The 112,363-nt window shown below is 72.7% G+C and carries 105 protein-coding genes and 1 riboswitch (1 of these 106 only partly in view); of the genes, 51 read left to right on the top strand and 54 right to left on the bottom strand.

Annotated features, from left to right (window positions below):
* Both QP090_RS00240 and QP090_RS00245 read right to left on the bottom strand, forming a co-directional pair.
* On the bottom strand, positions 1-4,438 hold the 5' portion of the coding sequence (locus QP090_RS00240) for an amino acid adenylation domain-containing protein (protein WP_285936352.1). The gene continues 2,639 nt to the left of window position 1, outside the view; 4,438 of the gene's 7,077 nt are visible here — the first part of the coding sequence; its start codon is at positions 4,436-4,438; the stop codon falls past the left edge of the window.
* Positions 4,435-5,085 carry a GNAT family N-acetyltransferase gene (locus QP090_RS00245; protein WP_285936353.1) on the bottom strand — a complete coding sequence of 217 codons (651 nt, stop codon included), beginning with the start codon at positions 5,083-5,085 and terminating at the stop codon, positions 4,435-4,437. Before QP090_RS00245 ends, QP090_RS00240 begins: the two co-directional genes overlap by 4 nt.
* A 201-nt stretch (positions 5,086-5,286) precedes the next feature.
* On the opposite strand from QP090_RS00245, the gene QP090_RS00250 reads away from it, so the two are divergent.
* Positions 5,287-6,273 carry an ABC transporter substrate-binding protein gene (locus QP090_RS00250; RefSeq protein ID WP_285936354.1) on the top strand — a complete coding sequence of 329 codons (987 nt, stop codon included), beginning with the start codon at positions 5,287-5,289 and terminating at the stop codon, positions 6,271-6,273.
* 95 nt (positions 6,274-6,368) lie between these two features.
* On the opposite strand, the gene QP090_RS00255 is transcribed toward QP090_RS00250, so the two are convergent.
* Positions 6,369-6,989 carry an RlpA-like double-psi beta-barrel domain-containing protein gene (locus QP090_RS00255; protein WP_285936355.1) on the bottom strand — a complete coding sequence of 207 codons (621 nt, stop codon included), beginning with the start codon at positions 6,987-6,989 and terminating at the stop codon, positions 6,369-6,371.
* A gap of 477 nt (positions 6,990-7,466) precedes the next feature.
* Between QP090_RS00255 and QP090_RS00260 the strand changes: the two genes are divergently transcribed.
* Both QP090_RS00260 and QP090_RS00265 read left to right on the top strand, forming a co-directional pair.
* Positions 7,467-8,504 carry a permease gene (locus tag QP090_RS00260; protein ID WP_285936356.1) on the top strand — a complete coding sequence of 346 codons (1,038 nt, stop codon included), beginning with the start codon at positions 7,467-7,469 and terminating at the stop codon, positions 8,502-8,504.
* Positions 8,501-9,241, top strand: a complete 741-nt coding sequence (locus QP090_RS00265; protein WP_285936357.1) for a TIGR03943 family putative permease subunit — start codon at positions 8,501-8,503, stop codon at positions 9,239-9,241. The genes QP090_RS00260 and QP090_RS00265 overlap by 4 nt, the downstream gene beginning before the upstream one ends.
* Before the next feature lie 60 nt (positions 9,242-9,301).
* Here QP090_RS00265 and QP090_RS00270 read toward each other — a convergent pair whose 3' ends face one another.
* On the bottom strand, positions 9,302-9,778 hold the full coding sequence (locus QP090_RS00270) for a hypothetical protein (protein WP_285936358.1): 477 nt from the start codon (positions 9,776-9,778) through the stop codon (positions 9,302-9,304).
* A gap of 544 nt (positions 9,779-10,322) precedes the next feature.
* On the opposite strand from QP090_RS00270, the gene QP090_RS00275 reads away from it, so the two are divergent.
* Positions 10,323-11,456 carry a serine hydrolase domain-containing protein gene (locus tag QP090_RS00275; RefSeq protein WP_285936359.1) on the top strand — a complete coding sequence of 378 codons (1,134 nt, stop codon included), beginning with the start codon at positions 10,323-10,325 and terminating at the stop codon, positions 11,454-11,456.
* A 44-nt stretch (positions 11,457-11,500) separates the two neighbouring features.
* On the opposite strand, the gene QP090_RS00280 is transcribed toward QP090_RS00275, so the two are convergent.
* Complete coding sequence (locus tag QP090_RS00280; protein ID WP_285936360.1) at positions 11,501-11,941, bottom strand: VOC family protein; 441 nt, start codon at positions 11,939-11,941, stop codon at positions 11,501-11,503.
* 79 nt (positions 11,942-12,020) lie between these two features.
* Between QP090_RS00280 and QP090_RS00285 the strand changes: the two genes are divergently transcribed.
* The gene (locus tag QP090_RS00285) at positions 12,021-13,121 is read left to right on the top strand and encodes a winged helix DNA-binding domain-containing protein (protein WP_285936361.1); all 1,101 of its coding nucleotides are present in this window, start codon (positions 12,021-12,023) and stop codon (positions 13,119-13,121) included.
* A gap of 34 nt (positions 13,122-13,155) precedes the next feature.
* On the opposite strand, the gene QP090_RS00290 is transcribed toward QP090_RS00285, so the two are convergent.
* Positions 13,156-14,679, bottom strand: a complete 1,524-nt coding sequence (locus QP090_RS00290) for a long-chain-fatty-acid--CoA ligase (protein WP_285936362.1) — start codon at positions 14,677-14,679, stop codon at positions 13,156-13,158.
* Positions 14,680-14,915: 236 nt separating this feature from the next.
* On the opposite strand from QP090_RS00290, the gene QP090_RS00295 reads away from it, so the two are divergent.
* Both QP090_RS00295 and QP090_RS00300 read left to right on the top strand, forming a co-directional pair.
* Complete coding sequence (locus QP090_RS00295) at positions 14,916-15,200, top strand: hypothetical protein (protein WP_285936363.1); 285 nt, start codon at positions 14,916-14,918, stop codon at positions 15,198-15,200.
* Between the two features lie 114 nt (positions 15,201-15,314).
* On the top strand, positions 15,315-16,703 hold the full coding sequence (locus QP090_RS00300; RefSeq protein ID WP_285936364.1) for a DUF2786 domain-containing protein: 1,389 nt from the start codon (positions 15,315-15,317) through the stop codon (positions 16,701-16,703).
* A 67-nt stretch (positions 16,704-16,770) separates the two neighbouring features.
* On the opposite strand, the gene QP090_RS00305 is transcribed toward QP090_RS00300, so the two are convergent.
* On the bottom strand, positions 16,771-16,983 hold the full coding sequence (locus tag QP090_RS00305) for a helix-turn-helix domain-containing protein (protein ID WP_285936365.1): 213 nt from the start codon (positions 16,981-16,983) through the stop codon (positions 16,771-16,773).
* Positions 16,984-17,283: 300 nt separating this feature from the next.
* Between QP090_RS00305 and QP090_RS00310 the strand changes: the two genes are divergently transcribed.
* From QP090_RS00310 to QP090_RS00325, 4 genes are read left to right on the top strand one after another with little or no spacing between them, the layout of a single operon-like run.
* Positions 17,284-17,664, top strand: coding sequence for an ArsR/SmtB family transcription factor (locus tag QP090_RS00310; RefSeq protein WP_285936366.1), 381 nt, complete (start codon positions 17,284-17,286; stop codon positions 17,662-17,664).
* Positions 17,661-18,158 (top strand): SRPBCC domain-containing protein, encoded by a 498-nt coding sequence (locus QP090_RS00315; RefSeq protein ID WP_285936367.1) that lies wholly within the window; start codon positions 17,661-17,663, stop codon positions 18,156-18,158. Before QP090_RS00310 ends, QP090_RS00315 begins: the two co-directional genes overlap by 4 nt.
* A gap of 50 nt (positions 18,159-18,208) precedes the next feature.
* Positions 18,209-18,334 (top strand): hypothetical protein, encoded by a 126-nt coding sequence (locus tag QP090_RS00320; RefSeq protein WP_285936368.1) that lies wholly within the window; start codon positions 18,209-18,211, stop codon positions 18,332-18,334.
* Positions 18,325-18,519, top strand: coding sequence for a hypothetical protein (locus QP090_RS00325; protein ID WP_285936369.1), 195 nt, complete (start codon positions 18,325-18,327; stop codon positions 18,517-18,519). Before QP090_RS00320 ends, QP090_RS00325 begins: the two co-directional genes overlap by 10 nt.
* Here QP090_RS00325 and QP090_RS00330 read toward each other — a convergent pair.
* Positions 18,480-19,253: an SDR family oxidoreductase gene (locus QP090_RS00330; protein ID WP_285936370.1), complete on the bottom strand. Its 774-nt coding sequence runs from the start codon at positions 19,251-19,253 to the stop codon at positions 18,480-18,482. The two genes, QP090_RS00325 and QP090_RS00330, sit on opposite strands and share 40 nt — an antisense overlap.
* Positions 19,254-19,667: 414 nt before the next feature.
* Between QP090_RS00330 and QP090_RS00335 the strand changes: the two genes are divergently transcribed.
* The 5 genes from QP090_RS00335 (at position 19,668) to QP090_RS00355 (ending at position 24,467) form a co-directional block, all read left to right on the top strand.
* Positions 19,668-20,684, top strand: a complete 1,017-nt coding sequence (locus QP090_RS00335; RefSeq protein ID WP_285936371.1) for a hypothetical protein — start codon at positions 19,668-19,670, stop codon at positions 20,682-20,684.
* Between the two features lie 581 nt (positions 20,685-21,265).
* Positions 21,266-22,402, top strand: a complete 1,137-nt coding sequence (locus QP090_RS00340; RefSeq protein ID WP_285936372.1) for a hypothetical protein — start codon at positions 21,266-21,268, stop codon at positions 22,400-22,402.
* A gap of 260 nt (positions 22,403-22,662) precedes the next feature.
* Entirely contained in the window at positions 22,663-23,073 is a 411-nt protein-coding gene (locus QP090_RS00345) for a helix-turn-helix domain-containing protein (protein ID WP_285936373.1), read from the top strand.
* Positions 23,070-23,366 carry a hypothetical protein gene (locus QP090_RS00350; RefSeq protein WP_285936374.1) on the top strand — a complete coding sequence of 99 codons (297 nt, stop codon included), beginning with the start codon at positions 23,070-23,072 and terminating at the stop codon, positions 23,364-23,366. The genes QP090_RS00345 and QP090_RS00350 overlap by 4 nt, the downstream gene beginning before the upstream one ends.
* A gap of 156 nt (positions 23,367-23,522) precedes the next feature.
* Positions 23,523-24,467, top strand: coding sequence for a WD40 repeat domain-containing protein (locus QP090_RS00355; protein WP_285936375.1), 945 nt, complete (start codon positions 23,523-23,525; stop codon positions 24,465-24,467).
* 784 nt (positions 24,468-25,251) lie between these two features.
* Here QP090_RS00355 and QP090_RS00360 read toward each other — a convergent pair.
* Entirely contained in the window at positions 25,252-26,028 is a 777-nt protein-coding gene (locus QP090_RS00360; protein WP_285936376.1) for a hypothetical protein, read from the bottom strand.
* A 330-nt stretch (positions 26,029-26,358) separates the two neighbouring features.
* On the opposite strand from QP090_RS00360, the gene QP090_RS00365 reads away from it, so the two are divergent.
* Positions 26,359-27,297 carry an aldo/keto reductase gene (locus QP090_RS00365; RefSeq protein WP_285936377.1) on the top strand — a complete coding sequence of 313 codons (939 nt, stop codon included), beginning with the start codon at positions 26,359-26,361 and terminating at the stop codon, positions 27,295-27,297.
* A gap of 91 nt (positions 27,298-27,388) precedes the next feature.
* Positions 27,389-28,288 carry a serine/threonine-protein kinase gene (locus tag QP090_RS00370; RefSeq protein ID WP_285938534.1) on the top strand — a complete coding sequence of 300 codons (900 nt, stop codon included), beginning with the start codon at positions 27,389-27,391 and terminating at the stop codon, positions 28,286-28,288.
* A gap of 61 nt (positions 28,289-28,349) precedes the next feature.
* Here QP090_RS00370 and QP090_RS00375 read toward each other — a convergent pair whose 3' ends face one another.
* A complete protein-coding gene (locus QP090_RS00375) occupies positions 28,350-29,012 on the bottom strand; it encodes a thiaminase II/PqqC family protein (protein WP_285936378.1) in 663 nt (220 codons plus the stop codon).
* 125 nt (positions 29,013-29,137) lie between these two features.
* On the opposite strand from QP090_RS00375, the gene QP090_RS00380 reads away from it, so the two are divergent.
* The 4 genes from QP090_RS00380 (at position 29,138) to QP090_RS00395 (ending at position 33,179) form a co-directional block, all read left to right on the top strand.
* Positions 29,138-30,421 carry a citrate synthase gene (locus QP090_RS00380; RefSeq protein WP_285936379.1) on the top strand — a complete coding sequence of 428 codons (1,284 nt, stop codon included), beginning with the start codon at positions 29,138-29,140 and terminating at the stop codon, positions 30,419-30,421.
* 195 nt (positions 30,422-30,616) lie between these two features.
* On the top strand, positions 30,617-31,537 hold the full coding sequence (locus QP090_RS00385) for a hypothetical protein (protein WP_285936380.1): 921 nt from the start codon (positions 30,617-30,619) through the stop codon (positions 31,535-31,537).
* A 110-nt stretch (positions 31,538-31,647) separates the two neighbouring features.
* Positions 31,648-32,334 carry a nucleoside triphosphate pyrophosphohydrolase gene (locus QP090_RS00390; protein WP_285936381.1) on the top strand — a complete coding sequence of 229 codons (687 nt, stop codon included), beginning with the start codon at positions 31,648-31,650 and terminating at the stop codon, positions 32,332-32,334.
* 77 nt (positions 32,335-32,411) lie between these two features.
* Positions 32,412-33,179, top strand: coding sequence for a GNAT family N-acetyltransferase (locus QP090_RS00395; RefSeq protein WP_285936382.1), 768 nt, complete (start codon positions 32,412-32,414; stop codon positions 33,177-33,179).
* 160 nt (positions 33,180-33,339) lie between these two features.
* Here QP090_RS00395 and QP090_RS00400 read toward each other — a convergent pair whose 3' ends face one another.
* From QP090_RS00400 to QP090_RS00410, 3 genes are all read right to left on the bottom strand, one after another.
* Entirely contained in the window at positions 33,340-33,930 is a 591-nt protein-coding gene (locus QP090_RS00400) for a DUF4291 domain-containing protein (protein ID WP_285936383.1), read from the bottom strand.
* 159 nt (positions 33,931-34,089) lie between these two features.
* Complete coding sequence (locus QP090_RS00405) at positions 34,090-34,758, bottom strand: response regulator (protein ID WP_285936384.1); 669 nt, start codon at positions 34,756-34,758, stop codon at positions 34,090-34,092.
* Entirely contained in the window at positions 34,755-35,972 is a 1,218-nt protein-coding gene (locus QP090_RS00410; RefSeq protein ID WP_285936385.1) for a sensor histidine kinase, read from the bottom strand. Before QP090_RS00410 ends, QP090_RS00405 begins: the two co-directional genes overlap by 4 nt.
* A gap of 166 nt (positions 35,973-36,138) precedes the next feature.
* Between QP090_RS00410 and QP090_RS00415 the strand changes: the two genes are divergently transcribed.
* The 3 genes from QP090_RS00415 to QP090_RS00425 are packed head-to-tail and all read left to right on the top strand — an operon-like array spanning position 36,139 to position 38,665.
* On the top strand, positions 36,139-37,101 hold the full coding sequence (locus tag QP090_RS00415; RefSeq protein WP_285936386.1) for an ABC transporter ATP-binding protein: 963 nt from the start codon (positions 36,139-36,141) through the stop codon (positions 37,099-37,101).
* Positions 37,101-37,877 (top strand): ABC transporter permease, encoded by a 777-nt coding sequence (locus QP090_RS00420; RefSeq protein WP_285938535.1) that lies wholly within the window; start codon positions 37,101-37,103, stop codon positions 37,875-37,877. The genes QP090_RS00415 and QP090_RS00420 overlap by 1 nt, the downstream gene beginning before the upstream one ends.
* Positions 37,878-37,885: 8 nt before the next feature.
* The gene (locus QP090_RS00425) at positions 37,886-38,665 is read left to right on the top strand and encodes an ABC transporter permease (protein ID WP_285936388.1); all 780 of its coding nucleotides are present in this window, start codon (positions 37,886-37,888) and stop codon (positions 38,663-38,665) included.
* Between the two features lie 115 nt (positions 38,666-38,780).
* Here the strand turns inward: QP090_RS00425 and QP090_RS00430 are convergent, their stop codons facing one another.
* Both QP090_RS00430 and QP090_RS00435 read right to left on the bottom strand, forming a co-directional pair.
* Positions 38,781-39,158: an HPF/RaiA family ribosome-associated protein gene (locus QP090_RS00430; RefSeq protein WP_285936389.1), complete on the bottom strand. Its 378-nt coding sequence runs from the start codon at positions 39,156-39,158 to the stop codon at positions 38,781-38,783.
* Between the two features lie 63 nt (positions 39,159-39,221).
* Complete coding sequence (locus QP090_RS00435) at positions 39,222-39,620, bottom strand: PPOX class F420-dependent oxidoreductase (RefSeq protein WP_285936390.1); 399 nt, start codon at positions 39,618-39,620, stop codon at positions 39,222-39,224.
* A gap of 519 nt (positions 39,621-40,139) precedes the next feature.
* Here QP090_RS00435 and QP090_RS00440 point away from each other — a divergent pair.
* Positions 40,140-41,006 (top strand): Sco1979 family transcriptional regulator, encoded by an 867-nt coding sequence (locus QP090_RS00440; RefSeq protein WP_285936391.1) that lies wholly within the window; start codon positions 40,140-40,142, stop codon positions 41,004-41,006.
* 3 nt (positions 41,007-41,009) lie between these two features.
* Here the strand turns inward: QP090_RS00440 and paaI are convergent, their stop codons facing one another.
* On the bottom strand, positions 41,010-41,522 hold the full coding sequence (gene paaI / locus QP090_RS00445) for a hydroxyphenylacetyl-CoA thioesterase PaaI (RefSeq protein ID WP_349666461.1): 513 nt from the start codon (positions 41,520-41,522) through the stop codon (positions 41,010-41,012).
* Between the two features lie 84 nt (positions 41,523-41,606).
* On the opposite strand from paaI, the gene QP090_RS00450 reads away from it, so the two are divergent.
* The 4 genes from QP090_RS00450 (at position 41,607) to QP090_RS00465 (ending at position 44,193) form a co-directional block, all read left to right on the top strand.
* A complete protein-coding gene (locus QP090_RS00450) occupies positions 41,607-42,008 on the top strand; it encodes a nitroreductase family deazaflavin-dependent oxidoreductase (RefSeq protein ID WP_285936392.1) in 402 nt (133 codons plus the stop codon).
* Positions 42,009-42,230: 222 nt separating this feature from the next.
* Positions 42,231-43,247, top strand: a complete 1,017-nt coding sequence (locus tag QP090_RS00455; RefSeq protein WP_285936393.1) for a phosphotransferase enzyme family protein — start codon at positions 42,231-42,233, stop codon at positions 43,245-43,247.
* 87 nt (positions 43,248-43,334) lie between these two features.
* Positions 43,335-43,925 (top strand): TetR/AcrR family transcriptional regulator, encoded by a 591-nt coding sequence (locus QP090_RS00460; RefSeq protein WP_285936394.1) that lies wholly within the window; start codon positions 43,335-43,337, stop codon positions 43,923-43,925.
* A 91-nt stretch (positions 43,926-44,016) separates the two neighbouring features.
* On the top strand, positions 44,017-44,193 hold the full coding sequence (locus QP090_RS00465) for an NAD(P)-binding domain-containing protein (protein WP_329520284.1): 177 nt from the start codon (positions 44,017-44,019) through the stop codon (positions 44,191-44,193).
* A 55-nt stretch (positions 44,194-44,248) separates the two neighbouring features.
* On the opposite strand, the gene QP090_RS00470 is transcribed toward QP090_RS00465, so the two are convergent.
* Positions 44,249-44,905 carry a histidine phosphatase family protein gene (locus QP090_RS00470; protein ID WP_285936395.1) on the bottom strand — a complete coding sequence of 219 codons (657 nt, stop codon included), beginning with the start codon at positions 44,903-44,905 and terminating at the stop codon, positions 44,249-44,251.
* 143 nt (positions 44,906-45,048) lie between these two features.
* Between QP090_RS00470 and QP090_RS00475 the strand changes: the two genes are divergently transcribed.
* The 6 genes from QP090_RS00475 (at position 45,049) to QP090_RS00500 (ending at position 51,374) form a co-directional block, all read left to right on the top strand.
* Positions 45,049-45,447, top strand: coding sequence for a VOC family protein (locus QP090_RS00475; RefSeq protein ID WP_285936396.1), 399 nt, complete (start codon positions 45,049-45,051; stop codon positions 45,445-45,447).
* A 12-nt stretch (positions 45,448-45,459) separates the two neighbouring features.
* The gene (locus QP090_RS00480) at positions 45,460-46,086 is read left to right on the top strand and encodes a class I SAM-dependent methyltransferase (RefSeq protein ID WP_285936397.1); all 627 of its coding nucleotides are present in this window, start codon (positions 45,460-45,462) and stop codon (positions 46,084-46,086) included.
* Between the two features lie 66 nt (positions 46,087-46,152).
* A complete protein-coding gene (locus QP090_RS00485) occupies positions 46,153-47,169 on the top strand; it encodes a hypothetical protein (protein ID WP_285936398.1) in 1,017 nt (338 codons plus the stop codon).
* Complete coding sequence (locus QP090_RS00490; RefSeq protein ID WP_285936400.1) at positions 47,166-48,260, top strand: hypothetical protein; 1,095 nt, start codon at positions 47,166-47,168, stop codon at positions 48,258-48,260. The genes QP090_RS00485 and QP090_RS00490 overlap by 4 nt, the downstream gene beginning before the upstream one ends.
* A gap of 283 nt (positions 48,261-48,543) precedes the next feature.
* Positions 48,544-50,016, top strand: a complete 1,473-nt coding sequence (locus tag QP090_RS00495; protein WP_285936401.1) for a hypothetical protein — start codon at positions 48,544-48,546, stop codon at positions 50,014-50,016.
* Positions 50,013-51,374 carry an AAA domain-containing protein gene (locus QP090_RS00500; protein ID WP_285936402.1) on the top strand — a complete coding sequence of 454 codons (1,362 nt, stop codon included), beginning with the start codon at positions 50,013-50,015 and terminating at the stop codon, positions 51,372-51,374. The genes QP090_RS00495 and QP090_RS00500 overlap by 4 nt, the downstream gene beginning before the upstream one ends.
* Positions 51,375-51,454: 80 nt before the next feature.
* Here QP090_RS00500 and QP090_RS00505 read toward each other — a convergent pair whose 3' ends face one another.
* Positions 51,455-52,264 carry an ABC transporter ATP-binding protein gene (locus tag QP090_RS00505; protein WP_285936403.1) on the bottom strand — a complete coding sequence of 270 codons (810 nt, stop codon included), beginning with the start codon at positions 52,262-52,264 and terminating at the stop codon, positions 51,455-51,457.
* Positions 52,265-52,556: 292 nt separating this feature from the next.
* Between QP090_RS00505 and QP090_RS00510 the strand changes: the two genes are divergently transcribed.
* Together QP090_RS00510 and QP090_RS00515 are read left to right on the top strand one after the other, a co-directional pair.
* Entirely contained in the window at positions 52,557-53,072 is a 516-nt protein-coding gene (locus QP090_RS00510) for a hypothetical protein (protein ID WP_285936404.1), read from the top strand.
* 86 nt (positions 53,073-53,158) lie between these two features.
* A complete protein-coding gene (locus QP090_RS00515; RefSeq protein ID WP_285936405.1) occupies positions 53,159-53,857 on the top strand; it encodes a hypothetical protein in 699 nt (232 codons plus the stop codon).
* Positions 53,858-53,908: 51 nt separating this feature from the next.
* On the opposite strand, the gene QP090_RS00520 is transcribed toward QP090_RS00515, so the two are convergent.
* Together QP090_RS00520 and QP090_RS00525 are read right to left on the bottom strand one after the other, a co-directional pair.
* On the bottom strand, positions 53,909-55,420 hold the full coding sequence (locus tag QP090_RS00520) for a coiled-coil domain-containing protein (protein WP_285936406.1): 1,512 nt from the start codon (positions 55,418-55,420) through the stop codon (positions 53,909-53,911).
* 195 nt (positions 55,421-55,615) lie between these two features.
* Positions 55,616-56,137: a GbsR/MarR family transcriptional regulator gene (locus QP090_RS00525; RefSeq protein ID WP_285936407.1), complete on the bottom strand. Its 522-nt coding sequence runs from the start codon at positions 56,135-56,137 to the stop codon at positions 55,616-55,618.
* A gap of 98 nt (positions 56,138-56,235) precedes the next feature.
* Between QP090_RS00525 and QP090_RS00530 the strand changes: the two genes are divergently transcribed.
* Together QP090_RS00530 and QP090_RS00535 are read left to right on the top strand one after the other, a co-directional pair.
* Positions 56,236-57,147 carry an ABC transporter ATP-binding protein gene (locus QP090_RS00530; RefSeq protein WP_285936408.1) on the top strand — a complete coding sequence of 304 codons (912 nt, stop codon included), beginning with the start codon at positions 56,236-56,238 and terminating at the stop codon, positions 57,145-57,147.
* Positions 57,144-58,760, top strand: a complete 1,617-nt coding sequence (locus tag QP090_RS00535; protein ID WP_285936409.1) for an ABC transporter permease — start codon at positions 57,144-57,146, stop codon at positions 58,758-58,760. The genes QP090_RS00530 and QP090_RS00535 overlap by 4 nt, the downstream gene beginning before the upstream one ends.
* 151 nt (positions 58,761-58,911) lie before the next feature.
* Here the strand turns inward: QP090_RS00535 and pip are convergent, their stop codons facing one another.
* The gene (pip, locus tag QP090_RS00540) at positions 58,912-59,859 is read right to left on the bottom strand and encodes a prolyl aminopeptidase (RefSeq protein WP_285938536.1); all 948 of its coding nucleotides are present in this window, start codon (positions 59,857-59,859) and stop codon (positions 58,912-58,914) included.
* A 259-nt stretch (positions 59,860-60,118) separates the two neighbouring features.
* Positions 60,119-64,069, bottom strand: a complete 3,951-nt coding sequence (hrpA, locus tag QP090_RS00545; protein ID WP_349666462.1) for an ATP-dependent RNA helicase HrpA — start codon at positions 64,067-64,069, stop codon at positions 60,119-60,121.
* Between the two features lie 253 nt (positions 64,070-64,322).
* Between hrpA and QP090_RS00550 the strand changes: the two genes are divergently transcribed.
* Positions 64,323-65,747, top strand: coding sequence for a serine/threonine-protein kinase (locus QP090_RS00550; RefSeq protein ID WP_285936411.1), 1,425 nt, complete (start codon positions 64,323-64,325; stop codon positions 65,745-65,747).
* Between the two features lie 142 nt (positions 65,748-65,889).
* On the opposite strand, the gene QP090_RS00555 is transcribed toward QP090_RS00550, so the two are convergent.
* The 3 genes from QP090_RS00555 to QP090_RS00565 all read right to left on the bottom strand — a co-directional run bounded on the left by QP090_RS00555 (position 65,890) and on the right by QP090_RS00565 (position 68,388).
* Entirely contained in the window at positions 65,890-66,177 is a 288-nt protein-coding gene (locus tag QP090_RS00555; protein WP_285936412.1) for a DUF397 domain-containing protein, read from the bottom strand.
* 532 nt (positions 66,178-66,709) lie between these two features.
* Positions 66,710-67,618: an SDR family oxidoreductase gene (locus QP090_RS00560; protein WP_285936413.1), complete on the bottom strand. Its 909-nt coding sequence runs from the start codon at positions 67,616-67,618 to the stop codon at positions 66,710-66,712.
* On the bottom strand, positions 67,615-68,388 hold the full coding sequence (locus QP090_RS00565; RefSeq protein ID WP_285936414.1) for an SDR family oxidoreductase: 774 nt from the start codon (positions 68,386-68,388) through the stop codon (positions 67,615-67,617). The genes QP090_RS00560 and QP090_RS00565 overlap by 4 nt, the downstream gene beginning before the upstream one ends.
* Before the next feature lie 55 nt (positions 68,389-68,443).
* Here QP090_RS00565 and QP090_RS00570 point away from each other — a divergent pair, with 55 nt between their 5' ends.
* The 4 genes from QP090_RS00570 to QP090_RS00585 all read left to right on the top strand — a co-directional run bounded on the left by QP090_RS00570 (position 68,444) and on the right by QP090_RS00585 (position 72,039).
* Complete coding sequence (locus QP090_RS00570) at positions 68,444-69,196, top strand: enoyl-CoA hydratase family protein (RefSeq protein WP_285936415.1); 753 nt, start codon at positions 68,444-68,446, stop codon at positions 69,194-69,196.
* 103 nt (positions 69,197-69,299) lie between these two features.
* Complete coding sequence (locus QP090_RS00575; protein ID WP_285936417.1) at positions 69,300-70,160, top strand: CoA transferase subunit A; 861 nt, start codon at positions 69,300-69,302, stop codon at positions 70,158-70,160.
* Positions 70,157-70,909 carry a CoA-transferase subunit beta gene (locus QP090_RS00580; RefSeq protein ID WP_285936418.1) on the top strand — a complete coding sequence of 251 codons (753 nt, stop codon included), beginning with the start codon at positions 70,157-70,159 and terminating at the stop codon, positions 70,907-70,909. Before QP090_RS00575 ends, QP090_RS00580 begins: the two co-directional genes overlap by 4 nt.
* Positions 70,910-70,956: 47 nt before the next feature.
* A complete protein-coding gene (locus tag QP090_RS00585) occupies positions 70,957-72,039 on the top strand; it encodes an NAD(P)H-dependent flavin oxidoreductase (RefSeq protein WP_285936419.1) in 1,083 nt (360 codons plus the stop codon).
* Positions 72,040-72,048: 9 nt separating this feature from the next.
* Here the strand turns inward: QP090_RS00585 and QP090_RS00590 are convergent, their stop codons facing one another.
* Positions 72,049-72,663, bottom strand: a complete 615-nt coding sequence (locus QP090_RS00590) for a TetR/AcrR family transcriptional regulator (protein ID WP_285936420.1) — start codon at positions 72,661-72,663, stop codon at positions 72,049-72,051.
* A gap of 69 nt (positions 72,664-72,732) precedes the next feature.
* On the opposite strand from QP090_RS00590, the gene QP090_RS00595 reads away from it, so the two are divergent.
* The gene (locus QP090_RS00595) at positions 72,733-73,338 is read left to right on the top strand and encodes a peroxiredoxin-like family protein (protein ID WP_285936421.1); all 606 of its coding nucleotides are present in this window, start codon (positions 72,733-72,735) and stop codon (positions 73,336-73,338) included.
* Here the strand turns inward: QP090_RS00595 and QP090_RS00600 are convergent.
* The 7 genes from QP090_RS00600 to QP090_RS00630 all read right to left on the bottom strand — a co-directional run bounded on the left by QP090_RS00600 (position 73,296) and on the right by QP090_RS00630 (position 81,125).
* The gene (locus tag QP090_RS00600; RefSeq protein WP_285936422.1) at positions 73,296-75,104 is read right to left on the bottom strand and encodes an MFS transporter; all 1,809 of its coding nucleotides are present in this window, start codon (positions 75,102-75,104) and stop codon (positions 73,296-73,298) included. The two genes, QP090_RS00595 and QP090_RS00600, sit on opposite strands and share 43 nt — an antisense overlap.
* Before the next feature lie 139 nt (positions 75,105-75,243).
* The gene (locus QP090_RS00605; RefSeq protein WP_285936423.1) at positions 75,244-76,251 is read right to left on the bottom strand and encodes an aldo/keto reductase; all 1,008 of its coding nucleotides are present in this window, start codon (positions 76,249-76,251) and stop codon (positions 75,244-75,246) included.
* A gap of 99 nt (positions 76,252-76,350) precedes the next feature.
* Positions 76,351-77,166 (bottom strand): Clp protease N-terminal domain-containing protein, encoded by an 816-nt coding sequence (locus QP090_RS00610; protein WP_285936424.1) that lies wholly within the window; start codon positions 77,164-77,166, stop codon positions 76,351-76,353.
* A gap of 181 nt (positions 77,167-77,347) precedes the next feature.
* Positions 77,348-78,292 carry a CaiB/BaiF CoA transferase family protein gene (locus tag QP090_RS00615; protein WP_285936425.1) on the bottom strand — a complete coding sequence of 315 codons (945 nt, stop codon included), beginning with the start codon at positions 78,290-78,292 and terminating at the stop codon, positions 77,348-77,350.
* 3 nt (positions 78,293-78,295) lie between these two features.
* The gene (locus QP090_RS00620) at positions 78,296-79,471 is read right to left on the bottom strand and encodes an acyl-CoA dehydrogenase family protein (protein WP_285936426.1); all 1,176 of its coding nucleotides are present in this window, start codon (positions 79,469-79,471) and stop codon (positions 78,296-78,298) included.
* Between the two features lie 41 nt (positions 79,472-79,512).
* Positions 79,513-80,340, bottom strand: a complete 828-nt coding sequence (locus tag QP090_RS00625) for an enoyl-CoA hydratase/isomerase family protein (RefSeq protein ID WP_285936427.1) — start codon at positions 80,338-80,340, stop codon at positions 79,513-79,515.
* Positions 80,341-80,411: 71 nt separating this feature from the next.
* Positions 80,412-81,125: a GntR family transcriptional regulator gene (locus QP090_RS00630; RefSeq protein WP_285936429.1), complete on the bottom strand. Its 714-nt coding sequence runs from the start codon at positions 81,123-81,125 to the stop codon at positions 80,412-80,414.
* 109 nt (positions 81,126-81,234) lie between these two features.
* Here QP090_RS00630 and QP090_RS00635 point away from each other — a divergent pair, with 109 nt between their 5' ends.
* A complete protein-coding gene (locus QP090_RS00635; RefSeq protein WP_285936430.1) occupies positions 81,235-82,386 on the top strand; it encodes an acyl-CoA dehydrogenase family protein in 1,152 nt (383 codons plus the stop codon).
* Positions 82,387-82,436: 50 nt separating this feature from the next.
* On the opposite strand, the gene QP090_RS00640 is transcribed toward QP090_RS00635, so the two are convergent.
* From QP090_RS00640 to QP090_RS00710, 15 genes are all read right to left on the bottom strand, one after another.
* Positions 82,437-83,237, bottom strand: coding sequence for an HTD2 family dehydratase (locus tag QP090_RS00640; RefSeq protein ID WP_285936431.1), 801 nt, complete (start codon positions 83,235-83,237; stop codon positions 82,437-82,439).
* Positions 83,234-84,388: a CoA transferase gene (locus tag QP090_RS00645; protein ID WP_285936432.1), complete on the bottom strand. Its 1,155-nt coding sequence runs from the start codon at positions 84,386-84,388 to the stop codon at positions 83,234-83,236. The genes QP090_RS00640 and QP090_RS00645 overlap by 4 nt, the downstream gene beginning before the upstream one ends.
* A gap of 182 nt (positions 84,389-84,570) precedes the next feature.
* Positions 84,571-85,746 (bottom strand): NADH:flavin oxidoreductase, encoded by a 1,176-nt coding sequence (locus QP090_RS00650; protein WP_285936433.1) that lies wholly within the window; start codon positions 85,744-85,746, stop codon positions 84,571-84,573.
* 7 nt (positions 85,747-85,753) lie between these two features.
* A complete protein-coding gene (locus QP090_RS00655) occupies positions 85,754-86,917 on the bottom strand; it encodes an acetyl-CoA C-acetyltransferase (protein WP_285936434.1) in 1,164 nt (387 codons plus the stop codon).
* Positions 86,918-86,941: 24 nt separating this feature from the next.
* A complete protein-coding gene (locus QP090_RS00660; RefSeq protein ID WP_285936435.1) occupies positions 86,942-87,559 on the bottom strand; it encodes a TetR/AcrR family transcriptional regulator in 618 nt (205 codons plus the stop codon).
* A 10-nt stretch (positions 87,560-87,569) separates the two neighbouring features.
* A complete protein-coding gene (locus QP090_RS00665) occupies positions 87,570-88,349 on the bottom strand; it encodes an SDR family oxidoreductase (RefSeq protein ID WP_285936436.1) in 780 nt (259 codons plus the stop codon).
* A complete protein-coding gene (locus tag QP090_RS00670) occupies positions 88,346-89,551 on the bottom strand; it encodes an acyl-CoA dehydrogenase family protein (RefSeq protein WP_285936437.1) in 1,206 nt (401 codons plus the stop codon). The genes QP090_RS00665 and QP090_RS00670 overlap by 4 nt, the downstream gene beginning before the upstream one ends.
* Positions 89,552-89,605: 54 nt before the next feature.
* Entirely contained in the window at positions 89,606-90,889 is a 1,284-nt protein-coding gene (locus QP090_RS00675; RefSeq protein ID WP_285936438.1) for a glycosyltransferase, read from the bottom strand.
* Complete coding sequence (locus tag QP090_RS00680; RefSeq protein WP_285936439.1) at positions 90,873-93,767, bottom strand: bifunctional glycosyltransferase/CDP-glycerol:glycerophosphate glycerophosphotransferase; 2,895 nt, start codon at positions 93,765-93,767, stop codon at positions 90,873-90,875. The genes QP090_RS00675 and QP090_RS00680 overlap by 17 nt, the downstream gene beginning before the upstream one ends.
* A gap of 243 nt (positions 93,768-94,010) precedes the next feature.
* A complete protein-coding gene (locus tag QP090_RS00685) occupies positions 94,011-94,793 on the bottom strand; it encodes a CHAP domain-containing protein (protein WP_285936440.1) in 783 nt (260 codons plus the stop codon).
* A gap of 12 nt (positions 94,794-94,805) precedes the next feature.
* A riboswitch (cyclic di-AMP (ydaO/yuaA leader) is annotated at positions 94,806-94,943 on the bottom strand.
* A 501-nt stretch (positions 94,944-95,444) separates the two neighbouring features.
* The gene (locus QP090_RS00690) at positions 95,445-97,370 is read right to left on the bottom strand and encodes a PP2C family protein-serine/threonine phosphatase (RefSeq protein WP_285936441.1); all 1,926 of its coding nucleotides are present in this window, start codon (positions 97,368-97,370) and stop codon (positions 95,445-95,447) included.
* A 129-nt stretch (positions 97,371-97,499) separates the two neighbouring features.
* On the bottom strand, positions 97,500-99,095 hold the full coding sequence (locus tag QP090_RS00695; protein ID WP_285936442.1) for a FadD3 family acyl-CoA ligase: 1,596 nt from the start codon (positions 99,093-99,095) through the stop codon (positions 97,500-97,502).
* A gap of 222 nt (positions 99,096-99,317) precedes the next feature.
* Entirely contained in the window at positions 99,318-102,848 is a 3,531-nt protein-coding gene (gene dnaE, locus QP090_RS00700) for a DNA polymerase III subunit alpha (protein ID WP_285936443.1), read from the bottom strand.
* A gap of 11 nt (positions 102,849-102,859) precedes the next feature.
* The gene (locus QP090_RS00705; RefSeq protein ID WP_285936444.1) at positions 102,860-103,438 is read right to left on the bottom strand and encodes a TetR/AcrR family transcriptional regulator; all 579 of its coding nucleotides are present in this window, start codon (positions 103,436-103,438) and stop codon (positions 102,860-102,862) included.
* A gap of 42 nt (positions 103,439-103,480) precedes the next feature.
* Positions 103,481-104,188 (bottom strand): YqeB family protein, encoded by a 708-nt coding sequence (locus QP090_RS00710; RefSeq protein WP_285936445.1) that lies wholly within the window; start codon positions 104,186-104,188, stop codon positions 103,481-103,483.
* Between the two features lie 171 nt (positions 104,189-104,359).
* Between QP090_RS00710 and QP090_RS00715 the strand changes: the two genes are divergently transcribed.
* Positions 104,360-105,127, top strand: a complete 768-nt coding sequence (locus QP090_RS00715; protein ID WP_285936446.1) for a nucleotidyltransferase domain-containing protein — start codon at positions 104,360-104,362, stop codon at positions 105,125-105,127.
* Between the two features lie 91 nt (positions 105,128-105,218).
* On the opposite strand, the gene QP090_RS00720 is transcribed toward QP090_RS00715, so the two are convergent.
* Together QP090_RS00720 and QP090_RS00725 are read right to left on the bottom strand one after the other, a co-directional pair.
* A complete protein-coding gene (locus QP090_RS00720) occupies positions 105,219-105,884 on the bottom strand; it encodes a winged helix-turn-helix transcriptional regulator (RefSeq protein ID WP_285936447.1) in 666 nt (221 codons plus the stop codon).
* A 28-nt stretch (positions 105,885-105,912) separates the two neighbouring features.
* Positions 105,913-106,569, bottom strand: a complete 657-nt coding sequence (locus tag QP090_RS00725) for an alpha/beta fold hydrolase (RefSeq protein ID WP_285936448.1) — start codon at positions 106,567-106,569, stop codon at positions 105,913-105,915.
* 203 nt (positions 106,570-106,772) lie between these two features.
* On the opposite strand from QP090_RS00725, the gene QP090_RS00730 reads away from it, so the two are divergent.
* Entirely contained in the window at positions 106,773-107,399 is a 627-nt protein-coding gene (locus tag QP090_RS00730; protein ID WP_285936449.1) for a hypothetical protein, read from the top strand.
* A 69-nt stretch (positions 107,400-107,468) separates the two neighbouring features.
* On the opposite strand, the gene QP090_RS00735 is transcribed toward QP090_RS00730, so the two are convergent.
* Positions 107,469-108,458: a DUF6301 family protein gene (locus QP090_RS00735; protein WP_285936450.1), complete on the bottom strand. Its 990-nt coding sequence runs from the start codon at positions 108,456-108,458 to the stop codon at positions 107,469-107,471.
* Between the two features lie 161 nt (positions 108,459-108,619).
* Here QP090_RS00735 and QP090_RS00740 point away from each other — a divergent pair, with 161 nt between their 5' ends.
* On the top strand, positions 108,620-109,171 hold the full coding sequence (locus tag QP090_RS00740; protein WP_285936451.1) for an RNA polymerase sigma factor: 552 nt from the start codon (positions 108,620-108,622) through the stop codon (positions 109,169-109,171).
* Positions 109,172-109,203: 32 nt separating this feature from the next.
* Positions 109,204-110,079, top strand: coding sequence for a hypothetical protein (locus QP090_RS00745; RefSeq protein WP_285936452.1), 876 nt, complete (start codon positions 109,204-109,206; stop codon positions 110,077-110,079).
* Positions 110,080-110,224: 145 nt separating this feature from the next.
* Here the strand turns inward: QP090_RS00745 and QP090_RS00750 are convergent, their stop codons facing one another.
* The 3 genes from QP090_RS00750 to QP090_RS00760 form a co-directional block, all read right to left on the bottom strand.
* On the bottom strand, positions 110,225-111,001 hold the full coding sequence (locus QP090_RS00750; RefSeq protein WP_285936453.1) for an SDR family oxidoreductase: 777 nt from the start codon (positions 110,999-111,001) through the stop codon (positions 110,225-110,227).
* Positions 111,002-111,338: 337 nt separating this feature from the next.
* Positions 111,339-111,482: a hypothetical protein gene (locus QP090_RS00755; RefSeq protein WP_285936454.1), complete on the bottom strand. Its 144-nt coding sequence runs from the start codon at positions 111,480-111,482 to the stop codon at positions 111,339-111,341.
* A 16-nt stretch (positions 111,483-111,498) separates the two neighbouring features.
* Positions 111,499-112,344: a short-chain dehydrogenase/reductase gene (locus tag QP090_RS00760; RefSeq protein ID WP_285936455.1), complete on the bottom strand. Its 846-nt coding sequence runs from the start codon at positions 112,342-112,344 to the stop codon at positions 111,499-111,501.
* Positions 112,345-112,363 lie beyond the last annotated feature (19 nt).

Here is a 112,363-nt window from a genome sequence, read left to right on the forward strand (position 1 = left end):
CGGCCTCCAGCAGCCGCACCAGCCGGGCGGCGAGCGCCTCCACGGTGGCGCGGTCGAACAGGTCGGTGCGGTACTCCACCACGCCGTCGACGCCGTCCCGCCCCGCGTGCTCGGCGAGGCGGAACGCCAGGTCGAACTTGGCGGCGCCGGTCGGGACGGTCGTGACCTCGGCGGTCAGGCCGCCGGGCAGCCCGGGCCGGGCGCCCTGGTCGTTCCAGTAGGTGAGCATGACCTGGAACAGCGGGTGCCGGGTGAGGGACCGCGGCGGGCGCAGCGCCTCCACGAGCCGTTCGAACGGCAGGTCCTGGTGCTCGAAGGCGGCCAGGTCGGTCTCGCGGACCCGGCCGAGCAGCTCGGCGAAACCGGGCCCTCCGGAGGTGTCGGTCCGCAGCACCAGGGAGTTGACGAAGCAGCCGACCAGTGCGTCGAGCGCGTCGTCGGTCCGTCCGGCGGCGGGCGTGCCGATCGGGACATCGGTCCCGGCGCCGAGGCGGGTGAGCAGCGCGGCGATGCCCGCCTGCACGGTCATGAACAGGCTGGCGTGCGCGTCCCGGGCCAGCGCGGCGAGCGCCCGGTGCAGCGCCGGCCCGAGGGTGAACGGGACGACGTCGCCCCGGTGGCCGGGCACCGCGGGCCGGGGCCGGTCCGCGGGGAGGTCGAGTTCGACCGGCAGGTCCCGGAGGGTGTCCTCCCAGTGGGCGAGCTGCCGTCCGGCGAGCGAGCCGGGGTCGGCGTCGTCGCCCAGCAGGTCCCGCTGCCACAGCGTGTAGTCGGCGTACTGCACGGGCAGCGGCGCCCAGCCGGGCTCGCGCCCGTCGCGGCGGGCCGTGTAGGCGGTGGCGAGGTCGTCGATCAGGCGGTTCTGCGACCACTCGTCCCCCGCGATGTGGTGCAGGAGGAGGAGCAGGACGTGAGCGTCCGGGCCGGTCCGCAGCAGGGTGGCCCTGATCGGCGGCTCGGCGGCCAGGTCGAACGCGTACCGGGCGGCCTCGGCGAGGTCCTCTTCAATGGCGGCACGGTGCAGGACGGGCTCCACAGCGGGGAGCACCCGCTGGTACGGGGTGCCGTCGTCGTCGGGGAAGAGCGTCCGCAGGCTCTCGTGCCGCGCCAGGAGGTCGCCGAGCGCGCCGTGGAGCGCCGCGCCGTCCAGGGGGCCGGTCAGGCGGAGCGCGATCGGGACGTTGTAGGCGGTCCGGTCGCCGGTCTGGTGCAGGAACCACAGGCCGCGCTGCGCCGACGACAGCGGGACCCGGCCGGGACGCGGCGCCGGGGCGAGCCGGGGCCGGCCGGAGGTCCCGGCGCCGAGCGCCGCGGCGGTCCCCGCGACGGTCGGCGCCTCGAACACCGTCCGGATGCCGAGCTCGGCCCCCAGCACCGCGCGGACCCGGCCCACCAGCCGGGCGGCCAGCAGCGAGTCGCCGCCGAGGTCGAAGAACCCGTCGTCCACGCCCACCGACGGCAGGCCGAGGACCTCGGCGAACAGCCCGCACAGCGCCTCCTCGCGCGCCGTGCGGGGCGCCGCGCCGGCGACGGCCGCCGCGAGGTCGGGCGCGGGCAGCGCCCGCCGGTCGAGCTTGCCGTTGACGGTCAGCGGCAGCGCCTCCACCGGCACGACCGCCGCGGGGACCAGGTGGGCGGGCAGCCGTTCGGCCAGGTACCCGCGCAGCTCCGCCGCGACCGGCCCCGCGCCCGCCGCGTAGGCGACCAGGCGGCGGTCGCCGGGACGGTCCTCGCGGACGATCACCGCGGCGCCGGTGACGGCGGGATGGGCGGCCAGGGCGGCCTCGATCTCGCCCGGCTCCACCCGGAACCCGCGGATCTTGACCTGGTCGTCGGCGCGGCCCCGGAACTCCAGGTCGCCGTCCGCCGTCCGGCGGGCGAGGTCGCCGGTGCGGTACATCCGGGAGCCGGGCGGGCCGTACGGGTCGGCGACGAACCGCTCCGCGGTCAGGCCGGGCCGTCCCAGGTACCCGTGGGCCAGGCCCTCGCCCGCGACGTACATCTCGGCCGTCCGGCCGGGCTCGACGGGTTGCAGCGCCCCGTCCAGCAGCAGGACCCGCAGGTCGGAGAGGGGACGGCCGATGCCGCCGCCCGCGCCGGGGCCGCCGGGGGCCGCGTCGGCGTGGGTCACGTGCACCGTGGTCTCGGTGATCCCGTACATGTTGACCAGGTGCGGGGCGCCCGCCGGGTGCCGCTCGTGCCACTCGGCCAGCCGCCCGTGGTCGAGCGCCTCGCCGCCGAAGACGACGTGGCGGAGCGCGGACAGGTCGTGCCGCCCCAGCTCGTCCCGGTCGGCGCGCATGAGCTGGTAGAACGCCGAAGGCGTCTGGTTGAGAACGGTCACCCGCTCATCGGCGAGCAGCCGCAGGAACGCGCCGGGCGAACGGCTGGTCTCGTGCGGGACGACGACGAGCCGCCCGCCGTGCAGCAGCGCGCCCCACAGCTCCCACACCGAGAAGTCGAACGCGTAGGAGTGGAACAGCGTCCACACGTCCCGGGCGGTGAACCCGAACCGGTCGGCGGTCGCGGTGAAGAGCCGGACGACGTTGCGGTGCGGCACCACGACGCCCTTCGGCGCGCCGGTCGAGCCGGACGTGTAGATCACGTACGCGGGAAGCCCGGGCGACGGGGCGCGGCCGAGGTCACCGGCCGGGTAGGCGTCCAGGGCCTCCAGCGTGCCGGGCGTGACCGTGCAGACGGGCCGGGCGTCGCCCAGCGTGGCGGCGATCCGTCCGGCGGGGTAGGCGGGGTCGATCGGCACGTACGCCGCACCGGTCTTGAGGACCGCCAGGATCGCGACCACCAGGTCCGCGGAGCGCGGCAGGGTGAGCGCGACGAGGCCGCCGGGGCCCGCGCCGCGCTCGGCCAGGAGGCGGGCGAGCCGGTTGGCGGCGGCGTTCAGCTCCGCGTAGGTCAGCTCCGTGGAGGTCCGGTCCGTGGAGGTCAGGTCCGGGCCGTCCGGGACGGTCACGGCGACGGCGTCCGGTGAGACGGCGGCCTGCCGCTCGAAGATCTGGGTGAGGCTCTCGCCCGGCGCCTCGGGACGGTGCGCCTGGGGACGGTCTCCGTCTGGACCCGCGGGCAGGACGGCGCGGCGGGTCGCCTCGTCGAGGAGGCCGAGCCGTCCGACCGGCCGGTCCGGGCCGCCCTCGGCGAACGCGTCCAGCAGCGCGGTCAGGCTCCGCACGTGCTCGGCGAGGTCGCCGGGCCCGTACAGGCGGGGGTTGGCGTCCAGCTCGAAGGGCGGCCCGCCCTGGTCGGCCCCTCCCCTGGCGCCGAGTCCGCGGACGGTGAGGGTCAGGTCGTCGACCGGCCCGGCCGACAGGTGGCGGGTGGTCGCCGGGCAGCCGGCGAAGCTCAGCGACGGGGTGAACGGCTTGATGTTGACCAGCGGCCCGGTCAGCCGCCGCCGCCCGCCGAGCAGCCGCAGGTCGCGGCGCAGATCCTCGCCCTGGTAGCGGCCGTGCCGGCGGGCCTCGCGCAGCCTCGCCGCCACCTGGGCGACGAGTTCCCCGGCGGTCGTGCCGGGCCGGACGTCCAACCGGAGCGGGACGACGTTGACGACCATGCCGGGCACCCGCGCGGCGGCCGTGCCGAGCCGTCCCATGAGCGGCAGGCCGAGCACCACGTCGCGGGTCCCGGTCCGGCGGTGCAGGTAGGCCGCCGCGCCGGCGATCACGGCTTCGGGCCACGTCGCCCGGGCCTCCTTGGCGAGGACGGTCAGGCCGGCCGCCGGGATCAGGCCGGTGCGGCGGAGGAAACCGGGCGCGGGCACCGGGGCGCCCTCCGCCAGCCCGACCGCCTCGGGGGCGTCCGCGAACCGTCCCGTCCAGTAGGCCCGGTCGGCGGCACGGCGATCGGAGGCCCGGTAAACGGCCTCGTCCTCGACCAGCGTGCGCAGCGGCAGGAACGGGCTCACGCCCGGCTCGCGCCCCTCGGCCAGGGCCGTGCAGGTCTCGGCGACGCGCCGCGCGACCTGCGCGAAGCCGTAGCCGTCCATGACGACGTGGTGGCAGCGCATGTACCAGAAGGACCGCTCCGGCCCCGCGGTGATCAGCGCCTGGGTGAACAGCGGGCCGGAGCCCGGCGGCACCGGGCGGGCCAGGTCGCCGCGCATCCACTCCTCGGCGGCGGCGCGCGGAGCGGGGGCGGCGCCCACCTCGAGGCGGTGCAGCGGCCACGCCCCCGGTTCGACCGCCTGCCACGGCCCGTCGGGCCCGTCCCCGATCGTGACGTTCAGCGCGTCGATCTCGGCGACGGCCAGGCGCAGCGCGCGCTCGAAGAGGGCAGGGTCCACCGGCCCGTGGATCTCCACGTACTCGCCGGTGTTGTAGGCCGGGCTGGACGGATCGAGCCGCTGCGCGTACCAGACCCCCGCCTGCGCGCCCGTGAGCGGCATCGCGCCCGGGGGACGGGGCATCGCTGCCGGATCGGTCATGCGGGCAGGCTCGGCACGTCGGCCTCGGTCCGCGGCCAGATGAACAGCGCGGCCCGCTTGTGCGGAAGGTCGACCTCGCCGAGGAACCGCAGGCCGAGCTTGGTGTCCACGCGGCGGGCCGCCTGGTTGGACGCGTCCGGCTCGGAGACGATCCGGGCGCACTCGGGCTCGGCCGCGAACACCCCGTCGATGAACGCGCGGAAGATCCGGACGGCGAGGCCGCGGCCGACGCCGTCGGTCTCGCCGATGGCGATGTGGAAGCCCACGTCGTGGGCGCGGGCCGGGTAGGTCTCGGCGACCACGTCGCGGGCGGCGCGGTAGAGCTCGACGTAGGCGACCGGGCGGCCGTCGAACTCGACGATGAACGGGCGGGCGTAGTCGCCGGCGAGCTGCCCGCCGATCTCGGCGGCCCAGCGCTCCCGGGTCCACGCCTGGTCGTAGCCGGCCGCGACGTGCGGCAGGTTCATCCAGCGGTGCACCAGGTCGAGGTCGGCGCCGTCCGGCAGCGCGATCCGGGCTCTGAACGGGGCGGCGAGATCGGGCACCGGCGGCGGGCCGGCGGCCAGGACCGCCGGGCCGAGCCCTTCGCGGATCTCGCGGGTGTACTCGCCGGTCCGCGGTCCCGGTGCGCTGCCAGAGCTGGGCACGTCGCCTCCTGAAGATCAGTAGGTTAGGCAAGCCTAAGCTAACTTGACTTAGGCAAGGCTCAGCTAAGCACCGTCACTCCGGACGGTCAACGCCGCACCGGCCGAACCCGAGCGAGAGCGATCCAGGACACATCGGAGTGACAAGTTAGGTGAGGCTAACCTAAAACCCCCCTCGCCACGTGTCGTCCGACAGGAGCTCCGATGTCGTCCACCATCCCCCCGCCCAGCGCCTGCGCCCGCCGCCGGATCGCCGTCCTCGCGGCCGGGCTGCTCGCCCTCACCCTGGGCCTCACCGCCTGCGGGGACGGGGACGGCGGCGCGAGCGGCGGCGGCGAGACCCGCACGGTCGTCGACGCCACCGGCGCGAAGGTCGAGGTGCCCGCCGCGCCCAAGCGGGTCGTCGCACTGAACGAGACCGACCTCGACTCGGCGCTGGCGCTCGGCGTGCAGCCGGTCGGCGTCACCAACGGTCGCTTCGCCAAGGACGTCCCGGGCTACCTCAAGACCAGGCTGACCGGCGATTACAAGATCGTCGGCGACCTCGGCACGCCGGTGCTGGAGAAGGTGGCGCAGGCCCGGCCGGACCTGATCCTGGCCGGGTTCATCGCCGACCAGAAGGTGATCGAGCAGCTCAGAAAGATCACCCCGGCCACCGTGCTGACCACGAAGATGACCGAGGACTGGAAGGCGACCTTCACTCGCACCGCCGAGGTGCTGGGCAAACCGGCGCAGGGCGGGACGGTCCTGGCCGGCTACGACGCCCGGGTCAAGAAGGTCAAGGAGGGGCTCGGGGCCGCCGCGGGCGCCACGGTCAGCATCGTCCGCTGGAACGCCACCGGCCCGAGCTACATGCTCAAGGACCACTTCTCCAGTCTGGTGATCCGCGACCTCGGCCTGAACCGGCCGGCCGGGCAGCTCACCCCCGCCGGCTTCTCCCCGAGCGACGCGCTCAGCCTGGAGAACCTCACGACGCTGGACGGCGACTGGATGTTCCTCGGCACGCTCAACCCCGACTCGGACGCCGCGCTCGCCGAGGCCAGGAAGATCCCCGCCTTCACCGACCTGGGCGTCGTCCGGGCCGGCCACGTGGTCAACGTGGACGGCGCGATCTGGACCTCCCGGGGCGGCCCGGCCGCCGCGGGCAGCGTCCTCGGCGACGTCGAGAAGGCCCTCGCGCCGCGGCGGTAGGGCGCACGGCGAAACGGGGACGCCCCGGCGATCATCTCGATCGCCGGGGCGTCCCCGTTCCTGTGCGGCGCTTCCCGAAGTGGGCGGCCTCTGGGTCACAGGGGCTTGGGAGCACCCTTCGTACCCGGGCCGGAGCCCCACTTGAGGACCTCGTACTTGACGCCGTTGATGTGGCCCTCACCCGTGCCCGCGTTGTACTTGCTGTCCGGCTTCTTGCCGTCCAGAAGGTAACGGAAGGTGTAGGTGTCCAGGTCCAGCATCACGCCATTGTGGGAAGGCGTTCCAGGCCCACGGTCACCGATGAAGCCGGTGACGCTGCGGCCGTTGGCGGTCACCTTGACCTTGGTGTGCATCGGCCAGCTCGGGCTGGCGAACAGGCCCTTCTGCATCGGCTTGCCGCCGGCCGGAGCACCGGTGTCGCCGTTGACGCCGGAACCGTCGTCCCAGAAGTAGGACGCCTTGGTCTTGCCACTGATGATCGCCTTGCTGCTCTTGGCGGTCTTCTTCTTGTCAGTGGCCTTCTTCTGCGCGGTCTGGCCCTTCTGGGGGGCCTTCTTCGGCGCCGACTGCTCGGCGGCGAGCTGCTGCTGCGCGGGCAGCTTCATCTGCTCGGGGGCGGAGTCGTTGCTGGCAGCGGCCACGCCGGCCGCCATCATGCCGGCCAGACAAGTGCCGGTCACCGCGGTCAGGGCAACATTGATCGCGCGCTGGTGCATGAGAATCCTTTGTTCGGCGGACAGGACTGCCGTTTCGCACCGGACGAGGGATCCGTACGGGCTGGGGAAACGGCACCGAGGCTCGAGCTCGGGATATGACCGTCGCGATAGGACCCGCGGTAATGGACGCACATGGGCGATCCACGTTCGCGCCTGGCGAGGCGGGGCCGGCTTTTGCGACCACGCGCGTGACGCGAACTGATGGAGCGGGAGAATGCCGACCGGTGGCTCAGAGGCCCGACCCGGGGCGACCGTTGCATGGACGGCCGCTGTTCGGCGGGGGGCCCGCCTGGAGGGCGGGGCACGACGGCTATGTGATGGCCAGGTCAATCACTGACCTCAACCTGGTGTCGACTATATACGCCGATGCCATGACTTGGCCAAGATACGGCTTTCTTTACCTTTCGGCAGGTAGATCTTTTAGTGCCGGACTTGGCCTTTCGATCGGCTCAGCACGCCACATCCCTTTGTGGCACGATGATCCGCATGATCGATCCCGCCGGTCCCCGGACGGCCGACGAGGACCTGCTCCCACCCCTCGGCTGGGCGCCCCGCCGCACCCCCGCCCCCGGAGCCAGGGCCGTCCGGACGTTCGGCGCACTGGCCGCCGTGGTCGTCCTCGGCCGCCTCTGGGCCGCGCCCGCGCTCGGTCCCCGCGCCCTGGACGCCTGGACCACCGTCTTCGTGGCGATCTGCGTGCAGGCCCTGCCGTTCCTGGTCTTCGGAGTGGCGCTGTCGGCCGCCATCACCGTGTTCGTCCCGCCGTCCTTCTGGCGCCGCGCGCTGCCCGCCCGCCCCGGGGCCGCCGTGCCCGTCGCCGGGGCCCTGGGGGCGGTGCTGCCCGGCTGCGAGTGCGCCTCGGTGCCGGTCGCGGGCGGCCTGATGGCCCGCGGGGTGGCCCCCGCGGCGGCCTTGACCTTCCTGCTGGCCGCCCCGGCGGTGAACCCGGTGGTGCTGGTGGCCACGGCCGTGGCGTTCCCGGGGGCGCCGGAGATGGTGGCCGCCAGGTTCGGCGCGTCCCTGCTGGTCGCGGTGCTGGCGGGCTGGACCTGGGCGCTGCTCGGCAAGAACGAGTGGATCAGGGTCCCCGCCCGGCCGGACCCCGCGGGCGGCGGGCGCGCGGAGGCGTTCCGCCAGGCGATGCGGCACGACATCATGCACGCCGGCGGCTTCCTGGTGGTCGGCGCGCTGGCCGCGGCCACGATCAGCGTCGCGCTGCCCGCCGCCTGGGTGGCCGGCGTCGCGGGCGTCCCCTGGGCCGGAGTGCTCACCCTGGCGTTCCTGGCGGTGCTGATGTCGATCTGCTCGGAGGCCGACGCGTTCGTCGCGGCCGGTCTGACCCAGTTCTCCCCCACCGCGCGGCTGGCGTTCCTGGTCGTCGGGCCGATGGTCGACCTCAAGCTGATCGCGCTTCAGGCGGGGTTCTTCGGCCGCCGCTTCGCCGTCAGGTTCGTCCCGCTGACCTTCGTCCTCGCGGTGGGCGTCAGCGTCGCGGCGGGCGCGGTGCTGCTGTGACGCGGGCCGCGCAGAACCTGCTGCTGATCACGATCGGCGCGGCGGTGCTCTGGATCACCCTGGCCGGCGGCGAGTACCTCAACTACGTCAAGCCCGGGTTCGGCTACCTGCTGGTTCCGGCGGGGGCGGCGCTCATCGTCCTCGGGGCGGCCGGCCTGCGCCGCGACTGGCGGGACGAGGAGGCCGCGGACCCCTCCGGCCATGATCATGATCACGGGCATGACCACGGGCGGGGGCCCGGGACGGCCTGGCTGCTGTGCCTGCCCGTCCTGGCGATCTTCCTGATCGCTCCTCCGGCGCTGGGCTCGTTCACCGCCGCCCGCGACGCCGGCCGGGCCGCGCCTCCCCCGGCCCCGCCGGGCCACGGATTTCGGCCGCTGCCCCGCACCGGCGGCCCCGTGGCCATGACCATGGGCGAGTTCATCGGACGCTCGTACCTGGCGCAGACGGGCGACGCCTCGACGCTGGCGGGCGTCCCGGTCCGCCTCACCGGCTTCGTGACCCCCCGCGCACGCGGCGGCTGGGAGATCACCCGGCTGAAGATGGCCTGCTGCGCGGGCGACGCGATCCCGTTCCCGGTGATCGTCCGCGGCCTGCCGAGTCCTCCGGCCGACGCCTGGGTCCAGGTCGTCGGAACGTGGCGGCCCCCCGCGTCGGGCAGGCCCGCGACGGGCGTCCACGAACTGCAAGGCGTCTCGGTCCAGCGGATCGGGAAGCCCCGTACGCCCTACGAGTAGCGCCACGTCACCGCGTGCGAGGGGCCCAGCGGAACCGGCCGCCCCGCGCGCCGACCTTGATCAGCGCGTGGGGAAGGACGTCGGCAGCAGCGGGGCCGCGGGGAACATCGGCGCGCCGGTGCCCGGCGGCTCGGTGTAGTACGGCGGCTCGGCGTAGTACGGCGGCGCCGGAGGCTCGGCGAACCGGGGTCCCGCCGGCACCATGGGCGCCTGCTGGGGCGGCATCGGCGGCTGCTGCTGCCGCACCGGAGGTGCGGGGGGCGCGGGAGGCGGCGGCACGTGCGAGCCGTCGGCCCGCCGGGGCTCGACCGGCGGCGCGGTCGTGTGCTCCGCTCTCCGCTCCCCGAGCACCGCCATCAGCGCCCGGGCGGTGTCGGCGTCCATCCGCAGCAGGACGCTGGGCGTCCCCGACGGGTCGACGAAGGGGGAGACCGACGGTGCTGCTGCCTGCGGCGGCAGGGCCGCCCGCATCTCCTCGCGGAGCTCGTGAGCAAGCCGCAGCGCCTGTCGGTCGCTGTCGTTCAAGTGTGCGGTCATCGCGATCTCCGGGGAGTTCACGTGCGGGGGTCCGGGGTAATCCTGCTAGGAATAGCGTGCAGGTGCAAGAGCTGATGCACGTGCATATCGCAGAATAATCACCCGTATCCCCCGCCCGTGTCGCTCGTTGCGCACCTGCCGCCCCAGCGGGCGGAGGCCCGCCACAGTCCCTGATTCCTGGGCTCCAGAGGGCTGGACGCCGACCGGACGGTCCCGGTCGACCGCGCTCGCCGACCAGGTGGGGACGTACGCCCTGACGATCCGTTCATCCCCCGCTACTCAGGTGCCACCGGCCCCGCCGCCCCAGTCCCGCCCGCCACTGCGGCCGCTGAATCCCGGCAGGGACGGCCGTTGCGGGCGTGGACGGGCGGGGTCACGCCCCGATCGCGCCAGATGAGATCTTCGCCACGGGGCCGCGGCGTATCGCCGTCCACCCCCCGGGCCGCACCAGATCGCCCCGGATCGTCCCGTTCAGCACCGGCCGAGCCCGGCGGACCGTTACCGTCTTCTTCTAGAACGGTATTCGGAACGAGGGGACGGCCCAGTGATCGACGGAACCTGCGACCCGCGCTTCGCCCCGGTGCGCGAGGCGTTCGCCGACAACTTCGCCCACCGGGACGAACGGGGCGCCGCAGTGTGCGTGACCGTCGGCGGACGCGTCGTCGCCGACCTGTGGGGCGGCCGTGCCGCCGAGGGCCGTCCCTGGGAGCCGGACACGCTCGTCAACGTCTTCTCCATCGGCAAGGGGCTCACCGCCCTCGTGACCGCCCGGCTGATGGACGACGGGCGACTCGACGCGGACGCCCCCGTCGCCCGCTACTGGCCGGAGTTCGAAAAGGCCGGGAAAGAGGGCGTGACCGTAGGGCACCTGCTCAGCCACCAGGCAGGGCTGCCCGCGCTGCGGCGGCGGATGCCTCCAGGCGCGATGCTCGACCGGTCCGTGATGACCGCAGCGCTGGCGGAGCAGGAGCCGTGGTGGCCGCCGGGGACGGCGCACGGTTATCACGTCAACACGTTCGGGTTCCTGGTGGGCGAGGTCGTCCACCGCGCGACCGGACGAACCGTGGGCGAACTGCTGCGGGAGGAAGTGGCCCGTCCGCTGGACGCCGACGTGCACATCGGCTTGCCCGCCTCCGAACACCGCCGCGTCGCCGAGTTCGCCTGGCACGAGGCCCCTCCAGAGGACGACCTGTCAGCCAGCATGGACGAGGAACGGCTCATGGAGTACAACGCCTACTTCAACCCGGGTGGCCTGTCCGGAATGGGAGTTATCAACACGGCCGCTTGGAGGGAGGCCGAGATCCCCTCTACCAACGCGCACGCGACCGCCCGGGGTGTAGCGCGCGTCTACAGCGCACTCGCCGCAGGAGGCGCGCTGGGCGGAGTAAGGGTGGTCGGCGCGGACGCACTCGCCGCGGCCACCACCGAGCAGTCGTCCGGACGGGACCGGGTGCTGCACCGGCCGTCGCGTTTCGGCCTGGGCTTCCAGCTCACCCAGCCGGAACGGCCGCTCGGCCCCGATCCGCGGGCGTTCGGCCACTTCGGCGCCGGCGGCTCGCTCGGCTTCTGCGATCCCGGCGCCGGAGTGGCGTTCGGGTATGTGATGAACGAGATGGGGCCGCGCTGGCAGAACCCCCGCAACCGGGCCCTTGTGGACGCCGTCTACGCATCCCTCTGAGGCTCCCCCGCCCCTCGGGCTCCGGCTCCCTGCCCTCGCCGTTCCTAGGAACGGGCGTTGATCGTCAGGGTGCCGTCGGCGCCGATGGTGAAGCCGGGATTGTGGCAGACCTCCCAGCGGAAGCCCGCGGGGTCGGCGAAATAGGCGTGGAAGCCGCCGAAGTCGGTGGCCCGCGGCTCCTTGAGGATCACCGCCCCCGCGGCCCGCGCGGTCTCCACCGCCTGGAGGACCTCGTCGTCGGAGTTGACGTTGTAGGCCAGCGACATGCCGGCCGGGCCCGCGCCCGGCGTCCCGCCAGGGCCGATGTCGGCCTCCAGGTCGTCCGCGCCGAACAAGCCCAGCAGCAGGCCGGGCGCGAGCGGGATGAAGACGATCTCACCCTCGACCTCGACGGCCGGCTCCCAGCCCAGGCCCTCGACGTAGAAGCGGCGCGCGGCGGCCAGGTCCGGCATGCCGAGCGTGATCAGGTTGACCTGCGGGCGCATCCTGTCGTCCCCCCTCGATAGCGTCGCGTCATCAGGTCTTCCCCGGTTCGCGGCCGGGGCATCCACGAAGGCGGTCACGATGGCGAACACCTTCGGCCTGCGCGCGCTCAACCGGGCCACGCTAGCGCGCCAGATGCTGCTGGCCCGTGAGGACGTGCCGGTCAGCGAGGCGGTCGAACGGCTGGGCGGTTTGCAGGCGCAGGAGCCCCGGCCGCCGTACCTCGGGCTGTGGACGCGTGTTGCGGGGTTCCAGGCGGCCGACCTGCACGCGGCGCTGCACGATCGGTCCCTCGTGCGTGCCACGATGATGCGCGGCACCCTGCACCTGGTGTCGGCGGCCGACTACACCGCGCTGCGGGCGCCGCTGCAACCGATGCTCGACGCGGCGCTGCGGGTGCTGGGCAAGCGGGCGGAGGGGCTCGATCTCGACGCGGTGCTCCCAGTGGCGCGTGAGCTGCTGCTGGAGCGGCAGCGCACGTTCAACGAGGTCCGCGCGCTCTTGCGGGAGAGGTTCCCCGAGGTCGACGACCGCGCGCTCGGCCACGCGGTGCGTATGTGCCTGCCGCTGGTGATGGTCCCCACGCAAGACCGGTGGGGATTCCCGCGCACGTCGGAGTTCGCCCTGGCCGAGTCGTGGGTCGGCACCGCGCCGGATGAGAAGGCCGCCCCCGAGGCCCTGGTGCTGCGCTACCTCGCGGCGTTCGGTCCCGCCTCGGCCGCCGACGCGCAGGCGTGGTCGGGGCTGCCCGGCCTCGCCGAGGTGCTCGACGGGCTGCGCCCCGGGCTGCGGGTCTTCGCCGACGAGCGGGGGCGTGAGCTGTTCGACCTGCCCGACGCGCCGCGTCCGGACGAGGACGCCCCCGCGCCCGCCCGCTTCCTGCCCGAGTTCGACAGCCTCGTCCTGGCGCACGCCGACCGGACGCGCGTCATCTCCGACGCGCACCGGCCCGCCCTGACCACCAAGAACCTCCGGGTCCGCGCGACCTTCCTGTGGGACGGGTTCGCCTGCGGCACCTGGGAGATGGAGAGCAGGCGCACGACCGCCACGCTTCGGCTGCGCCCCTTCGAGCCCCTGCCTCGGGAGGCGCTGGACGACCTGACCGCCGAGGGCCGGGCGCTGCTGCGCTTCGCCGAGCCCGACGCGAAGGACCATGTCGTGACGGTGGCGGAGGACGGCTGACATGGGCCGCGCCGTCCGGCCCGGACGGGCCGGATCAGCCGATGGAGCGGCCCAGGCCGTCCCAGTACGGGGCGCGGAGGTTCTTCTTGAGGATCTTGCCGCTGGGATTGCGGGGCAGTTCGGCCGCGAAGTCGACCGACCTCGGCCGCTTGAACCCGGCGAGCCGCTCCCGGGCGTAGGCGAGCACCTCCTCCTCGGTCAGGTCCACTCCGGGGCGGGGCACCACCACGGCCTTGACCGCCTCGCCCCAGCGCTCGTCCGGCACCCCGATGACGGCCACGTCGGCGATGCCGGGGTGCGCCGCGAGGACCTCCTCGACCTCGATCGGGTACACGTTCTCCGCACCGGTGACGATCATGTCCTTGATCCGGTCGGTGAGGAACAGGTAGCCCTCGGCGTCGAGGTAGCCGGCGTCGCCGGTGCGCAGCCAGCCGCCGGTGCCGAGGAGCCGAGCGGTCTCGTCGGGCCGGTTCCAGTAGCCGGTGGTGTTCTGGCTCGAGCGGACCAGCAGCTCGCCGACCTCGCCCGGAGCCCGCTCCCCCTCGCCCGCCGGATCGGCGATCTTGAGCTCCACCCAGGCGTAGGGGCGTCCGGCCGAACGCATCAGGTGGCCGCGCGGCCCGCCGGGGTCGTGGTCCTCCGGTTCGAGCTGGACGATCGCGCCCGTCGTCTCGGTCATCCCGTAGACCTGGAAGAGCGGCGCCTTGAACGTCTCCAGCGCGACCCGCAGCACCTCGGAGGTGATCGGCGAGGCGCCGTAGAGGATCCCGCGCAGCGCCGAGTAGTCGCGGCCGGCCGAGCCCGGCACCTGACACATGAACTGGAGCACCGCCGGGACGATGAACGCGTTGGTGACCCGCTCGCGTTCGAAGGTGTCGACCAGGGCGGCGGGGTCGATATCGCGCACCAGCACCTGGCGGCAGCCCGCGTACAGGCCGGCCAGGGCCCAGCCGGAGCCGCCGATGTGGAACAGCGGCATCGGCACCAGGCTGACCGCCGAGCCGTCGAGCCGCCAGCGGCGGGCCATCCGCTCGCCGACCGCGAAGTTGGTGTTGCTGAGCTGGACGCCCTTGGGCACGCCGGTCGTCCCGGAGGTGTAGAGCTGCACCACGATGTCGTCGGGTTCGCCGACGAAGCCCGGGTCGTCGGCGGGGTGGGCGGCCAGCCACGCCTCGTGGCCGGCACCGGTGACGACCACCCGTCCGGGCAGGTCCGCGGCGAGCGCGGCGAACTCGGCGTCCAGCACGGTGACCGCGGCCCCCGCGTCGGCGACGATCGCGGCGATCTCGGCCGGGGTCAGCCGCCAGTTGACCGCGGCGGTCACCGCGCCGATCTTGGCGGCGCCGAACAGCAGGTCGAAGAACTCGGGCGCGTTCTTGCCGACGTGGGCGACCCGGGAGCCCGGCCCGAGCCCGGCGGCGAGCAGCGCCTGGGCGGCGCGGCTCGAACGCTCGTCCAGCTCGGCGTAGCTCACCGTCCGGCCGTCCCCGGTGAGGGCGGGAGAACCACCCCGTCCGCGCGCGTGGTCACGGACGATCGATACGACCCGGTAGTCCATTTCCACTCCTCAGAACGCTGTTTCGGTTCTGCCCGGCGACCCTATCCGCCCCGTCCCGGCTCGCGGAAGGACTGAATCGTCCCGCCGAACCGGCATGACTCTGCGAGCGTGCACGGCTCCGAATAGTGATCAATCCGAGACCTGTACTGATTGAAAGATCCACCAAATCAGCCCAAGCTGTCCCCGTTACCCAAAAAGCCGTCAAACCCGCCTAACCCTTGACAGGACGCGACCACATGTTCGAGATCTGGGAGACGAGTGAGCCCGCCCGGCTCATCAGCGACGCGGGGAGTCTGAAGGTCGCGCTGGAGAAGGTCGACACCATGTGCCGGCTGCGGCACGACCAGGCGGTGGCGCACGTCGGCGAGGCCCACGACAGCTACCACTTCGAGATCAGGGACCGCGGCGGCAAGTCGCTGGCCCGCCTGACCTACGCGCCCGACACCTCCCGCGCCTACCAGAGCGTCGTGGTGGAGGAGATGCGCGACGGCTCGCACACCGCGCCGGGCGAGGGCGGCTGATCCGTCCGGAACAAGTTGATCATCTTCTCGACGAGGGGGCGGCACGGGCGGGGCGCGGCGTGGCAGGATGCCTCGTGACCCGACGAGGCGAGCGCTCACGAGGAGGAGACACCCGTGCGGAAGGCGTGGTGGCGGCCCGGATTCGCGTCGGGCCCCGCGCCCGCGGACACGGCCGCCGAGACGGCCGCCGAGCTGGTGGCCGAAGCGGTGCGGGCCCTCGCCCGCGGGGACGGCGAGACGTTCCAGAGCCGGGTGGCCGCCCTCGTCGGGCTCCCTGAGGCGGCCGAGCCCCCCGAGCCGGCCGGGCGGCCCGGCCGCGCGGGCGGACGCGGCACCGAGTCCGGCCAGCGGGCCGAGGCGGCGGCCGGCTGGCGGCGCGCGGCCGACCTGGCCCTCCTCGACCGGCTGCGGGTGAGCGTCACCACGGCCTGGGAACGCGGCTGGCAGCCCGCCGACATCGCCCGGTACACCGCGCGCAGGCACGGGCCCCGGCACCGGCGGCTGGTGATCGACGCGATCGCCGCCGAGCTGCGGGGGTACAGCGCCGCGACCGTCGACGGGACGTGGCACGACCAGCTCGCCGCGCTCGGCGCCGAGATCTGGTGGGAGCGCGACGACGGGTACCTGGACGCCTGGAGCGAGCGCGAGGGCATCGACCGCACGGCCCTGGTCGTGTGCGTGGCCGAGCTGGCCCACCTGCTGATCGGGCTGCCCCTGCTGGCCCGGATCGGGCCTCCCCCCGGCACCGCGGGCGATGCCGGGCAGCCGCCGCCCGAGGCCGTGCGGGACGTCGACCAGCGGATGCTCGGTAAGGTCAGGGCGCTGCTGGCCAAGGCCGAGTCGACCGAGTTCCCCGAAGAGGCCGAGGCGCTGAGCGCGCGGGCCCAGGAGCTGATGGCGCGGCACAGCATCGGCCACGCGCTGCTCGCGGCCGAATCCGGCCACGCGGGCGAGCCCGCCGGGCGGCGGATCGCGGTCGACAACCCCTACGACGCGCCGAAGGCCGTCCTGCTGACCGTGGTCGCCGAGGCCAACCGGTGCCGCGCGGTGTGGCACCGCGAGCTGGGCTTCTCCACGGTGCTGGGCTTCCCCGCCGACCTCACGGCGGTGGAGATGCTGTTCACCTCGCTGCTGGTGCAGGCGACCGCGGCGATGGTGCACGCGGGGCCCCGCCGCGACTCGCGGGGCAGGTCGCGGACGCGGTCGTTCCGGCACGCGTTCCTCAACGCCTACGCGGCCCGGATCGGGGAGCGGTTGCGCGGGGCCGCGGGCGAGGCGGCGAGCCGGGCGGCGGCGGGGGCCGGCGGGAAGGATCTGCTCCCCGTGCTGGCCGCGCGCGACCGCGCCGTCGAGCAGGCCGTCGACTCGCTGTTCCCCAACCTGGCCAAGAGCCAGGCGGGGTCGGTCTCCAACTACGAGGGCTGGGTGGCCGGGCGGGTGGCCGCCGACCTCGCCAGCCTGAACGGACGATCCGAGGTCACCGGTTCGGTCCGCCGCAGGTAGCGCGTTCAGTTCCCTCCCGGAGGGCGGGGGGCGCCCGGAGCGCTCCCAGGTCGCGCCGGTCCCCCGGTCAGGCCTTCTTCCGCCGGGTGTTGCCGCCCCGGCCGCGGAGCGGCACGCCCGCCTCCTTGAGAACGTTGTAGATGAAGCCGTAGGAGCGTCCGGTCTCGGCGGCGAGGTCGCGGATGCTCTCGCCGGCGGCGTAGCGCGGCGCGAGTTCCGCGGCCAGCCGCGTGCGTTCGGCACCGGTCACGCGGGTGCCCCTCGCCAGAGTGCGGGCCACAGGTACCTCCTGGGTTCGAGGCTGGGCGGCGGGCCGGTACCCACAGCTCACAGCAGTGTTGATCTACTCAAGGTACACATTCCCCGTTAATCCACCGCCGATGCCGCATGAATCGACACAAGAGCGGCCAGTGCTGGACTTTTCCACTGCGCACGGCGTGTCGGAGCTAGACAGACGGCCCCGTACCCCCATGCCGCGCTCCGGCCGGGCGCGCCGCACCGATCCGGAGGGCCGGAGGGTCTTGACGGAGGATCATCCGGGCGCGTACTTTCCGAAGTAGTTAATTAACTGGAAGGAAAAATGAAGACCCAGACCGACCAGCTCAGCGTCACCTTCGCCGCCCTGGCCGACCCCACCAGGCGCGCGATCCTGGCGAGGCTGGTCCACGGCGAGGCCACCGTCAACGAGCTGGCCGAACCGTTCGAGCTGAGCCTCCCGGCCGTCTCCAAGCACCTGAAGGTGCTCCAGCGGGCCGGGCTGGTCGAACAAGGACGGCAGGCGCAGTGGCGTCCATGCCGGCTCCGGCCGGAACCGCTTCGGGAGGTGGCCGTGTGGATGGCGCAGTACCAGGAGTTCCTAGGCGAGAGCTTCGACCGCCTCGACGAGTACCTGGGCACGCTGCGGGCGAATCAGAACTCGACGGAACCGACAGCAGAGCCGACAGAGGGAGAAGAGCAGTGACGCGACAAGAACTGGGCGACGCGTCCACGAGCATCGTCGCCGAGGGCGCCGACATCGTCATGGAGCGGGTCTTCGACGCGCCCCGCGAGCTGGTCTGGGCCGCCATGACCTCGCCCGAGCACATCCCCAACTGGTGGGGCCCGCACGGCAACCACGCCGACGTCCAGGAGATGGACGTGCGGCCGGGCGGCAAGTGGCGGATCGGCCCCCCGCAGGGCACCGAGGGCGTCGCCTTCGGCGGGGAGTTCCTCCAGGTCGTGAGGCCCGAGCGGTTCGTGCGGACCTCCAGCCCCGACATGCCCGGGATGGACGGCGGCGGGCCGCCCGCGGTCGAGACCGTCACGCTGGAGGACCTCGGGGGCAAGACGAAGATGGTCTACCAGGGCCGGTTCCCGTCCGAGGACGTGCTCGAGTTCGCGCTGGCGCAGGGCATGACCAAGGGCGTCCTGGAGCAGTTCGACCGCCTGGCCGCCCTGCTCGCCGAGATCGGCTGACCGGCCCGGTCCGATGGCCCGCACGGGGCGGGCAGACCACCGCGCTCAAAGTGCTGGGCACCCTGCGCCGTCCCGCCGGCGGGGCGGCGCGGGTGTTCGACCACGACGTGGTGCGCGAGGCCGACGCCGTGCGCGCCGGTGGGGCCGGACCGGGCAGCGCTCCTCGGTGCTGCTGACCACCCGGTACCTCGAGGTGGCCGACCGCCTCGCCACCCTGATCGCGGCCATCGTCGACGACTCCTCCCTCGAGCAGCCGAGCCTGGACGAGGTCTTCCTCCAGCGCCCGGCCGCCGCGGCCGAGCGCGCTGAATCGCGACGCACTCACCAGCGAGCAGGTCGGGCGTGCTTCTCCTCGAGATAGTCGCCCCAGGTGCGCCGACCCGTGGCGCCGGACTCTGTGACCAGATGTCCCTCGCGCTGGGTCCGTCCCACCTTGCCGGGAAGCCAGAGCGGCAGGATCGGGCGCCGTGCGTCCCGCGCGCGCAGCCACGCCGCCGCATACTCGCCGAACGGGCGGACGTCCGGACCGCCGATCTCCTCGATCGCGTGACCGGGTCCCCGACCGACCATCATGTCGATCCGGTCGGCCACATCCCCGGTGCCGACCGTCTGCCACGGCGTGCGCGCCGGAACGGCGACGGGCCCAAGACGGCCGAACATCCCCAGCATCGTCTCGGTGAACTCCGGGAACGGGGTGGCGCGCAGCACCGACCAGGGGACGCCGCCGTCCATGACCACCTGCTCCGCAGCCGCCTTGAACCGGAAGTAGCGGCTGGGCACGCGGTCGACTCCCACGATCGACACGTACAGCAGATGTCCCACGCCGGCCTTCTCCGCCGCCTCGGCCATGCGGCGGGTGCCGTCCACATCCACGCGGCCCGTGTTCCACTTGTGGGCCGCGGACGCCAGATGGACGATGACGTCGACGCCCTCGAGCGCGCCCGGGATCCCCTCTCCCGTCTCCAGGTCCCCCCGGACGTCGCGTTCCGTGGCGGGACGGCGCGTCAGGACCCGCACGGCGTGGCCCTCCTTCACCAGGCTGGGCACCGCCACACGCCCGAGCGTGCCGGTACCGCCCGTGACCAGAATGAGCATCGTCTCTCCTCACAGGGGGATGGCCTCTGGTCCCTGGAGACGGACCGCCCTACAGGAACGTGACATGACGCCAAAACGGCCCCTTCCATCCCACGGTGACCCGCACCGCTCCAAGGACACAGGCGCCCACGTCCACGCATTCTCAGCGAGGAGCACCGGATTTCCGCATAAACAATTGACAGCCGGTCAGACACAATCTGGCGATCAAGGATCCCCAATCCCAAAAGCGACCCGGCGACAAAGTCATCATCATCGCCACATCTCCCATCGAACCGCGCCGGCCTTCGTGTTCACCGCGCGGGCGAGAACGGGATGGGTAATCCACAGAACGGGGTTCGCCTTCCGGTGCCCGTGCGTCCCGCCGCATCCTGGCCACGACGACGCGTTCACCTTGTTGGAAGGAGGCGGGCACCCATGTCCGCGACCATCACGTTCCCCGTTCCGACGACCACCACCTCCCGGTTCGTCGTGGCGGCCGAGAGTGTGCCGAAGGAGCTCACCTCCCTCGTCCATGCCAGAACGACCGGCGCCTTCCAAGCCCACGTCCGGGGCCGGGCGGGCACACCGCAACTCGATGTCAGCCGGGAAGAGTCCGCGTGGCTGCGCTGGGATCCGACCAGCATCAGGGCCGTCCATCCCGAGCATCGGCGAGCGGAGACGGCCTTCCACCATGCTCGCGAGTTCGCCGTCATCACCGCGTCCGGCCCGGTCACCGACCAGCCGCGCGGGGTGCAGGTGGCCCGCGCCGCCGCCTACGGCGTCGCCGAGGCCACCGGCGGCGTCGCCGCCGATCTGGTGACCGGGCACATCTTCCACACCGCCGCCGCCAACCTCACAGGCCGGCCGGCACCGCCTTCCGAACGCCCTCGTTTCGTGCTCGCCGACCAATGGCTGGGCGAGGCCCTCCCCCCGTTCCGGGCCAACGGCCGCTGCACGGCGGCCGATCCCGAGCAGGATCCCGAAGGGGTGAACGGCTGTTGCTGCGTCCGGCTGATGACCCGCGGCCTCCGCCGTTTCGGCCTGCCCGAGCTTCAGATCACCGACGTGGCCTGCCCGCACGACGTCGCCGCCCTCAACGTCCTGCGCACCACCGCCCGCCGCCTGCTCACCGACCATTGGGCCTGGCTGGCCACCGGGCCAGCGTGCCGTACCCGCACGATCGCGGCCGGTACCAGCCTCACCACGGGCGACTTCGACGATTTCTGGGGCTCGTCCCGACGGAACGGATCCCCCTCCGCCGAGCCGTTCCGGATCCTGCTGCGCCCGACGACTCCCCGGCTCATCACCGTCGGACCGCCCGAGGACTACCGCGGAACGGTCAACGACTGGCTCTGGTCCGGCTCCCTTCCCGGCGGCATGTACGACATCCTCAGCTCCCCGGCCGACGAGGACGCACTCGCATCCCCCGTCCAGTCACCAGCCGACCCCTGACCCGCTCACCATCACACCCCACTTCACCGACACCACCCATATCAGCGCCCAGAGGTCCGGCGAACGGAGCCAGGCAGACGGCCCCAGGACGCACGGGCCAGCCGCAGCCGGACGGGGCATTCCGCCCCCAACCGTCATGCTCGACACTCGCCATTCATGGCACATAGGGCGCCATCAGCCCGACCAGCCCACCTCCGGAGGGTCTCCCCTCAACATCATCCCGCCACCGAGAGTGACAGCTGACCCCGCACACAAGTCACTCATTTCACCCGCACTATCGCCCCTTTCCGTACACCACAGGAGCAGCAGACCACCAGAAATACCACCATTCATCAGGGTGATGCAGTCCATGTGGCGCGATCTCCACAAGGACGGACTCGCACTCCCCGGGGAACGGGTCAGTAGATCGACTGTGACCAATGTTCAACGCTCCGTAGCCAAACTGGCTACGATCGGCTTTCTGACGGTGACCACCGCGATCCCCCGGGGCGAAGATGAACCGTTTGACGGCAGCTCCCAGACTCACCCGCACAGCGGGGCGCGTCCTCCGCTGTGCGTGCGGGCTGCTGGGTTGCGCGGCCATGGCCGGCGCCCTCTCCTTCGGCGCGCCCGCGCCTGCCGAGGGCTCGACTCTGGAGGAGCCGAAGCCCCGCAAGTCCATGCCCGACATCTGCCGTCAGCGTCCGTACATCGGCGACTGGAACACGGCGCACATCTGCCGGGAGGCGTGGCTGGGCCTGTACGGAGGACCATGGGCCATCCCAGAGCACGAAACCGCTACGAGAAAGTCCCACAACGCCGAAAGAACGCCCGAGTCCCGGCATCGTCCGTCGCGGCCGCACAGAACGAAACGGCCTCCCTCACCCCGCCGCCCCCCACCCCCACCTCGACGTCCGAGCCGGGTCCCGGCGAACCCTCCCACCCCGGTACCGGTCCGAGACCCGGAGCAGGCCGACGACCCGGGACAGCAGGCACACTCGCTCCAGCCACTGCTGTTCCTCGGCCTCCTGCTTCCGGCCGCGGCGGCGATCGGCTTCCCCTTCCGACACCGCATCCTCACGGCGGCCGGAACGGTCTTCCTGGCATCGGAGGCGGCGGCCGAGGCCGCGGACGAGCGGCCCGTCCGGTTCCTCCACAGGCCCGCGATCGACCCGTTCGCGCTGCCGGCGCTCGGGCTCACCGGGCCGGGCGCCGCCGACACCGCGAGAGTGATCGCCCTGGCCGCGCTCGAGGGGTACGGCGACAGCGCCCTGGTGGTGATCCCCCGCGACGACGCCACCGCGCTCTTCGGCCTGGCCGAAGACGAGCTGCTCGACGAGAGCACGGCCCAGCTGTTCATCCCCGGCAACCTCGACGCCGCGCTGGCCTACCTGGAGACCGAACTGGCCATCCGTCAGGGCGCGTCCTCCCCCGGGACCCGCCGTCTGCTACTGATGGCCGACTGCGAGAAGGAGGCCGACAGGATCCACGCACTCCAGGCCCGCCACCCCAGTGGCATGTCGGCCGTCCTCCTCGGCGACTGGCCCGCCGACCAGATCACGGTCGACAACGACGGCCTCGTCGAAACCTCCCCCGCCGTGGCCGGCCACCTGCCCGAACGGCTCCCGGCGATGTCCCGCACCGAGGCCCGCGACCGCCTCTACGCGACCCTCAGCCGCGACGACCACAACCAGGGCACATCGGGACGCCGCTCAAAACGTGGAGTGAAACGCACCTGACCGACACCGCCCCCGTCACCCGACCCGGTCGGCTTACACCGCGTCGATACGACGATCGCGGCCACGGCCACGGCCACGGCCACCAGATCACACAGCGACACCCCCCAGCGGCAGCCCCCGACCGTCATCTGAGAGCCCCAACCCACAACTTCAGCGCCGAACCCCTCACCCCCGCCCCGGCGCCATCCGACGAGCCCCCCGGCTGATGCGCAGCACCCTCCATTTCCGCGCTGAAGACTGTCCCGTAACTACGGGCGATCTTGGTCGTCGAACACCGCCTGGAGCGGATGACCAGTGCGGACCAGGCCGAGTGGGTGCCGGTGTTCACCAGCCTGTCGGTGCGGCAGTTCCGCAAGCTGGTGCGGATCGTCGTGCATCGAGGCGGGGAGCAGTCCGGGACCGGCCGCCGGTGGAGTCTGCCGTTCGCCGACCGGGTGTTGCTGTTCACGGAGTACTACCGCACCAACCTGACGCTGCGGTCGGTCGCATTGCAGTTCGGGGTGTCAAAGTCTGGCGCGCATCGGGTGGTGGACCACTTGGCACCGCTGCGCACCCTGGCTCCGATCGTCAATCGGCATGGCCCGGACACGGCGCTGATCGTGGCCGGGACGCTGGTGCCCACCCACCACCAGAGCATCACAGCGCCGTCAAGAACCACCGATACTCGGTGAACACGCAGGTGGTCATCGACGCCGACACCCGGATGACGGTCGTGGTCGGGAGGCCGGCGCCAGGTGTCCACAATGACTGCACCCCCTACCGCGACTCGGAAACCGAACGGGCCTGTCGCGGCGCGCACGTGATGACCCACGGCCAGAGAAACCCGAAGGTCATCGCGCCCTACCGGAGACCCAGTGACGGCGGCGAACTCGCCGGGTGGCAGGTCGAGCCGAACACCGCGCACAAGCGGGTCCGAGCCCGCACTGTCGCGCTCCTGCACAAGCTCACCATCACCGGCTGCTGACAGCAGCACCCCAGAAGCAGCGTCCTGCCATCGCTTCCAGTGCCTCGGTGCCACAACGCCCGGCGACCGCCAAGGATCCGAAGCGCATCGCAGCCGGGTCAACCTGCCCGAGGCGCTCCCGATGTCCGGGACGAGGAAGATCGTTAGACTCCATCGATGTTTCAGAGCAGTCGCCTGCCGTCAGGATCGGACATCTGCGATCTGGACGCCGTCACCGTTCGCGACGAGACCAGGGTCGTGTGCGTCACCGGCGACGGCAAGGCCTGGTCCTGGGACCCCTCGTGTGATCACTGGACTTCTCGGTCGCTCCCGCCGGCCTATGAGGACTACCCGGACGCCGAGGCCGATCTGGACTGCGCGTCGGCCGGGGTTCACCAGGGCCGGGTCATCCTCGCAGGTGGCAGCGAAAACCATGGCTTTGCCGCCTGGGATCTCGATGGCGGCGCCGTTCTGCGGACGACCTCCCAAGATGAGGACGACTGTCCGCTGTGGTCGGTGACCTCCTTCGAAGTGGACGGGCAGCTGTGGTTCGCCTGCGGCGGCGCGTCCAACCCGGTGGTCGGACTGTGGGAGCCTTCCGGCGGTGAGCTGGTGGAGTTGGACAACGACCACCAGGACGGCATCCTCTCCCTGGCCGCCGGACGATTGGGTGATCTCCCGGTGCTGGCGGCGGGTGGCTTCGATCGCCTGGTCACCCTGTGGGACCTGCGTTCGCGCGAGCGGATCGCCACCTTCTCCAAGGCGGGAGGCAAGGTGTGGGCCCTGGCTCTGACCTCCCTCGACCGCCATCCGATCGTGGTGGGCGGTGTGGAGAGCGGTGACCTGTACGTGTGGGATGCCGACGGTTCGCTCGTGAAGAGCCTGAACTGCCACGACGAGCGCATCATGAGTATGGACGCCGCTGTGGTCGACGACCGCACCATCGCGATCACCGCCGCAAACGACGGAACCGTGCGCACCTGGGATCTGGCCGAAGGCAACCAGTCCGGCGACGTCCTCGACAGCGACAACACCAAAGTCCTGATCACCCGGTTCGGCGTCCGCCAGGTGGCCTTGGCCGGTGGCAGGGAGGGGACCATCCGGGGCTGGTACCTGTCGTGACCCCATGGGAATGGCGACTGCCCGCCGACCACAACGTCGCTGACGACGGGGGGAACCTCAGCCGCGGGTTCGTCCGCCGGCAACAGCACCCAGATCAGGTCGGAACGTCGGCGCCTGCACCCAATCAACACGTCTTGTCATCACGCGACACCCTCACCTCCAATGAGCCATTCAGCGAACAACCCACACCCCGCAGGCCTCCCCGCTCCGCCCCCGTCCAAAAAGCCCCCCAAGAAACGCTCGCACGAGCCCACCGCCAGGAGCCGATACTGCCCACCCCAAGACGCATACGTAAATCCACAGCGCCCCACGCATTCCCAAGAGACACCAGCAGATATCCAAAACGCGCGCACATAGACGCCCTTGCCACCGCACGCGCCCTCGAGCCCCCAGCCGCGCGCCGTCGCCCGGCCCCCGCCGTCGCCCCGCACCGCCCCGCACCGCACCGCACCGCACCGCACCGCACCGCCGCCAGAACGCCAGACAAATACGGCGCACTGGGTCGTTTTCATCCTCTTGCGGGGAGTGTCGATCACGCGTGATCACGCTGTCGGTGTTCAGCGGCTTCGTCGAAGCGTTGTGGCACTGCTGTCACCCCGTTCCCCCAAGCTCACTGCGGCCCCGGCAACGACCACGAAGGACGGACGGCACCTGCTGGTCCGGAACGGCGCCCTCATCGCCACCGGCCGGGTGCAGGCCGACTGCCCCACCACTCGGGCGGGACCGGATCCACAGCGCCGGGCGTGAGTTGTCGATGATCGCGGGTGGCCGCGTTCCGGCCGGCTCAGAGGGCGTGATGACCGGTGACGGCGCGGGCTTCGGCCAAGGCCCGCAGAGCGCGGGTCGCCGGGGCCGTCTCGGGTGGTTCGTCGACATCGCGGTCGACATAGGCGGTACACCGCAGGAGCCAGCCGCGGACCACGTCCTCGATCTGGGCCTCTTCACGGCGGGCCTTGGCAAGGGCGGCGAGGCGCCGGTCCTCCCGGACCCGGTCCGCCAGGCCCTGGTCGGCGCCAAGGCCCCGGACGTCGGGTAGCGCATACCGGCCGAGCTGGTCCTTGGCCAGGTCGCGTTCTGCCGCGATCCGCTCGAAGGTCCGTTTGGGCCAGCCGAGGACCTTCGCGGCGGACCGAGCATCCACAGTGTCCGCCATCTTTCCCTTGCGCGCCGCGACGATGTCGGACACCGATCCCGGATCGAGGCCGTCCAGATCCCGCAGCAGGTACACGGGATAGTCCCGGTATCGGCTGATCACCTTGAGCCGGCCGTGGGCCACCAGCATCTCGATGTCCGCCCGTTCGACGTCCAGCCCCAGCGCGGCGGCGACGCGGTCCGCCGCACGGCCGGCTCCGATGGGCGGGTCCGCGCCGAAGGCGGCGGCGATCCGGGCGGCGGCTCCGGCACACTCCTCTGACACTCGGGCGGACCAACGGCCGCCCTCAAGGTCGGGTCCGGGAAGCATCCCTTGCTCCCAGCCCAGCCGGACCTGCCAACCGGACAGGCCGAGCTTCCTGGCGAACTGCCGGATCCCGTGATCGTTGGCGCTGATCTCCGTCGTCATCGTCGTGCCTCCTCAGGCTCGTGTGAACGGCTGACGGGCAACAGCCTGGTCCGGTCGGAACGACGGGAGAAGTGGAACGAGATTCTGTGGATAACGTTCAGCGCATTCTGATCATGAGATGAACTCCGGAGACGCGGCATTTCTTCGCGTGGCCGCCGTGTCGGCCCGTGTCCGGCCCAGCGCCAGGGCTTCGGCAGCACATCTGCGGTCACCACCGCGACCGCACCGCACTCGGCGGCTGGAGGCGACGATCGTACGATCTCCTCAGCCGCAGCGGCGGATGCCGCCGCGGTCCCTGTGCACGTGGTGGCGCATGCCAGGCTGAACGGCATGAGCGGATTGCAGCGATTGGGCGTCGGGCTGGCGGCACTGGGCCGTCCGGCGTACATCAACGTGGGCCGATCGAGCGAACTGCCCTTCGGGCGCAGTCCGGACGGGCTCCGCCAGGCCACCTGGGACGTCCTCGACGCCGCGTACGCCGCGGGCATCAGGTGGGTGGACACGGCGCGTTCGTACGGACGGGCCGAGGAGTTCCTGGGCGAGTGGCTCTCCATCCGGGCTCCTGCGGACATCACCGTGTCCAGCAAATGGGGATACACCTACGTCGGCGGCTGGCGGGTGGACGCTCCAGTACACGAGGTCAAGGAACACAGCGTGAGCCGCTACCGCGCCCAGTACAAGGAGACCCGTGGACTGCTCAACGGGCGTCTCGCGGTCTATCAGGTGCATTCCCTCACCATGGACAGTCCGTTGTTCGAGGACGTTCCATTGCAGGAGGCCATTGCCGAGGCCGCGGCAGAGGGGGTCCGGGTCGGGTTCTCAACATCCGGCGCCGCACAGGCCGACACCATCCGGAGAGCCCTCGAACTGGAGGTTGCCGGGCAGCGGCTCTTCACCACCGTCCAGTCCACCTGGAACGTTCTCGAGACGTCAGCGGGCGATGCGCTTTGTGAGGCGCACGACGAGGGGCTGCACGTCCTGCTGAAGGAGGTGATGGCCAACGGGAAACTGGCGGTGCGGCCTCCTCAGGCCCTCCGACGTATGGCGTTCGAGAACTGCACGCGGCCGGACGCGCTGGCCGTCGCCGCCGCCCTGAGCAGGTCATGGGCGGACACCATCCTCATCGGTGCCGCCAGCACGGCGCAGCTGGCGTCGAACCTTGAGGGAGCGACCGTGCTGCTCACCGAGCCGGACCTGGAGGAGCTGGCGGCGCTGTGCCTGCCGCCGACCCGATACTGGTCGGACCGGGCGGCGCTGCCCTGGACCTGACGACCGGAACGGCGCGGTTCCAGAGGCGGACGGGCGGACGAGCCGGTCGTGGCACGATGAAGCGCGCCCACCATGATCGGATTCCGTGCCCATGCAGTCGCCGCCCCCAAGAGTCCCGCCGACGATCGGCCCCTACCGCGTGATCGCGCGGCTCGGATCTGGAGGCATGGGCGAGGTCTTCCTCGCCACCTCGCAGAGCCGCCGGCTGGTCGCCGTGAAGGTCATCAGGCCGGAGCATGTGGGCGATCCGCGCTGGCGGGACCGTTTCCGCCAAGAGGTGACCTCCGCGCGGTCGGTCAGCGGCTTCTACACGGCACCCGTCGTCGACGCCGATCCGGACGCCGACGAGCCATGGCTCGCGACGCAGTACATCCGCGGGGTCAGCCTGGCGGAGGCCGTGCGGGAGAAGGGGCCGCTGCCGGAACAGGCCGCGTGCCGGCTGGGCGCGGGCCTCGCCGAGGCCCTCATCGCGATCCACCAGGCCGGGATCGTGCATCGGGACCTCAAACCCTCGAACGTCCTGCTCGCCGCAGACGGCCCGAGGGTCATCGACTTCGGCATCGCCCGCCCCCTCGGGGCGCTTCCGCTGTCGCGCACGGAAATCCTCGGTACCCCCGCGTACATGTCTCCCGAGCAGGCGCTGGGGGACGCCGTGACGCCCCAGAGCGACGTGTTCTCCCTGGGCGCGACGCTCGTGTGCGCGGCCACAGGCGCCGCCCCCTTCGGGACGGATCACAAGGTGCGCGGACGCATCGTGCACGGCGAGCCCGACCTCAGCCGGTTGCCCGACCCGCTACGCGGCCTGGTCACCCGGTGCCTCCTGAAAGAACCGCAGGAACGCCCGTCTCCTGAGCAGGTTCTCACCGCGCTCTCGACGCTGCTGGACGCCCACTACGGCGAGGAGTGGCTGCCCGCCGACGTCGAGGCGCTCATCGGAGCCCAGGACCAGACGCTGGTCCAAGCCACCGCGGAGTTGCCACCGCTTGGCTAAAAGACACGCCGCGCAGGGCGTTTCCTGTCAGTGTCTCCCTCGTGCGCCCGCGGGGTTCCTGCTAACGGGCGCCTTCCGCGAGGCTGTCCCAGAACGCGGTCTCGTAGACGTGAAGCAGTCGGGCGGCACGCACGACCTCTTCAGGATCGTCGCCCGCCTCGAGCCCTCCGGCGATGACCGCCATCGCCTGGCCCTCGAAACCGGGGGGCGGTTCCGCGAAGAATTCGAAGAAACCGACGTCCGCCTCGCTGAAGCCGTAGCGGGCTCGCAGGGCCGCGGCCGTACGACCGCAGTACGAGCCCCACTCCTCAAGGTTGGCGAGCATCGCCAGAGCTACCTCGCTCGCCGTTCCGAAGGCGGCGCGCTGCGCCAGAAAGGCGGGGTACGCCTGAGCGAAGGGACGCGGCTCGTGGGCCCTGAGATCCTTCTCACTCTCCCCGAGGGATTCAGCGAAGTTCTGAAGCAATACCAGGGCCTGCGCCTCCCCCTGCGCAAGCGAGAGGAAGAGCGTTCCGGCCGGCGGGTCCGGATAGCGAGAGGCCAGCAGAGCGAAGCTGCGCCGGTCGCTGCCGACGATCCGATATTCCTCTCCTGCCAGCGAGGCCAGGCGTTCACGGGGAATCTCACCGGCTTCGAGGAGGTCGAGGAACCGGTTGCCGGACGCGGCGGCGGCGATGTCCTCACGTGCTCGCACGACGAGCTCATCAGCATTGTGACGGGTCATGCACTCAGAGCAACACCCGGGGGCGCCCTCCGTCAACGAACCCACCGCGGATTAACCTGCACGATCACGTGGATACGATGCCAAGAGTAACGTCTACGCAGGTGTGGACGGAGTTGGGAGCGAGCATGTCCGATTTCGAGCTCAACCACGCGGGCGGCCGGGTGCCCCTCGACGTGACGCCGGCGACCGAGGGCCCTGGGGGCCTGGGCGTGGGCAGTCTCCTCAAACAAACGGGGAACGTCACCCTCGATCCCGGCTTCACCAACACCGCTTCCACCACGTCGGAGATCACCTACATCGACGGCGAAGCGGGCATCCTCCGCTACCGGGGCTACCCGATCGAGGAACTGGCCGAGAAGTCCTCCTTCCTGGAGGTCGCCTATCTGCTCATCCACGGCGAGCTTCCCTCCGCGGACAAGCTGTGGGAATTCAGCGACAGCATCCGCAACCACACTTTGCTCGACGAGAAGTTCCGCGCTTTCTTCTCGGCGTTCCCGAGGCGCGCCCACCCGATGGCGGTGCTCTCCTCCGCGGTCAGCGCCCTGTCGACGTTCTACCAGGACAGCCTCGACCCGTTCGACGACAAGCAGGTCGACCAGTCCAGCATCCGGCTCATCGCCAAGCTGCCGACGATCGCGGCGTACGCGTACAAGACCTCGATCGGGCAGCCGCTGCTCTACCCGGACAACTCCCTCGGGTACGTGGAGAACTTCCTGCGGATGACGTTCGGCCTGCCCACCCAGCCGTACGAGATCGACCCCGAGATCGTCCGCGTGCTCGACATGCTGTTCATCCTGCACGCCGACCACGAGCAGAACTGCTCGACCTCGACGGTGCGGCTCGTCGGCTCCAGCCAGGCCAACCTGTTCTCCTCGGTGTCCGCCGGTGTGGACGCGCTGTTCGGCCCGTTGCACGGCGGCGCCAACCAGGCCGTGCTGGAGATGCTGGAGGGCATCCACGAGAACGGCGATGACATCGACTCGTTCGTACGGCGGGTCAAGGACAAGGAGCCCGGCGTGAAGCTCATGGGCTTCGGGCACCGCGTCTACCGCAACTACGACCCGCGCGCCGCCGTGGTGAAGAAGGCCACCCGCAAGGTCCTGGACGCCATGGGGAAGTCCGACCCGCTGCTTGACCTGGCGATGCGCCTGGAGGAAGTCGCCCTCAGCGACGACTATTTCACCGAACGGAAGCTCTACCCGAACGTCGACTTCTACACCGGTGTCATCTACAAGGCGATGGGCTTCCCGACCAACGCCTTCACCGTGCTGTTCGCCCTCGGGCGGCTCCCCGGCTGGATCGCCCAGTGGCGCGAGATGATGAACGACCCCGGCACCAAGATCGGGCGCCCGCGCCAGGTGTACGTGGGACCGGGCGAGCGCCACTACGTGGACCTGTCAGCGCGCTGACCGCCACGGCGACGCCGAGCCGTCGTACGTGACGGACCACGGCGCATAGGGCCGGACACCGGGATGATCTCCCCGGTGCCCGGCCCTTGCCGATCCGGAGTTATCCACAGAATTCCGTTCTACTTCCGTCCTCCGTGGCCCCGGTCGAGCCTTGATGGCACACGCCGTTCCGGCGACCGGCCACAGGAGGCTCGCATGTCCGTCACGTTCACCGTCCCCGACAAGATCACCACGAGCTTCGTCGTCGCCACCGATTCCGATCCGGGTGAGCTTCCGTCCGCGGTCCGGCACAGGCTCACGGGCCCATTCGCGAAGGCCGCGGGCGAACGCCTCGGCACGCCCCAACTGGAGATCACCGGCTTCCGCGCGGCCGGCTCCCCCTGGAATCTCGACAGCGTTGTCGGCGCCGACCTGGAGGAGGCGGGCAGGGCCAGGGAGGCCGGTCGGCACATCGGCGTCACCGCGACACTCGAGGTCGCCGACCTCCCTTTCGGGGTACAGGTCGCGCGCTCGGTGACCCGGGCGATCGCCGCGGCGGTGTCGGGAATCCCGGTCGACCTCGACACGGGCCGGGTCCTGCGGGCGCGGCCCGATCCCCGCGACGCCGAGGCCACCGGCTTCGTTTTGGCCGACGACTGGTTCTGCGCCCGGGCGCCGCTCTCTCCCACCCGGGGCCAGTGCACGGCGGACGAGGAGGAGATCAATGGATGCGCCTGTGTCGAGCTCACCACCCGCGGGCTTCGCCGGTTCGGCATCCCCGAACTTCGGATCGCCGATGTAGCGTGCGCGCACGACCTCGCTGCGCTCAACGTTCTGCGGACGACGGCGCAACGGCTGCTGCCCCACGGCACCCGCCCGGGCGAGCACACCACCGGCCCCGTCCTCTCATTGGCGGGCAGCGACTTCTCCGCCTACTGGGGCAGCGGCGAGCCGATGTGGGACGACGGAACCGTCCCCGTCCACCTCTCACAACTGGAGCCGCTCCTGTTGGGAGTGGGGCCGCCCGCCGACTTCCCCGACACGATGAACGACTGGCTCTGGGACGACCTCCCGCCCATCCTGTACGAGCTGCTCAGCTGCGATCCCGACCCGGCGCACCTGAGCTTCACCCCGTGAGCGGCCGCGGCCGGCACCCGTCGAAGACTGCCTGCTCGGACCGCCGGCGCATCGAGGGCCAACTGCGGAACCGGTGTGCCCTTCGCCGGGGCTGACTAACGTCGGCTGCCATGGACGACGATGAGGCACCTGGCTCTCTGGCGAAGGTACTGGCGGACGTCGCCGAAGAACGGGCGGCCCAGGACCGGCTGTTCGGCGTGCAGGAGTTCCCCGACGGCAGCGGACCCGAGTACACCCCGCTGGCCGAGAAGGCCAAGCGGGAGTGCGCGACCGCATCGTCGCGCGGGGACCTCACCTGGAGGCACGTGCTCACCGAGGAGTTCTACGAGGCGCTCGCCGAGTCCGAGCCGGGTCCGCTGCGGACGGAACTCGTCCAAACGGCGGCGGTGGCGGTGAAGTGGGTTCAGTCGATCGACCGCCGCCAGGGGGCGGCCGTCCACCGGAGCGGCCAGCACGGCAGGCACACCGAGAAACTGGTCCGTGACCGCATCCCCGAGATCATCCGCGCCGCGGGCAGGGAGGCCGATTCAAGGATCGCGGCGCCGGGCGAGCATCGAGCCCTGCTGCGCGCAAAACTGTACGAGGAGGCCGGCGAGTACGCGGCGAGCGGAGACCCGGCCGAGCTGGCCGACCTGCTGGAGGTCGTGCACGCACTGGCCGGCCTGCATGGCTTGACGCCCACCGATTTGGAGGAGCAGCGGGCAACGAAAGCCGCAGAACGCGGTGGATTCTCCGCTCGTCTCGTCCTGCGGCTTCCTCCACCGGAGAACGCCTCCGAAGCCGACCAGCGTGACTGACAGTGTTCGAGAGGGGGCTCTTGATGCAGCAGTATCTGTAGTGTCCGGGACCTGCCGGGTCCTCGGAGGAGGTGTGCGTGTCGGTGCAATCTGCCCAGAGCGGTTCGGCGATGGTGAGAGGCCTGCAAGAAAGGGCGGCCCGGGCCCTTCCGGCGGAGCGCGTCGAGGAGGTCGAAGGGTGGTGGCTGCGCCATGCTCCGAGCTGTGCCTGGTGGGTGGGAACGGTGCTGCCGCATGGCGGTGCCGGGACGGGCGAACTGATGGGCCGGGTCGTCGAGGCCGAGGAGTTCTACGCCGGTCACGGCACGGCCGCATGGTTTCAGATCACCCCATCGGCGTGTCCGGAGGAACTCGACGCGGTCCTGGCAAAGCGCGGGTACCGCCGGGAGAGCTTGGCGTCCTTACAGGTGGCGCCCATGGCGCGTGTCCTCGAGCAGGTGCCGGCAGGCTCGCTGCGGGTCCGGTTGGAGAACCGTCCGACACGCGCCTGGTTCGAGGTCTGGCACGCTGTGAACGGTCATGGCGGGGAATGGGACATGCTCGGTCGTGTGGAGCGGCCGTCCGCCTACGCCTTAGCGATGATCGGAGACGATGTCGTGGCGGTGGGCCGCGCGGTCGCCGACACCGGCTGGGCGGGAGTGTTCGGTATGGCCACCCTTCCCCAGGCACGCGGGAGGGGCGCGGCCCGCAGCGTGCTCGCCGCGCTGTCCGGTTGGGCCGGCACGCACGAATCCGACCGCATGTACCTCCAGGTGGAGCGCGACAACATCCCTGCTCTCCGGTTGTATGAGCGCGCGGGATTCAGCGAGATATGCGGATACCACTACCGGACGGCGGAAGGGTGAGCCGCCGACTCTCTCCCGGTCGGAGTGTCGTCACAGCCATTTCGTTCACGCAAACGATGTGCAGGTCGCCTCGGGAGGACGGTGAGCTCGTCGTATCTGCACTCGATCGCCGGTCGCGCTCGAGCCGGTCGATCACGCGATCCGCAGCGCCACCGGTCGGTCAACCGGCGCCGATCCGTCCGGCCAGCTCGGCGTTCAAAGGGTAGACGCGCTCAGGTGGAAGGAGGTCCTTCGCCTTCGCGGTCCGGCCGTCCTGGACCAACCTGTGGATCTTGCGCACGAGCGGCGTACGATCCTCGATCCCGAGAATCCAGTCATCGACGTACCGGTGGACGATGTGCCGGCTCAGCCCGATCTGGATGCTCCGGGCCTCCCGCTTCTCTCCGCGCAGACTGCGCTCCGGGTCCCACTGCACGTGGACGACGGCCTCGGCGAACCGCGCCCGCCACTCGTCCTTGGTGCGGAAGACCCGCCGGTCCGGATCGGTCGGCACGGCCTGGGCAAGCGCCTCCTCCCAGCCGGACCTGCTGATCCGCACAGCAAGGATCATCTCCTGCCCCGGCCGGCGGGCCCAGTTGCTCCGTGCCATCAGCCAGAGGAACGACGGTTTGACCCATGTCATCCGGCCACGGGAGAACGGCGGGACGAACGTGCCGTGCTCGACGGCCGGTCGGCCGATCTCCGGCCGGTACGCCTGGTAGACGGTGATCGCGTCGCGGTCGTACTCGGCGCGGATCTCGCGTGTCCCCATCACATCGGCTCCTTGATCAGAGGCGTTCACCGTGCCCGAACGCGCCCTCGTGATCAATCGGATTTCCACGGTCGCGGCCCCACTGCTGTGGCGTTCCACCGTTGCGCTGCCCGCCGGTGCGGTGCCGCTGCACGGCCACGCGGCCGGGACGCTGCGGGGTCAGCGAGGGCGGACGAGACCGGTCTCGTAGGCGGCGATGACCAGCTGGGCGCGGTCGCGGGCGTGGAGCTTGGCCAGCAGGTGCCCGATGTGGGTCTTCACCGTGGCCGGGCTGAGGCACAGGTGCTCGGCGAGTTCAGCGTTGGAGAGACCGCGGGCGATCAAGGTGAGCACTTCGCGTTCGCGGCCGGTCACCCCGTCGAGGCCCGGTGGCGGGGCGGGCACGGGGCCGGGGCGGCGGACGAACTCGCCGATCAGTCGGCGGGTCACACTGGGAGCCAGCAGCGCCTCACCGGCCGCGACAACGCGGACGGCCGACAGCAGGTCGGCGGGTGGGGTGTCCTTCAACAGGAAGCCGCTGGCGCCCGCGCGGAGCGCCGAGTACACATACGCGTCGAGGTCGAACGTGGTGAGGATCAGCACCCGGACCCCGGGCACGCCGTCCGGACCACAGATACGGCGCGTCGCCTCGATTCCATCCATCTCGGGCATTCGTACGTCCATGAGCACGACGTCGGGCCGCTCGCTCCCGGCGAGCGCGACGGCCTCGGCCCCGGTGCCGGCCTCGCCCACGGTCGTCAGGCCCGGCGCGGTCTCGATCAGGATGCGGAAGCTGCCGCGCAGAAGCGCCTGGTCGTCGGCGACCAGGACCCGGACCGGTTCGGTCACTCACCACTCCCCGGCTCGTACGGCAGGCTGGCCGACACCGCGAACCCGCCCTCCGGCCTGGGGCCCGCGGTGAAGGCACCGCCGTACATCATGACGCGTTCGCGCATGCCGATGAGCCCGTGGCCCTCACTCGGCGCGGAACCGCCCGGCAGTACGCGCACGCCCGGGCCGTCATCGTCGACCTCGATACGCACGCGCTTTCCGTCCGATTCGACCAGGACGCGGCAGTGTGCGGGGGCGGCGTGCTTGACGACATTGGTCACCGCCTCTTGGACGATGCGGTACGCCGACATGGCGACGCCTTCGGGCAGGTCGGCGGCGCTCAGCCGGAGGTCCACCCGAACGCCGGCCATCGCGGCCCGTTCTGCGATGCCCGCCAGGCCGGCGAGGCCCGGCGCCGGTGCGAGGTCGGCCTCAGGGGTGACGACGGGGGCGTCCCCCGCCCCGGAGTCGTCCCCAGGGGCGGTGCGGAGGACTCCGAGGAGATGCCGCATCTCAGTGAGCGTGCTCCGGCTGGTTGACTCGATGACGCGCAGCGCGTCCAGCGCCTCCTCTGGCCGGGCCTCCGCGACATGTACGGCGACGCCCGCCTTGACCGCGATCAGGCTCATGCTGTGCGCGACCACGTCGTGCAGTTCGCGGGCGATCCGGAGCCGTTCGCCGGTCACGGCGCGGTCGGCGAGTTGCCGCGCCGAGTGCGTGGCGTGTGCGCGACGTTCGCGGACGGCGCGTCCGAGCGTCCACGATCCGCCGAGGACCGCGAGACCGAGCAGCACCATGATGGTCTGCTCGGCCTGCCAGTCCTTGGGGCCGGCGATCGCGCCCCCGAACAGCACGAGCACGCTCAGCCCCCCGATCAGCGGCGTCGGGATCCAGCGCCGGCGGGGCGCGGTGAGCGCGACGGGGTAGAGCGCGTACGCGAGGGCTGCGAACGCCTCACGCGGCAGCTGGAGCGGCAACGAGAGCAGAGCCATGACGAATACCGCGACGAGCACCGGGACCGGCCACAGGCGCCGTACGGCGAGCGGCAGACCGGTCGCCGCCACCACGAGGGACTCGATGGCGGCCGGTGCGGGCCCGGCGCCGCGGTCCGGCCGTCCGGCGAAGCTCAGGAGGAGCAGGGTGCAGAAGACGGCGACGGCGGCGTCCAGGCCGATCAGCTGACGTCCGGTGAGCCGCCGGAGGAACGGGGAGCGCAGCTCGGGATCGTTCACGCCCCGACCGTATCCGCCCCGGTCCGGGGCCGCCTCGGAGCGGAGGACGTCAGCCTCTGGTCCGAAGCGCGGACGGGGGGCGACGCGATGTCCGCCCTGGAGGCGAGGCATGGGGCCAGCCCTCCATCCGATGCGCCGGGACCCGTCGCGCAGCACCGTTGACGGCATGATCGAAGTACATGAGCTGACCAAGCGCTACGGGGGCACCGTCGCCGTGGACGGCCTGTCGTTCCGAGTGAGGCCCGGGTCCGTGACGGGCTTCCTCGGTCCGAACGGCGCAGGCAAGTCGACGACCATGCGCGTGCTGCTGGGCCTCGACGCGGCGACCTCGGGCGAAGCGCTGATCGACGGAGGCCGCTACCGGGACCTGCGCCGCCCGATGCTCTCGGTGGGTGCGCTGCTGGACGCGGGCGCGGTGCACGGTGGGCGCAGCGCGTTCGACCATCTGGGCTGGCTCGCGCGCAGTAACGGGCTCGGGACCGCGCGGGTGGCGGCGGTCCTGGAACGCGTCGGGCTCGCCGGGGTCGCCCGCAAGCGCGTCGGCGGATTCTCCTTGGGGATGAGGCAGCGGCTCGGGATCGCGGCGGCGCTGCTCGGCGATCCCGGCGTGCTGCTGTTCGACGAACCGGTGAACGGCCTGGACCCCGACGGCGTGCGCTGGATCCGCGAGCTGATGCGGACGCTCGCGGCCGAGGGGCGCACGGTGCTGATCTCGAGTCATCTGATGAGCGAGATGGAGCTCACCGCCGATCAGCTGGTCATCATCGGCCGCGGCCGGCTGATCGCCGACACCTCGGTGCGGGAACTCGCCGAACGGTTCCGCCGCGGCGTGCTGGTACGGACGCCGCGTCCCGCCGACCTGATCGGCGTCCTCACCACCGCAGGCGGGATCGTGGACACGACCCCCGTCGGGGTGGGCGTACGCACTGACGCCGGGAACGCCGCGTTCACGGTGACGGGGCTCGACGTCACTCAGATCGGTGACCGTGCCGCCGCCCACGGAATCCCGCTGTACGAGGTAACTCCGCGGAGCGCTTCGCTGGAGGAGGCGTACATGGAACTGACGGCTGCGGACACCGAATACGGCGCGCTCGGCAGGACGCCGGCAGCGGCCAGGGGCGACGCGTGATGGTCGACGTCCTCGCGTCGGAGTGGCGGAAGCTGCGTTCAGTACGGTCGACCCTGTACGTGCTCGGTACGGTCGCGGCGTTCCTGCTGCTGTGCGCCCTGTGGTGCTGGTACCTGCGTGGCTACTGGGACGGGCTCACGCCAGAGCGCCAGGCCCATGCCAAGGCCGCCGCCGCTGCACAGCCGCTGCTACTGGCTCTGCCAGTGTGCGGCACGGTGCTCGGGGCGGTCGCCATCACCTCGGAGTACGCGACCGGCATGATCCGCGCGAGTCTGGCGGCGGTCCCGCGACGCGGGACGCTGTTCGCGGCGAAGGCCGCTGTTGTGGGCGCTCTGATGCTCGGCGCGGGCGTGGTGAGCATGGCCGCGGCGGCCCTCGTGGGCGAGGCCATCGTTGGGAAGAGGCCGATACCCGCGTTCGAAATGCCGCTGGCCGACCAGGCGGCCCACGTGCTGAGCTTCGGGCTGCTGACCGCCGCCACGGCGCTGATGGCGTTCGGTGCCGGCGCGGTGCTGAGATCCACCGCAGGGACCATCTCCACGTTGCTGGCCCTACTGCTGGTACTGCCGCCGGTGCTGAACCTCCTGCCCGGCCCATGGGGCGATCGACTGTGGGCAGTGCTGCCCGCCAGCCTCGCCGAGCAGATGGCCTTGGCACCAGGTGCCAGTCCCGATTCCGGTCCCTTGTCTCCAGCGGTGGCTTGTGGGGTGCTCGTCGCGTACATCGCGGTCGCGCTCGGCGCTGGGGCGTTCTCGTTCATCCGGAGGGACTCATAAAAGCCAGTATGGCAACGGTGGTCGCGGCGGAGTGGTGGAAGCTGCGCACAGTCAGGTCGACGTACTGGATTCTCGCGATACCCGCCGCGTTCGTAGGCCTGATGACGCTGCTGGCAGTGCAGGTCGTGCACATCTGGGACGGGATGACTCCAGAGCGCCGTGCCGAATTCGGCATGAGCTCGCTGGCGGACCAGGTCATCTGGGTGGCCGGTCCGTGCCTAGCGGTTCTGGGCGTGCTCGCCGTCACCTCCGAGTACCGCTCCGGGATGATCCGCGTGAGCCTCACCGCCGTCCCGCAGAGGCGGACGCTGCTCATGGCGAAGGCCGCGACGATCGGGGCGGTGGCCCTCGGCACCGGGCTGACGGTCGCACTCGCGACCTTCTTCATCACCCGGGCGATCGTCGGCGACCGGCCCATCCGCGGTCAGTCGCCCTCCATGTCCGGTGAGCTGCCCGGTGTGGTCGTGGGCGGCGCCTCGGTCGCCGTCTACGCGCTGCTCGGGCTCGCTCTCGCGGTCCTGCTCCGGTCGACGGCGGGGGCGATCGTGTCGATCGCGTTTCTGTGGCACATCCTGCCGGTCATCGTCGTGAACGTGCCTGCACCATGGGACGCACGAATCGGCTCGGTCATGCTGAGCGGGCTGGCGGCCCAGGTGACGGGCGACACGGGCAAGGGCTCCATCTACGGGACGCTGCTGCCACCGGGCGCGGCGCTCGTCATCTTGCTGGCCTACGCGGTTGTGCCTCTCGCCGCAGCCGCGTACACGCTGGGCCGCCGCGACGCGTGAGGTCGCCCCCCGCCACCAGATCCCGCCCGTCCCGCCCGTCCCTCCGCAGCGTGCATGACACTGCGGCGGGACGGCGTGCCGGGATCTGGTGGCAGCGGGAGCACCGGACGCCCGGTCAGCCGGCTCGCAAGAAGGCCGCACGAACCGAGAGGCGATCCTCGAGCAGTCCGATGGCTTCGGGCAGGTCAGGTGCGGCGGCCTGGGCGCGGACCCTTCCGCCGTCGAAGTCCACGATGGCCTGGACCAGAGCGGGACGGGGCAGGGAGGCATCGGCCAGGACGCTGAGGGTCACCCTGATCGAGGTGACCTCGGCGGAGACCTCGGCCAACGCCCCACGGACGGCCCGCCTCGCGGCATCTCTCACGGCCTCGGGGACGTTACCCGAGGTCAGGAACCGGATCTCGGGCAACGCACGAATGGTCGAGTTCATGTTCTCCCCCAGGAGCGCTGTTACGGTCGTCCTCCACCGGCGCCGCAGCGTCACCGCGTGCACGGCGCCTCCTGTTGGAGACGTCCGGCCCGCCCCCGGGTTCACCCCGTCCAGACGAGAGCTTCGTCACTGGCCGCCGCTGTACAGGACGTGATCAGGCGTAATGCGGACGGTAACGCGCTGCTCACCGGGCTGGCGGCCGGGGTAGCTGTCGACGCCCAGGTACTTCTTGGCGAGTGCGTCGATGTCGGCGTCCGCACCTTCGGTGTCCAGACGCGCTGAACCGGAGACGCTCACCCAGTGGAACGGGTCCTCGGGGTTGAGGAGGGAGACCGATACCCGCGCGTCCTGCCGAAGCTGCTTTTCCTTGGCACGTCCGATCGCGGTGTTGAAGTAGACGTCCTCACCGTCCAGGTCGACCCACACGATGGTCCCGTGGAGCGAGCCGTCTGGGCGCACGGTCGTCACCCATGCGGGGATCGGGCGGCGGAGTAGTTCCTTGGCCTCGGCGGAGAGTTCGCTCATGGTGATGTCCTCCTTGGTTCGGGCGGCATGGTGCCTCCGTAACGGAACCAGCCTTCCAGGCCGGCTGTTCCCGCGACTTCGGCGACCTGGCCGAATTACTGTCCGGAGTCGCACCAGGCCATTATCCGGAGCTCCACTTGACACCAAAAACAATAAGGATCTACGGTGGCGCGGCCGGACAATCGCCGCAAAAGAGCCGGAGTCGTCCCGGCACTTCCCGCACCGCCCGCGGCCATCGTGAACGGCAACGGCCACGACCACCGGGTCACCTTTCGATCGGGCACAGGCCACGGTCCGGTCATCGGCCGTACCGCCACAGCCGAAGACTTCCCATATCATGAATACCGCACTCTGGCGAAGACGCTTTATTTCATACTCCACAAAACAGTGAAGCGATCCTCTAGCATGGGGCGGTGCCGTTCCGCCCATGCGCGGGCCCGTCGACTGGCTGGTGACCTCTTGCCCCAGGATGCATCTGCCCCAACACCTCCGGCCGAGGATGAACCGGCCGACGGTCGATTGATCGACATCCCGCGACGCGGCGGCCCCACCGTCCTGCGCATCCTGCTCGGCGCGCAACTGCGCCGGCTGCGGGAGGAGCGCGGGATCTCGACCGAGCAGGCCGGCTACGAGATCCGCGGCTCGCACTCCAAGATCAGCCGGATGGAGCTGGGCCGCGTCGGCTTCAAGGAGCGCGACGTCTCCGACCTCCTCACCCTCTACGGCGTCACCGCCGCCGAGGACCGGGACCCGCTCCTGGAACTCGCCCGCGAGGCCAACACCCCGGGCTGGTGGCACCGCTACGGCGACGTCCTGCCGAGCTGGTTCGAGGTCTACCTCGGCCTCGAAGAGGCCGCTTCACTGCTGCGGACCTACGAGCTCCAGTTCGTGCCCGGCCTCCTACAGACCGAGGACTATGCCCGCGCGGTAGTACGGCTCGGTTTCCCCGACTCCTCCGAGGAGGAGGTCGAACGCCGCGTCGCGCTGCGCAAGAGCCGCCAGGAACGCTTCACGGCGCCGGGCGCGCCCACTCTGTGGGCAGTGGTGGACGAGGCCGTGGTGCGACGCCCCCTCGGCGGACGCGAGGTGATGCGCCATCAGCTCGAGCAGCTCATCTCGATCTCCGAGCTGCCCAACGTGACCTTGCAGATCGTCCGGTTCGGCGCCGGTGGCCACGCCGCCGCCGGCGGCCCCTTCACGATCCTGCGGTTCGCCGAGCCGGGCCTCTCCGACGTCGTCTACCTCGAGCAGCTCACCAGTGCCCTGTACCTCGACAAGCCGACCGACGTCGACATCTACATGCGGGCGATGAACAACCTGTGCATCACCGCCGCCCGCCCCGACGACACCGGCAGCCTCCTCACCGAGGTGCTCCGCGAAATGTGACCCTCACGAGGCGGCCCCGGTTTCGGCCTGCCTCTGGGGAGACGGCCCTTCGGCCGAACCGGCGTTCTTCGCTTCACCGGGGACGCCGGGCGGCAGCACCCGCTCGTCGCGGCTGCGACTGTTCCCGCGGAACTCGGCGATGACGCCTCCGTCCTGGACGCGGCGCACGGTCACGTCGTAGACCCCGCTTCTGCCGTAGCGGGTGCGCTCCACGGCGGTCGCCTCGAGCACGTCGCCGGTACGCGCCGGCGCGACGAACACCACGTCTGCGGCAGCCGCGACCGTGACGGTGTCATGGGTGTTGCACGCATAGGCGAACGCGGTGTCGGCCAGCAGGAACAGATACCCGCCGTGCGCGATGTCGAAGCCGTTCACCATCGTCCCGGTGAGGGTCATGCGCAGACGCGCCCGCCCCGGTGCGATCTCGGCGATCTCGATGCCGAGATGCTGTGCCGCCCTGTCTCTCGCATACAACGTCTCGGCGCATCGCCGCGCCAGTTCCGCCGCGTCGCTCATCCAGCCAGCGTATTGATCTGTTCGGGCTTGGGAAGGTCCTTCCTGTACGCAACATCGTCCAGCAGCTTGGGAGAAGGAGAGCCGATGCTGTTCGGCAAGGAGCACGTCAAGCGTTACCAGGAGACCGATGGAGCCGAGGGGCACGACTGGCAGGGCACTGTCACACTCCTGCTCACCACCACCGGACGGCGCAGCGGCGAGCCGCGCACGACGCCTCTGATCTACCAGCAGGACGGTGACGCCTACGTCGTCGTCGCGTCCAAGGGCGGCGACGAGGAGAACCCGCTGTGGTACCTGAACCTTCAGGCGAACCCGGAGGTGCGGGTTCAGGTCCTCGGCGACAGGTTCACCGCGCGCGCCCGTACCGCGACCGTGGAGGAGAAGCCGGCACTCTGGAAAAAGATGGCGGCGATCTGGCCGTCCTATGACGAGTACCAGCAGAAGACCGGCCGGGACATCCCTGTGGTCGTCCTCGAGCGTGTCTAATCGCGTCCCGACCGGTGTCCGGCTGTCGGGGCGCCGGCCGGGCGGCCGGCCCGGCGCGCCGCACGGTTCCCTTTCGCCGCGGACGCCGGGCCGTGTAGCGTCCGTTGGGAACATCCGTTCGACCTGCCGTCCATCTGAGGCCGCCGAGGTGCCAAGGTGCCCATGTCACGAAATGCTCGCGACACTGCTCCTTGCCCGCCGCGAGTACTACGGCGCTGGGGTATGGAGGACGGCGGCGCGGGCGAACCAGTGGAGGTGCCGTCCGGTTCCGCCCGCCGCTGCTGGCGGGCCGACACCGCCGAGGGACCGTTCTTCCTGAAGGAGTACGAGAGCCTCGATAGGCGGCGAGTCCTGTTCCAGCACACCGTGACGTCGTCGCTCGACGCAGCGGGGTTGCCGGTGCTCGCACCGGTCCCGGCTCGTGGCGGACGCACCCTGGTCACCTCGGGCGGACGCGGGTACGTGCTGTACCCATGGGTCGCCGGGAGGCGCCGAGGCGGGCTCGAGCTGACGTTCGGCCAGTGCGAGGGGCTCGGTGAGCTGCTCGGCCGCCTGCACGCGGAGATGGACCGTCTCACCGATCCAGTCCAGCAGAGCATGCTGGTTCCCACACCGCGCGCCGCGGAGGCGGTCGCCGTCATCGACCGCATGCTGGAGGCGCTTCCCGCAGACGGGAACGACTTCGCCGCGCTGTCCGGCCGGCGTCTGCGGGAACGCCACTCGCTGCTGACCGGATTCGCCGACCATCAGCCTCCTGAGATGGAGGTGAGCACGGTCAGTCACCTGCACGGTTCGTTCCACGCCGGGCACCTGCGCTACGGCGGATCGGGGAACGTCACCGCCGTCCTCGGGTGGGGCGGGCTGACGACCGGGCCGGTCGCCGGTGAGCTGATCCGGGCCGCGGCCCGGCTGTTCGCCTGCGAGAACGAGCGGGGCTTGGACCTCGACCGGGTCCAGGCGTTCGTGCGCGGACACCGCGCCGCCTTCCCGCTCGACGCCGGCCAGATCCAGTCGGCCGTGCACCGTGAATGGTGGGAGCGGCTCTGCGACGTCACGCCGTTGCGGCACCGCTATCTCGGCGAGGAAGAGCCGGGCGAGCGCGGTTCGCAGGGCGCGGCGGCGCTCGTGGCGTGGTGGTCGTCGCAACTGGAGCGCACCCTCGACGTCTTCGCCGCCCCGTACACCGACCGGACCACGTCCTCCGCGGGCCCGCCCGGCGGCAGCCCGGCGTTCGGCTGACCTGGCCATTCCCACCTAAATTTGGAGATAGCACCCTCTTGTGCACTCTAACTTGACCGGACATTACAGATTGGCTAGCGTCCTCCCATGGCGCGTACAAGGGAGTTCGACACCGGTGCCGCGGTCGCCGCGGCGATGGACGTCTTCTGGGATCGAGGCTATGAGGCGACCTCGATCCAGGACCTGGTGGAGGCCACGGGCGTCGGCCGCGGCTCGCTGTACGCGGCGTTCGGCAGCAAGGACGGGCTGTACGAGGCCGCACTGCGGCACTACGCCGCGCACTCCACGGGACGGATGGCCGAGCGGCTCGGCCGCGAGGCCCCGGTCCGCACCGTGCTGCGCGATCTGCTGTACAGCGTGGTGGAGGACATCGTCGCCAATCCTGGGAGGCGCGGCTGCCTGATGACCAACACGGCGGTGGAGCGACTGCCCCGCGATCCGACTGCGGGTGCGATCGTCGGTGCCGCGTTCGACCGGGTCGCCGAGTCGGTAACGGCCGCCCTGCGGCGCGGCCGGGCCGCCGGCGAACTGCCGCCGGACACCGACCTGACCGCCCTGGCCGATCTGTTCACCACGGTCATCCAGGGACTGCGCGTGCAGGGCAAGACCGGCGCCGACCGGCGCCGGCTGATCACGGTGGTCGACGCGGCGCTGAAGGCCCTGCCCGGTCCGGGGTAGGCGCCCCCGGGGGGCTGGTCGGGCACGCCCCGCCAAGCCGTCCGGGCACCCCTATCTTTAACGCACAGTCAAGAAAGCGGAGGTTTCGATCATGACTGCTGCCGCCTTGCCGGGCACCGGGATCATGGGCGCCGCGATGGCCCGCAACCTGCTCAAGGACGGCCTGCGCGTGACGGTCTGGAACCGCACCAGATCCCGGGCCGAACCACTCGCGGCCGGTCACGGCCGAGGTGCTGGCGCTGGCACTGGCCTCGACTTCCCTCCCTGACCCGCCCGGGCCGTCCTGAGGCGACCGCCTGGACCCGCGGCCCAGGCCCGTCGGCTCAGGCCGACGGCAGGTGGGCGCTGCTGCCGGCGATGACGAGGAAGCCCTCGGGACCGCCAGGGCGGAGCTCGACGATCGCTCCGTTCGGGACCGCGCACGTGTCGAGGAAGTGGCGGAACTCCGCCATGGCGGCCGAATCCGGGGTGGTGACACCGGTCAGTAGCGACCACATCAAGGCGCGCATGAAGAGCCCATGGGTGAACACCGCCACCAGGCCGCCCCTTCTCTTGGCGAGACGCTCCCGGAAGACGCGAGTGCGAACGACCAGGTCCTGGAACGACTCCCCGTCCCCGCCATTGACATAGGCGGGGTCGGCACGCTCCCAGTAGGCGTCGGCGAACGGGCGGCGCCCCTCGTTCGTCGTCTGCGGGCCGTGCAGGGCGCCCAGGTAGGTGAACTCCTGAACGGGCCACTCTTCGTACGGCACCGCGGGGAATCGATCGATCGTCGGGCGGGCGGTCTCCCGGGCGCGGACGAACGTCGAGCTCACAATGAGGGCGGGCGCCTCAGGAAACGCGGCCGCGACGCTCTCGGCCTGAGCGCGGCCGACCTCGGTCAAGGGCGCTACTCCTGGCCCGTTGGTGGGCAGGCCGGCGTTGGACTCGCTCTGCCCGTGCCGGATCAACCACACCCGGGGTCCCGCAACGTCGATCATGGGGCAAGGCTGGCATGCAGGCCCGGCTCCCGAAAGGCCACCACCCCGCAACGCGACCGGAACAGCAACCGACAGAGCGCGCACGGCACACGGCGGACGGCGGACGGCGCAGGGCGAGCGCGGTGGCGGGGTAGGGAGTGGGCATGGAGGTATTGAGCAGTCGAATCCTGCTGCGTCCGTCCGATCCGGCGGAGTGCAGACGGTTCTACCGGGATGTGCTGGGGCTCGCGGTGTACCGGGAGTTCGGGCCGCCGGAGGCGCCGGGCGTGGTGTTCTTTCTCGGGGCGGGGTTCCTGGAGGTGTCCGGGGATGGCTCCAGCGGGGCCGGCGGCATGGACGGCGCGCCGATGATCTGGCTCCAGGTCCGCGACGTGCGCGCCGAGCACGCACGGCTCGCCGCGGCCGGGGCCCGGGTGACGCGGGAGCCGCGCGCGGAGCCGTGGGGCCTGGTCGAGATGTGGATCGAGGACCCCGACGGCGTCAAGATCGTTATGGTGGAGGTGCCCGCGGACCATCCGCTGCGCCGCGATCCCCGGTCGTGAGGAGCCGCTCCGATGCCACGTCCAGGCCCCAGGGCCACGACCGACAACTACTGGAACCACAACACGCATTTTCACGACGTCGTGCTCCGCTCGGTGCCGCGCGGCTGCGGCGAGGCCTTGGACGTGGGCTGCGGCGACGGGCTGCTGGCGCGACGGCTGGCCTCTCGCGCCGCGCACGTCACCGGCATCGACCGGTCGCCGGAGATGATCGAGCGGGCCCGGACGCTGAGCGCGAAGCACGGCAACGTCGAGTTCATGGAGGCGGACGCGCTGGCCTGCGACCTGCCCGCCGAGGGCCACGACTTCGTGTGCAGCGTCACCGCGATCCACCACATGGACTTCACCGCGGCGCTGACCGCCATGCGGGAGACGCTGCGTCCGGGCGGGAGCCTGGTCGTCATCAGCCTCGCCAACAGCGGGACTCTGGGCGACCGGGTGTACAGCCTCACCTGCATCCCGGTGCACCACTACCACCGGTTCCGCAACCGGAGGCGCGCGGGCGATCCGGGGGCGCCGATCGCCTGGCCGGACATGACCTGGAGCGAGGTGCGCGAAGAGGCGGCCCGGCTGTTGCCGGGCGCGCGTTTCCGGCGGCACCGGCTGTGGCGCTATTCCATCGTGTGGCGCAAACCGCGCTGATTCGCTCACCCCCACGAAAACTGGAAAAGACTGGAATTGTCTGGAAGCTGCGATACGCTCCTCCGCATGTCGACGGCCCCCGATGTGCTGGAAGCACGCATCACCGAGTTGCGCGCGGCGGTGCGGCGGGCGGTGTCCGGCGGCGACCGGCGGGCGGCGCGCGAACTGCGCGCCGAACTGCGCCAGGCCGAGAGCGATTGGGACGACGCCGTGCTCGGCGAAGGCGCGGGAGGACTCTCCGGCGCCGACGCCCTGGAGGCGGGCCCCGAAGAGGCCGTCCATGTCCGGGACACCGGTTCCTCCGGTCTCGGCCGCGGCGAGGCCGCTCGACCGTCCGGGGCGGGCTCGGCGGAGTTGAGCGTCGTCGGCGACACGCGGGCGTCCGGGAGTTCGCGGCGGGGGATGCTCCCCGTCCGCGAGCAGGTCCACCAGGCGCTGACGCTGCTCGGCGCGCCCGCCGCGCCCAAGCTGATCGGGTCGGTGTACTCGGCGTTCTTTCCCGGCGAGGTCGCCGGGACCCGGCTCACGAGCCTGCGCCGCGACGAGGAGCGCTCGTTCCGGACCGCCCCGTACGCCCGGCCCTACTACCTGTGCGCCGCGCTGACCGCCGACCTGCTCGCCCCAGCGCGCGGCATGCTCACCGTGAGCACGTGGCCGCTGGAGCAGCGGATCGCCGGGCCGCTCAGCCCGCGCACCGACTTCCTCACCGCCGCGATCCGCGTCGCCGAGCACGCGGGACGGGGCGGGGCGCGGCCCGCCGCGAGCGTGCAGCGGTTGCTGTGGCGCTTCGCGTCCAACATTCCCGGTGCGGCCACCGGTACGGTCGGTACAGTCGATCCGGCCGACCTCATGGAGGCCGCGCGGGCCGAGCTGGACGTGCATCGGGAGGCCGATGCGCGGCAGCGCGCGCGGGCCGCCGAACGGGCCCGCGCCCAGCTCGACGACGCCGAGCGTTTGTTCGGCAGCCGGCTGCGGGCGATGCGGCGGGCCGCCGGGGACGGCCGGGCCGGTGGCCCGGGACCGGCCCCGGGGGGACCGACCGCCTCGGTGCGCAGCGCCACCCACGGAGAAGACGAGCGATGACCGACACCGCACCGGACCTGGACCGGCTGCGCGGGGGCACTCCCCCGCGCAATCACGACGCCCGCACGATCGCCGCGCTGACCTCCAATCCCGGCTGCGCCAGACGCGGGGTGATGGACGCCGCCGGGGTCGACAAGGACAGCGTCGCCCGGCATCTCGGCTTCGCGTCGCCGTTCGGCCAGTCCCAGTTCGCGATCACGCGCGGGAACGTGTTCGAGGCCCAGGTGAAGGCCGAGGGCTGCGCCGAGCTGATCACCCTGCTGCGCGACCGGCTCGGGCTGGCCGTGCCCGAGGTCGCCTACGACGACCTGGAGGTGGTCGCGGGCAACGAGGGCCGGGAGCTGCGGCACGCCCGGACCCGGCGGCTGATCGCGCGGGCGCTGGAGTCCGGCGAGGGCACCCTGTTCGACCATCCGCTGCTGCGGCTCGACATCGCCGGGCAGGCCGCCTACCTGGAGCCGGACGTCATCGCGTTCCAGTTCGAGGGCCGCTTCCACATCATCGAGATCAAGTCGTTCGCGGTCATCGACGGGCAGGCCGAACCCGAGCAGGTCGCCGCCGCCGCACGGCAGTCCGCGGTGTACGTGCTGGCGCTGCGCCGGCTGATGGGCGAGCTCGGGCACGACCCCGGCCGGGTCTCGCACGAGGTGTTCCTGGTCTGCCCGGAGAACTTCTCCAACCGGCCGACCGCGACGCCGCTGGACGTGCGCCCCCAGCTCGCCGTGCTGGAGCGGCAGCTCGCGCGCCTCACCCGCATCGACACCATCCTCGACGCGCTGCCCGACGATCTGAGCTTCGAGCCGGGCGAGGACCTCGCCGAGGCGGTGCGGGCGGTCGACGCCCGGTACGCGCCCGACTGCATGGCGAGCTGCGAGATGGCGTTCTACTGCCGGGACGAGGCGCGGGCGTGCGGCGCGACCGGCGCGCTCGGCCGTTCGGTCCGCGACGACCTCGGCGGCGTCGACTCCGTCGGCACCGCCCTCGCCCTCGCTGACGGTTCCCTGGACCCGTCCGCCGACCTGGCCGAGACCGCGGCGCAGCTCCGCACCGCCGCCCGCCTCCGCAGCGAGGCACTGGACGGTGCGGCATGAGGCCCCCCGCCCCGCCGCGGCCGATGGGCGCGGCGCACCGGAAGCGTCCGGTGAATCCGGTAGGCGCGGGATGGACGAGACGTCTGGGGTGCCCGGCCCACCGGGCGTCCGCGGCGGGTGTGAGGTGTTCGGTCCGTTCGCCGCTGCCGGGATGTGCGGGCCGGATGGCGGGGCCGCCTCCGTCGAGGTGCACGGCGGGTGCGGGCGGGGTGTGCGTGGGGCGTTCGGGCTGGTCCTCGGGTTCGCGGATGCGGCGAGGGCGGTCGGCGCGGTTGTCCCGGGTATGAGCGCGCTCACCTCGCTGGCCCAGCTCGAGGCGGTGGCCTCGGGTGTGGCGCAGCCGCTGGCGACCGTCCGGCACTGCCATATGGCGGAGGCACCGCTCGTCCTCATCCCGTTGAAGCTCGCGGGCGAGGCGGCGGCGCCGCTGGCGGTCATGCTGGGGGCCGGGCCGGACGATCCGACGATGCTGATGGTGCCGCAGCCGCGCAACCGTGATCTGCGGTTCGCGTTCGCCGCCGACCTCGCCAAGCTGGTCCTCAACCACATCGAGACGAGCCGCGGCGCGGTCGAGGAGCTGCCGCCGGGCAAGGACGGCGACGACCGGATCCGCTACGGCGACGCCCCGCAGATCCTGGTGCCCAACCGGGGCGGCATCGGATTCCTGCGGATGCTGGGCCGGTCCACCCGGTTCCGCAGCACCGAGGGCCCGTACGCGGTGGAGCCGTCGGTGCCGGTGCTCGGCCGCTGGCTGACCTGGTTCGCCGACCGGTACGACCGGCCAGGCTCCTCGCTGCTGCTGGCGGCGACCGAGACGCTGCGGATGCACTGGGCCACCGGGCAGAGCTCGCTGGAGGACGGCAATCTGGCGGCGCTGCTCGGCTGGATCGACCCGCCGGACGGGCTGGACGGCCCGGCCGCGGCGGCGCTGGCCGAGGATCCGGTGTCCTGCCCGCCCGCGGGCCCGTCCACCGATCCGACATTCGACAACGAGGTGCTCGCACCCGCGATCGCGGCCTACCACGCGTCCGGCGGCGACCACCGGGCCGAGGAGCGGCTCCGCACCGTGCTCGCCGGGCAACTCGCCCCCACGTGGGACGTGATGTGGCGGGCGGCCGCGCTGCTGCGGGAGCTGCCGGAGGGCGCGAGCGTGCCGGGCCGCTGGGAACGCGACCGCGACGCGTTCACCTACTACCACCAGACGTTCGGCGAGGCGTATCCGCAGGCACGCCGCGACTCGCCGGTGCGGGCGGCCAAGCGCCTGCACGACCTGGAGCGGGCTCAGGACGCCTACGACGCGCAGCGCGCGTTCGACGATCCGCTGGTCATGGCCGAGCACCGGCTGTCGGGGCAGGCGTTCGGCGGGGTGGTGACCGAGTGCGATCCGACCCGGCTGGACGAGACGGGCAAGCGCCCGAAGCTCCGCCCGTACCTGCGGATCGGCACCGAGGACCCGGTCCGGCTGGACGTGGGCACGACCGTCTGCAACGCCGCGCGGCCGTCCCTCAAGGGCAAGGTCGTGGAGTTCGGCGTCGGCGGGGTGCTGCTGGAGCTGACGGGCGGCATGGGGCGCAAGCTGTCCCCCGAGCCGGGTAGCGTCCCGGGGGTCGGCGACCGGGTGTGCTTCACCTCGCTGACCGACGGTTCGTACGGCGCGGCCCGGTTCCCCGAGCGCGAGGACACCCCGTGGACGCACGGCGGACCGCCCGAGGAGTACGTGCCGACCGACGAGGACGCCGAAGAGGAATGGTCATGACCGAGCATGCGGGTGGGGCGGGGCGGCTGTTCACGGTGCCGGACGGCGGCGTCGACCCGTCGGTGGCCGCGACCAAGGTCGTCGAGGAGGTACTGGCCGACCTGGCGGGCCGGCACCGCGGGGTGGTGGTCGACTCCCCGCCCGGCGCGGGCAAGTCCACACTGGTGGTCCGGGCGGCCGGGCACCTGGCCGCCGCGGGCGAGCGGCTGATGATCGTCGCGCAGACCAACGAGCAGGTCGACGACCTCATCGAGCGGATCTCCGACAAGCATCCCGAGCTGACCCTGGGCCGGCTGTCGGCGTCCAACTACATCCCGTCCGACCGGGTCCTGGCGGTCCCGAAGGTGCGGGTCGCGACCAAGGCCGACGACCTGGCCGAGCACGCGGTGGTGATCGCGACGGCCGCCAAGTGGGCCACGCTGTCGGACGGCTCGTGGGCGTGGGCGATCGTCGACGAGGCGTACCAGATGCGCTCGGACATGCTGCTGCGCATCGCGGGCCGGTTCGAGCGGGCGCTGTTCGTGGGCGACCCGGGCCAGCTCGACCCGTTCTCCACCGTCGAGGTCGAACGCTGGGCGGGCCTGTCGTGGGATCCGATGCGCAGCGCCGTGTCGGTCCTGCTCGCGCACAACCCGGACCTGCCCGTCCACCGGCTGCCGGTGTCGTGGCGGCTGCCCGCGTCCGCGGCGCCGGTGGTGTCGCGGGCGTTCTACCCGTTCACCGGGTTCAGGGCCGGCACCGGGCCGGACGACCGGCGCCTGGAGTACGGGGCGCGCGGCATGGGCACCACCTACGACCGGGCGCTCGACGAGGCCGCCGCGTCCGGGTGGGCGCTGTTCGAGCTGCCCGCGCGGCACACGCTGCGCACCGACGCGGAGGCGGTGCGCGCCACCGCGACGCTCGCGGTGCGGCTGCTCCAGCGGGGCCCGGTCGCGCACAGCGAGCAGGGGTCCCATCCGGTCGGCGCCGACCGGATCGCGATCGGCGCGGCGCACCGCGACCAGGTGGCCGCGATCCGCGCCGCGCTCGGGTCCCTCGGCGAGGGCATCACGGTCGACACCGCCAACCGGCTCCAGGGCCGCGAGTACGACGTGACGGTGGTGCTGCATCCGCTGTCCGGCCGCCGCGACGCCACGGCCTTCCATCTGGAGTCGGGACGGCTCTGCGTGCTGGCCTCACGGCACCGGCACGCCTGCATCGTGGTGGCGCGGGCGGGGATCCCCGAGCTGCTCGACGCGCATCCGTCCACCGAGGGGGTGCACCTCGGCGTCCCGGTGAAGTTCCCCGACGGCTGGGAGGCCAACCAGTCCGTCCTCGCCCACCTGGCCCGGCACCGCGTGCCCGCAGACGTCCCCTGAGCACCACCGGGCCGGACCGCGGGCGTCCGGGGCGGCGGCGTCCGGGCGGAGGACGCGATCGGGGCGCTGGCCCGTGCCGGTCAGCGGGCGTGACCCGCGGTGGCCGCCCAGCGGCCATGGGCGCGGCTGATCGCGATCGGGTGGTCGAAGCAGGCGCTGACCAGCTCGGTGGTGACGACCTCGTCCGCCGGGCCCGCCGCGAGGACCCGGCCCTCGCGCAGCAGCAGCGCGTGGCTGGTGCTGGTGGGCAGCTCCTCCAGATGGTGGGTGACCAGCACGGTGGTCAGGCCCGGCCGGTTCTCGCGGAGCTCGTCGAGGGCCGCCAGCAGCCGTTCCCGCGCGGCGACGTCCAGGCCGGTGGCGGGCTCGTCGAGGAGGAGCAGCCGCGGGTCGGCCATCAGCGCCCGCGCGATCAGCGCCCGGCCCCGCTCCCCCTGCGACAGGTGGGGCCAGCGGGAGTCGGCGCGCGGGGCGAGGCCCATCAGCTCGATGAGCTCGGCGGCGCGGCGCAGCTCGTCCTCGCCGGGCGTCCAGCGCGGGACCAGCTCGATGGTGCCGGTCAGGCCGGTGAGGACGATCTCGCGGACGGTGCGCGCCGACTCCAGCGGGTGCCGCGGGTTGACCTGGCCGATCAGCGGGCGCAGGGCGTGCACGTCGACGCGGCCGAGCCGGTGCCCGAGGATCTCCGCCGTGCCGCGGGTCGGATGGGTGTAGGCGCCGAGGATGCCGAGCAGCGTGCTCTTGCCCGCGCCGTTCGGGCCGAGCAGGGCCCAGTGCTCGCCGGTCAGCACCGTGAGGCAGACCTGGTCGAGCAGCAGGCGCCGCTCCCGGACGAGATCGATCTTGTCGGCGGTCAGGACGATGTCGGTCCGGATCGGGGCGTGGGACAACGGGACCTCCCGGTCGGGCTGGCTCAGGGGCGCGGGCGCGCGAGGCACGCGGCGGTGCGGTGCGGCACGGGGAGGCGCGGGCCGCCGGGATCGCCGGGAGCGCGGGCGCCAAAGAAGATCTTCACACTATCCGACACCGCGCCACGCCGGGCCACCAGGGCGAAAGCCCGGACGGTGCGGACGCCCGGGCCGCCCCGGCGATCGTTGATCATGTTGTTCGGGGCACCCGGTTCGCTCGAGCCGCCCGGCCGGATACTGTGAGAACCGGTGCCTCGGCGATCAGGAGGGGGACATGGAGGACATCGGCCTCATGTGCGCCCGCTGCGGCGGCGAGGTGCACGACGTGACGCACAACCGCGAGGGATCGCTCGACGGCGTCGGATACCGGCACAACCGGCGGGTGGAGCCGTGGGACCACGAGTTGGAGCTCGCCGTGGGCGAGGCGGCCCCGCACCCCCAGGACTGCGACTTCTGCGGCGCCGGTGGCCCGAGCTGGCTCTACTACCCGACGCTCGATCCCGAGGACACCGACATGTTCGAGGTCGAGCTCGACACCACGCACCTGTCCGACGACGACACCGCGGTCGCGGTGCTCAACATGCTGTACCCGTGGTACGCCTGCGACACCTGCTCGGTGCTGGTCGCCGACCGCAACGTCGACCGCCTCATCGCCCGCGCGCTGGAGCTCACCCCGGTCCGGGAGGACGGTCCCGTCGACGAGGAGACGGTGCGCGCGCGGCTCAGGGGATCGCTGTCGGTCTTCTTCACCACCCGGCCCGGACGCCCGCAGCCGTCCCGCGCCGTCTGAACGCGGGCTGAACCCGGTCTGCGGACTGTCCGAGGACGTCATTATGATCGGTCCCGTTTTGGTGCGCGAGAAGAGTGACCACGGGGATGCAAGTGATCATAGACAAGCGGTTCCACGGGCCCGACGGTTCGGGCAATGGCGGTTACGTGGCGGGGCTCCTGGCGGGGCACGTGGCCTCCGACACGGTGACGGTGGCGCTGCGGCAGCCTCCGCCGCTCGACACCGAGCTGCGGGTCTCCGACGATGACGAGCGGGGACGCAGCGTCCGGTTGTGGGAGGGCGATCGGCTGATCGCCGAAGGGCTCGCGGCGGCGATCGTGGTGCCGCCGGTGCCGGCGGTGCCCTACGCCGAGGCGCTGCGGGCCGCGGAGGGGTACCTCGGCCGCGGGGACGACCACCCGTTCCCGGGCTGCTTCGTGTGCGGCCCGGCGCGGGAGCCGGGCGACGGGATGCGGCTGGCACCCGGCCCGGTCGGCGAGGGCACGGTCGCCGCGGCGTGGACGCCGCGCGAGGCGCCCGGCCGCGAGCTGCTCTGGGCGGCGATGGACTGTCCGGGCGCCTGGTCGTTCGACCCGGTGGACCGCCCGGCCGTCCTCGGCACGATGACCGGGCAGGTCGTCGACCTGCCCGAGGCCGGGGAGGAGTGCGTGGTCATGGGCCTGGCCCGCAGCCGCGAGGGCCGCAAGCTGCACACCGCGACCGCGCTGTACGGGGCGGACGGGCGGCTGCTCGGCCGGGCCGAGCAGATCTGGATCGAGGTCGACAGGGAGCGGTTCGGGCGGTGACCCTGCGGCCCGCTCCGCACCGCTCCCGTCCGGCCGGGCGGGGGCCCGGCCTCAGTGGCCGGTGAAGAGCGGGTCCTCGCGGTCGTTGCCGTTGACCGGCCGCCCGTTGGCGGGCGGCGGGTTCCCGCCCTGCATGGGGTTGCCGCCGCCGGCGTGCGGGGGGCCGACGAGGGGCGGGCGGCCCGGCATGGGCGTTCCTCCGGTCTGCGCCGGCCCCGTGCTCGGGATGGGCCCGGTGCCGTTCGGGACGCCGCCGGGGCCGCTCTGCCCACCCGGGCCGTTCGGACCGCCGATCGGGGGCGGGCCCTGCGGGACGCCCGGGTTCTGCTGCTGGGCGCCGGCGCCCGGCATCCGCCCGCCGGGCGGGATGTTGGACGACAGCGTGTTGTGCGTGAAGTGGTCGATCTGCCGGCGGGCGCGGTCGGCCTCGGCGCGGGCGGCGTCGCGCTCGTCGGCGAGCGCGGTCAGCGCGGCCTGCTGCTCGGCGACCGACTGGGAGAGCTGGCGGAGCTGGACGGACTGGTCGTTGATCTTGGTGGCCATCTCCTCCCGCTCCGCGACGGCCTGCTGCGCCTGCGCCTGGGCGGCGTCGCGCTCCTTGGCGGCCTCGTCGGCGCGGGCGATGGCGCGCACCACCTCGGCCTCGGCCTCCGACTGCGAGCGCAGCGCGGTGGTCCGCTCGGCCTCGGCCTTGCTGGCGGCCTGCATGGCCCGCTGCCGCTGTGCCTCGGTGTCGCGCATCGCGTTGCGGAGGTCCTCGGCGCCCTGCTTGGCCACCGCGGACTCGACCCGCTGCGACTCGACCGCGCCCTCGCTCTCGGCGAGCTTGGAGTGCAGGGTGACCAGCTCGGCCCGCGCCGTCTCCAGGGCGGCGAGCAGCTCGGTCTCGCGGGCGGCGATGCGGTCGCGCTCGCTCTCGGCGGCGAGCTTGGCGGTGACCGACTGCTGCGCGATCTGGTGCGCCTCTTCCCACGCCTGCTGCGCGGCGTCGCGCTTGGCGGTGGCGAGCTTGGTCTCCTCGCGGGCGCCGGCGGCGTCCTTCTCGGCGGCGCCGGCGCGCTGGCGGGACGAGGCGGCCTCCTGCCACGCCTCCTCGGCCTTGCGCTGCGAGGCGTCCCGCTCGGTCTGCGCGATGGCGAGCTCGCGGGCGGCCTCGGCCCGGACCTCCGAGACGCGCCGCTCGACACCGGCGACGCTCAGCTCGGAGGTCAGCGAGTCGGCGAGCACGTCGGCGGCCTTCTCCAGGCGCTCGACCATCTCCCAGGTCGAGGCCACCTGCCCGGTCAGGCCCGGCGCGTCCCGGCCGCGCTCGCGGCGGTCGCGGGCCTCGCGGGCGCAGGCGCCGTCGTTGTCCTGGCAGTAGCGGACGGCACGGACGGTCCCCATGGGCTGCGGCACGGGACGCCCGCAGTTGGCGCAGGGCCACACGGTGACCGGCTCGCCCAGGCGGGCGATGACCGTCTCAGCGGGACGAGGTCCGACACCCGCCGCGTTCCCCTGGATCCCGGTGCCGGTGCCGTACCCGTGCTGGCCGGCCGGTTGCGCGCCGCCCTCTCCCCCCACGGGGCCGCTGGACGATGCGGACGCTCCGCCGTTCGGCTTCGGCCCCTCGGAGACCGCGGCTTCGGCGGTTACGGCCTTCTCCCTGTGACCGCTATTGTCGCGCTCATCGCTATTAGGCATGGAATGCACCCTACGGTGTCACCCCGGTGACCGCAGAGTCTTGGGGGCTTCCCGTGAGCCACCGCACTCGGCCCGTCAGCTCTCGGCGTATTCCTCCCGGAGCGCATCGCGGTGCTCGCGCCAGCGGTCCAGCATGCCGTTGATCTCCTTCTGCATGAAGGCGAAGAATTCGGCGGACTCGGCCAGCCTGCGCCCCGCGGGGCTCTCGCGCCCGACCACCTGAGCCAGCTCGCCCAGGCTGTCCTCGAACATCGTCAGGGCCCGGTCGCGCCCGAGGATCGCGTCCTGCCAGACGTCGTCCCGCACGCGGAAGATGTCGCGGCGCGAGCCCGGCTCACGTTCGCGCAGGGCCATGTGAATCTGGGTGAGATGCCGTACCGCCCCGGAGACCGCGGCCGGGCTGACCCGGAGCAGCTCCGCGAGCTCGGCGGCGGTGAGCGTACCGGAGTCGGTGGCCATCAGGGCGGCGAAGACCCGCGCGGGCATGCGCTGCCAGCCGGCGTCGGCCATCTGCGCCGCGAACCGCTCGATGTACATCCGGACGGCCTCCGCCTCCTCGGCAGGCGGCGACGAGGTCGGCGGGCCGGTCTCTTCCACAACAGCTCCCCAGGTCAGCTCGGTCGGACCAGTGTATCTGACCTTCATCTGTTTTATAGACTTCACAATTTCCTGAAAGAAGTGTAGTTTCAACACCCATGAACACCGCTCTGTCAGTGTCCGGGCTCGTCAAGACGTTCGGCCGGACACGCGCGCTCGATGGACTGGACCTCACCGTCAGCACCGGGGAGGTGCACGGCTTCCTCGGCCCGAACGGCGCCGGCAAGTCCACCACCATCCGCGTCCTGCTCGGCCTGATGCGCGCTGACGGCGGCACCGCCGAGCTCCTCGGCGGCGACCCCTGGCGGGACGCCACCGCCCTGCACCGGCGCCTCGCCTACGTCCCCGGCGACGTGACGCTCTGGCCCTCGCTGTCCGGCGGGGAGGTGATCGACCTCCTCGGCCGGCTGCGCGGCGGCCTCGACGCGCGGCGCCGCGCCGAGCTCCTCGACCGGTTCGAACTCGATCCGAAGAAGAAGGGCCGCGCCTACTCCAAGGGCAACCGGCAGAAGGTCGCCCTCGTCGCCGCGCTCGCCTCCGACGCCGAGCTGCTCATCCTGGACGAGCCGACCTCCGGCCTGGACCCGCTCATGGAGGAGGTGTTCCAGGACTGCGTGAAGGAGGAGCGGCGGGGCGGGCGCACCGTGCTGCTGTCCAGCCACATCCTCAGCGAGGTCGAGTCGCTCTGCGACCGGGTCACCATCATCCGCAAGGGCCGCACCGTCGAGACCGGGACGCTGACCGAGCTGCGGCATCTGACCCGCACCTCGATCCACGCCGAGCTGGCCGGACCGCCCAACGGAATCACCGCCCTGCCCGGCGTGCACGACGTCCAGGTCGACGGCAACACCGTCAGGCTGGAGGTCGACACCCCGCAGCTCGACGCGGTGCTGCGGCAGCTCACCCAGGTCGGCGTGCGGGGCCTGGTCAGCCAGCCGCCCACCCTGGAGGAGCTGTTCCTGCGGCACTACGAGGAGGAGCTCACCGAGCTGGAGGGGACGCCCCGATGAGCACCCTCGCCGCCCCCCGGCCGATGAGCTCCCTCACCGGGACCCGGTCACTGCTGCGGCTCGGGCTGCGCCGCGACCGGATCATGATCCCGGTGTGGATCCTGGCGCTGCTGAGCTCCCTGTTCAGCACCCTGGGCGGATACCGGGGGCTGTACAAGACCGCCGCCGAGCGGCAGCACTTCGCCGACGGGGCCAACGGCAACTCCTCGACGCTGGCGTTCTACGGCCCACTCCACGACCCCTCCCTCGGCGGCATGACCGCCTGGCGGATGGGCGCCCTCGGCGCCGCGTTCGTCGGCGTCATGAGCGTGCTGCTGGTGATCCGGCACACCCGCGCCGAAGAGGAGGAGGGCCGCCTGGAGCTGGTCGGCGCCGGCGTGGTCGGCCGGCGGGCGGCGCTCACCGCGGCGCTGCTGGTGGCGGTGCTGGCCGCCCTGGCGCTCGGCGTGCTCGTCATGCTCGGGCTGGCCTCCGAGGGCGTCGCCGGCGCGGTCAGCACCGGCGTCGGCTGGGCCGCCGCCGGGATCCTGTTCGCCGCGGTCGGCGCGGTCGCCGCCCAGGTGACCGAGAACGCCCGCGCCGCCCGCGGCATCGGCGTCGGCGTGATCGCCGCCGCGTACCTGCTGCGCGCGGCCGGCGACGCGACGGAGGGCGCCGGCTGGCTGACCTGGCTGTCGCCCATCGGCTGGATCGAGCAGATCCGCCCGTACGGCGGCGACCGGCTCTGGGCGGCGCTGCTGCCGCTCGCCGCGGCGGCGCTGCTCATCGCCGCGGCGTACGCGCTGATCGAGCATCGCGACCTCGGCGCCGGGCTGCTGGCGCCCCGGCCCGGACCGGCGGAGGCGGCGCCCGGCCTGCGCAGCCCGCTCGCGCTGGCCTGGCGGCTCCAGTCCGGGTCGCTGTACGGCTGGGCCTGCGGCTTCCTGGTCTACGGCCTGGTCGTCGGCGGCATCGCCAAGGGGATCGGCGACCTGGTCGGCGGCAACTCCGGCACCAACGACCTCATCACCAAGATGGGCGGCCAGTCCGGACTGGTGGACGCGTTCCTGGTCACCTGCATCGGGCTGATGTCCGCGATGGCCTCGCTGTACGGGGTGCAGGCCGCGCTCCGGCTGCGCACCGAGGAGGGCCTCCAGCGGGTCGAGCCGCTCCTCGCCACCGCGGTCGGGCGGGTCCGCTGGGTCGCCGGGCACCTGCTGATCGCGCTGGCCGGCACGGTGGTGATGCTGCTGGTGTCCGGGCTGTCGATCGGCCTCACCTACGGGGCGTCCGTGGGCGACCTCGGCGGCAAGGTACCCGAGCTCCTCGGCGCCGTGCTCGTGCAGACGCCCGCCGCGTGGGTCGCCGTCGGCATCGGCATCGCGCTGTTCGGGCTGGCGCCGCGGTTCTCGCCGGCCGCCTGGGCCGTGGTGGCGGGCTTCCTGCTGCTGGGCCAGCTCGGTCCGGTGCTCGACCTCGGCCAGGCGGTGATGGACCTGTCGCCGTTCACCCACGTGCCGAAGCTCCCCGGCGGGACGATGGACGCCACCCCGCTGATCGTGCTGACCGCGATCGTGGCCGCGCTCATCGCGGCGGGCCTCTACGGCATCCGCCGCCGCGACATCGCCACCTGACCCGGGACGTCCCCGCTCAGACACGGGGTCCGAGCGGGGTCGTCCCCCTTCAGCACCCCGTCCGGCGGGCGCCAACCGGCCGCCCAGGCGCCCGCCGGACGGGGGTCGTCGCAGCCCGAGGCCAGGGGCGGCCGGGTCAGGAGCGGCCGGGTCAGGAGCGGAAGCGGTCGGTGGCCTCGATGAGGTGGTGCAGGGTGCCGGGTTCCGAGCCGCCGTGGCCCGCGTCCTCGATGAGGTGGAACTCGGCCTCGGGCCAGGCGCGGTGCAGCGCGAGCGCGCCGTCCGCCGGGGTCTTCATGTCGTACCGCCCGTGGACGATCACGCCGGGGAGGTGCCTGATCCGGTCGGCGCCCGCCAGGATCCCCGCCTCGAGGAAGCAGCCCTGGCTGAAGTAGTGCTGCTCGATCCGCGAGAACCCGACCAGGAGCCGGTCGTCCAGGTCCGGCGGCGGGACGGGCAGCAGCGTGTTGGCCGACAGCTCCCAGGCCGCCCACGCTCTGGCCGCCGGGACGTGCACCGCCGGGTCCGGGTCGAACAGGAGCCGCCCGTACGCGGTCAGCATGTCGTCCCGCGCGGCCTCGGGGACCGGCGCCTGGAACGCCGCCCACTCCTCGGGGAACAGCCGGGCCGACCCGCCGCCCGTGAACGCCCACTCCTCGTCCTCGGGACGGGCGAGGTAGATGCCGCGCAGCACCAGCTCGGTGACGCGGTCCGGGTGCTCCTGCGCGTAGGCCAGGCCGAGCGTGCTGCCCCAGCTCCCGCCGAACACCTGCCACCGGTCGATGCCGAGGTGCTCCCGGAGCCGTTCCATGTCGGCGACCAGGTGCGGGGTGGTGTTGGCCTCCAGCGACACCCCGGCGTCGCCCGCGTGGGGCGTGCTGCGTCCGCAGTTGCGCTGGTCGAACAGCACGATCCGATATGCCGCGGGGTCGAAGAACCGGCGGCACACCGGCAGCAGCCCGCCGCCCGGGCCGCCGTGCACGAACACCACCGGCTTGCCCCCGGGGTCGCCGCAGACCTCCCAGTAGATCTCGTCGCCGGCACCGACCGCGAGCATCCCGGAGTCGTGCGGTTCCAGGGGCGGGTAAAGCTCCTTCAGGTCCATGGCATCTACTACTACCCGAGACCCCGACCAGATCGATCATGATTTCGGAACCGTTCGGAAAGCGGCGGCGCCAAGCGGTTCGGACGCCGGCGCCGGCAGATCGAGAGTGCCTCAGCCGTCGCGCGAGCGCGTTACCTGGCCGGTGAGGCGAAGCCGGCGGCGAGCCGCACCGGCCGGATCGCGGAGCGATGTCGCGCTCGCCCCGAGCACGGTCGGCGTCCGAGCCGCCAGGCGAGGATGCCGGGCCGGGCTTTCAAAGCTGGGCCATGGCCTTGCGGATGCGCTTGTCGGAGACCGGGTAGCGGGTGCCGAGCTGCTGCGCGAACAGGCTGACCCGCAGTTCCTCCAGCATCCAGCGGACCTGCCTGGCGGGCTCGTCGTCGCGGCGGGACGGGGGCAGCCTGCGCAGCGCCTGCTGGTACTCCTCGGCCAGGACGCCGACCTGGTGCATGAGCTGGCGGTCGCGGCCCGGGTTCTCGGGGAGCTTGTCGAGCCGGATCTGGAGCGCGCGCAGGTAGCGGGTCAGGTCGGGCAGGCGCTGCCAGCCCGTCCCGGTGACGAAGCCGGGATGGATCAGCTCGGCCAGGTGCGTCCGGATGTCGGTCAGCGCGGGGACGAGCACCAGGCTGGTGGTGCCGCGCAGCCGCCGGTCGATCTCGTGCGACTCGGCCAGGACCCGTTCGACCTGCGCGACGATCGCGGCGGTCGCGTCGTGCAGCTCGGCGCGCACGTGGTCGAAGAGGCGGGTGAAGCCGGCCTCGTCCCAGGCCGGGCCGCCGGCCTCGGCGATGAGCCGGTCGGCGGCGGCGGTCACGCAGTCCTCGAACAGCGCGGGCACCGACCCGTGCGGGTTGTGGCTGAGCGCGAGCTTGCCCTGGTTGGTCAGGCGCGCCTGGATCTGCTTGACCGGGGACGGGGCGTTGAGCAGCACCAGCCGGCGGGTGCCGCGCCACATCGCGCGCCGCTGCTCGGCCTCGGTCTCGTACATGCGGACCGCGACGGTGTCGCCCTCGTCGGCGAGCGCGGGATACGCCTTGACCTCGTAGCCGGCCTGGGCCCGCTCGTAGGTGCGGGGCAGCTCGCCGATCGTCCACTCGCGGAGGCCGGAGCGTTCGAGGCCCTCGGCGGACGCGGCCTTGGACAGGGTGCCGCGGACCTTGCCCGCCAGGGCGCGCTTGAGCGCATCGAGGTCGGTGTCCTCACCGAGGGTGCGGCCCCGGTCGTCCACCACCCGGAAGGTGATCCGCAGGTGCGCGGGCAGGCGGGACAGGTCCCACCCCTCGCGGGCGAGCGGGACGCCGGTCAGCGCGGTCAGCTCGCGTTCGAGGGCGTCCAGGAGGGGCTCGCTGCGCGGTGAGACGCGCTCGAGCACCTTGCGGGCGTAGTCGGGCGCCGGGACGAAGTTGACCCGCACCTGCTTGGGCAGCGACCGGATCAGCTCGGTGACCAGTTCGGCGCGCAGGCCGGGCACCTGCCACTCGAAGCCGATCGGCTTGACCTGGTTGAGCACCTGCACCGGGAGGTGCACGGTGACGCCGTCGGCGTTCGCGCCCGGCTCGAACTGGTAGCTGAGCCGCAGGCTCAGCGGGCCCTGCCGCCACACATCGGGGTAGTCGGCCTCGCTGACGCCGCCGACGCCCTCGTTCATCAGCATCGACTTCTCGAAGCCGAGCAGGTCGGGCTCGGCCCGCCCGGCCTTCTTCCACCAGGCGTCGAAGTGCCGGCCCGACACCACGTCGGCGGGGACCCGCTCGTCGTAGAAGTCGAACAGGGTCTGGTCGTCGACCAGGATGTCGCGGCGCCGGGCGCGGTGCTCCAGTTCCTCGACCTCGTCGAGCAGGGCGCGGTTGTCGTGGAAGAACCGGTGGTGGGTCTCCCAGTCGCCCTCGACCAGCGCGTGCCGGATGAACAGCTCGCGGGACAGCTCGGGGTCGACGCGCCCGTAGTTGACGCGGCGCTGCGCGACGATCGGCACCCCGTAGAGGGTGACCTTCTCGTACGCCATGACGGCGGCCTGCTTCTTGGACCAGTGCGGCTCGCTGTAGTTGCGCTTGACCAGGTGCCCGGCGAGCGGCTCGACCCATTCGGGCTCGATCCTGGCGTTGACCCGGGCCCACAGGCGGGAGGTCTCGACCAGCTCGGCCGACATGATCCAGCGCGGCGGCTTCTTGAACAGGGCGGAACCGGGGAACACCGCGAACTTCGCGCCGCGCGCCCCGACGTACTCCTGCTGGCGGCGGCGCGGCCCGCCCTCGTCCTTCTTGTCGGCGTCCATCAGCCCGATGTGCGACAGCAGGCCGGCGAGCAGCGAGACGTGGACGCGCTCGGGGGCGGGGTCGACGTCGTTGAGCGTCACGCCGAGCGTCTTGGCGACCTGCTTGAGCTGGCTGTGCAGGTCCTGCCACTCGCGGATGCGCAGGAAGTGCAGGAACTCGTTCTTGCAGGTGCGGCGGAACTGGCTGCCCGACAGCTCCCGCTGCTTGTCGCGCAGGTAGTTCCACAGGTTGAGGTAGGCGAGGAAGTCGGAGGTCGGGTCGGCGAACCGGCGGTGCAGTTCGTCGGCGGCCTGCTGGTGCTCGGACGGCCGTTCGCGCGGGTCCTGGATCGACAGCGCGGCGGCGATGACCAGGACCTCGCGCACGCAGCCGTTCTTGTCGGCCTCGAGCACCATGCGGGCCAGCCGCGGGTCGACCGGGAGCTGGGCGAGGCGGCGGCCGAGCGGGGTGAGGCGCTTGCGCGGGTCCTGCTCGGCGGGGTCGATCGCGCCCAGCTCGTGCAGCAGGTCGACGCCGGCCTTGACGTTGCGGCGGTCGGGCGGCTCGACGAACGGGAACGCGGCGATGTCGCCGAGGTCGAGCGAGGTCATCTGGAGGATGACTGAGGCGAGGTTGGTGCGCAGGATCTCGGGGTCGGTGAACTCGGGGCGGGACTCGAAGTCGTCCTCGGCGTAGAGCCGGATGCAGATGCCCTCCGACACGCGCCCGCAGCGGCCCTTGCGCTGGTTGGCCGACGCCTGCGAGATCGGCTCGATGGGCAGCCGCTGCACCTTGAGGCGGTGGCTGTAGCGGGAGATGCGGGCGGTGCCGGGGTCGACGACGTACTTGATGCCCGGCACCGTCAGCGAGGTCTCGGCGACGTTGGTGGACAGCACGATGCGCCGTCCGCGATGCGCCTGGAACACCCGGTGCTGGTCGGCCGCCGACAGTCGCGCGTACAGCGGCAGCACCTCGGTGGCGGGCCCGCGCCTGCCCTGGAGGTGCTTGTGCAGCGCGTCGGCGGTGTCGCGGATCTCGCGCTCGCCGCTGAGGAAGACCAGCACGTCGCCGGGCGCCTCGCGGCCCAGCTCGTCGACCGCCTCGCAGATCGCCTGGACCTGGTCGCGGTCGGGGTCGGCGGACGGGTCCTCGGGGTCGGTCACCGGGCGGTAGCGGACCTCCACCGGATAGGTGCGGCCGGACACCTCCACGATCGGGGCGTCGCCGAAGTGCCGGGAGAACCGCTCGGGGTCGATGGTCGCCGAGGTGATGATCACCTTGAGGTCGGGGCGGCGGGGCAGGATCTCCCGGACGTACCCGAGCAGGAAGTCGATGTTGAGGCTGCGCTCGTGCGCCTCGTCGATGATCAGCGTGTCGTACTGGCGGAGCAGCCGGTCGGTCTGGATCTCGGCCAGCAGGATGCCGTCGGTCATCAGTTTGACCAGCGTGCCGTCGCTGGACCGGTCGGTGAAGCGGACCTTGTAGCCCACGGTGTCGCCGAGCTCGGTGCCGAGCTCCTCGGCGATCCGGTCGGCGACGGTGCGGGCGGCCAGCCGGCGCGGCTGGGTGTGCCCGACCGAGCCGAGCACGCCGCGGCCGAGCTCCAGGCAGATCTTGGGGATCTGGGTGGTCTTCCCCGACCCGGTCTCGCCCGCGATGATCACGACCTGGTGGTCCCGGATCGCCGCCAGGATGTCGTCCTTCTTCTGCGCGACCGGCAGCTCGGCCGGGTAGGTGATCGCGGGCACCGCCTCGCGGCGCCGGGCCACCCGGCGCTCGGCGGCCTCGACCTCGCCGCCGATGTCCTCGGCGGCCTTGGCGCGCCGGCCGGCGTCGCGCGTCTTCTGGATCCCGTCGATGCGGCGGCCCAGCCGGTGCTGGTCGCGCAGCATCAGCTCGGGCAGGCGCGCGCGCAGGTCGGCGAGCGGCGATCTCACAGGTGTCCTCATAACCATCGACCAGGATACGGTCCGGGCGTCGGACGGCGCTCCGCGCCGGTCCCCCCGCAACCTTGGCACCGTAGCCGCCCCCGGCCTCGCGGGGCGATCGATTTTTTTCCAGCGCCGCGTACCGTTAACACCGCACTGAAGTGGCACATTCCGGGACGCCCCCGACCGGACGGGGCATCCGGAATCGTCCGGTCCAAGTTTGATCAACAAAAGCCCTGCCGGGCGGCGTGCGCATCGTTCATGATGGGGCGACATGGAGACCCCGAGCTCGGCAGGACGCTACACGATCGACCGGCTGCTCGGTTCAGGCGGCTTCGCCTCGGTCTGGCTCGGCCGCGACGAGGAGCTCGACTCCCCGGTGGCGATCAAGATCCTCGCCGAGCACTGGGCGCAGCGCACCGACGTGCACGAGCGGTTCGTCCAGGAGGCGCGGCTCCTGCGGCAGGTCGACTCGCACCGGCTCGTGCAGGTCTTCGACATCGGCGAGCAGGAGGACGGCCGCCCCTACTTCGTGATGACCTACGCCGACCGGGGCACCCTGGACGAGCGGCTGGCCGAGGGCCCGCTCCCGCTCAACGAGGCGCTGCGGATGGCCCGCGAGATCATCCGGGGCGTGCAGGAGCTGCACGAGGTCGACATCGTGCACCGCGACCTCAAGCCGTCCAACGTGCTGCTGCGCTCGGTGCCCGGTGGCGACGCCGAGCGCGTGATGATCTCCGACCTCGGCATCGCGCGGACCGGCGACCGGCTGTCCAGCCTGACGCTGCCCGCCGGGTCGCCCGGCTACATGGCTCCCGAGCAGACCCAGATCGACGGGGCCCCGGACCAGCGCGCCGACGTGTACGGGCTGGGAGCACTCACTTACCACATGCTCACCGGGGAGCCCCCCGGCCAGACGCGGCGCCCGCCGAGCGACCTCCAGCCCGCGATCCCCCACGCGGTCGACCAGGTGGTGCTGCGCGCGCTGGAGCCCGACCGGGAGAAGCGGTGGCCGTCGGCGGCCGAGTTCGGGCACGCGCTGTCCCGGACCACCAGCAGGATCAACACTGATCCGCTGCCGCCGGCCCGACCCGCCCGCGGCGGGTCACCGGCCCGTGGCCGGCGCCGCCTGGCGGTCATCACCGGCGGCACGCTGGTCGGCCTCTCACTGGCCGGCGGCGGCGCGTTCTGGGCGTTCGGCGGCTCCGGCGGCTCCGGCGAGAGTGCGCCCGACGGGAAGTGGCTGCGCGCCGGATCCGACGTGCCCCCGCAGTACCGGGCGCTGATCGTCCAAGCGGGCACCTGGTGCGACATGAAGGGCCTGAGCCCCGCGCTGATCGCCGCGATGCTCAAGGCCGAGAGCAACTTCGACGCCAAGCTGTCGGACCCGGCCGGCGACGAGTACGGCATCGCCCGCTGGACGCCCAAGGTGCTGGTGTTCTGGCAGCCCGGCGGGCTCAACAACCCCGAGCCGAAGCCCGCCGCGATCACCCCCGAGCTGTCCATCCCGGCGATGGGCCGCTACCTGTGCTACTGGGGCAAGGACCTGCGCGACCTCCCCGGCGACCCGGCGCTCAACCTCGCCGCGACGTACCGCAGCTCGTCCAAGACCGTGGCCCAGGCGGGCGGTGTGCCCGCGAGGTTCAAGCCCTACACCGACAAGGTGCACCGCTACCTCGAGGACTACCTCCCCCGCTGACGCCCGCGCGCGGCGGAACCGCGAACCCGGCCGGCCTGACGTCGACGGCCCGCCCGCCCGAAGAGAAGAGCCGCTGAGATCGCTCGACCGATCTCAGCGGCCTTCGAACCGGCCTCCCCCCGGCGTCACCGCACGGGGACGATCACCGAAGGTCCAAAGCGCCCGACTTGATCCGTCCGGAGAGGCCGCGCCAGGCGGCGGGGGCGAACACCAGCACCGGGCCTTCGGGGTCCTTGGAATCGCGGACCGCGACCAGGCGGGCGCGCTCCTCGCAGGCGCATCCGAGTCCGGCGACCTCCACGCAGTCACCGCCCTGGTCGCTGCTGCGCACGCTCGTCCGCCACGGCCCGTCGCCGGCCCGGACGGCGGCGCAGTCACCGCCCCGGCCGTCACCGTGCGTGCTCTCGCGCCACCGAAGGTCGCTGCTCATTGCTCTCCGATCATCCCGGTGATCATGCGGACCGACTCGCCGGGCGGGAGCGGGCGCGCGCGGAGGAGGCCGAGCCGCGGACGGCGGTCATCGATCTCCGGGCGCCCGATGATCACCCGCCCAAAGCTCCCAGCTTAAGCGAGGTCGTCTTGAGCGGGTGCCGAGGGCAGGGTCACCATCCCGGCGGCACCGCCGGGTTTCCTGGAGAACGAGCAGGTCGGAATGGGTGGATCTCGGGTTCGCCGGTGATCGCCCGGAGGAGGCCCCGGGGTGTCCGTGAGAATCTCAGTGCGGTTCATCCCGGCCGCGACGTGCCGTTCGACCTCCCCGCCGGGGTCGCGGACGCCGCCCTGTCCGAAGCCGGACACGGATGTGCCCCCTGAAGCGCCGGTGACCGGGTCGCCGAGGACGAACCCGACCTCCACCTCGTCCCGCCGCTGTTGTTCGGTCAGCATGCGGCGACGCCAGACCGCCGCGCCCCGGAGCCGTCCCGGCGAATCCCGCCGGCCGGGAGCGATCGGTGCCGGCGGGCTCAGCCGGCGCCGTAGACGGGCTCGGGGGCCGGGGCGTCCGCCAGGAGACCGGTGATGACGCCGCCGAGTTCGGCGGCGTCCCAGCGGGCGCCCTTGTCGGCCGCGGGGCCGTGCCGGAACGCGTCCATCACGCAGATCCTGCCGCCCTCGGCCTCGAAGACGCGGCCGGTGATCCCGGCGGACTCGGCCGAGCCCAGCCAGGCGACCAGCGGCGAGACGTTCTCGGGGGCCATCGCGTCGAACTCGCCCTCGGCGGGGGCCGCCATGGTCTGCGCGAAGACCTCCTCGGTCATCCGGGTGCGGGCGGCGGGGGCGATGGCGTTGACGGTCACGCCGTAGCGGCCGAGCTCGGCGGAGGCGACCAGGGTCAGCCCGACGATGCCGGCCTTGGCGGCGGAGTAGTTGCCCTGGCCGACACTGCCGAGCAGCCCGGCTCCGGACGAGGTGTTGATGATCCGGGCGTCCACCGGGCGGCCCGCCTTGCTCTCGGCGCGCCAGTGCCGCCCGGCGTGCTTGAGCGGCAGGAAGTGGCCCTTGAGGTGGACGCGCATGACCGCGTCCCACTCGTCCTCGCCCAGGTTGACGAGCATCCGGTCGCGGAGGAACCCGGCGTTGTTGACCAGCACGTCCAGCCGCCCGAACGCCTCGATCGCGGTGGCGATCAGCGCGGCGGCGCCCGCCTCGGTGGCGATGTCGTCGGTGCTGGCGGCGGCCTGCCCGCCGAGCGCCTCGATCTCCTTGACGACGTCGTGGGCGGGACCGCCGGACGCGTCGCCGGTGCCGTCGCGGGCCACGCCGAGGTCGTTGACGACGACCCTGGCCCCCTGGCGGGCGAATTCCAGCGCGTGCGCGCGGCCGAGCCCGCGGCCCGCTCCGGTGACGACGACGACGCGGTCTTGGCAGATCACTTCTGCTCCTCCTTGTTGACGGTGGCGGCGTCCAGGAAGGCGGGGCGCTCTCCCCCGCCGTGCAGCAGCATCGACGAGCCGCTGGCGTAGCCCGCGAGGGGCGAGGACAGGAAGACGCAGGCCGCGCCCACGTCGTAGGGGTCGGCCAGGCGGCCGAGCGGGACGGTGCGGGCGACCGCCTCGACGCCGGCCTCGTCGCCGTAGTGCAGGTGGGCCAGCTCGGTGCGGACCATCCCGAGGGTGAGCATGTTGACCCGGATCCGCGGTGCCCACTCGACCGCGAGCGAGGTGGTGAGGCTGGCGAGGCCCGCCTTGGCGGCGCCGTAGGCGGCCGACCCGGGCGAGGGGCGCACCCCGCTGACGCTGCCGATCATGATGATGGAGCCGCCCTCAGGCTGCCGGTCCATCACCGTGTGCGCGGCCCGCGCCATGATCAGCGGGGCGGCCAGGTTCAGCTCGATGATCTTCAGGTGGGTGCGCAGGTCGCCGTCCGCCACCGGCAGGAACGGGCCGCCGCCGGCGTTGTTGACCAGCACGTCCAGTCGGTCCAGGCCGTCCATGAAGGCCTGGGCGGCGGCCGGGTCGCGCACGTCCAGCGAGGCGAAGCGGGCGGTCCGGCCGCCCACCTCGGGCAGCGTGTCCGGCTCGCGCCGGGCCACCGCGACGACGTCGGCCCCGGCCTCCAGGAAGGCCCGGCTGATGCCGGCCCCGACCCCGCGCACGCCCCCGGTGACCACGACGGTCTTGCCGCTCAGATCCAGCGTCAGCACCTTTCCCCCTTCTGCTACGGTCTGTTCTAACAAATGTTTGGTGGAAAGGTAGCGCATGGGAGTCTCCACCACGACCCACGAGGGCGGGGTCGCCGAGATCGTGGTCGACGCGCCGCCGGTCAACGCCCTGACCGTGGCGGGCTGGTTCGAGCTGGCGGAGGCGGTGCTGGCGGCCGGGCGGGACCCGGGGGTCGGCGCCGTCGTGCTCCGCTCCGAGGGCCGCGGCTTCAACGCCGGCGTCGACATCAAGGAGATGCAGGTCTCCGAGGGGCACGCCGCGCTGGTCGGCGCCAACCGGGGCTGCTACGCGGCGTTCGCCGCCGTCTACGACTGCGAGGTGCCCGTCGTCGCCGCGGTGCACGGCTTCTGCCTCGGCGGCGGCATCGGGCTGGTCGGCAACGCCGACATCGTGGTGGCGTCCGAGGACGCCTACTTCGGCCTGCCCGAGGTCGACCGCGGCGCGCTCGGCGCCGCCACCCACCTGGCCCGGCTCGTCCCGCAGCACCTGATGCGCGCGATGGTCTACACCTGCCGCAACGTGAGCGCGGACGAGCTGCACCGGCACGGTTCGGTGCTGGAGGTCGTCCCCGCGGACGGGCTGCGCGCCACGGCCATGGAGGTGGCGGCGAACATCGCCGCCAAGGACCGCTACGTCATCCGGCGGGCCAAGGAGTCGCTCAACGGGATCGACCCGGTCGACGTCAAGCGCAGTTACCGGTTCGAGCAGGGCCTCACCTTCGAGCTCAACCTGGTCGGTGCGGGCGACGAGCACCGCGACGCGTTCGTGCGGAAGGGAGCGTCGGAATGAGCCCCCACGGCCGCACGGCGGCCGGGCCGGGAGGCGCGCGCAGCGCGCGAGGACGGAGGCCGCCGTGCGGAGGCGGCCGTGGGACGGCGAACGGAGAGGGCCCATGAGCAAGGCCATGACGGTCGGGGAGATCGTGGGGTCGCTGGAGAGCGGCATGACGGTCGGGATCGGCGGCTGGGGCTCGCGGCGCAAGCCGATGGCGCTGGTCCGGGAGATCTGCCGGTCACCGCTGACCGATCTGACGGTGGTGTCGTACGGCGGGCCGGACGTGGGGCTGCTGTGCGCGTTCGGGAAGGTCCGCAGGCTCGTGACGGCGTTCGCGACGCTCGACTCGATCCCGCTGGAGCCGCACTTCCGGCAGGCCCGGCAGGACGGCGCGATCGAGATGACCGAGTACGACGAGGGCATGTTCATGTTCGGGCTGTACGCGGCGGCGCACCGGCTGCCGTTCCTGCCCACGCCGGTCGGGCTCGGCTCAGACGTGATGCGGGTCAACCCGGACCTCAAGACGGTCCGCTCGCCGTACGAGGACGGGCGGGAGCTGGTCGCCGTGCCCGCGCTGACGATGGACGTCGCGCTGGTGCACATGAACCGCGCCGACGCGCGCGGCAACGCGCAGTACCTGGGGCCCGACCCGTACATGGACGACCTGTTCGCCAAGGCGGCGGACCGCACGTACGTGTCGTGCGAGCGCCTGGTCGACACCGGTGACCTGCTCAAGGAGGGCCCCGTCCAGTCCCTGCTGATCAGCCGGACGCATGTGGCGGGCGTGGTGGAGACCCCGAACGGGGCGCACTTCACCGACTGCGCGCCCGACCACGGCCGCGACGAGGCGTTCCAGAAGCTCTACGCCCGGTCGGCGGGCGATCCCGAGAAGTGGGCCGCGTTCCGCGACCGCTTCCTGTCCGGCGACGAGACCGCGTACCAGGACGCCGTGCGCGTGTGGCGTGAGGAGAACCGATGAGCACCGAGACGGCCGCCGCGGCGGACGCGACGCGGGCCGAGGTGTGCGCGGTCGCGTGCGCCGAGGCGTTCCGCGGGGACGGCGAGATCGTGGCGGCGGCGGTCGCCGGGTTCGTGCCGATGCTCGGGTCGCGGCTGGCGCGCTCGACCTTCGAGCCCGGCCTGCTGACCACCGACGGCGGCCCGTCGCTGAGCGCCGAACCGGTCCCGCTGGGCGCGGCGGCGGGCGAGGTGGAGGGCTGGCTGCCGTTCCGCGACCACCTGTGGCTGGTGCTGAACGGGCGGCGGCACGTGGTGATGGGCCCGAGCCAGATCGACCGGTTCGGCAACACCAACATCTCGTGCATCGGCGACTGGGAGCGGCCCAAGCGGCAGCTCCTCGGCGTGCGCGGCGGGCCGGGCAACACGCTGCTCAACACCACCAGCTACTGGGTGCCCAAGCACTCGACGCGGGTCTTCACCGAGGAGGTCGACTTCGTCAGCGGGGTCGGCCACGACCGCGGCGCGTACGAGATCCGGGTCGTGGTGACCAACCTTGCGGTGCTCGACTTCGCGACGCCGGACCGGCGGATGCGGCTCCGCTCGGTGCACCCGGGCGTGACCGTCCAGCAGGTCGTGGAGAGCACCGGCTTCGAGCTGGCCGTCCCGGACGAGGTCCCCGAGTCGCGCCTCCCGACCGCGGAGGAGCTGCGCATCATGCGCGACGTCCTCGACCCGAAGGGGCTGCGGGAGCGCGAGGTCCCCTCGTGAGTGAGCCGGAGGGGCGCGGCGCCCCGGAAGCGAACGGGAGACACAACGTGAGCGCGGACGGCCGGCAGGTCCTCGACACGCCGCTGACGCGGCTGGCCGGGGTCCGGCATCCCGTCGTGCAGACGGGGATGGGCTGGGTGGCGGGGCCGCGGCTGGTGACGGCGGTGGCGAACGCGGGCGGGCTGGGGATCCTGGCGTCGGCGACGATGACGCTCGACCAGCTCGCCGAGGCGATCCGGGAGGTCAAGGAGCGCACCGGCGAGCCGTTCGGGGTGAACCTGCGGGCGGACGCGACCGACGCGGGCGACCGGATCGACCTGCTGATCAAGGAGGGCGTGAAGGTCGCCTCGTTCGCGCTGGCGCCGAAGCGGGAGCTGATCGCCAAGCTGAAGGACGCGGGGCTGGTGGTGGTCCCGTCGGTGGGCGCCCGCCGGCACGCGGAGAAGGTCGCCGCGTGGGGCGCCGACGCGGTGCTGGTGCAGGGCGGCGAGGGCGGCGGGCACACCGGCGCGGTCGCGACCACGCTGCTGCTGCCCCAGGTGGTGGACGCGGTCGACATCCCGGTGATCGCCGCCGGCGGCTTCTTCGACGGCCGCGGCCTGGCCGCGGCGCTGGCCTACGGGGCGGCGGGCGTGGCGATGGGCACGCGCTTCCTGCTGACCTCCGACAGCTCGGTGCCCGAGGACGTCAAGCAGGTCTACCTCGGCACCGGCGAGACCGTGGTGACCCGCCAGGTGGACGGCATGCCGCACCGGGTGCTGCGCAGCGAGCTGGTCGACACGCTGGAGCGGTCGGGGCGGGTCGGCGGGCTGGCGCGGGCGGTGCGCAACGGCGCGCGGTTCAAGAAGCTGTCGGGGATGTCGTGGCGGGCGATGCTCGCCGACGGCAGGGCGATGAAGCACGGCAAGGACCTGTCGTGGTCGCAGGTGCTGATGGCGGCCAACACCCCGATGCTGCTGAAGGCGGCGATGGTGGACGGCCGTCCCGACCTCGGCGTGATGGCCTCCGGCCAGGTGGTCGCGGTCATCGACGACCTGCCGACCTGCGCGGAGCTGATCGACGGGATCGTCGCGCAGGCGGCCGAGGCGATCGCGGCGCAGGGCTCCCACCTGGCGCGCCCGGCGTCCTGACCCGGCGGGTCAGGCGCCGGCGAGGCCGGCGAGGACGACGGCCAGGCCCCGGCGGAACTCCTCGTCGGCCGGGACGCGGCGCGCCCGCGCCGCGGTCTCGGCCAGGAACGGGAACTCGGCCGGGGGCAGCGCCGCCATGGCCTCGGTGCCCGCGCCGGACAGCGGGCCGAGGTGCTCGAGCTGGATCGCGCCGTTCAGGTAGCCGAGCAGGCTGCGCAGCGCGACGACGCGGCGCTCGCCGTCGAAGCCGGCGCGGGTGAGGACGCCGAGCAGGGACTCGGACCAGCGCAGCAGGCCGAGCGCGCTCTGCCGGTGCGTCATGGTGAGCGGGACGACCTCGGGGTGGGCGCCGAGGGCTGCGCGCATGCGTCCGACCAGCTCCTCGACCTGGCCGGTCCAAGACGTACCGGGCGGGGGCGTGACGTCGACGGCGCCGAGCACCAGGTCGATCACCAGCCCCTCGAGCTCATGCCGGTCGTCCACGTAGCGGTAGAGCGACATGGCGCCCACGCCGAGGCGGCCGGCGACCGCCCGCATCGTCAGGGCGGCGAGCCCCTCGCGGTCGATGAGGTCGAGCGCCGCGGCGGCGATCTGCGGGTGGGTGAGGGAGCGCGGGCGGGGCATGGCTTGACAGCGTACGGCATACGCCTATTCTCGTAAGCGTATGACGTACGCCTACGAAGGAGCCGCCCGATGAACGCATCCGACAGGCTCGGCCCCGGTTCGGTGGTCCCAGCGCGCGAGCTCGAGTCCGTGACCGGTGCGCCGGCCCTCGTCCCGGACGGGGAACACCTCGTCCATCTCCAGTTCCGCCGCTTCGCGGGCTGCCCGATCTGCAACCTGCACCTGCGGTCGGTGGTCCGGCGGCACGACGAGATCGAGGCCGCGGGCGTCCGGGAGGTCGTGGTGTTCCACTCGTCCGCGGGCGAGCTGCGCGAGCACGTGGCCGACCTGCCGTTCGCCGTCGTCGCCGATCCGCGCAAGCGGCTGTACGCCGAATTCGGCGTCGAGGCGGTGCCCCGCGCGCTGCTGCATCCGCGCGCCTGGTGGCCGCTGCTCCGCGCGGTCACCGAGGGCACCTGGCGGATCGCGCGCAAGCTGGACCGCGCGCCCGCCGGCCTTCCGGAGAACGGGCGGTTCGGCCTGCCCGCCGACTTCCTCATCGCGCCCGACGGCGGCGTGGCCGCCGCCAAGTACGGCGAGCACGCCAACGACCAGTGGCCGGTGGACGAGATCCTCGCCCGCGCCGCCGAGTCCTACGGGTCCGCCCGGCCGGTCAGGACCTCGACACGGGCTTGACGGTCCTGTACCGGGGCGACCCGCCGGTCCCCGGTCTCGTGGACGGGCCGCGCCGCGTGGGCAAGCTGAGGGGCGACGCCCAGCGGAAGGGTGTCGTGCGGGTAGGGGGCGTCCGGGCGGGTGGCGTGCGGATCGGTGTTCCGTGTCCCGGGTGGCGCCGGCCGGTGGCCGGAGACGAGCATCACGTACTCGGCCGTCGCGAGCACGGCGAGCGCCAGACCCGGCAGGGTGCCGGCGTCCGGCCCGGCCGCCACCGCCCACGCGGTGCCGGCCAGGCCGGCGGCGACGGCGCCGGGAAGGGCGAACCAGCGGGCGAACGCGCCGGGCCGCCCGCCGCGGGCCGCCGTGACGGCGCCGTACAGGAGCATGGCGGCCAGCAGCCCGAAGCCCGCGAGGTTCACCGGCGTCGCGGGCAGGCCCGCGACGCCGAACCACACGGTCCCGACGACCGGGACCCCGGCCGCCTTCAGCACGACGAGGCAGCGCAGGCGCACTCGCGCGGCGGCTCCGCCGCCCCGGCCGGGCGCCTCGGGGGGCCAGGTCGTCCGGTGGATCGCGGAGGGCACGTTCACGCCGGCGCCCGGGGTCGTCCAGACCGGACGGGCCGGGCCGCGGGTGCGGCGGGCGATGAGGGGCCCGCCCACCGCGCTGAACAGCGCCGGGGCGAGCAGCACGGCCAGTCCCGCCCGCATGGACGACGCCCCGGCGACGAGCGAGATCAGCACCGGCCCGAGCATCAGCCCGCTGTAGCCGAGGGTGCCGGTGCGGGCGATGGCGGCGCTCTCCTGGCGGGGGGCCGCCGTGCCCGCGAGGGAGAACGCCAGCGGGCCGACCGTGCAGACGGCGACCCCCATCAGGGCGAAGCCGGTGAGCGCGATGGCGGGGCCGCCGCCCGCGAGGGTGAGGGCCACCGCCGCCGCCGTGGCCGCGCCCGCGATGGCGAGCAGCGCGGGAGCGCCGATCACCGAGCGCAGCCGGTCGCCGCACAGGCGGCCGGCGAGCATGCCCGCCCCGAACACCGGATGCCCGAGTGCGGCGAGCGACTCGGCGGTGCCGCGGGTGTCGCGCAGGTAGAGCGCGCTCCAGTCGGCCACCGCGCCCTCCACGAGCAGGGCGCAGAACGCCAGCACGCCGATGACCGGCACGATCCTGGGAAGCCTGCCGGGCCGGGCCGGGCGGACGATCTCCCCGGTGGCCGCCGCGTCGTCCCGGATGTAGGTGAGCCCGAGGGCCACCGCCGCGGGCGCGGCCACCACGGCGGTGGCGGCGAACGTGGCGGGCAGGCCCAGCCCGGCGAGGACGGCCGCGAACCCGGTCAGGCCCCCGGCCAGCGCGCCGAGCGACCAGCAGGCGTGCATCCCGTTCATCACCGGCCGTCCCGAGGCGCGCTCCACGGCGCTGCCCTGCGCGTTGACCGTCACCTCGGCGGCGCCGAACGCCGCTCCGAACACCACGACCGCGGCCAGCAGCAGCGGGTAGGACGGCGCCTGCCCGCAGAGCCCGAGACCCGCCGCCGACAGCGGCAGCGCGACGCGCAGCGCGACCCGGCTGTCGCGCCGGGCCATCAGTCGGCGGAGCGCAGCCATCCCGGCCAGCGCGGCCACGCCCCAGACCACGATGACCAGCCCGACCTGCCGGGTGGACAGCTCGTGCGCGGTCTGCAACGCGGGCAGCCGCGTGTTCCACACCCCGGTGAGGAGCCCGGCCAGGAGAAAGGCGCCGCCGGTGCCCAGGCGGGCCCTTCGCAGCACAGGTCGTCCGATCATGCCCGGTGGGACCGGCCCTGGGCCCGCCGGGTTCGCGGCCGTCCGTTCAGAACGTTCGGTACGGCCTCGGACCCGGGCCTTCAGCCCTCCTCGCGCCGCACGTCCGCGCCGCCGAACCGCGGGGTCGTCGCGGCGCGCGTCAGTACCGGCTGCCCACGGGCGCGGGGACGGAGTCCAGCTCGGACAGGTCCGCGGCGGTCAGGTCGAGCTCGGCGGCGCCCGCGTTGTCGCGCAGGTAGCGGGACTTCTTCGTGCCGGGGATCGGGATGACGTGCGGGCCCTGCGCGAGCGTCCACGCGATCGCGACCTGCGCGGGCGTGGCGCCGTGCCGCGCGGCGACGGCCTTGACGACGTCGACGATCCGCAGGTTGGCCTTGAGCGCCTCCTCCTGGAAGCGCGGGTTGCCGCCGCGGAAGTCGGAGTCCTCGAAGTCGGCCGCGGTGACGGTGCCGGTGAGGAAGCCCCGCCCGAGCGGGGAGAACGGGACGAAGACCGCACCGTTCCCGGCGCACCAGGCGACGACGTCGCCCGGCCCCTCCCCCGCGGTGGCGTCGCCGGGGAAGGCCCCGGTCAGGCCGCCGGGCGCGCCCAGCGCGTCCCTGGTCCACAGCGACAGCTCGGACTGGATCGCCGCGACCGGGTGGATCGCGTGCGCCTCCCCGGCCTGGGCGGCGCCGACCTCCGACAGGCCGAGCCGCCGGACCTTGCCCTCGGCGACCAGCTCGGCCATCGCGCCCCAGGTGTCGGCGAGCGGGACGGCGGGGTCGACCCGGTGCAGGTAGTACAGGTCGATCACCTCGGTGCCGAGGCGGCGCAGGCTGTCCTCGGCGGACCGCTTGACGTGCTCGGGCGAGCCGTCGCGGCGCATCGCCTTGGTATGCAGGTCCTCGACGACCAGGCCGGTCTTGGTGGCGATCACCGCTTCGTCGCGGCGGCCCCGGACGGCGCGGCCGACCAGGGTCTCGTTGTGCCCGTCGCCGTAGGGCTGGGCGGTGTCCAGAAACGTGACGCCCAGGTCGAGCGCCTCGTTGATCAGCTCCACCGAGGCCGTGTCGTCGCGCTCGGACTCGCTGTAGGCCCAGCTCATCCCCATGCAGCCGAGTCCGACCGCGCCGACCGGTGTTCCTGCGAAAGTGCGGGTCCGCATCGTGCTCCCTCTCGTTCGTCCTGTGCCTCGATGGTCCTGGACACACAGGGAATCAGGCAGAGCCGTCTTATCCTGGGCGTGGCGCCACCCCCCTGGGCGTCAGGCCGCGCCGGTCCGCCCTTCGAGGCGCTCGAGGCGCTCGAGGCGCTCGAGGCGCTCGGCGAGGGGCTGGAGCTCCTGCCGGATGAGGGCGGTGACCGCCTGCATGGCCTGCGCCGCCTGCGCGGGTCCGCCCGCCGCCGCTTCCCCGGCGGCCTGGGTCTGGGCGCGCAGGTGCGTGTAGCCCATCAGCGCCGACTCCACGGTGCGGCGGACGGTCTTGGGCTCGGCGCCGAGGTCGCGCAGCACCTGCCCGGCCGCCCCGTCCGGTTCGGCGACCAGCCCGAGAAGCAGGTGCTCGCAGCCGATGTAGTTGTGCCCGAGCGCGATGGCCTCGTTCGCGGCGAGCTTCAGGGCGGCCGACGCGGCGTCGCCGAACCGCAGCCCCGGCCCTTCTCCGGGCCCGGTCGCGGCCTCGCCTCCAGCGTCGGCGGCGCGCGGGTCGCCGGTCCGCGCGTCCAGGTTCCGCCGGACGCGGGAGGGCTCGATCTCCAGGACGTCCAGGACGCGCAGGGCCAGGTTGCCCTCCTCGGCGAGGACGCCTGAGAGCAGCGCCGCGGTGCCGACGGGGACGCCCTCGTCCGCACCCGTCCGGGCGATCGCGCGGGCGAGGGCGGAGCGGGCGCCCCCGGTGAAGTTCGGGAGCAGTTCGGCCAGGTCCGCGGTGGCGAGGTCGGTGAGCGCCACCGTCCTGATCGCGGCGATCCGCCTGACGGCCTGCTTCAGGGCCCGCTGGCAGACCGCCGACGCGGGCACGCCCGCGTCCTTGACGGCCTGGGCCAGCTCGTCGGGCAGATAGATGTTGATCTTGGGCATGACGGCCTCCACAGCACGGCGAAGATATGTAACCCCATACATAACCCCATAGTGGGGTTATGTTCAAGGCCAGGGTCGCGGAGACCTTTCCGGTGGCTCGTCCCGGTCAGGCCGGCGACCAGCCGGGCGAACCCCGGATCACCCGGGAAACGCGCCGCGTCAGCGCGGTAGCGGCCGTCGCTCAGGCGACGGCACCGGAGGCGCGCAGCCCGGCGATGGTCTCGGCGTCGTGGCCCAGCTCGGCCAGCACGGCGCCGGTGTGCTCGCCGAGCGCCGGGACCGGGCCCATCCTCGCCTCGGCGCCCGCGAACGTGATCGGCGGCAGGATCGCGCGGACGCCGCCGACCGGCGAGCCGACCTCGCGCCAGCGGTCGCGCTCGGCGAGCACCGGGTGGTCGATCAGGCCGTGGCCGTCGTTCAGCGACGCGTTCGGCACCCCGGCCTCGTCGAGCCGGCGGAGGAGCTCGGCGCGGCCCATCCCGGATGTGGCGGCGCCGACGGCGGCGTCGACCGCCGCCCGGTTGCGGACCCGCGCGACGTTGGTGGCGTACTCCGGATCGCCGACCAGTTCGGGACGCCCGAGCACGCCGGTGGCGAGCGCGGCCCAGCCCCGGTCGTTCTGCACGCCGATGACGACGTCCGGGCCGTCGGCGGTCGGGTACCTGTCGTAGGGCGCGATGACCGGATGGCCCAGCGTGGCGCGCGGCGGCGGCGCGCCGGTGTACATCGTGGTGTACATCGCCTGGCCCATCCACTCGGCGACCGCGTCGAACATCGTGACCTCGATCGCCGCGCCGGCGCCGGCGCCGGTGGTGCCGCGCCGGACGAGCGCGGCGAGCGCGCCGGAGAAGGCGTACATCCCGGCGGCGATGTCGGCCAGCGGCGAGCCCGCCTTGACCGGCGTCTCGGGCGTCCCGGTGACCGAGATGAGCCCGGCCTCGGCCTGGACGAGCATGTCGTAGGCGCGCGCGAAGTCGCCGCCGTCGACCCGCTCCACCTTGACGACGCGGGCGCCGAGGTCGGCGAGCTGGCGGGTCGCGAACGGCGCCGCGACCGCCTGCTCCAGCGCGACGACGGTGATCCCTTCGAGAGGCAGCGCGGAGCCGCCCGCCGGGGCCGCGGTCATCGTTCAGCCCTCCAGCAGCCGGCGGCCGATGATCATCTTTTGGATGTCGGCGGTGCCCTCGCCGATCAGCAGCATCGGCGCCTCCCGGTAGAGCCGCTCGATCTCGTACTCCCTGGAGTAGGCGTAGCCGCCGTGGATGCGGAAGGCGTCCTCGACGACCTCCTTGCAGTACTCGCCGGCCAGGTACTTGGCCATGCCCGCCTCCAGGTCGTTGCGCTCGCCGGAGTCCTTGCGGCGCGCGGCCATCACCATCATCTGGTGCGCCGCCTCGACCTTGGTCGCCATCTCGGCGAGCCGGAACAGCACCGCCTGGTGCTCGGCGATCGGCTTGCCGAACGTCTCGCGCTGCCGGGCGTAGGCCAGGCCCAGCTCGTAGGCGCGGCGCGCGACACCGCAGCCGCGGGCCGCGACGTTCACGCGGCCGACCTCCACCCCGTCCATCATCTGGTAGAAGCCCCGGCCCGGGGTGCCGCCGAGGACCTGGCCGGCGGGGATCCGGTAGGAGTCGAAGAGCAGCTCGGTGGTGTCGACGCCCTTGTACCCCATCTTGTCGATCTTTCCGGGGACGGTCAGGCCGGGCGCGACCTCCCCGAAGCCGGGCGTCTTGTCCACCAGGAAGGCGGTCATGCCCCGGTGGCCGGCCGCCGGGTCGGTCTTGACCAGGGTGGCCACCAGGTTCGCCGAGCCGCCGTTGGTCAGCCACATCTTCCGGCCGTCGATCACGTAGTCGCCGCCGTCGGGCACCGCGCGGGTCGTGATCGCCGACACGTCGGAGCCGCAGTCCGGCTCCGACATCGAGAACGCGCCGCGGATCTCGCCGGTCGCCATCCGCGGCAGGTAGTGCGCCCGCTGCGCCTCGGTGCCGTGCCGGGTGATCATCCAGGCGACGATGAAGTGCGTGTTGACGATGCCCGACACGCTCATCCAGCCGCGCGAGAGCTCCTCCACGGCGAGCGCGTAGGTGAGCAGCGACTCGCCGAGCCCGCCGTGCTCGGTGCCGATCATCAGCCCGAACAGGCCGAGGTCCCGCATCCCGTCCACGATGGCCTGCGGGTACTCGTCCGCGTGCTCCAGCTCGGTGGCGACCGGGAGGATCTCCTTGTCCACGAACGCGCGCACCGTCGCGACGATCTCGCGCTGCTCGTCCGACAGTCCGTGGGTCTGCTGCAACCTGCTCATCCGTCACCTTCCTGCGGCCTGCGAGTCGGTCGGGGGGCGGCTTAGCGGCCCTCGAAGCGGGGCGTCCTGCGTTCGGCGAACGCGGCGCGGCCCTCGGCGAAGTCGGCGGTGCCGAACAGGACGGCCTGCTCCTCGCGCTCGGCCTCCAGCAGTCCCTCCAGGCCGTGGCCGCCGCGGGACAGGACCCGCTTGGCCGCCGCAATCGACAGCGGCGCCAGGGCCGCGGCCTCGGCGGCGCGCTCCAGCGCGACGTCCAGGGCGGCGCCGGGCGGGGCGAGGGCGTCGGCGAGGCCGATCTCGTACGCGCGGGCCGCGGGGACGGTCCGCCCGAACAGCAGCATCTCCCTGGCGCGGCCCATCCCGACGCGCCGCGGCAGCGTCCAGAGCAGCCCACCGTCGGCGACCAGGCCGATCCGGCCGAACGCGGCGACGAAGCGGGCGTCCTCCGCGGCGACGACATGGTCGCAGACCGCGGCGAGCGAGACGCCCAGCCCGGCGGCGGCGCCCTCGACGGCCGCCACGACCGGCTTCCCGCACTCGGCGATGAGCCGGACCGCCTCGTGCACGGGGCGCAGCCGGCTCCGGACCTCGTCGGCGCCCGCACCGTCCATGGTGCGGACGTCACCGCCCGCCGAGAACGTCCCGCCGGCGCCGGTGAGCACGATCGCCCGCACGGCGGGGGCGTCGACGGCCTCGCGGAGCCGGTCGAGGAGCTGGACGCGGGTGGCCATGTCGATCGCGTTGCGCGCTTCGGGACGGTCGATGGTGAGCACGCGGACGGCCCCGCCGTTCGCGACGGGGCGGTCGGCGACGGACACGGGGCGCCGTTCCCGGTCCCGCTCGCCTGCCCGTTCCTGTTCGCGCGCCATGATCCCTCCTGGGCAAATTTTTTATACGATATGAGGAAACGGTGACGGCGCGGAAGGGGGCGGCGGCGACTTCAGCCGGCTGGGGGCCGCCGGTCGCCCGGCGCGTCCCAGAAGCCCTGCGCCTCCAGGTGCACCACCAGCAGCGTTCCGGCGTGCCGGATGTGGGCGCGCATCGCGTGCCTGGCCGCCTCGGCGTCGCCGCTGCGCAGCGCGGCCAGCACCAGGTGGTGGTCGTCGACCGACGCCTGGGGCCAGCCGTGGATGCTGGAGTAGAAGCGCCGCGGCGCGTACCGCACCACGAGCTGGAGCAGCCAGGACGTCTTGGGCGAGCCCGCGGACTTGTTGATCACCCGGTGGAACTGGTGGTTGGCGCGCTCGATCGCCTCGGGGTCCCGCGCCCTGGCCGCCTGTTCGAGCTGGTCCTGGGTCCGGTCGAGCGAGGCCAGGTCGTGCTCGGTCACGCGCTCGGCGGCGCGGGCGGCCAGCTCGCCGGCGAAGTAGGCCTGCGCCTCGAACAGGTCCTGCACGTCCTGCCTGGACAGCGGGGCCGGCATGAACCCGCGCCGGGGCTCCAGCGTGACGAACCCCTCGCCGCGCAGCGACAGCAGCGCCTCGCGCACCGGCGTCACGCTGATCCCGAGGTCGTCGGCGATCCGCTCCAGGCGGAGGAACTCCCCGTGCGCGACCTGGCCGGACATGATGAGCTCGCGGACGTAGGCGGCGACCTCGTCGCTGAGCTGCGGCCTCCGGCCGAGGGCCTGGTCACCGGATCGGGCCACTGTCATCGTCTCCCCGGGATCGCGTGGTCGTCACATTATGGAGGGGGCCGGCGACCGACACGTCAAATTAAATATATGAAACACTCCAGAACCGTCACCGGGAGGAGCCCATGCCGTGTTCAGGCTGACCGAGGAGGAGCGCGCCATCACCCGCGTCGTCGCGGACTTCGTCGACCGGGAGGTCCGGCCCGCTGCCCGCGGCCTGGAGCACGCCGACGAGTACCCCGCGCACCTCATCGGGCGGATGAAGGAGCTCGGCGTGTTCGGCCTGGCGGTGCCCGCGGCGTACGGCGGGACGAGCGTCTCCAAGCGCTGCTACGCCCTGATCACCGAGGAGCTCGCCCGCGGCTGGATGAGCCTGGCCGGCGCGTTCGGCGGCCACACCGTGGTGAGCCACCTGCTCGCGGTGTTCGGCACCGAGGAGCAGAAGCGGCGCTACCTGCCCCGGATGGCGACCGGCGAACTGCGCGCCACGATGGCGCTCACCGAGCCCGCCGGCGGGTCCGACCTCCAGGCGATGACCACCACGGCCCGCCGCTCGGGCGACCGCTACCTGGTCGACGGCGCCAAGATGTGGATCACCAACGCCCGCCGGTCCGGCCTGATCGCGCTGATGTGCAAGACCGACCCGGACGCCTCGCCACGCCATCGCGGGGTGAGCATCCTGCTGATCGAGCCGGGCCCCGGGATGACGGTCTCCCGCGACCTGCCCAAGCTCGGCTACAAGGGTGTGGAGAGCTGCGAGCTGTCGTTCGAGGACCACGCGGTGCCGCTCGACGCGGTCCTCGGCGGCGAGGAGGGCCGCGGCTTCGCCCAGATGATGCGCGGCCTGGAGGTCGGCCGGATCCAGGTCGCCGCCCGCGCCCTCGGCGTCGGCCGGGCCGCGCTGGAGGACTCCCTGCGCTACGCGCAGGAGCGCGAGGCGTTCGGCCGGCCGATCTGGGAGCACCAGTCGATCGGCAACTACCTCGCCGACATGGCCACCCAGCTCCGCGCCGCCCGGCTGCTCACCCTGGACGCCGCCGAGCGGCTCGACTCGGGCGAGCGCTGCGACATGGAGGCGGGCATGGCCAAGCTGTACGCCTCGGAGGCGGCGATGCAGATCGCGCTGAACGCCGTCCGCATCCACGGCGCCGCCGGGTACTCCACCGAGTTCGACATCGAGCGCTACTTCCGCGACGCTCCCCTCATGATCGTCGGCGAGGGGACCAACGAGATCCAGCGCAATGTGATCGTCAAGCAGCTCATCGGCCGCAACCGCGTCTGAGCCCGGCCCTGCCGGCCCGGGGCGCGGCGGCACGGCCCCGGGGCGCGGCGTCAGGCGAACGTGGCGGTCATGGCCGTGGCGCCCGGGGCCTCGATGGCCAGCGCGCCGTCCGGCGAGCCTGCCGCGACGAAGGGCCGGCCCGCGTAGACCGGCCGCTGGGCGCGGAACGACAGGGCGCGGGCCCGGTGACCGGCACGGCGCGGAAGTTCCAGGCAGAGCATCGCCAGGAGCGGCCCGTGCACGACCAGGCCGCCGTGCCCCTCGATCTGGGTCGCGTACGCCTCGTCGTAGTGGATCCGGTGGGCGTTGTAGGTGAGCGCGCTGAAACGGAACAGCAGCACCGGGTCCGCAGTGATGGGAAGCGTCCACGGGGCTTCGGGCACGGGGGACTCATGGGATACCTGCGCCGGGCGGGAGACCGGGTCTCCGCTCCGGTACACGAGGTCCTGCTCCTCCACCGCGACCTCATCGCCGTCACGGACGAACGTGTGCCGGACGGTGACGAAGAGCAGTTCGCCGCTGCGTCCCCGCTTGAGGGCGGTGGAGGCCAGCTCGGCGCGGCGCGTGATGGTGTCGCCGTAACGGATGGGGCTGTGCACGGTGAAACGGCCCCCGGCGAACATGCGGCGGCGGTTGGGGACGGGCGGCAGGAAGCGTCCCTCCAGGGGATGCCCGTCCGGACCGAGCTCGTGCTGGGCGGGACGCTCCAGGAAGTGGAGCCACTGCCAGAGGGGCGGCAGCTCGTCCGCCGGGGCCGCGACGTCCAGGACTCCGGCGAGCGCGATGGACGGTGCGGTGCCGATCAGCTCGGTGGTCTCCGCCGGCTCCGGGGCCCAGCCGCCGATGTTCACCCGACCACCCCCTTCGCGCGCAGGGCGGCGGTGTCCAGGCCGAGGGCGGCGAAGACGTCGGTGGTGTGCTCGCCCAACCGGGGCGCAGGCGCGTGGCTCCGGTCGCCGGTGTCGAGCGGCGAGGCGGGGGCGCGGAGGCGGCCGACGCCCGGCTGGTCGATCTCGCCCATCAGCGGAGCGCCCTCCAGGTCGATCTCCGAGAACCGCTTGTACGGCGCGAACAGCACCGAGGTGCCCGCGAACGCCGCCTCGGCGTCCGCCAGGGACCGCGCGGCGAACCACGGCTCGACCAGGGAGGCCAGGGTCTCGCGGTGCCGGTACCGGTCGCCGTCGGTGCCGAAGTCGGCGCCGAGGAGGCGTTCGAGCTCGGTGACGGTCGCGGTCAGGCCGGTGGCGCGGCACAGGTCGGTGAAGTGGCGCCGGGTGAGCGCGACGACCATGACGCGCGCGCCGTCGGAGAGGGTGAAGTCGCGGCCGAAGCCGCCGAAGAGGTGGTTGCCGATCCGGGGGCGCTCCCGCCCGAGCTGGGCCTCGGCGAGGAAGCCGAGATTGCCGGCGGTGGCCAGGGCCACGTCGTAGAGCGGCAGCTTGATCTGGGCGCCCTCGCCAGTGCGGGCGCGGCGCCGTTCGGCGGCCAGCAGGCCGACGGCCGCATACAGGCCGCACGCCACGTCCCACGCGGGCAGGACGTGACTCACCGTGCCCGCGTGCTCAGCTGGACCGGTGACCAGCGGGAAGCCGATCTCGGCGTTGACGGTGTAGTCGACCGCGGCGGTGCCGTCGTGATGGCCCTGGATCTGGAGGTGGATCAGGTCGGGCCGGGCCCCGGCGAGGCTCTCGTACCCGAGCCAGCCGCGTCCCACCGCGTTGGTCAGGACGATCCCGGCGTCGGCGGCGAGGCGGGTGACGGCGTCGCGCCCCTCGGGCGAGCGGAAGTCGGCGGTGACCGAGCGCTTGCCCTTGTTCATCCCGGTCCACATCAGGCTGGTGCCCGAGGGGGCCAGCGGCCAGCGGCCGAGGTCGGCCGAGCCGCCGATCGGGTCGACCCGCACGACGTCGGCGCCGAGCTGGGCGAGGGTCATCCCGCCGAGCGGCGCGGCGACGAAGCTGGAGATCTCGACCACCCGCAGCCCCTCCAGCAGGGCCGCCATCAGGCGGCCCGTCCGGCCACCGCGGCGCGGCCCCGGCCGCCGCGGGCGCACGGCGTCCCGCCGGATCGCCCCACCTCGCTCATACCGACCACCCTTCTCATATATTTCATACGATTATGCCTCAGCGGAGATCCCGGCGGAGCGCGCAGGTTCCCGGCACAGCAGGTCGGTAGAACAGCGGGTCAGCGGGGCGGGATCAGGGGGCAGTGCGTGCCGGTGTAGATCGTGGGCATGCAGCGGTTGCAGTGGACGCACAGCGACGGGGTGGACGGGTCGGCGGCGATGCGGGCGACCAGATCGGGCTCGCGGAGCAGCGCGCGGCCCATCGCCACGAACTCGAAGCCCTCGGCCATGGCTTGGTCCATGGTGGCGCGGGTGGTGATCCCGCCGAGCAGGATCAGCGGGAGGTCCAGCTCGGCGCGGAACCGGCGGGCGTGCTCCAGCAGGAACGCGTCCTCGTACGGGTAGGCGCGCAGGAACCGCTTGCCGAACAGGCGGATCCCGAGATTGAGGGGCTGCTTGAAGTTGGCGGCGAACTCGGGGACGGGGGCGTCGCCGCGGAACAGGTACATCGGGTTGAGCAGCGAGCTGCCCGCGGTGAGCTCCAGGGCGTCGACCAGGCCCTCGTCCTGGAGCCACCGCGCGACCTGGAGGCTGTCGTCGACCTCCAGTCCGCCGCGGACGCCGTCGCGCATGTTGAGCTTGGCGGTGACGGCGATGCGGTCGCCGGCCTCCTCCCGCACGGCGCGGGCGATGCCGAGGGCGACCTTGGCCCGGTTGGCCAGGCCGCCCCCGTACTCGTCGGTCCGCCGGTTGAGCAGCGGGCTGAGGAACGAGCTGGCCAGGTAGTTGTGCCCGAAGTGGATCTCGACCGCGTCGAAGCCCGCCTCGATCGCCAGCCGGGCCGCCTCGGCGTGCGCCCGGGTCACCCGGGCGATGTCGGCGGCCGTGGCGGCCCGGGTGAAGCGCATCCCGAGCGGGTTGAAGAACCGCCCGGCCGACAGGCCGGGCAGCCCGTTGGAGCTCGCGTCGGCGACCGGCCCGGCGTGCCCGATCTGCGCGGCGGCGGCGGCGCCCTCGGCGTGCACGGCCTCGGTCAGCCGGCGCAGCCCGGGGACGGCCTCGGGCCGCATCCAGAGCTGCCGCCGCTCGGTGCGGCCCTCGGGCGCGACCGCGCAGTACGCGACCGTGGTGAGGCCCACTCCCCCGGCCGCCGGCCGCCGGTGGTACTCGATCAGCTCGTCGGTGACCAGGGCGTCGGGGGTCATGCCCTCGAACGTGGCGGCCTTGATGACCCGGTTGCGCAGCGTGATCGGCCCGAGCCCGGCCGGGGCGAGCACGTCGGGGACGGCGCTCACGGCCGGTTCAGAGCCGCTCGATGACGGTGACGTTGGCCTGGCCGCCGCCCTCGCACATGGTCTGGAGCCCGTACCGCCCGCCGGTGCGCTCCAGCTCGTGCAGGAGCGTGGTCATGAGCCGCGCGCCGGTCGCGCCGAGCGGGTGGCCGAGCGCGATGGCGCCGCCGTTCGGGTTGGTGCGCTCGGGATCGGCGCCGGTCTCCTTCAGCCAGGCGAGCACAACGGACGCGAACGCCTCGTTGATCTCCACCGCGTCGAAGTCGCCGATCTTCATGCCGGTCTTCTTCAGCGCGTGCGCGGTGGCCGGGATCGGCGCGGACAGCATCCGGATCGGGTCCTCGCCGCGCGCGGACAGGTGGTGGATCCGGGCGCGCGGGGTCAGCCCGTGGTCCCTGACGGCCTGCTCGGAGGCGACGAGCAGGGCGGCGGCGCCGTCGGAGATCTGCGAGGACACCGCGGCGGTCAGCCGGCCCCCGTCGACCAGGGTCTTCAGGCCCGCCATCTTCTCCAGGGTGGTGTCGCGGCGCGGCCCCTCGTCGGTGGTGACGCCCTCGTAGGGGGCGATCTCCCGCTCGAAGCGGCCCTCGTCGATCGCGCGGATCGCGCGCCGGTGCGAGGCGTAGGCGAACGCCTCCATGTCCGCGCGGGACAGGTCCCAGTCGCGGGCGATCATCTCGGCGCCGCCGAACTGCGACACCTCGCCGTCGCCGTAGCGGGCCACCCAGCCCTTGGACCCGACGAACGGGCCCTGGTCGAAGCCGAGCGGCTCGGCGGCCGTCATCGCATACCCGATCGGGATCTGCGACATGTTCTGCACGCCGCCCGCCACGACCAGGTCGGACGTGCCCGACAGCACGGCCTGCGCCGCGAAGTGCACCGCCTGCTGGGACGAGCCGCACTGCCGGTCGATGGTGACGCCCGGGACCTCCTCGGGCAGCCCGGCAGCCAGCCAGCAAGTGCGGGCGATGTCGCCGGCCTGCGGCCCGAGGGTGTCGACGCAGCCGAACACGACGTCGTCGACGGCCGCCGGGTCGACCTTCGACCGGTCCATCAGCGCGGTCAGCACGTGCGCGCCGAAGTCGGCGGGGTGCACCGCGGCGAACCCGCCGCCGCGCCGTCCGACCGGCGCGCGGACGGCTTCGACGATGTAGGCCTCGGCTCTGCCAGCCATCAGGGGGTCTCCTTCGTACGGGGGCTAGCTCGCCTGGATCCCTTCCAGGACCATGGCGAGGTACTGCTTGGCGATGTCGTCGGCGGACAGGCGCCCGCCGTGCTGGTACCAGTTCGCCGCGACCCAGACGGTGTCGCGGATGAACCGGTAGACCAGCGTCCGGTCGAGGTCGGCGCGGAACGCGCCCTCCTCGACGCCGCGGGCCAGCAGCGAGGTCCACATCTCCTCGAACCTGCGGTGCGAGTCGAGCAGGTAGTGGAACCGCTCGCTGTTGGCCAGGTGCTTGGACTCGTTCTGGTAGAGCACGACGGCGGGCCGGTGCCGGTCGATGGACCGGAACGACTCGGCGACCAGGGCCTCCAGGGTGTCGCGCGCGCCGAGCCCGGCGCCGAGCACCCGGTCGTAGGCGGCCCACATCTCGTCGAGGAACGTCGAGAGGATCTCGTCGGCCATCGACTCCTTGGAGTCGAAGTGGTAGTAGAGGCTGCCGCCGAGGATCCCGGCGGCATCGGCCACCTTCCGGACGGTGGTGGCGGAGTACCCCTGGGAGGCGAACACCTCGGCGGCGGTGGCGAGCAGTTCGGCCCGCCGCTGCCCGCGGGCGGCGGCGGTGCCCTCGGCGTCACGCCGTCGTGGACTCATGGATTGTTCCTCAGGCCCTCTGGCTGGATACGGAGACGACCTCGCCGGTCATGTACGAGGAATAGTCGCTGGCCAGGAAGACGATAACGTTGGCGACCTCCCAGGGCTCGGCGTAGCGGCCGAACGCCTCGCGGCGGGTCAGCTCGTCCAGCAGGTCCTCCGAGGTCACCTTGACCAGGTGCGGGTGCATGGCCAGCGACGGCGACACCGCGTTGATCCGCACGCCGTGCTCGGCGGCCTCCAGCGCGGCACAGCGGGTCAGCGCCATCACCCCGGCCTTGGCGGCGGCGTAGTGCGACTGGCCCCGCTGCGCCCGCCACCCGATCACCGAGGCGTTGTTGACGATCACACCGGCGCCCTGGTCCCGCATGATCCGCAGGGCGGCGCGGGTGCAGCGCATGGTTCCGTTGAGGGTGATGTCCAGGACCCGGTCCCACTGCTCGTCGGGCATGTCGACCAGGTCGGCGGTGCCGCCGAGCCCGGCGTTGTTGACCGCGACGTCGATCCGGCCGAACCGCTCCACGCCGAGCGCGTAGAGCGCGCCGACCTGCTCCTCGGAGGTGACGTCGCAGGCCAGCGCGGCGACCCGGTCCGCGCCGAACTCCTTCTCCAGCGCCTCCCGGGACTCGCCGAGGCGCCGCTCGTGCGCATCGGAGATCAGCACCCGGGCGCCCTCCTCCAGGCAGCGCCGCGCGGTCGCGCCGCCGATCCCGGCGCCGGCCGCGGCGGTGATCACCACGGCCCGGTCGGTCAGCAGCCCGTGCCCGGGGACGTACGGCGGTGGCGTCATCCGCGCGCCTCTCTCGGTAGGCCGAGCACGCGCTCGGCGATGATGTTGCGCTGGATCTCGTTCGACCCGGCGTAGATGGTGTCGGCGCGGGAGAACAGGAACAGCCGCTGCCAGTCGCTCAGGTCGTACGGCTCGCCGTCGGCGACCAGGCCGGCGGTGCCGAGGACGTCCATCGCCAGCTCGCCGAGCTCGCGGTGCCAGGTGCCCCACACCAGCTTGGAGATCGACGACTCGGGGCCGGGCGCCCCGGCGGCGACGCCGGCCATGGTGCGGGTGGCGTTCAGCCGCATGATCTCCAGGCCCGCCCAGGACCGGGTGAGCCGGTCGCGCAGCAGCGGGTCGTCGATCGCGCCGGTCCGGCGGGCCAGCGCGATGACCCCCTCCAGCTCGCGGCGGAACCCGACCTGCTGGCCGAGGGTGGCGACGCCGCGCTCGAACCCGAGGGTGGCCATCGCGATCTTCCAGCCCTCGCCGGGCGCCCCGACGATGTTGGCCGCCTCGGTACGAGCGTCGTCGAAGAACACCTCGTTGAACTCCGAGGTGCCGGTGAGCTGGACGATCGGGCGGATGTCCACCCCGGGGGACGTCGTGCCCGCGCGCGCGCCGGCCCTCATCGGGACCAGGAGGTAGGAGAGGCCGTGGTGGCGGGTCGAGCCGGGTTCGGTGCGGCAGACCACGAAGCACCAGTCGGCCTCGACCGCGAGGGAGGTCCACACCTTCTGGCCGTTGATCCGCCACTCGCCGCCGTCCAGCTCGGCGCGGGTCTGCACGTTGGCGAGGTCGGACCCGGCGTCGGGCTCGGAGTAGCCCTGGCACCACAGTTCCTCGACGGCGACGATCGGCGGCAGGAAGCGCGCCTTCTGCTCGGCGGTGCCGAAGGCGATGATCGTGGGGCCGAGCAGGTTCTCGCCGATGTGGCCGACGCGGGCGGGGGCGTCCGCGAGCGCGTACTCCTCGTTGAAGATCACCTGCTGGGCCAGGCTCGCGCCGCGTCCGCCGTGCTCCTCGGGCCAGCCGACGCAGGTCCAGCCGGCCGCGGCGAGGTGCCGTTCCCAGGCCAGCCGCTCCTCGAACGCCTCGTGCTCGCGGCCGGGGCCGCCCAGCCCGCGCGCGTGCGCGAACTCGCCCGACAGGTTGGCCTCGAGCCAGTCGCGCACCTCGGCCCGGAAGGCCCGGTCCTCGGGGGTCTCGTTCTGGTTCACGAGGCGCACTCTACCAAACAGTTGTTAGAAAGAACCGCGACGGCCCGGCCTCGGTCAGGCGGGGCCGGTCTCGGCGCCGAACGCCGCCGCCGGGTCGACGACCGGACGGCCCGCGCCCGACCGCTCCCCGGCCGAACGCCGCGGGGCCCGGCCGGGGAGCGGTTCGGGGACGCCGGCGGGCGGCTCGCGGTGGAGCAGGTCGAAGAGCCGCTCCCAGCGGCCGAGCACCCGATCGGGGTGGTAGCGCAGCACCGAGACGCGCGCCTCGGCGCCGAGAGTGCGGCGCAGCGCGGCGTCCCCGATCAGCCGGTCCAGGGCCGCGGCGAACGCGACGGTGTCGCCGGGCGGCACCAGCAGCCCGCTCGCCCCGTCCTCCAGCAGTTCGCGGACGCCGGGTGCGCAGTCGAAGGCCACGGTGGGAAGCCCCTGGGCCATCGACTCCAGCACCGACATCGGGAATCCCTCGTCGCGGGAGGGCAGCGCGAACACCGACGCGCCGCCCAGCGCCGCCCCGACGTCGCCCGTCACACCGCGGAACTCGATCGAGCCCCCCAGCCCGGCGGCCTCCGCGCGGTCGATCAGGGCCGCCTCCTCGGGGCCGTCCCCGTACACGCGCAGCCGCCAGCGCGGATGCCGGGCCGCGACCTCCTCCCACGCCTCCAGCAGCAGGTCGACGCCCTTCTCATGCGCGAGCCGCCCCACGCAGGCGACGACCGGCGCGTCAAGCGGGGCGGCGGGGCCGGGCAGGACGTGCAGCGGATTGGGCATGTGGTCGGCATTGGACATCCCGGCCCTGGCCCAGGCGTCGGCGTCCTCGGCGGTGAGCGCGAGGAACCGGTCGGCGCAGGCGTAGTGCTCGCGCACCCGCGCGTACCGGGTCGAGCGCCGCGTCGCCCGGTACGACTCGTGCGACATGCCGACGATCTTGAGGCCGGTGGTGTCGGCGTGCCGAACCCACTCCATCGCCCACACCTGCGCCACGATCACGACCGCGCCGGGCCGGGCCGCGCCGAACAGCGACGACAGCCGCGCCGCGCCCTGCCGCATCGCCGCGGTGCGCCACAGGTCCCGCGCCCGCGCCCGGACGTTCATCCGCTGGCGGACCGACCCCGGCCGCCACGCCAGGGCCGGAGGATGCCACGCGTCGTGCAGCGCCACCACCGAGTAGGAGCCGCCGCGCTGGTGCCGGTGCCGCTCCGGGGCGTGTGTGACGCCGACGAGGGTGACCTTGGCGCCCCGGGAGGCCAGCAGCCCCGCCAGGTGATGCGCCCACCGCTGGAGGCCCCCCATGGCATCGGTGTTGTTGCAGACGATGAACACGTCACGCGGTACGGCCACGTTCGCCCCTTCCAGGAAAGTGCCGTTGAGGAGTGCGCCGTTCTGGGAAGTACCGGTCCACCACGGTGCGGGCGGCGGTGCCCCGGTCGTGCTCGCCGAACCGCCGGACGAAGTCGCGGCGCCGGCCGGCGTGGGCCGCGCCGCCCGCGTCCAGGCCGGCGAGCGCGGCGACGAGCTCGTCCTCGGTGCGGGTGATCGGCCCCGGCGCGTACCGGGCCAGGTCGAAGTAGCCGGTGCCGAGGTCGGCCTCGTCCGGCAGGTGGAAGACCATCGGCCGGTCGAGCAGCGCATAGTCGAACATGATCGAGGAATGGTCGGTGATCAGGGCGTCGGCGATCAGCAGCAGCAGGGTGACGTCGGGGACGCCGCCGGCGTCCCGGATCGCGTCGAGGGCGCCGGGCGGGACGTCGATCCGGGTCAGGTAGTGCGGGCGGACCAGCAGGACCAGGTCCTCGCCGAGGTCGCGCGCGAACCGCACCGGGTCGATGGGGAGGCCGGGCCCGGTGGCGGGCCGTCCGCCCGCGCCGTGCCGGAACGTCGGGGCGTAGAGGACGGCCCGGCGCCCGTCGTCCAGCCGCAGCGCGCGGCGGAGCGCGGCGACCTCCGCGGCCAGCTCGGGGTCGCCGCGGGCGCCGGTGACCAGCGGGTCGTTGCGCGGGTAGCCGGCCGGGAGCAGCTCGGCGCGGACACCGAGGCCCTTGGCGAGGGTGCCGGCGTCGTGCCGCGAGCGGATCAGGAAGCAGTCGTACCGGCCCACCATCCGGCGCAGCCTGGCCTGCTCCGCCGGGGTGCCGCCCTTGATCTTGGGCTGGTCGAAACCCATCGGCTTGAACGCCGACCCGTGCCAGGTCTGGATGTAGGTGGTCCCGCGGCGCTTGCGGAGGCGGTCGGGGAAGCCCTGGTCGTCGATCCAGAACTCGGCCCGCGCGAGCGCGAGGTAGTACGCCCACGAGCCGCGGCGGACCAGCCTCGCGCCGGACGGGAAGCCCCGGGTGCCCGCGCTGTGGGACCAGACGGCGCGGACCGGGCGGCCCGACCGGCGCAGCTCCCGGTAGATGTACTTGGGGTTGCCGGCGTAGTGCCGCCCGAGGTGGCTCTCGAAGACCGCCGAGCCGGCGCGGACCGGCAGCCGGGTCAGCACCCGGTTGAACACGGTGGTCTTGGTCGTCCGGGCGGTCGCGGCGCGGCGCGCGGCCAGCGCCGACCGCCGGACCCGCGCCCAGCCGCGCCGTCCCACCGCGCTCGCGGCGGCGCGGTGCACCAGCGCCCGGGTCGTCCGGGCCCGCCGGCCGCCGCCGTCCAGGGTGAAGGCGAGGTGCCCGGCCTCGGTGACGTAGGAGCTGAGCCGGTCCGCCGCGAGCCGGGTCAGCCGGGGCCGCACGGGCAGGGCCACCCCGTCGAGCGGCGGCGAGCCCGTCCCGTCGCCGGGACGGGTGACCATCTCCTGGCCGTCCACCCGGATCCGGAGCCGGGTGTCCCACACCGGGTCGGCGAACCCGAGCGGCCGGACCCGGCGCACCGGGTCGAAGTCGGCCGTCCACTCCAGCCGGTCCCCCACCCGCGCGACGCGGGCGCGGGCGCGGGCCGCGCGCCCCGGGCGGCGCCGGTCGTACAGTTCCAGCGACCCGGTCAGCCGCGCGCCGGGCGGCACCCGGCCGAGCGGGTTCATCACGTGGCCGGCCAGGTGCGCCCGGCCGCCGCGCAGCTCCAGGGCCGTGACGGTGTTGGCGGGGCGGAGCTCGTTCAGCGGGCGCAGGTGGAAGCCGAGGCCGGTGACGTCCAGGACGGGGTGGCCGGACGGGTCGGGCATCGTCCCGCCCCAGTAGACGCGGCCGTCCAGCTCGACGAGGTCGGCGCGGATCTCGTGCTTCCTGCTCCGCCCGTACTCCGCCGCCGCGAGCGCGCCCGCGTGGTCGCCTTCGCGCACCAGGTAGGCGGCGATCGCCGGCATCGCGTTGGCGGTGTCGAACACGCGCGGGTCCAGGTCGGCCAGGTAGCCGGCCGCCAGGTCCAGGACGCGCGACTGGTGGCCGGGGTCGCGGTTGCGCAGCTCGCGCAGGTACAGCAGCAGGTCGTGGTTGACGAACTTGGCGTCCTTGGCGAGCTTGAGGTCGGCGGCGCCGTGCCGCCGGAACAGCGCGTCGATGCGCCGGTGGATCGCCAGCCGGTCGGCGAAGTTGGTGAGCTCGGCCCGCCGGTTGGTGATCGACTGCTCCCCCGCGCGCCGTTCCACCAGCCAGTTGTAGACGCGGTGCGGGATCAGCGCGGTGCGTCCGGCAGCCAGGTACGCCTCGGCGGTGAACAGCAGGTCCTCGTAGTTGAGCCGTTCGACGAAGCGGAGCCCCTGGTCCTCCAGGAACCCGCGCCGGTACGCCTTGTTGGTCGACAGCGTGTCGTAGAGCAGGTCCGGGTTCTCCGGCAGCGACCCGTACACGGCCCTGCGCTCGTAGAGCCACGGATACCAGGGGCGCACGCGCTTGGTGGCGCGGTCCAGGTGGATCCGGGCGCACAGCCCCGACACCAGGTCGGCGCCGGTGTCCTCGGCGGCGGCGACGAGGTTGAGGCAGGCGTGCCGGTCCAGGGTGTCGTCGCTGTCGAGGAACATCAGGAACCGGCCGGACGCGTGCTCGATCCCGACGTTGCGCGGCCGGCCGCAGCCGCCCGAGTTGGCGGGCAGGTGCACCGCGCGGATCCGGCCCGGCAGGCCGGCGGCGAACCGGTCGGCGATCTCGCCGGTGCCGTCGGTGCTGGCGTCGTCCACGATGACGGTCTCGACGCCGCCGAGGGACTGCCCGAGCACCGATCCGACCGCCCGCGGCAGCCGTAGCGCGTCGTTGTAGGCGATCACCACGACGCTGACATCCGGGCGCGCCCGCATCGGCCTCCCTCCGCACGTCCGTCGTGCCGTCATTCCTTTCCAGGAAGCGCGGGGCGGAGGTCCAAGCCGGCCTCAAAACCTGTCGATGATTCGCATCGGCCGACAATGCCGCTGGATCGGGAAAGGCCCCAGGAATCCCTCCGGAGCCGCCAGGCCCCAGGAACGCCGAAGGGCGCCCGCCATGCGGCCGGTACGGCCTGGCGGGCGCCCTGTTGGCGCGGGAGCGGTGACGCGGGAGCGGGCTTACTTGGCGTAGTCGGGGTACCCGTACCCGACGACCTGGGACTTGCTCCGGACGTGCTTCTGCACGGCGTCGGAGGTGTTGCCCTCGACGGTCTTGATCGTGCCGTCGCCGTTGTCCTTGGCGACGACGCCGACGTGGTCGATGTCGCCGATCTTGCCCTTGGAGCCCTTGTCCCAGTCGTAGAAGACGATGGCCCCGGGCTTGGCGGTGTCGCCCCAGCGGCCGGTCTTCTTCAGCCAGCTGGCGTGCTCGACGGTGTAGGCGTCGAAGCCCATGTTCTTCACGCCGAGCTGCGCGCCCAGCCAGGAGACGAACATGTTGCACCACTGGGCGCCGTTGTACTCGGCGACCTTGCCGCCGTCACGCTTGGCGGTCTGCTTCGCGGCGGGGGACGAGACGTACCAGTCGTGGAACTTGGTCTGCCCCTTCTTCCCCTCCTTGATCCCGACCTGCTTCTCGGCCAGCTTGATCACTTCGCTGGACTTCACCGCGCGGGGGGCCACGGAGTAGCCCTCCTGGGCGGCCTTCTGCTTGGACATGGTGCCGATCTTGGGGGCGCTCTTGGCGGCGCTCTTGTGGGCGCTCTTGGCCTTGGCCTTGGCGGGCGGCCCGGCCATCGCGGCGGCCTGCGCGGCACCGGTGGCTGTCCCGGCGGTGGCCTCGTCGCCGGACACGCCGGTGGCGACCGCGAACCCGAGGGACCCGGCGAGCACGGCGCCGACGGCGACGCCGGCGGCGAGCTTCTCGGTGGGCAGGAAGTTCACACTGTTGCGCTTGGGCATGCTGACGATCTCCTTGTCTTCCATTGCGCCTACCGGGTTAGCTGACGGATTCGGGCGTGGAAGTCGCCCTACGGCACGCGCTGGGCGCGCCGATTCACCCCTGGAAAGTTGGGTCCCCGGTTCCCGTCCCCGTGGTGGCGGACGCGGATTCGGCCACGGGCACCGCGGAGGCGGTGCCGGCTGTCGGATTGATCTCGTGAGAGATGAAGCGCGGAACAATGGGGCCGCGCGCCGCGGGCACCCAGGCTCCGCGGCCGCCGGTCACGTCTGAGCACGACCGGCCACAACGCATGGAACGCGCTGCGAGATTTGAATAGAAGGTATCAACCTTCTCATGAAAAGCAAACCGGGCACCAAGGTCCCCCTCAGGTCCCTAAAGCCTGCTCTATAGGACACCAACAGACCGGCCCCGCCGCCCCTTCCCGATCGCGCGGGTTCCTTCCCGGAAATCCGATCAAGGGGAGGCCCGCAGAGGCGCGACAAGGCCCGGAAGGCGCCCGGACAAAGGGGTTTCGCGAGTTGGACCGCAGCCTCGAAGCCGCCCGCGGGCGCCATTTTTTACCTGAGCGGCCCGGCCGATTCTTTACCTTGGCGGTGACGGGCGCCACACCCGCCGCCGCCATTCCTTGATCGAGGCCGGCGCCGGGGCCGTCAGTGCACCCGGAGGGCGAACATCGTGGTGTCGTCGGCCGCCCGGTCGTGCTCCATCCGGTCCAGCACCTGGTCCAGGACCGGCTCCGGCCCGTCCGCGCAATCCTGCAAGATCTGGGTCAGGCGCTCGATCTGCGCGTCGATGTCGGCCTCCCGGCGCTCGACGAGGCCGTCGGTGTAGAGGAAGATCAGATCGCCGGGGAGCAGCCGGGTGGTGAACGTCGCGTAGTCGTACCCGGGGACGGCGCCGAGCAGCGGATCGGGGTCGATGCTGAGCTGGGCGGCCTGCCCGTCGCGCACCAGGATGGGCGGCGGGTGCCCGGCGCAGGCCCATTGCAGCACCCGCCGGGAAGAGTCGTAATGGGCGACGACGCAGGTGCCGGTGGCCGCGTTCAGATCGCCGACCAGCTCGTTCAGCCACGCGACGAGGCGTCCGGGCGGGCGGCCGGTGTAGGCGAGGCCGAGGAAGCCGTTGCGGGTCCGCGCCATCGCCGCGGCGGCCTGGAGACCGTGCCCGGCGGCGTCGCCGATGGCGAACAGCCCGCGGCCGTCCGACAGCGCCCGGGTCGCGAACCAGTCGCCGCCGATGCGCGCGGCGCTCTCGGCGGCCAGGCTGCGGACCTCGATGCCGAGCCCCGGAAGCGGCTCCACCTCGCGGTCGTCGGGCAGGATCGCGCGCCGCAGCGTGACCGCCACCCGCCGCTCCTGTGCCGTGCGGGCCTGCTGCCGCAGCATCTGGCGGCGGGTCTCGGCGAGCGCCTGCTCGACGCCGCGCCGCCGGGTGATGTCCTGCGAGACGACGTTGATCGAGACCGGCAGGCCCGACTCGCCCAGCACGGGCTCGATGAACACCCACAGGTTTCGGCGCTTGCCGTCGGGGGTCGTCACGCGGTGCTCCACCTCCACCGGCTCGCGGCGGGAGAACAGTGTCTGGAACGCCTCCTCGACCAGCGGCACGTCCTCATCGGTGACGAGCTTGGACAGGTCGTCCGACTCCGGCGGCTTGTTACTCGGGTCCTGGAGGTAGTTGGCGGCCATCTGCGGCGTCCACTCGGCCTCGCCGGTGACCAGGTCCCACTCGCCGAAGCCGATCTGGGCGAGCCGCTCGACCCGTTCGAGACGGCGCCGGACCCGGTCCTCCTCGTGGTAGTAGTGCCAGGTGACGCAGACCCCGGTGGGCACCGCGACGCACCGCGCGCTCATCCGGGACGTCCGGGCCAGGCCCTCCTGCGCGGTGGAGAACACGAACGGCTCGCGGCCGTAGGGCCTGCCGGTCTCCAGCACCTCGGTGTAGGCCGCGAACAGGCCGGTCAGCGCGGTCCCCGGGTCGGTCCGCAGCAGCCGGAGCCCGGTCAGCTCGGCGGCGCCGCGGCCGAACAGGTCGCGGGCGGTCTCGTTGAGCTCGGCGTACAGGAAGTCCACGACCCGGCCGCCGTCGTCGCGCACCGGCACCAGGTGCGCGGCGCTGTCGGACGAGCCGTCCAGCACCGCCCGCGCCACCTGGTCGGCGGGGAGCGCGGCGATGATGTCGGCGTCGCCGCCGGTGTCGACCGCGGTGACCTGCCGCAGGATCTCCCGCGCGGCGGGCGTCTCGGCCTGCTCGGCGTTGGTCAGGTGGGCGCCGGCCCGCTCGACGGGGCTCGGCGCGGGCGCCTCCGCGCCGGTGAGGTCCCAGGCGCTCACCGGGCTCTCACCGCCCCGCACGCCGACGACCAGCGCCGCCGCCTCACCCAGGTCGAGGTCGAGGTCGCGCGCCAGCCAGATCAGATGCTGGAGCGCCTCACCGGGCGGGACGCCGAGGCGCCCGGCCAGGACGACCCGCGCCTCGGCGAGCATCGCGCGGTCGTGCGCCGCGCCCCGCAGATCGGCCAGTTCCGGTGCCGTACCCGGTTCCGGGTCCGGCCGCGTGTCCCGAGACTCCGTCACCCTTCTCCCCCATCCGGCATTTCATGCCCCCGGAAGAAGAAAGGTACATAGGCCCGAGTAGGGCCTTTCTCATTATCTTCATTCTCAGTCCAGATCTTTGCCCCGGTTTTTCGTTTTATACGGGGCTCTTCACCTTCCCGACACCAGGGGACTACCTGGGAGCCGCGCCTTCTCCACCTTGCCGGCCGCGTTGCGCGGCAGCTCGGCGACGAAGACGATCTCGCGCGGCACCTTGAAGTTGGCGAGCAGGTCCCGGCAGTGCGCGACGAGGTCGGCGGCGGCCGGTCCGGTGCCGGGCCGGGCCCGCACGTAGGCACGGCCGACCTCGCCCATCCGCTCGTCCGGGACGCCGATCACGGCGGCCTCGGAGACCGCCGGATGCCGGGCCAGCACCTGCTCGACCTCGGCCGGGTAGACGTTGAAGCCGCCCACCACGAACATGTCCTTGGACCGCCCGGTGATGATCAGGTTGCCGGCCGGGTCGAGCCGGCCGAGGTCGCCGGTCGCCAGCCACCCGTCCCGGATGGTCTCCCGGGTCCCCTCCGGGTCGCCGAGGTAGCCGCGCATCACGTTGTGCCCGCGGACCATGACCTCGCCGGACGCGCCCGGCTCCACCGGCGTCCCGTCCGGGCCCGCGATCACGATCTCGACGCCCTCGATGGGCCGGCCGCAGGTGGTGGCCACGGTCGTGTCGTCGTCGCCGAGCGAGCAGGCGGTGACGGTGCCGCACGACTCGGTCAGCCCGTAGGCGGTGACCACCTCGGGGAACAGCTCGGCCCGCATCCGGCTGATCAGCGCGACCGGGACGGTCGACGCGCCGGTCACCGCCAGCCGCAGCGACGACAGGTCGCGCTCGCGCGGCGCGTCCAGCAGCGAGGTGTAGATCGTGGGCGGGCCCGGCAGGACGGTGATCCGCTCGGCCTCGATCAGCCGGGCCGTCTCCGCCGCCTCGAAGACGTCCTGGAGCACCATCGTGGCGCCCACCAGCAGGCAGGCCAGCACGCCCGCCTTGTAGCCGAAGGAGTGGAACATCGGGTTGACGATCAGGTAGCGGTCGCCGCGGCGGATCCCGGTCCGGCCGCTCCACGCCAGATAGGTCCGCACGTCCTGGCCGTGCGTGCACATCACGCCCTTCGGGCGGCCGGTGGTGCCGGAGGTGAACAGCACGTCGGCGATGTCGTCGGCGGTGACCGCCGCCTCGCGGGCGTCCGCCTCGGCCTCCGGGACGGCCGCCCCCGCGGCGAGGAAGTCCTCCCACGCCGTCGCGCCGGGCCCCGCGGTCGCGCCGAACGTGACGGCGGTGACGCCCTCCGGCGCCCCCTCGGTGCCGGCGCCGAGCATGCCCAGGTAGTCCTTGCCGAGGAAGCCGTCCTCGACGAAGACCATCCGCGCGCCGCTGCGGGTGAGCGGCCAGCGGGCCTCCTCGCCCTTGTAGCGGGTGTTGACCGGGACCAGGACGGCGCCGGCGCAGGCGGCGCCGAGCGCGGTCACGATCCACGGGACGCCGTTGGGGGCCCAGATCGCGATCCGGTCGCCGGGCCCGATCCCGGCGGCGATGAACGCCCTGGCCGCCACGCGGACGCGGGCGCGCAGCCCGGCGTAGGTCAGCCGGACGGTGCCGTCCACGACGGCCTCGGCGTCCGGGATCTCCCGCGCGACCCGTTCGAGGATCGCCGGAATGGTCATCAAGGCGTGCTCGTCCATGCTCACCGCTCTCTGTGCCACCGGGCCCGGCCTCCGGAGATCACGGTCCGGTCCCCCACCGAGACCGTGAAGCCGAGCGCGCCGTCATCCTGCCACGCGGCGATGTGAAGCCGATCACCGGGGAAGACGGGGCGGCGAACCGGCCGTCCGGCTCGGCGAGCCCGGCGGGATGGGCGCCCGCCGCCTCCGCCGGCGGCAGCGTCGTCCGCCGCGACATCACGGTCGAGCCGTAGGCGGCATGGGTCACGGGGCGCGGGTCACGGCGATGGCGGCCTTGAGGTCGGCCCAGAACCCGGGGCGTGCGTCGACCCGGAAGGCGAGCCGGTAGACGGTCGTCTTGTGCCGGCCGCGCACCCAGAGCTGCACCTCGGCGGGTCCCGGGTGCGCCTGGAGGATCTCCTTGAGCTGACCGACCGACTGCGGCGTCACCCGCGCGGCCCGCATCTCCAGCCGGACGGGCGCGCCCTCGCCCGCCGCGTCCAGCTCGGGGACGGTCAGCTCCATCGCGACCAGGCGCGGCACGTCCTCGCGCTTGTCCAGCCGGCCCTTCACGAACACCACGGTGTCCTCGGCGAGCAGGGCCGACACGAGCTGGTAGGCCGCGGGGAAGAACAGGCACTCGATCGCCCCGGCCAGGTCCTCGACGGTCGCGATCGCCCAGGCGTTGCCCTTCTTGGTCATCTTGCGCTGGAGGCCCGACACGATGCCGCCGATCGTCACCACCGCGCCGTCGGCGTGCTCGCCGCCGGTGAGCTGGGAGATCGAGGCGTCCGATCCCTCGCGCAGGACGTGCTCGACGCCGAACAGCGGATGGTCGGAGACGTACAGGCCGAGCATCTCCCGCTCCTGCGCGAGCAGGTGCGCCTTGTCCCACTCGTCCGCGGCGAAGGCCGCCTCCAGCACGCCGCCCGGCCCGCCGCCGTCCCCCTCGGCCAGGGTCCCGAACAGGTCGAACTGCCCCTCGGCCCGCCGGCGCTTGACCCGCACCGCGTCGTCGACCATCGGCTCGAACGCCGCGGTGAGGCCCTTGCGGGTGTGCCCGAGCTCGTCGAACGCCCCGGCCTTGATCAGCGACTCGACGGCGCGCTTGTTGCAGGCGACCGCGTCGACCTTGTCGAGGAAGTCGGGGAACGAGCCGTACCGGCCGCCGGCCCCGCGGCTCCGGATGATCGCGTCGACGACGTTGCGGCCGACGTTCCGCACGGCGGTCAGGCCGAAGAGGATGACGTCGTCGCCCTGGGCGGCGAAGTCGGCCTCGGACTCGTTCACGTTCGGCGGCAGCACCGTGATGCCCATGTGGCGGCATTCGTTCAGGTACACCGCGGACTTGTCCTTGTCGTCGCGCACCGAGGTCAGCAGCGCGGACATGTACTCGGCCGGATGGTTGGCCTTCAGGTACGCGGTCCAGTACGACACCAGCGCGTAGCAGGCGGCGTGCGCCTTGTTGAACGCGTATCCGGCGAACGGCACCAGCACGTCCCACACCGCCTGGATCGCCTCGTCGGAGTAGCCCCGCTCACGGCAGCCGTCCCGGAACGGGACGAACTCCTTGTCGAGGACCTCCTTCTTCTTCTTGCCCATCGCGCGGCGCAGCAGGTCGGCCTGGCCGAGCGTGTACCCGGCGAGGACCTGGGCGGCCTTCTGCACTTGCTCCTGGTAGACGACCAGCCCGTAGGTGAGGCCGAGCACGTCCCTGAGCGGCTCCTCCAGGTCCGGGTGGATCGGGGTGATCTGCTGCTGGCCGTTCTTGCGGAGCGCGTAGTTGGTGTGCGAGTTCATCCCCATCGGGCCCGGCCGGTACAGCGCGGTGACGGCGGTGATGTCCTCGAACCCGTCGGGCTTCATCAGCCGCATCAGCGAGCGCATCGCGCCGCCGTCGAACTGGAACACCCCGAGGGTGTCGCCGCGGCCGAACAGCGCGTAGGTCTCCGGGTCGTCCAGCGGCAGGGCGAGCAGGTCGAGCGCGACGCCGGTGTTCTTCTCGATCAGCGCGATCGCGTCGTCCATGATGGTCAGGTTGCGCAGGCCGAGGAAGTCCATCTTGAGCAGGCCGAGCGCCTCGCAGCTCGGGTAGTCCCACTGGGTGATGGTGACGCCGTCGGAGTGCCGCACCCAGACCGGGACGTGATCGGTGATCGTCTCGCTGGACATGATCACGCCGGCCGCGTGCACGCCCATCTGCCGGACCAGCCCCTCCACGCCCTTGGCGGTGTCGATGACCTGCCGGACGTCCGGCTCGCCCTCGTACATCGCGCGGACCTCGCCCGCTTCGGCGTACCGCGGATGCGACGGGTCGGTGATCCCGTTCAGGTCGATGCCCTTGCCGCCGGCGTCGGCCGGCATCGCCTTGGTGATCCGGTCGCCCAGCGCGTACGGGTGGCCGAGCACCCGGGCCGAGTCCTTGACCGCGTTCTTGGCCTTGATGGTGCCGTAGGTGCCGATCATCGCGACCTTGTCGGCGCCGTACTTGGCGGTCACGTACCGGATCACCTCGCCGCGGCGGCGCTCGTCGAAGTCGATGTCGACGTCGGGCATGGAGACCCGCTCGGGGTTGAGGAACCGCTCGAAGATCAGCCCGTGCTCGATCGGGTCGAGGTCGGTGATCCCCATCGCGTACGACACCAGCGACCCGGCCGCCGAGCCGCGCCCGGGGCCAACCGCGATGCCGTTGGTCTTGGCCCACATGATGAAGTCGGCGACCACCAGGAAGTAGCCCGGGAACCCCATCTGGACGATGACATCCATCTCGTACTCGGCCTGCTCGCGGTACCCGTCGCCGAGCCCTCCCGGGAAGCGGCGGCGCAGCCCCGCCTCGACCTCCTCCCGGAACCAGGTGACCTCGGTATAGCCCTCGGGGACGTCGAACCGCGGCATCAGGTCGCGCTTCTCGAACCAGCCCGTGGTGTCGACCCGCTCGGCGATCAGGGCCGTGTTGCGGCAGCCGTCCTGCCAGGCGTCGGAGGAGTCGATCGCGTACATCTCCTCCGCCGGCTTGAGGTGGTAGCCGGTGCCGTCGAACCGGAACCGGTCGGGATCGGTGAGGTTCTTACCGGTCTGGATGCACAGCAGGGCGTCGTGCGCGGTCGCCTCGTCCGCGCGGGTGTAGTGCGAGTCGTTGGTCACCAGCGGCGGGATGCCGAGCTTCCGGCCGATGTCGAGGAGCCCGTCGCGGACGCGGCGCTCGATCTCGATGCCGTGGTCCATCAGCTCCAGGAAGTACCCGTCCTTGCCGAAGACGTCCTGGTACTCGGCCGCCGCGCGCAGCGCCTCGGCGTCCTGTCCGAGGCGCAGCCGCGTCTGGACCTCGCCGGAGGGGCAGCCGGTCGAGGCGACGAGCCCCCGCGACCACCGGGCGATGCTCTCCCTGTCGGTGCGCGGCCACTTCTGCAACCAGCCCTCGGCGTAGGCGTCGGAGGAGAGCCGGAAGAGATTGTGCAGGCCGGTCCGGTCGGTGGCCCAGATCGTCTTGTGCGTGTAGCCGCCCGAGCCGGAGACGTCGTCCCGCTTCTGGTGCGGCTGCCCCCACCGGATCTTGCGCTTGTCCTGCCGCGCGCCGGGCGCCACGTACGCCTCGATGCCGATGATCGGCGTGACGCCGGCGGCGGCGGCCTGGTGGAAGAAGTCGTAGGCGCCGTGCAGGTTGCCGTGGTCGGTCATGGCGATGTGGGTCATGCCCATCTCGCCGCAGGCGGCGAACAGGTCCTTGAGCCGCGCCGCGCCGTCCAGCAGCGAGTACTGGGTGTGGACATGCAGGTGCGTGAATGGCCGTTTCACCCCGCCCCCGCTCAGCCGTCGGCCTCGAGACCGCGCGCGATGGCCCGCAGCCCCGTGGCGACCTCGCGGCCGGACGGGGCGCGCTCGGGGTCGACCAGCCATTGCAGGTGGAGCCCGGCGATCAGCGCCATGTGCACCGAGCCGACCGCGCGGGCGGTCTCGGCGTCGTCCGCGGCGTCGAGGCCGTGCAGCTCGGCGGCCATGTCCGGACGGCCCCGCTCGTAGGCGTCGGCGATCTGGGCGCGAACCTCGGGCGAGCGGGTCGCCTGCGCCAGCGCCTCGACGGTCGCGACCAGCATCGGCCGGTCGCCGTCGCCCGGCTCCGCGATCTGCGACCACAGCCGCTCCAGCCGCTCGGCGGTCGTGGTGGCCTTCTGCTCGGCGGCGTGCAGGGTGCGGTCGCCCCATTCCTGCACCAGTTCCATCAGGGCGGCGTTGAGCAGTGCCTCCTTGGAGCCGTAGTGGTAGTTGATCGTCCCCACCGGCGCGTCGTCCGCGGCGGCGGCGATGTCGCGCGAGGTCGTCCGGGCGTAGCCGCGCTCCTCCAGGCAGCGCTTGGCACCGGCCATCAGCCGTTCTCGATGTCCCATGGCGGACACCCTAGCCCAGACTTGAACACCCGTTCAAAACGTTCATTCAAAACGGACGTTCAAGTCAGTGTTCGGGAGCAGGGGCCGCCAGTACTGCCGGTCCTTCTCGTCCCGCACGGTGAAGCCGAGCTTCTCGACGGCCTCGTCCAGCACCCTGACCTCGCCGTCCTCACCGGCCTTCAGTGCGGCCCTCCTGGACTCCAGCACCGCGTTGACCTCGGCCGGGAGCTCGGGCGTGTGCGGCGTCCAGGCGTGGAACAGGCCGGCGTAGGGGTCGGCGTCCAGCCACGGGTACCCGTGCGCCCGGAACGCCTCGGCGAGCGCGGAGGCGGACGCCTGCGCCTCACCGCGCAGGACCTGCCGCGACCCGGCGTCGAGCACCACGAGCCGCTTCCCGTCGAGGAACACCGCGGCCACGGTGTCGCCGTCGATCACCTCGCTGCGGCCGTCCCGCCGGGCCTCGATCCGCGCGCCGGTCACCTTCAGCCGCATCCCGTCGGCCATCGCCATGAACGCGAGCCCGGCCCCGAGCGCCAGGCCCGCCGCCGCGCAGATCGCGACCTGCCACGGCGCGCGCAGATCGCCGACGAACTCCAGCGGGCCCCGCATCGGCAGGACCGGCAGCCGGGTCACCCACCGCGCGAGCCAGGGCAGCAGCGTCCCGAGGACCAGCCCGAGCACCGGGAAACCCGCCATGATCACGACAAGATCGCCCCGCGGATACCCCAGCACCGACTCCCGCTCGTCCACGACGCCCCGCTCTCGGTCGCGGCCAGACCCGTCCGGCCCGGCCTCTCCCACGGACGCTAGGCGGGGCGGCGGCCGGGGACCACGGCCAAGAGTCGATCGCACCGCGACTTCAGTCGCCGGTCGCGCGAAATTCGATCGCCTCCGGCCCGGGGAGCTCCTACACTCGCGCCCATGCCCGCCTTCGATGACACATCCTTCCCCGCCCATGTCGCGGAACGGCTCGCCGGGCTGCCCGGCGTGCAGGCCGTCGCACTGGGGGGCTCCCGGGCCGCCGGGACGCACCGACCCGACAGCGACTGGGACTTCGCCGTCTACTACCGCGGCACGTTCGCCCCCGCCGACGTGCGCGCCCTGGGGTGGCCGGGCGAGGTCTCCGAGATCGGCGGCTGGGGCGGCGGCGTGTACAACGGCGGCGCCTGGCTGACCGTCGACGACCGGTCCATCGACGTGCACTACCGGGACCTCGACGATGTCGAGCGCGGGCTCGCCGAAGCGCGAGAAGGCAGCTTCCACGTCGAGCGGCTGATGTTCCACCTGGCCGGCATCCCGAGCTACATCCTCCTCGCCGAGCTCGCCGTCAACCGGGTCCTGCACGGCGAGCTGCCGCGCCCCGAGTACCCCGGGGCGCTGAAGCGCGCCGCGTCCGAACGGTGGCAGGGCGACGCGCGGCTCACCCTCGTCTACGCCCGGGCCGCCCACGCCGAACGCGGCCATCTCACCGACTGCGCCGGGGCCATCGCCACCGCCGCCGTCCAGGCGGCGCACGCGGTGCTCGCGGCCCGCGGCGAGTGGGTCACCAACGAGAAGACCCTCCTGGACCGGGCCGGCCTCCGCGACGTCGACCGCGTCCTCAGCGGCCTGGCCCCGACCCCGGACGCGCTCACCGCCGCCCTCGACGAGACGTCCGCCCTGCTGGAGGCCGCGTTCGCGAGGACCTGACCGGTCGGTGCCCCGCCCGCCCCCCGGAGACGGGTCCGGCTCGGCCGTCCGAGCGGGTCCGGTTCCTGGCCGACCTCATGACCAAGTACACCTAGCGTGTTCGGCGGGCGGGGAGGCGGAACAGGTCGCCGAGGCGGCGGAGGGCGTCCCGGTCTCCGGTCGCCGTGGCGGCTCCGCTTTCGAGCGCGGTGCCGAGCCGGAGGTGTCCCGAGGCCAGCTCGCGGAAGGCGTCGGCGCTGAGCGTGATGACCACGTCGGGGTGCTGGGCCGGCCCGTACACGGTCTCGATCTCGCCGTCGTCCACCCGGGCGTGGAAGGTCTCGTCGCCCGTGCGGAACTCGTAGACCGCGGTCAGGCCCGCGGCGGCGGCCGGGACGAAGGCGGCCTTCAGCCCGAGCACCGCCCAGCCGGGATGGAACGCCTCGTCCTCCCGGGGGTCGTCCATCGCCCACCGCAGGCCCCAGCGGGCCAGCGCGAGCACCGCCGGCCCGAGTTCCGCCCCCGCCTCGGTGAGGGCGTAGGCGGGGGTGCGGGCCGGCGGTGGAAGGGTGATCCTCTCGACCAGTCCCTCGCGTTCGAGGTGCTTCATCCGCGCCGACAGCAGCCCGGTACCGAGGCCGCGCAGGTTCCGCTGGAGGTCGCCGAAGCGCTTGGGACCGGTCAGCAGCTCGCGGACCAGGAGCAGCGTCCAGCGCTCTCCGACGATGTCGAGGGTGCGCGCGGTCGCGCAGTACTGGGCGTAGCTTCGCTGATCCACTTCATCATGCTAATGCTCGGGCTTTCTGTTACTGAATCGAAGCGGCCTCCAGGATCAGCCGGGAGAGCGCTTCCGGGTCGGTGAGCATCACGTCGTGCGGGCCGTCCAGCGTGAGGACGCGATATCCGACCGCCTCGGCGAACCGGTCGAACGCGTAGGTGGCCGGCCGGCAGCAGATGGCCGTCCCCGGGATCCGGTCGACGGCGCCGCTCAGCCGGGTGGGTTCAACGAAGGTTCCCAGGGGCTGGGGACGCAGGCGTGGGGCGAGCCATGCGGCATCGTCCGGGTCGGTGACGCCGAAGACCTCCGGTTTGGGCACGCGCACCAGCGTTCCGTCCGCCCCGGCCCGGACGGCCTTCTCGAAAGCCTCCGGCGCCAGCCCGAACAGGCTCACGCCGTCGCCGCCCGCCCAGCCGTCCACCAAGACGACGCGGCTCACCCTCTCGGGCCTCAGATCGGCCGCCTCCCGCACGACTAGCCCGGCATAGCTGTGCCCGACCAGCACCACGTCACCGTCCACCGTGTCCACGGCGGCGACGACCTCCCGAACGTGGTCGTGCAGTCCGGTGCCGGCGTCGAAGGCGAGGTCGGGGGCCAGAGTGTGTGCGCCCTTGAGCAGCGGAACGAGGCGGTCCCAGGCCCAGGCGCCGTGCCAGGCCCCGGCGACAAGGATGAAAGTAGTCATGACGAGTCCTCCTAGAGATCATCGAGTGCTTGATACTAACCTAGTAGCTTCCTGTTTTTGAAGTGCTAGATCGATTATGCGGAAGCATTGAGCCTCCCGGTCCAGAACGGTTGATCTTGAATAAGCGGCGGGTTACGTTGCTCGGTGCCAGGGCAAGTGACCTTCGGTTGAGGCCCGTCCGCGGGCGGAGGAGCTGATCCAGCATGCGCACCACGTTCTTCGCTGTCCTGACGGCGGCGGCGGCCGGGACGGCGGTGGCGGCGGCCCCGGCGCAGGCCGCCACGACCACCTGGACGGTCACCAACCCCAACGCCGACGGGGCCTTCACCAGCCCCGGCGGACCCCTGACGGTGAAGAACGCCGCGGGCGAGGTGCTGGTCACCTGCGCCGGCCTAAACGCGAGCGGGCACGCCACCCGCCGCACCAACACCACGGGCGCGCTCGGCACCCTCGAAACCAGCGAGGGGACCACGTGCGCCGGTCCCGGGGGCGTGAAGTGGAGCGTGCGGATCGACTCGTCGCACTGGAACGCGCCCCTGACGGGCACCGCCTACGACGCCGCCCAGGGGAGGACGTCCATCACGGCCGGATGGGTCCAGTACGTTCTCGGCTCGCTCGACGGCAAGTGCGCCTTCGTCACCCAGAACACCAAGCTGAGCTACGTCAACGGCACCGGCACCTTGAAGGCGACGACCGCCCAGGCCCAGTTGGGCACCCTCCCCGACGGGACCACCTCGTGCGCGGGCTCCCTCACCGCAGGAGAGACCATCGGCTTCGACGCCTCCTTCAAGCTCACCCCCGCCATCAAGATCTCCGCCACGACGTCGTGACGGCTTAGAGCTGTCCCGCACCTGGGGCGGCGGACGGTGCGGGACCGCCGGTGACGGCGAGGGCGCCGGTCAGTTCTGTGGGATGCCCAGCCCGTACAGGTCCAGGCTGTAGCCACCCTTGCCCAGCCATGCCGTGCAGTGCAGATCGTCCAGCGGTACGTCCTGGACGCGCAGGGTGTTCACCAGTACCCGGGCCGCGGCCTCGATGTCGGAAGGCCGAGGATGGCCGAAATCGATGACGTGGACCAGGTTCTCCGCGTCGTCCTGCTGCCAGCCCAGTTCCGCCGCCTTGCGCGGATCGAGCCCCTCCGTGCCCGCTTCCAGATGCAGCAGCCGAGCGTCGCAGCGCAACTGGACGAACCCCGGGTACCGGTCGGTGACCGGTGCCATCACCAGCACCACTTCCTGATCGAGCGGCCCCATGGCGCCGGATAGCGCCGCCAGCGTCTCCTCGAGCCACTCGCCGAACTCGTCCCAGGTCCCGGCGAGGTGGCCGCCGGGGACGAACACACCCTCCAGCGCCGCACCCTCGGTCGTGGTGGCCTGCCACACCCCGATCTCGGCGACCGCGTCGTCACGCTCGCCCCATTTGGCCAGCTGGTACTCGTGGTTCTCGGCCACATCGGCCGGCAGCAGCCGCAACCGCACCGTGTTTCCGGTCCGCTCGATCTCCAAGAGGGTCTCCGGCCGGCGCCAGCGCAACACCGGGCCGGGCCCGCGCCAGATCGGCGCCGGACCGATCCGCTTCTCGGCCGCCGCCTTGGCCGCCAGGAACACCTCTGTCAGAACGGCCGTCTCCCCGGTGCGCGCCAGCTCGCACTCCAGCATGGTGAAGGCGCCCTCGCGCGGCGACCCGTGCACATGCCCCCGGTAGGCGAAGTTCCACCCGTCCGGCAGCGGCCCGATGAACGTCAGCCCCTCCGCGAGTTCGGACCGGAGCCTCCAGCCCAGACCGGCGGCCGCGCGCTCCATCGCACCCCGGTCCCACTGCTCCAGATCCAAGATGTCGAAGCGGTGGACCAGGTGGTCGATCTCGGCATTGGTCAGCCTGATGCTCATGCCGCGAACGCTAGCGACCCTCACCGACATCTCGGGCGCAGTTCGCGTCGACCCCGACCACCTGCGGGACGGCGGCCGGCGGTTTGGAAAGATCCCTCGTCTTCCGGACAAGTACTGGAGGACGGCACCCGGAAGGCGAGGAGAGCGCATGAGGAACCGCTGTGGACGAGGATGAGTTCGCGGCCGTCTACGCACAGGCCTACGAGCCGCTGCTCGGCTACGTCCTGCGGCGCTGCGGCTCGGTCGACGACGCGGCCGACATCGTGGCGGAGACGTTCACGATCGCGTGGCGCCGCGCGGCGGAGGTGCCCGGGGGCGACCAGGCCCAGCTCTGGCTGTTCGGGACGGCGCGGCGCGTGCTGGCCAACCACCGGCGTGGCGAGCGGCGGCACCTGCTCAAAACGGCGGCGCTGCGAAGCGAGCTCGAGGCGATGTCCGGAGCGGTGCCGGGGCCGGAGGACGCCGCGCCGGTGGGTCGGGTGTTCCGGGAGCTCGCAGAGGCCGATCGCGAGGTCCTCACGCTGGTCGCCTGGGAGGGGCTCGGCGTCGCGGAGATCGCGACCGTCCTCGGGTGCTCGCGCAACGCGGTGAGCATCCGGCTGTACCGCGCGCGGCGGCGGTTCGCGCGCCGGTTGCGGGCCGCCGGGGTCGACACTCCTTACCCCGCCGCCCCGGCCGGCCGGCTCGGCCGGGCGGAGAGGGCGGCGTCGTGACCGGTCCGAGGTTCGATCGTGCAGGAGATCAGATGACGGCTTCCATCGACGACCTCGTCGCGGGCCTGGCCACCGTCCGCGACGAGGAGCTGACCAGCGGTCCCGGGGCGCGCGAGCTGCTCGCCGCCATCACCGCGGAGCGGCCGGAGGCCGTGCGGGCGCCGCGTCCCCGGTACGCCCGGTTGCTCCCGGCGGGCGCCGCGGCGACCGCGCTGGCCGCGATGGCGCTCGTCGCGCTGACCGGTGCCGGTCCGGAGCCGGTGCGTACTTACGCCAACGCGGCCGTGGCGATCGAGCACAAGGGCGAGGTGTACGAGGTCCGCGTCAAGGACGCCTACGCCGACCAGCGGGAGTTCGCCGAGGCGTTCGCCAAGCTCGGCCTGAACGTGAGGCTGAGCATCGTCCCGGTCTCGCCGCGCTCAGAACGCCGGGTCCTCAGCTTCGGCGGGACGGCGGAGGGCGACGACAGGCAGATGCCCACGGGCGGCCGGACGAGGGAGGTGGACGTCACGCCGTTCACCTGCCCGCCCGCGGGAGCCTGCCCCCTCACGCTGCGGCTGAGCGGCGACGTTCACTCCCCCATGGAGGTGACGTTGGGCCGGCGGGCCCGGCCGGGAGAGGTCTACGCCGACGACCCGCCCCAGCAGGGCGATCCGCTGAAGCGGCTGAAGCTGAGGGGGCTCACGGTCGCGGACGCGCTCGCGCGGCTGCGCGGGAACGGGCTCGGGGCCGTCTACGAGATCGGGTCCTTCACCCCTGGCGGGTCCGGGAGCTGGTTCACCCCGGCCCCCTCCTGGCGTCCCGCCCCCGGCCGGCGTGTCACGGGTGCGTGGCTGCACAGCTCGCAAGTGGCCACGCTGATGGTCAGCCCGGCCGAGGGGGATCCTCAGCCCACACCGACCGGGTGACCCGCGTCGAGCGGACCGCCCGCACCGCCCGCACCGTCAGCGGGGGCGGGGCGGGTGGACCGCGATGAACAGGCCGGACGCGCTGACGCACACGTCTCCGGCCGCCGAGATCTCGCCGACGGAAGGGGGCGGCCCCTCCCGCGGGTCAGAAGACTCCGGGGCCGCGCAGGGTCGCTTCGGCGCCGCCGTCGACGTAGAGGACCTGCCCGGTGACGTGCGAGTTGGCGGGGCTCACCAGCCAGCGCAGCACCTCGGCCACCACCTCGGGCTCGGCGTGCCCGTTCAGGGGCATCGGCACCGCCTCGTCCATCACCCGGCGCATCGCCGGATCCTCGAAGAGCGGCGTCGTCATCGGGGTGAGCACGACGCCCGGCGCGACCGCGTTGAGCGGGATGCCCGCGCCCGCCCACCCGGGCGTGACCGCGCTGCGGCGCAGCCACTGCGCCAGCGCCGACTTCGACGAGGGGTAGAGCCGATGGCCCGCGTGGCGCGCCACGGTCCGCTCGGCCGCCGCGAGGGCGGCCGTCTCGTCGCCGTCCAGGCACGCCGCGATCACGTCGGGGTCGGCCTGCTGGGTGCCGGAGATCGAGCCCGCCACCGCGGCGCGCGGCCGGGCCGCCGCGGCGAGTGCGGGCCGCAGCCCGTCCAGCATCGCCACCACGCCGAAGAAGTTCACCCGGACGGTCAGCGGGGTCGGCCCGGAGAGGCCGGCGCACAGGACGGCGCCGTCGAGCGTCCCGCCGCACAGCCCGAGCACCGCCTCGACCGCGTGCGCGCGTCCCTCGGGGGTGGCGAGGTCTGCGGTCACCTCGGCGTCCTTCAGGTCGACGCCGATCACCTCGTCCCCCTGGTCGCGCAGCAGGCCGGCCACGGCGCGGCCGATACCGGAGGCGCTCCCGCTCACCGCGATCGTGCGTGTCATGTCGATGGTCCCTTCGCTCGGGTCGGGCACGGGATCGCCGTCGGCCGGGATCTCGGCCCCGGCGACGGTACCGGCACGGGCCGGGGAAGAACGATCGCCCGTCCCGGTCACCGGGAGGGATGGCCTCCATCGGACACTTCGGAACCGGACGCCGCCGGGCCGGGGACGTGGCCCGCGAGGGGCTGGCGCACCTCGCCGACGGCCCGGTCTGGATCGCGGGCGGCACCGCGGGGCCGCCGAGAAGCGCAGCGGGTTCCCCCGCGCCGAGCTCGTGGCCGGGGCCCACGAGGCGTCCCGCAGGCTGCTCGGCCACGACGGCTGACCGATGCGGGCGGGGTCAGGCAAGGGCCTCGTAGGCCGGGCCCGCGCGGTCGTCATCGGCGCGGGCCTCGACCAGGACGGCGAAGCCCCAGTAGCCGTCCCGCGCCCGCCCACCGCCGTAGCAGCTTTGATCATCGTGGCCGCCGCGCAGTCCACTCATCGGGACCCGGCACGGCTCATCCCGGCTTGCCGGTGTCCTCGATCAGCCGGGCCAGCGCCGGGATCCGGGCGGCGAGCGGGTCGGCCATCGCGAGCTGCGCGCGGACGGCGAGCAGCGCCGGCACCCACCACGGCGCGTACACCGTCCGCGCGCGCCGCTCGACGCCGCCGGCCATCGCCGCGCCCGCCCGGTCGACCGGGATCGGCGCGCCGAGCCGGCGCGGCATCTTCTCCAGGCCCTCGCGCAGCGCGGGACGGGTGATCAGCCCGCGCACCAGTTCGGTGTCGACGGCGCCGAAGTAGGCGATGCCCACCTGGGTCCCGGTGTGCGCCAGCTCGATGCGCAGGGCCCGGCCGAACGCCTCGATGCCCGCCTTGGACGCCGCGTACCCCGCGACGGTCGGGCACGGGATCGCGGCGGCGATCGACGAGGTCATCAGGATGTAGCCGCGGCGGGCCCGGACGTGCGGCAGCGCGGCGCGGACCGTCCGCCACACCCCGAGCAGGTTCACCTCCACGACCCGCTCGAACGCGGCGGGGTCGACGCTCTCGACGGTCGCGTTCGGGCCGCTGATGCCGGCGTTGGCGACGACCGCGTCGATGCCGCCGTGCCGCGCCGCCACCTCGTCCATGACCGCGGTCATGGCCCCGGCGTCGGTCACGTCGACGGTGAACGCCGCGGCCCGGTCGCCGAGCCCCGCGGCGGCCTCGTGCACGCCGGCGTCCCGGTCGAGCAGCACCACCCGGGCGCCCGTGCCGATCAGGCGGCGGGCGGTCGCGAGCCCGATGCCGCGCCCCGCCCCGCTGATCACGATCACCCGGCCGGTCAGCGGGCTCTTGCCGTCGGTCCTGGAAGTCGCCATGCCCGAACCGTAGGCCGGG

Origin of the sequence: Actinomadura xylanilytica, from assembly GCF_030283145.1 — a bacterium.
Taxonomy (GTDB): domain Bacteria; phylum Actinomycetota; class Actinomycetes; order Streptosporangiales; family Streptosporangiaceae; genus Spirillospora; species Spirillospora xylanilytica.

What these genes read in the sequence shown, in the direction of transcription:
- hrpA (WP_349666462.1), bottom strand. Translation starts at nt 64,069, where the DNA reads ATGAGGACACCTGTGAGATCGCCGCTCGCCGACCTGCGCGCGCGCCTG.
- QP090_RS00490 (WP_285936400.1), top strand. Translation starts at nt 47,166, where the DNA reads ATGACCGACACCGCACCGGACCTGGACCGGCTGCGCGGGGGCACTCCC.
- QP090_RS00465 (WP_329520284.1), top strand. Translation starts at nt 44,017, where the DNA reads ATGACTGCTGCCGCCTTGCCGGGCACCGGGATCATGGGCGCCGCGATG.
- QP090_RS00680 (WP_285936439.1), bottom strand. Translation starts at nt 93,767, where the DNA reads ATGCGGGCGCGCCCGGATGTCAGCGTCGTGGTGATCGCCTACAACGAC.
- QP090_RS00340 (WP_285936372.1), top strand. Translation starts at nt 21,266, where the DNA reads ATGGCCGGCGCCCTCTCCTTCGGCGCGCCCGCGCCTGCCGAGGGCTCG.
- QP090_RS00645 (WP_285936432.1), bottom strand. Translation starts at nt 84,388, where the DNA reads ATGGCGGCCCTGCTGGAGGGGCTGCGGGTGGTCGAGATCTCCAGCTTC.
- QP090_RS00600 (WP_285936422.1), bottom strand. Translation starts at nt 75,104, where the DNA reads ATGATCGGACGACCTGTGCTGCGAAGGGCCCGCCTGGGCACCGGCGGC.
- QP090_RS00590 (WP_285936420.1), bottom strand. Translation starts at nt 72,663, where the DNA reads ATGCCCCGCCCGCGCTCCCTCACCCACCCGCAGATCGCCGCCGCGGCG.
- QP090_RS00365 (WP_285936377.1), top strand. Translation starts at nt 26,359, where the DNA reads ATGAGCGGATTGCAGCGATTGGGCGTCGGGCTGGCGGCACTGGGCCGT.
- QP090_RS00655 (WP_285936434.1), bottom strand. Translation starts at nt 86,917, where the DNA reads ATGGCTGGCAGAGCCGAGGCCTACATCGTCGAAGCCGTCCGCGCGCCG.
- QP090_RS00495 (WP_285936401.1), top strand. Translation starts at nt 48,544, where the DNA reads ATGAGCGCGCTCACCTCGCTGGCCCAGCTCGAGGCGGTGGCCTCGGGT.
- QP090_RS00750 (WP_285936453.1), bottom strand. Translation starts at nt 111,001, where the DNA reads ATGACACGCACGATCGCGGTGAGCGGGAGCGCCTCCGGTATCGGCCGC.
- QP090_RS00355 (WP_285936375.1), top strand. Translation starts at nt 23,523, where the DNA reads ATGTTTCAGAGCAGTCGCCTGCCGTCAGGATCGGACATCTGCGATCTG.
- QP090_RS00745 (WP_285936452.1), top strand. Translation starts at nt 109,204, where the DNA reads ATGACGGCTTCCATCGACGACCTCGTCGCGGGCCTGGCCACCGTCCGC.
- QP090_RS00385 (WP_285936380.1), top strand. Translation starts at nt 30,617, where the DNA reads ATGTCCGTCACGTTCACCGTCCCCGACAAGATCACCACGAGCTTCGTC.
- QP090_RS00380 (WP_285936379.1), top strand. Translation starts at nt 29,138, where the DNA reads ATGTCCGATTTCGAGCTCAACCACGCGGGCGGCCGGGTGCCCCTCGAC.
- QP090_RS00610 (WP_285936424.1), bottom strand. Translation starts at nt 77,166, where the DNA reads ATGCCCAAGATCAACATCTATCTGCCCGACGAGCTGGCCCAGGCCGTC.
- QP090_RS00530 (WP_285936408.1), top strand. Translation starts at nt 56,236, where the DNA reads ATGAACACCGCTCTGTCAGTGTCCGGGCTCGTCAAGACGTTCGGCCGG.
- QP090_RS00580 (WP_285936418.1), top strand. Translation starts at nt 70,157, where the DNA reads ATGAGCACCGAGACGGCCGCCGCGGCGGACGCGACGCGGGCCGAGGTG.
- QP090_RS00630 (WP_285936429.1), bottom strand. Translation starts at nt 81,125, where the DNA reads ATGACAGTGGCCCGATCCGGTGACCAGGCCCTCGGCCGGAGGCCGCAG.
- QP090_RS00285 (WP_285936361.1), top strand. Translation starts at nt 12,021, where the DNA reads ATGGCGAACACCTTCGGCCTGCGCGCGCTCAACCGGGCCACGCTAGCG.
- QP090_RS00415 (WP_285936386.1), top strand. Translation starts at nt 36,139, where the DNA reads ATGATCGAAGTACATGAGCTGACCAAGCGCTACGGGGGCACCGTCGCC.
- QP090_RS00460 (WP_285936394.1), top strand. Translation starts at nt 43,335, where the DNA reads ATGGCGCGTACAAGGGAGTTCGACACCGGTGCCGCGGTCGCCGCGGCG.
- QP090_RS00760 (WP_285936455.1), bottom strand. Translation starts at nt 112,344, where the DNA reads ATGGCGACTTCCAGGACCGACGGCAAGAGCCCGCTGACCGGCCGGGTG.
- QP090_RS00715 (WP_285936446.1), top strand. Translation starts at nt 104,360, where the DNA reads ATGCCCGCCTTCGATGACACATCCTTCCCCGCCCATGTCGCGGAACGG.
- QP090_RS00730 (WP_285936449.1), top strand. Translation starts at nt 106,773, where the DNA reads ATGCGCACCACGTTCTTCGCTGTCCTGACGGCGGCGGCGGCCGGGACG.
- QP090_RS00475 (WP_285936396.1), top strand. Translation starts at nt 45,049, where the DNA reads ATGGAGGTATTGAGCAGTCGAATCCTGCTGCGTCCGTCCGATCCGGCG.
- QP090_RS00755 (WP_285936454.1), bottom strand. Translation starts at nt 111,482, where the DNA reads ATGAGTGGACTGCGCGGCGGCCACGATGATCAAAGCTGCTACGGCGGT.
- QP090_RS00425 (WP_285936388.1), top strand. Translation starts at nt 37,886, where the DNA reads ATGGCAACGGTGGTCGCGGCGGAGTGGTGGAAGCTGCGCACAGTCAGG.
- QP090_RS00290 (WP_285936362.1), bottom strand. Translation starts at nt 14,679, where the DNA reads ATGGACTACCGGGTCGTATCGATCGTCCGTGACCACGCGCGCGGACGG.
- paaI (WP_349666461.1), bottom strand. Translation starts at nt 41,522, where the DNA reads ATGAGCGACGCGGCGGAACTGGCGCGGCGATGCGCCGAGACGTTGTAT.
- QP090_RS00390 (WP_285936381.1), top strand. Translation starts at nt 31,648, where the DNA reads ATGGACGACGATGAGGCACCTGGCTCTCTGGCGAAGGTACTGGCGGAC.
- QP090_RS00510 (WP_285936404.1), top strand. Translation starts at nt 52,557, where the DNA reads ATGGAGGACATCGGCCTCATGTGCGCCCGCTGCGGCGGCGAGGTGCAC.
- QP090_RS00570 (WP_285936415.1), top strand. Translation starts at nt 68,444, where the DNA reads ATGGGAGTCTCCACCACGACCCACGAGGGCGGGGTCGCCGAGATCGTG.
- QP090_RS00400 (WP_285936383.1), bottom strand. Translation starts at nt 33,930, where the DNA reads ATGGGGACACGCGAGATCCGCGCCGAGTACGACCGCGACGCGATCACC.
- QP090_RS00260 (WP_285936356.1), top strand. Translation starts at nt 7,467, where the DNA reads ATGATCCGCATGATCGATCCCGCCGGTCCCCGGACGGCCGACGAGGAC.
- QP090_RS00550 (WP_285936411.1), top strand. Translation starts at nt 64,323, where the DNA reads ATGGAGACCCCGAGCTCGGCAGGACGCTACACGATCGACCGGCTGCTC.
- QP090_RS00420 (WP_285938535.1), top strand. Translation starts at nt 37,101, where the DNA reads ATGGTCGACGTCCTCGCGTCGGAGTGGCGGAAGCTGCGTTCAGTACGG.
- QP090_RS00535 (WP_285936409.1), top strand. Translation starts at nt 57,144, where the DNA reads ATGAGCACCCTCGCCGCCCCCCGGCCGATGAGCTCCCTCACCGGGACC.
- QP090_RS00620 (WP_285936426.1), bottom strand. Translation starts at nt 79,471, where the DNA reads ATGAGCAGGTTGCAGCAGACCCACGGACTGTCGGACGAGCAGCGCGAG.
- QP090_RS00480 (WP_285936397.1), top strand. Translation starts at nt 45,460, where the DNA reads ATGCCACGTCCAGGCCCCAGGGCCACGACCGACAACTACTGGAACCAC.
- QP090_RS00280 (WP_285936360.1), bottom strand. Translation starts at nt 11,941, where the DNA reads ATGCGCCCGCAGGTCAACCTGATCACGCTCGGCATGCCGGACCTGGCC.
- QP090_RS00375 (WP_285936378.1), bottom strand. Translation starts at nt 29,012, where the DNA reads ATGACCCGTCACAATGCTGATGAGCTCGTCGTGCGAGCACGTGAGGAC.
- QP090_RS00330 (WP_285936370.1), bottom strand. Translation starts at nt 19,253, where the DNA reads ATGCTCATTCTGGTCACGGGCGGTACCGGCACGCTCGGGCGTGTGGCG.
- QP090_RS00485 (WP_285936398.1), top strand. Translation starts at nt 46,153, where the DNA reads ATGTCGACGGCCCCCGATGTGCTGGAAGCACGCATCACCGAGTTGCGC.
- QP090_RS00470 (WP_285936395.1), bottom strand. Translation starts at nt 44,905, where the DNA reads ATGATCGACGTTGCGGGACCCCGGGTGTGGTTGATCCGGCACGGGCAG.
- QP090_RS00705 (WP_285936444.1), bottom strand. Translation starts at nt 103,438, where the DNA reads ATGGGACATCGAGAACGGCTGATGGCCGGTGCCAAGCGCTGCCTGGAG.
- QP090_RS00735 (WP_285936450.1), bottom strand. Translation starts at nt 108,458, where the DNA reads ATGAGCATCAGGCTGACCAATGCCGAGATCGACCACCTGGTCCACCGC.
- QP090_RS00335 (WP_285936371.1), top strand. Translation starts at nt 19,668, where the DNA reads ATGTCCGCGACCATCACGTTCCCCGTTCCGACGACCACCACCTCCCGG.
- QP090_RS00605 (WP_285936423.1), bottom strand. Translation starts at nt 76,251, where the DNA reads ATGCGGACCCGCACTTTCGCAGGAACACCGGTCGGCGCGGTCGGACTC.
- QP090_RS00615 (WP_285936425.1), bottom strand. Translation starts at nt 78,292, where the DNA reads ATGACCGCGGCCCCGGCGGGCGGCTCCGCGCTGCCTCTCGAAGGGATC.
- QP090_RS00255 (WP_285936355.1), bottom strand. Translation starts at nt 6,989, where the DNA reads ATGCACCAGCGCGCGATCAATGTTGCCCTGACCGCGGTGACCGGCACT.
- QP090_RS00455 (WP_285936393.1), top strand. Translation starts at nt 42,231, where the DNA reads ATGGAGGACGGCGGCGCGGGCGAACCAGTGGAGGTGCCGTCCGGTTCC.
- QP090_RS00555 (WP_285936412.1), bottom strand. Translation starts at nt 66,177, where the DNA reads ATGAGCAGCGACCTTCGGTGGCGCGAGAGCACGCACGGTGACGGCCGG.
- QP090_RS00660 (WP_285936435.1), bottom strand. Translation starts at nt 87,559, where the DNA reads ATGAGTCCACGACGGCGTGACGCCGAGGGCACCGCCGCCGCCCGCGGG.
- QP090_RS00625 (WP_285936427.1), bottom strand. Translation starts at nt 80,340, where the DNA reads ATGGCGCGCGAACAGGAACGGGCAGGCGAGCGGGACCGGGAACGGCGC.
- QP090_RS00250 (WP_285936354.1), top strand. Translation starts at nt 5,287, where the DNA reads ATGTCGTCCACCATCCCCCCGCCCAGCGCCTGCGCCCGCCGCCGGATC.
- QP090_RS00370 (WP_285938534.1), top strand. Translation starts at nt 27,389, where the DNA reads ATGCAGTCGCCGCCCCCAAGAGTCCCGCCGACGATCGGCCCCTACCGC.
- QP090_RS00310 (WP_285936366.1), top strand. Translation starts at nt 17,284, where the DNA reads ATGAAGACCCAGACCGACCAGCTCAGCGTCACCTTCGCCGCCCTGGCC.
- QP090_RS00595 (WP_285936421.1), top strand. Translation starts at nt 72,733, where the DNA reads ATGAACGCATCCGACAGGCTCGGCCCCGGTTCGGTGGTCCCAGCGCGC.
- QP090_RS00515 (WP_285936405.1), top strand. Translation starts at nt 53,159, where the DNA reads ATGCAAGTGATCATAGACAAGCGGTTCCACGGGCCCGACGGTTCGGGC.
- QP090_RS00270 (WP_285936358.1), bottom strand. Translation starts at nt 9,778, where the DNA reads ATGACCGCACACTTGAACGACAGCGACCGACAGGCGCTGCGGCTTGCT.
- QP090_RS00665 (WP_285936436.1), bottom strand. Translation starts at nt 88,349, where the DNA reads ATGACGCCACCGCCGTACGTCCCCGGGCACGGGCTGCTGACCGACCGG.
- QP090_RS00435 (WP_285936390.1), bottom strand. Translation starts at nt 39,620, where the DNA reads ATGAGCGAACTCTCCGCCGAGGCCAAGGAACTACTCCGCCGCCCGATC.
- QP090_RS00725 (WP_285936448.1), bottom strand. Translation starts at nt 106,569, where the DNA reads ATGACTACTTTCATCCTTGTCGCCGGGGCCTGGCACGGCGCCTGGGCC.
- QP090_RS00450 (WP_285936392.1), top strand. Translation starts at nt 41,607, where the DNA reads ATGCTGTTCGGCAAGGAGCACGTCAAGCGTTACCAGGAGACCGATGGA.
- QP090_RS00360 (WP_285936376.1), bottom strand. Translation starts at nt 26,028, where the DNA reads ATGACGACGGAGATCAGCGCCAACGATCACGGGATCCGGCAGTTCGCC.
- QP090_RS00685 (WP_285936440.1), bottom strand. Translation starts at nt 94,793, where the DNA reads ATGCCCAAGCGCAACAGTGTGAACTTCCTGCCCACCGAGAAGCTCGCC.
- QP090_RS00500 (WP_285936402.1), top strand. Translation starts at nt 50,013, where the DNA reads ATGACCGAGCATGCGGGTGGGGCGGGGCGGCTGTTCACGGTGCCGGAC.
- QP090_RS00295 (WP_285936363.1), top strand. Translation starts at nt 14,916, where the DNA reads ATGTTCGAGATCTGGGAGACGAGTGAGCCCGCCCGGCTCATCAGCGAC.
- QP090_RS00575 (WP_285936417.1), top strand. Translation starts at nt 69,300, where the DNA reads ATGAGCAAGGCCATGACGGTCGGGGAGATCGTGGGGTCGCTGGAGAGC.